The sequence below is a fragment of the Ignavibacteriales bacterium genome, assembly GCA_016709155.1.
Classification (GTDB): domain Bacteria; phylum Bacteroidota; class Ignavibacteria; order Ignavibacteriales; family Ignavibacteriaceae; genus JADJEI01.
Map to the genome: position 1 here is coordinate 519,043 of JADJEI010000001.1, position 115,343 is coordinate 634,385.

Genomic DNA, 115,343 nt, shown 5'->3' on the forward strand with positions numbered 1-115,343 from the left:
ATTTGTGCAGCAAGATCCTCAGCATAGTCACCAGCATTTTTTTCTGTCACTCCGAAAGGATGATATTCAGAAAGATATCCATATTGAGTATTGTCAGCAGGGATGGCAACTCCAATTGATGCAGCAATTAATCTGTTGGGTTCGTTATTTGAGTTTCTTGCCATGACTGCAAATGTAATTTGTCCGGGCAATAATTCTTTTAGTCCTTCTTCCCTGCTTATCCGTTTGCAGGATGGCGGGAATATACTGCTGACAGCAACAAGGTTACATTTTTCAATTCCTGCGTTTCGTAATGCTAGTTCAAAAGAACTAAGGTAATCTTTATGCCTGCCAACTCCTTTTGTAAAAAATATTTTTGTTGGTACGTACAATTTTATTTCCTCCTGGAAATTCTGAAAATAGTATAATTCAAGCCGATCCAACTTGAACCGGCTGTTAAATAATAAATCATCCAATACTTGCTTTGATCATCCAGATTTGTTTTTCTAGCCAGGCAACATTGTTATCAGCATAACTTGCCGTTGGCATATCTAGCATTTCATTAGCAGTTTTAGATATAACCTTAAATTCTTTGTTCAGATATTCAAAATCTGCAAGCACTGAACTCAAAACAATTCTAACATCAAATTCATTTTTACTTTCTTCATTCAGTGAAGCATTATTAAGATAATCTTGTAACGTTGCCAACGGTTTTCCGCCAAGCTGCACAACTCTCTCTGCCGCTTCATCATATTGCTCCGCAAAGTAATCGTAATACCCTTCGGTCATTTCATGAATAGATTTAAAATTCATTCCTTTCACATTCCAGTGATAGTTATGAAGTTTTACGTATAGTACTTGAAGATTTGCAAGATTTTTGTTCAACAATTCAATGAGTTTATTAGATTTCATTTCACTTTTCCTCTTTTTGTTTTGATAAATAATTAGTTATTGCGTCTGTAACCTTTAATTTGCTACTTAAACCACTTACAATTTTAATATTCCCTCTTTTAAGTGCTTCTTCAGCCTTATCACCAACGTGACTCGTTAATAAAATATTTACTCCCTTGTTAATTAAAACTTCTGCTGCTTTGGGGCCTGCACCACCTTGTGCTTTTTCTGCAGGATTGGGAACAGCTTCCAACTTCATTGTATCCGGATCAACAATTAAAAAGAATTGGCATCGTCCAAATCTTTCATTTACCAAAGAATCGAATGAATCTCCGGATGATGTTACTGCTATTAACATTTTTAGTCCTCTCAGTTTAAAATGATTTTCTGAATATCATTCCAAATAATCTTGAATTTGTTTTTATAGGAATGATCATATTCAATTATAGATTTAGAATTTTGAATTGCTTTAATGAATTTTTTGTCAAAGGGAATTTTTGCAAGCAGAGAAATTCCTTCTGATTCTATAAATTGCTCAATAACATTGCTCATATCAGTGTTGATATCATATTTATTTACTATCACACCACTTGGAATCTTAAATATCTTTAACAGGTTTATTAATCTTTTTAAATCGTGTAAACCAGATTGTGTCGGTTCAGTTACAATCACAACAAAATCTACTCCAGATAAACTTGCATTAACAGGACAACCAATTCCGGGTGGTCCATCAATTATTATCCATTTTACATTTCCCTTAACCTGTTCATGGGCTTTCTTTTTAATTTCGCTTACAAGTTTACCGGAGTTACCTTCACCCGCTAATAATTGTGCATAATAGAATTTAGAGTGATCTTCTAACTCACACTCCGAATAAACTCCGGATTTTGATTCATAAAATGAAATTGCATCATCCGGACAAACACGAAAACAAAAACCACATCCTTCACAGCTTGTTCTGTTTACTTTAAAATTCTTTATAGCATCAAATCTGCAGACTGATTCACACATTCCACATTGCGAACATTTATTGGGATTGATTTCAGCCTTTTTCCCACCGTAGTAATCGTACTCTGAGTTGATGTAGTAATCAAAAACTAAATGCATATTAGCAGCATCAACATCGGTGTCAATTACAAGTTTATTTTCCGCAATTTCTGATAATGCAGTTGCAACAGTTGTTTTACCGGTTCCACCTTTACCGCTAAGTATTACAATTTGTTTATAGTGTTTCTCAGGCATACACTTTTTCAATCACTTCTTTTTTAATTTTTTCTAACAGATCTACCATCATTGTTTTATAATCTTTAACTGTTTCTATTGGAAGTTTTCCTTTTGAATAACTTTCAGCAATATCCATTCTAAATGGAATCTTTAACAAAAGATTCAATCTATTGTTTTGAATGTATTCATCCAGCAAAGAAAAATTTTCATCATATTTATTTATTACGATCCCATATGGAATATTTATTTGTCTCAATACATTCATTGCTAGTTTAAGATCATTAAGTCCAAACGGAGTTGATTCTGTAACGAGTACACAAAAATCTGAATCTTTAACTGCTTCCAGCATTGAACAGGAAGTCCCAGGAGGAGAATCTATGATTATCGGTCTGTCTCCTTTATAAGCATTCTTAACTTTTTTAATTAGTGGAGCCGCAGAAGCTTCACCAACTTTCAGATAAGCATCATAAAACAAAATATTATTTGAAGTTTCTCCTATTCTAATTTTCCCATTTTCTTTTCTTACTTCTGTAATTGCTTTTTGAGGACAAAAGTATGTACATGCTCCGCAGCTATGACAAAGTTCATCAATCAAATAAATTTCTGTTTTGAAATTAAGAAGAGCATTAAATTCACAAACCTCTGTACATTTATTACAAAAGTTGCACAGGTCATTATTTATTTTTGGAATAATCTTGTAAGAAGATTCTTCCAATGTAATTTTAGGTTTTAATAAAATATGACCATTAGGTTCTTCAACATCACAGTCGATATAAACACAGTTATTAATTACAGAAGCGAGTCCACATGCCACTGTAGTTTTCCCCGTTCCGCCTTTACCTGATGCAATTGAAATTACCAACTTGTCCCTCAATGATGATGATGTTCGTGTTTACAAGCTTCGTAACCACTTAGCTTTCCTTGCAAATAAAGATCGAACGCATCCTGAGATAGAAGTCCCGGAGCTGTGATAACATTTATACCATAATCAAGAAAATTGTTAACAGCTTTTTGTCCCATTCCACCGGCGATAATTGTGCTAACATTAAATTGCTTAACATATCCTGGTAATTGGCAAGCGCCGTTATGTTCACCGACTAAGGGATTAAAATATATTTCTGTTTTTATTAATGTTTTATCATCATCAAGTTCACAAACTTTAAATTTAGAACATCTTCCAAAATGTTCTGCAACAGTTTCTACTCCGTTATCGTTTTCTTCAATTGAAATGGCTATTCTTTCTTTCATACTATTTCCTAAATTTTATTCTGATGTTTAATTCTGATACCATTAGAAGAATTTCTTCTAAATCTTTTTCTATTTCTTTTTGTATAAAGCTCATTCTCACTAATCTCAATTTCCTCAAGTTTTTTTTCCTTAAATAACTTAATTGCTTCTTCAGCCGATTCTTTTATACAACGGTATACTTTTATATTTAAGGAATTCAAAAAACTTAATGGATGTAAGCCAATATTTGCTGTTATTAAAGCCTCAATATTTTTTTCGAAAAGAAATCGGGCGGATTGAATTCCGGCACCGCCCAATTCCGTTGAATAAGGATTTGGAAAAAAATCTGATGTATTCATTTCTGAGTCATAAATCAAAAAATATTTACTGATTCCAAATCCATTAGAAATTTCGGACAACAATTCAGGTTTTTCAATTGAGATAGCAACCAACATTGGGCTACTTCTTAAAAGTTTGGTTTCTTCCAAAACCTCTTCTTCTTCCTTGTCCTTGCTGCCCTTTTTGTGCTTGCCCAAATCCACCCCCACCTCGTGGTCTTCCACCACGTCCAAGTCCATAAATAACTTCTTGATTTTCGGATGATTGGTTTTGTCTATCGGCTTTTTCCGTTCCTGTGCAGCGTCCTCTTTTTCTTCCACTCAAAGGACCTTGTCCTTGTGGACCTGTTCCATCTAAATTTGGCATGATTAACTCCTTTTTTGATTAATTGATTTAATTCTTTTTGTAAAAAGTATTTCCATCGTATATAAGCTCTTTAATCTTTTTTGTTTCAATGAGTCTTTTTACTGTATTCCAATTTGAATTAGATTTTTTCAAATAATTTTCAACAGCATCTTTTCTCATTGGATGAACTGCCATAATGCTGATTAAACTATCTTCTGTTTCACTGGTTATAGAGAATTCATTCCCTTCATACTCATCCAATAATTCGGTGTTATTAAAAATAGATTTTACTATTCTATACACATTTTTTGTTTTTACTCTTTCCGGCCTGTGAATATTTGTTAATGGAGTAGGTCTTGTCGGAATTGTCAGATAAGAAATTTCTGGATCTACCTTTACAATAAAATGAGCAACCTTGATAAGTTCATCTTCATTATCATTCATTCCATTTATTAGCATTGTTTCAGTTACAAGTGTGCCATTGTAAATTTCTTTGAACTCCAAAATTCCATCTAATATTTTATTTAGATTAAGTGATAAAGCAGGATGATTAATATGTTTCCAGGTAGATTCATTTATTGCATCAATCTTAACTGAAACATAATCAGCGATTTTTAATGCTTCTTGAACTTCCTTTTTCCATATTAGAGATGAGTTTGTAAACACAGCAATCTTAATTCCAAAATCCTGAAGCAGTTGAATTGTTTCATAAAGATTTACATCAAGTGTTGGCTCACCATCTGGAACGAAAGAAAGATAATCGATTCTTTCTTTATTAGATTTTAGATTCTTCAAACGATCTTTTACTTCGGTATAAATAATCATAGGTGAGTAAAACTCTTTCTGCTCAGTTGATAAGTGAGTTGTCAATCCAACCTGGCAATAAACACAGGAATAGCTGCAAACTTTTGGAGGAATATTATTTATACCAAGGCTTCTTCCTAATCTTCTTGATGGTATTGGTCCAAATAAAATTGACATTTTTTTATCTCATTTTTTTATTCATTATGACTATTTAATATGATCCCAGATAACAAGAACAATAGCCCCGGATTTTGAAGTGAATGGTCCATGATCATTGTGAGCTGGAATAAATCTGTAAGTTCCAGAAGTAAACTGAACTCCTTCACTTTCATATTCACCTTCAAGAACTAAATGTTGTTCATTATAAACATGTGTGTGAGCATCAAGATGAAACCCTTGCGGTAGTTTTAACAATAATGTTTTGGAATCAATTTCATTTCGCAAAATTTTAATCCTGGTCCCAACAGGGTAACCCTCTGCTTTTTCCCAGCCAAATTCATCATAAATATTAAGTATGTTCGTCATAGTTCCACCTCTTATATTTATAGAATTATTTTCATCACTCAATTATTTAATAAGTCTTTTAGTTATGTATAAAAATATCTGATGTTAGTTTTCGTAAGTCAAGTTTTTTAAGTATATCACAATCGCAACTCAAGGATTGTAAAGCAAAATATTTCATAATTTCCTCAATTTCTAAATCGGAGAAATTTCCCTTTAGATACCATCTGGTGTATTTAAAATTTTTCTCGCATTTCTTATCACCTCCAAAGATTTCATACAAGTATGCCTGCAACAACGCTAACTGATGAAGTGGTATAGGTAATTCAAGTTTTAACATTTTAAAGCGCCCTTTTACATACTATTGAATTAAATAAAGAATCACACCTTTAGATCAGAAATAATTGTAAAAACAAGATCATCCGAAGTCACTATTTAACTCTAATTTTGCCGATTCTTTAAAATCCTTTCGTGCTTCTTTATAAAGTCCAAGTTGCATCTCAATACTTGCTCTGTTAAAAAAGGCCACAGAATCATTCGGATTTAGTTTGATAGCCTCTGTAAATAATTCAAGAGCATCTTTGTAATTCCTATTATCAGCTTGATTAACTCCAATAATATTATATACAAAAGAGTTGATCCCAGTGTCTGTTTTGGAGGAAGATGCATCAAAATAATTTTGGCTATTCATGTGCTGTCCTCTTAACTTAAATTTTAATTATCTCACCTATTCAAAAATCCTTATTAGCTGCAATATTCTATAAACGATTTACATACAGTCATTAGCAGAAATGTTAAGTATTTAATAAAGTATGGAATTTTTTTAATCATAAGCTAACCTTACTGCTCTATCCTTTAGAGTAGGTGTTATAAAGTCAATCCACTCATTATTATTCCAGGTTCCGATTTTTGTATGAGTTAAATAATATTTTTCCGGTATCGGATGAGTTCCAACAACTACTTTTAATCCATACTTTGTTTCAATAAATTCTTTAAAATGATTGATATATGGACAAGGCGGATAACCAACAACCATTCCTGTTGCAAAGTGGATTACTTCAGCACCATTTTTTTTCAATTCTTCCGGTGCATATTCAATATTTCCGCCGGGACAACCACCACAGGAAGTATAACCAACCAGTTCTACATCTTTATCTTTGTAAATATCAAAAGCACCTGCTCTTTCTTTTACAGATCTAAAACATTTTCCACCAGCACAACTTTTATATCTATCGCAAATGATTATGCCGATTTTTATTTTTTCATTCATACTCATATCCTATTTGGTTTCGGCAAGTTTAAAATATTTTTTATTTGCGAAGATTGATTTCTCAATCAATTTATTGTTTAATAATCCTTGTAAATAACCAATCTTATCATTGGCTCTGGCGAAAGAGGTTACAGCTTCTTCATTAACAGGATGTAATTCCAGTAAACCTAAAAGCTCATTTTCAAAATCATCGGTTGTAAAAATTCTTCCTTCTCCGGGCAGCATAACGTTAGTGAGTTTGGAATATTCTTTTGAATTATCTGGGATAAGTCTTTCAGTGTTTCAGTATCCGGACTTACAGCATAATTCTCAGCCGGTGGATAGATAGGCGTCATAAAATAAGAAGCATTGCGGTTGATGGTACTTAAAAAATTACCAAGTTGTTTAATCTCACTTTCATTATCGTTAAAGTTTTTAATAAGCATCGTTTCGGTTGTTAATGTACCTCTAAATTTTTTAGAGAATTGTTTTATTCCATTTAAGATCATATCATATTTTAATCTTTCGTGCGGGCGATTTATTTTTAACCACGTTTCTTCATTAATCGTATCAATCTTAAGCGATACATAATCAGCGAACATTAAATTTTCTTGAATGTTTTCATTCCATAAAAGAGCAGAATTTGTAAAGACTGCGATTTTATAATCAAACTCTCTTAACAGTTGGATTTCTTGTGACAAACTTATATCCATTGCAGGGTCCCCACTGCCGGCAAACAAAATGTAATCAATTTGTTTCCCCATTTTTGTAATTTCATCAATTTTATTTTTTACGGATACAAAAAGTTCGTAGGGAGAGAGACAATTATTTGTGCAGATAGAACAACAAGAAGTTTTTCCACTCTGGCAATAAATACAATTATATGAGCAAACTCCCGGCTTAACATTATTAATTCCCAGTACCAACCCAAGTCTTCTTGAACGTACAGGTCCATAAACTACTTTGCATTTTAATGATCTATCTTTTAGAATGCTTGTTTCAAGCTTTCTGCAAAGTAATTCGATTTTATTTTTTATCCAGGAATTTTTTTTATTTTTCATTTTGTACCTCTTTATTATAAAATATGATTACTACTTGTGTACCATAATAAAGATGCTTTTTTTGCAAAATATCCAGATTAGATTGAGATTTTTTTTGCATAATTGCATTGATTATTGCAATGTGTTGCATTACTGCATTTTATGGATTATTATTGCAATAAGTTTTAAGGATTGTAATATGTCAGATGTACAACAAATAGTTGATAAGAATAAAGAGACATTGATTATTCCCGATGGAATCATTGTAATTGGTAAAGATAAAAATATTATTGTTTTTAATGAGGCAGCTTCCCGCATATCCGGTTACTCTGAAGAAGACGCAGTAACGAATAATTTTGAATTTCTTTTTAAGAAAAATTTTGATGACAGAAAATATATTATTGAGTCGTTGGAGGATAATTTATCTTTTAATAATCTTTCATTTAACATTACCGATAGCAAAGGCAATGTTAAAAATGTACTTGCTTCAATCACTCCAATTAAAAGAGATGAAAACGTTTTAAGTGTCGTTTTTGTTTTTAGAGATACAAAAGAGATGCTTTCATTAGCAGAAGAAATTCAAGAAAAAACTTCTGAGCTGATTGATCAAAAAAATAAATTAGATGCAATTTTTAACAGCAACATTGAAGGCACTTTTACAATTGATAATGATTGGAATGTTACATCGTTTAATACATCCGCAGAAAAGATAACCGGTTACAAAAAATCTGAGGCAATCGGCAAAAAATGCTGGGACATTTTCAATTCATCAATCTGCCGTAATGGATGCCATATGGAACAAACACTGCTGAAAGGTAAAGCAATGTTGGGCAATGAATTGGAAATTATTCATAGAAGCGGAAAGAAAGTTCCTATCAGAGTTAACTCAAATATTTTAATGAATAATAAGAATGAAAAAATTGGTGCGATTGAAACTTTTCTGGATATATCTGAACTAAAAAATTTATCCGCACACTTAAATGATTTTTTTAAGTATGAAAATATTGTCGGAAGAAATAAAGAGATTAAACAAATTATTTCAGTGCTCGAAAGTGTTTCTCAAACAGATACTACGGTTTTAATTACTGGTGAAAGCGGTACGGGAAAAGAATTAGCTGCACGTGCAATACATCTAAATAGTTCAAGAAAAACAGGACCTTTCATAGCAGTCAATTGCAGTGCATTTGTCGAATCACTTATTGAGAGCGAATTATTTGGACACGAGAAAGGTTCATTTACAGGGGCAATAAAAACTAAGATTGGAAAGTTTGAACTTGCACAAGGCGGAACTTTATTTCTTGATGAAATCGGAGATCTGTCAATTGCAGTTCAGACAAAACTTTTAAGAGTTTTAGAAACGCGAGAATTTGAAAGAGTCGGCGGGAACAAAACTATAAAAATGGATGCAAGAATAATTGCAGCAACAAATAAAAATCTTTTGGATGAAATTGCTGCAGGAAGATTTCGTGAAGATTTATTTTACAGAATAAATGTAATCAACATTCACCTTCCCCCTTTGCGTGAAAGAATGGATGATCTACCTTTAATAATAAATCATTTCATTGAATCTTTTAATAAAAAGTTTAATAAAAATATAAAACAATTTTCTTCGTCAGCTTTTGATATTTTGATGGAATATAATTGGCCAGGTAATATCAGAGAATTGGAAAATGTAATTGAGCATTGTTTTGTTCTTTGCAGTGGTGACATAATTCAAGTTGAGTGCCTGCCTAAAAGATTGCGTGAACAAAAACCTAAAAAGTCAAATTCACAAGATCAGAACCCGAAAAAAGGATTTAAAGATGCCGAAAGAGAATTGATTATTTCTGTTTTAGAAAAGAACAATCACAACCGAACAAAAGCCGCAAAAGAGTTAAACATTAATCCTTCAACACTCTGGAGGAAGATTAAAAAACTTGGAATAGAATTTTAGATCTAATAAAAAAAGCCGGCTTAAAACCGGCTTTTAATTTTAACACCCGCCAACTACACGCTTTTGCGTTTTCTTCACAGGTCCGGCAGATTTATTATTTTGAATTAAAACCGGAATTACCGAAACCGCTTTTGTTCTAAAACGATTCTGATAAACTTCATCAATGTTTTTAGGATTTTCAATCGGTTTAAAATTTAATATTTTATCATTAAAAGCATTCAATCCGCCCTGTAAAATTTTAATGTGTTTATATCCAAGTTCCGTAGCGATGATTGCAATTTTTCTTTCGGTCAGTTCATCATTAGCTATAAAGACATTTATTTTATGACGCACTGAAAGTACTTTGTTCGGTTCTTTTTCAAATAAATTATCAAGCGTAAATGATGTTGATTTTGGCAGATTCATTTTTGTGTATTCTTTTTCATTTCTAAAATCAATCACCTGTAATTTTGTATCCTGCTCATCCATTAATTGATATGCAAATTCATCAACAGTCATAACGTCCATTTTATAAGATTGAACAAACTCTTTATTCTCAACAAGCTGAGTAAGTGAAGCCTTTCTTTCAGGGAAAATGAAAGCTGAAAGTGCCATCACAATTCCAACTGCAGCGATACTTATATAATATGGTGTAAATCTAAAAACAGGCTTTACCTCTTTGTTAATTTTATTCTCAACTATTGAAGCAAACCAAAAAGCTGCAAGTGCAAACACTACCATAATAAATGCAAAAACATTTTGTGACATATTTAGAGTTTCAAAAAAACGCGGGCTCCCCAGGTTTGATGTTTTATATAATCCTTCAAATAATGGATAACCTTCTGCAAAAACTAATACACCAACAAAAGCACCTCCAATAAAAATCATAGCATCAATCTTACCAATGGCTGCGGCACAAACACTTGTACCGGGACAAAATCCGCCAACCACAAATCCTAATCCCATTATCAATCCACCGATTATACCTGACCATAGAAATGTGGGATTAACATAAACAAGATTTATATCAACCAACCCAAAATGCTCAAGCCCCATTACACCAATCATTGCAACAATGCCGGCTGTAAAGAAAACGCGAAGCACTGTAAAATCGTATCCGTAAAATAATCCAACTAATTTTTTTGAAGTGGAAAATCCTGCCTGCTCTAAAATTATTCCAAATAAAATTCCAATAATAAGTGCAACTATAAAATTTAAATTATTACTAATAAGATCTGGAACTAAAGGTCCCATAAAATCATCTCCTTCTTATATCCAAAATTTTCTAAAAAAATATGCAAACATATATGCCCCGGCAAAGATTGCAAACATTGTAATTATTCCTCCGGTTGACATAACAGCCATACCACTAAGTGCTGCGCCGCTTGTACATCCGCGACCAAGTTGAGAGCCTACTCCCCATAATAATCCGCCGATTAAGGCACCAGCAACTCTAATTTGTGTTGTCGAGCGTGGTCCTTTTTCCAATTTAAAATCTAAACGATTGGAAATTAATCCTGATAAAAAAGCTCCGATTAAAACACCTGTAACTTCAAACACAAGCCAGCTCATAAGTGGGCTTGAACCGGGATGTTCTTTACTATATTCCTGGTAAAATCTTGTATTCTCTGTATGCGATGGCGCAATAGTTTCTACAGCAGTAACAGCGTAACTTTTGATAGCACCACTTGCGCCTAAACCTCTGCCCGTAATATAAATTGTTGCTATCAATAACAAGCCGAGTAAAACTCCAGCTAAGTAAGGATTCATATATTTTGTTTCTTCCATAAAAACCTCTAATCAATTTTTGTGTTATTAATTTTGATGTTTCAATTTTTTCACCATCATTTTTTTTATGTTCATCTTCAAGTTCTTCAAAACCAGTAAGCATTGCTTTAAGATTTGAAGTTACACTCTCCCCTGTCGTAATCAAATAAAGGTGTGTAATTATAAAAATAATTAATAAAATTGCTGCGATAGTGTGAATGATGGCAACTACTTCTAAAGTTTGAATATTAATTGATTCAATTCCGTGTCGCGATGGATAACGATAAAACATGTAAAGTAAACCAGTGGTTACACTAACGGGAATCACTAATATTTTTAATCCAAAGTAAGTCAGTTTTTGCAGTGGATTTAATTTACTTAGCACTGTTTTCTTTGTTGGATGAGGAGTGTTTCGGAAAATTCCGAAGATATAATAATCTAATTGAGCTTTAATATTTTGAAGTGTTGGTACATATTGTTTCCACTCCCCTGTTGTTAAATGCCAGAAGATTGCAAACACTATCAAAATAATTAACATATATGCTGCAACGTTATGATATCGCACCGCCTCTCTGAATCCAAAAAAATTATAAGTGCCGTGGATTTCAAATCCTGTAAATGCAAGAAAGAAAATTAATATCGCCTGCATCCAATGCCAGAATCTTTCAAAACTTTTATAAATATAAACTTGTTTCTTGCTCATTGTTTTCCTCGTGCATTTAATTTTCTATTGTAAGTAAATCTTATAAAACCGTGAATAAAAATTCCAATGATTGTTAGAATGATTAACCATTTACCGGAAGTATCTACAAGTGAAGAATAATCTCTGCCTGGCATATAAAAATCCGTAAGTTTTGCAAGACGGCTATCTTGTCTTGTATGACAACTGTTGCACTGCAATGTATTTTCAGTCGAAGCAACCATATGATTAACAGGCCAGTACATTTCAGTTTTCAAGAAAGAAATTTTTCCGCTGAATGGAAGATTTGCTTCTTTCATTCCAACCTCTGCTGCTGTTTGCCAATCAAAATCTTTCCAGAATGCACCCTCACCTTTTTCATCAGCAAAAAGTTTTGGCTGGATAAGAATTTTGTTAATCGGATCATAAGGTTGTTTTGCAATATGTATTTTTACTGGAACTATTTTCGATTCATCATCACCATAAGAACCATGAAGTCGATTTAATACAAGTGGTTTTGTGGTATCCTGTATTTTATCACCTTCAAGATAATGCGAAGCAGTGCCGTTAAACCAGATATAATCCGGTGTAACATTTTTTTCCCAAACAAAACTTCCTTTTATAGACATATAAGCGTGATTACCCATACTATCTTCTTCAACATAAGGTTCACCATTTTTTAGCTTGCCCGCTGTTGACCAATCCCAATACATTTTAGTTGCATTGCCTTTTGCGTAAGTTGGAATATGACAGGTTTGGCAGGCAACTTTTAACGTATGTTCATTTAGAATATTATCTTCGTGCGGTGTTGCGGAATGACATTGCTCGCAATTGTTACGATTATGATTCATAGATGAAAGAGAATAAACTTTGCCCGCAATATTATGCTGTTCAGTGGTGTGACAATCAACGCATTGCAGGTTCACTCCATCTGATGCCATGTGAATGTCAATCTCTTTTGTAGGTTCGAACTGCGACATTTCAAGATCACCATGTTTAACATTGTTGCCGCCCCCGCCATAAAAATGACAAACTCCGCAATTAGTTCGTTTTGGTTTTCCAACACTTTGTGCAATCTTATTAAAATCGAGTGTCATCACGGGTGCGCCGCCCTTTTCATTTGCTTTGGCATAAGTTTCAGAATTATCATGACAAACAAGACAATCTATATTTGTTGAATCAGTGAACACAGCCCGTTTGGAATCCATACCGAAACCAATATGACATTTTGCACAACTTTCTTCGTTACCCTGCGTGCCAATGCAGAAATTATTTATTGCATTACCTTTGCCAAGATAAATTATGCCTCGTCCTTGCACATATTCTTCACGTTCCCAGTTCCAGTGATTAGAGTTCATCACTTGATGAGCAGTCATATTATGGCAAGACTCGCAGGCTTTTGTAACCTGCTGAGGTGAAGTAAAATTCTGTTGAAGTGAAGCAAACTTACTATGGTCAACATCTGGTTTATGTTTTTGAGTATATTTTTCTTTCAGTTTCATTAAAGTTGTTGGCTCAAAATCTTTTTGAGATAAAGTACCAACTGCAATAACTATCAATAAACTGATAAATGCGAGAATTAGAACTATCTTTTTCATTTTAACAACTTGATTGTTTAATAAGTTTTTGTTTTAGGCTATAAAATTATTTTTGATTCACCCATTTTTTGAAAACATCAACAAGAATTTCCAGAGAAGATAGAATTTTTCCCATTTCTTCCTCTTTAACATTTTGGAGAATCCTATTATGAAGTTCGTGATAATTTTGCTGAAGATTTGAAATTAGCGGGGCTGCTTTTGGCAAAAGGTTAACGACTATTACTCTTTTATCTTTCAGGTCTAAAGTTCGTGAAATTAACTTTTTCCCTTCCAAACTAGTTAAAATATGCGTTATTCTGCCCGGAGTAAGTTTAAGCACATCACGCAGTTCTTTAATTGTATACACAGGTTTTATTGCAAATAGTTTAAGAAATCTAACCTCTGTTGGAGATAAATTAAAGCTTGAAGCAAAATATTCTTCTTTGATGTTGCAATTTCGAGTTAATTCGCAGATTAACTCAGCTACAGGTTCTATGTTATTTGTCATAATTACAAATCTTTAATTATTTTATACCCTAAAGTAATATTGATCTGATAATTTTCAAAATTATTTTTTGTTTATTTTAATCATTTCCTAAAAAAAAAGAAACAGAAAGTCTTAAAAATCACCATACGAATTAATTTCTAAAAGTAATTGATTAATAAATCCCTATTTTATTACCAAATGGAAATCGAAATATTTTTTTATTTCTTGGTATATTTGTCAAAGCAAAATCAAATTGTTTGTTATAAAAATTAAAAAATGCTTCACGAAGAATTAAACGATAGAGAAAAAACTATTCTACGCTCAATCATCCAGCAGTTTATTTTAACTGCTTCACCGGTTGGATCGCGGAATATTACTAAAAAATTTAATGTCGGTGTTTCACCCGCAACGGTCAGGAATATTATGTCTGATCTGGAAGATACTGGATTCATTGATCATCCGCATACTTCTGCAGGTCGAGTTCCGACTGATAAAGGTTATAGATATTATGTAGATACTTTGATGGAGATTCAGAAACTAAAGAATACTGACAAAGGAATTATTGACAAAAAGTTTGGATCAAAACATTTTAGAGACTGATGAAATACTTAAAATTGCTTCAAGGTTATTAAGCAGTATTACAAATCAAATTGCCTGTGTTACTTATCCTACATTAGACAAAGGTATTTTAGAAAAAATTCAATTGGTAAGTTTAACCTCAACGCGCTTGCTTGTTGTTGTTAGCATTAAATCCGGTTTAGTAAAAACTATTACGTTAGAATTTAACAGCGAAATTGGGAATATTAAACTACAAAAAGTTGAAAACCTGCTAAATGAAAGGCTGAATGGACTAACATTTCAGGAAATTCGTAAAACGGTTAAAGAAAGATTCGTTGATGTTGGAGAAAATGAAAAACCCGTAATCAGACTTTTTATTGATTCGGTAGATAAGATTTTTAAAGACCACCATAAAGAAGATAAGCTGGTAATTTCCGGTGCAACAAATGTTATCCATCAACCGGAATTTGAAGATCCGGAAAAATTTCAGAGTATAATTGAGCTTATTGAAAACAAAGATATTATTATCCATATAATGGATAAACAAAAACTTGATTCGGTAGATAATATTGTAATATCAATCGGCAGTGAAAATGAAGTTGAAAAATTTAACGAGTACAGCTTTATTACTAAAGAATATAAGTTTGGAGAAACTTCCGGCACGCTTGGAATTATTGGTCCAAAACGAATGGAGTATTCAAGAATTATTGCAATCATTGATTACTTATCAAAAATTTTATCGAATGCTTTAACACAAACACCATAAACTATTAAACCGGCTTGCTAATGGCTGGAGGCTGAAGGAATAAAAATCAAATATTTTAATACAAAAACAATACAAACTTAATTACCAAATTTTATATTGGAGAAAATTATTAATGGATGATCAATTAAACGATACAGAAAATAAATCTAAAAATGAAAATGAAATTCCTCCGGAAGAAAAAAAAACTGCTGACACTCTTAACGAATTGAATGTTAAAATATCTCAATTAGAAAATGAGAAAGATGAATTGAAAGATTCGTTGTTAAGAAAAGTGGCAGAGTTTGAAAATTATAAACGAAGATCCGAAAATGAACAGTTAAATCTTATTAAATATGCCGCTGAAAGTTTTATACAAAAAATTCTTACCGTCGTTGACGACCTTGAAAGAACATTAGTCCATTTGGAAGAATCAGAAAATTCAAAATCAATAGCGGAAGGAATTAAATTAGTTTACGAAAAATTCATTCGCATTCTGAAAGAACAAGGAGTTACTCCGATAGAAGCAATTGGAAAACCGTTTAATGTTGACTTTCACGAGGCTATATTGCAGCGGAAAGATAGTTCAGTCGAACCTCACACCGTGCTTGATGAAATCCAGAAAGGATATCTTTATAAAGATAGAGTTATCAGGCACGCTCAAGTTATTGTCAGTGAAGATTCCGAATTACAATCCGCCGAACAGGGTTCTGATAATGCTGCAGAGAACATTTCATAATTTTTTAAAATATTAATTAAATGACAAAAAGAGATTACTACGAGATTCTTGGTGTAAGCAAGAGTGCAACTAAAGAGGAATTAAAAAAAGCCTACCGAAAACTAGCGCTTCAATATCACCCGGATAGAAATCCTGACAACAAAGAAGCAGAGGAAAAGTTTAAAGAAGCTGCTGAAGCTTACGAAGTATTAAACGATGATGATAAGAAAGCTCGCTACGACCGATTTGGACACGATGGACTGCGTAATTCCGGTTTTAGTTCCGAAGGATTTTCAAATGTAAATGATATTTTTTCACACTTCTCGGATATCTTCAGTGGTTCTTCAATCTTTGACGACTTCTTCAATTCTGGGTCTTCGCGTGGAAGGTCTAGACGAAGAACCGGCGGGACCCCCGGTTCTGATCTGCGCGTAAATCTAAAGCTTACTCTTGAAGAAATAGCAACCGGTGTTTCCAAAAAAATTAAATTAAAAAAATATATCACTTGTGATCAATGCAGCGGAACAGGTGCTCATTCAGGGACTTCAACAAAAACCTGTAATGTTTGTCAGGGTAGTGGTGAAGTTAAAACTATTTCCCGGTCTGTCTTTGGACAGTTTGTTAATATTTCAACTTGTTCGAATTGTAACGGTGAAGGAACTGTGGTTGATCAGCCCTGCAAAAAATGTATGGGCGATGGAAGACACTTAGAAGAAGTCACAGTTAAAATTGATGTGCCTGCGGGAGTACACGAGGGAAGCTATATGACGCTTCGCGGTGAAGGCAATGCAGGCAAACGCAGCGGCAGTCCCGGTGATATCGTAGTTGTATTTCAGGAAATAAAACATGAATACTTTATTCGAGAAAATGACGACATCATTTACGAATTATTCATAAGTTTTCCCGAAGCGGTACTCGGCACTGAGGTTGACGTTCCAACTCTTTCAGGAAAGGCAAGACTAAAAATAGACGCCGGTACTCCTGCCGGAAAATTTCTAAGAATGCGAGAGAAAGGGATCAAACATTTAAATCACTCTGGCTCCGGAGATCAAATTGTAAAAGTAAATATTCACGTACCAAAAAAATTAAACTCAAAAGAAAAAGAATTATTGAAGGAATTGCTTGATCAACCAAGTTTTAAAAGTTTAACTTCTGACGAAGAAAAGAGTTTTTTCAAAAGGTTCGGTTTGTAACCTTTATTTAATTAAAATTGGAATGCTGACTAAAATTTCTCGTAAAATCGGTTTTACTCCAACTGAAATAAGAGTGATTTTATTTTTAGTGATTGTCCTTTTGCTTGGATTAGGTCTTAAATATTTTTTAGCTGTTGACCATAAAGCGAGAATTTTATCTACTGACTATTCAATTCAGGACAGTCTTTTCTTCTTTTCAGATAATTCTGATTCGAATATTTCAAAATTATCTAATAAAGTTGTTGATTCTAAATTGGAAGTTTTGGATTTTAACAACCGAGATTTTCAAGAAAAGAAATCTTCTAATATTATTGGTGAAAAAAGTATCAACTTAAACAATGCAAGTATAAGTGATTTAACTTCACTTCCCGGAATTGGAGAAAAAACAGCCGTGGCAATATTAGAGTATAAAAAGAATATTGGTAAATTTAGGAACCTAAACGAACTGATGAATGTAAAAGGCATCGGAGTTTCAAAGTTCAATAAAATTAAAAAATACATTTACATTGATGATAAATAAAAATTAACCTTTCGGAGGAAAAATGTCTTTCAGCGGTAATAAAGATTCGAAATATTTGCACATTGGTTTATACGCAGTAATTGTCGTATTAATTCTTCTTTTGATAAAAGTCGCTATCATTGATCCAAATAATTTGGTTGAATCAGAAAAATATTTCAAGACGGAAACCAGATTGAGAATGATAAATATTAAAGAAGCAGAATTATTATATCAGAAAAAATTTAACCGATTCACAGACAATCTTGATGAACTAATCAATTTCGTCAAAACTGATCCGATAGTGCAGAAAGTAATTACTGGTGTTGATTCGATTTCTAAAAGACCATCCAATCCATTTAAAAATTTGACCAACGGCGTTTTTGTTGCAGATAGCCTACTCCATTCTCCAAAATCATTTAAAAGATTTATAGTTACGATTGATACATCCGCCTCCATTGATACTGTGGTAAATCAATTTGGTAAAGTTAAACGGATTGATTCGACAGTTGTTGTCGGATCAAGATACTTTATCGAGGATCCCGACGGTTACGGCACTTTAGGAAGTTTAACTGACGAAGCATTAAAGAATACTGCTTCCTGGGAGTAATTTATTTTTAGATGTATGGAATTGAAAACCAAACTGGATTTAAGATTACCGGCTCGCAGCTTCAAAAAGTCGAACTGCTTGTTCAAAATAATTTCGCAGTAATTGATCAAATTGATGAGGCGTACTTCAGCGAAACTTTAGATTTTACACTTGGTAAAGAAACAAAGATAAGCGCCCTTTTGCAGGGCGCTTTTAATGAACTCCAAGTCAGGAACACAATACAAAGTGCTGTCGTTTCATTTAGTCTTCCTTACAATCTTTTTCTTTCTGCACTGTTACCATACGATAATTCTTTACTTTCTCAGGATATAATGTGGGAGTTAAGGTGGGAGTTATCAATTCTGTTTCCCACATATCAAATTGATGATTACGTTATTCAATATTTTGAAATACCCAAAAACCAGTATTTAAATAGTAATTTACTTTTCGTTGCTGCTATCCCGCGGAAATTTCTACATATACTTCACAATTTCTGTTCAAGAAATAAATTGAAACTGAAATTCGTTGATTATTCCCATCTTGCATCTGATAGAGCACTTGGTTTAAACTATGCAAACTTTTCAAGTGGATTAACTCTTAGTGTTTATTATGGTAACCGGGTTTTGTCACTTATTTTTTATCTTGATGGAAAACCATTCTATTTCAAAATAAAAAAAGAGATTGATGCTTCAGAAATTGTAAAAAATATTTTAAAAGAAATCGAACCATCGGCGATGCTTAATTTCCATCCGCTTGATTTTGAATCTGCATTTATTTCAGGCGATGATATTACTGAAGCTGCTTGTAAAGCAATCAGTCAAAAAATTAATATTAACCTGACCTATTTTAATCCATTTCAAAAACTACAAACCTCCCCGCTTGTTTCGGAAAATAATCTATTCAAAGAAAAATTTAATTCATTCTCTCCTGCTGTTGGTATTGCGCTTCGTTTAGCTTAGTAAAAAATTACTTATGCGATTAAGAATAATTTCAGGTGAATTAAAAGGAAGATTAATTAATGTCCCTCAATCAAAAGAAATTCGACCAACGACAGACCGTGTGCGCGAAACTCTTTTCAATATTTTAAATAACAAAATTGATTTTGAGGGAATAAAAGTACTCGATCTTTATTCGGGTTCAGGTTCTCTCGGAATTGAATGTATCAGTCGTGGCGCCGGCGAAGTGCATTTTGTTGAGAGAGATTTATTTATTTATAAGAATCTTCTTCAAAACATTTCAAATCTTAAAATTGATGAGCGCTGCAAAGCTTTCAATAATGAGGCTTCTCGCTTTTCACAAAATGCATCACATTTCACTTACGATCTAATCATTGCCGACCCTCCTTTCTTCAAGGATGATATTTATAAAGTCGTTGTAAATCTCAAAGTTAATAGATACTTTTCAGACGAAGGATTTATAATCATTGAAAGATCAATCCAAACAAAATCCCTCGACACAGAAAATTTTTTAACTGAACCATTTAAGATTATCGGAGATGCTTGTCTTTACGAAATAAAATATTAATCCTTTCATTATTAACGTTTTTATATCCTTTATTTATCTACCCGCAGTCTGAAAATTTAATTCGCGAAATAAACGGAATTACTGTTAATGATTTAACTCAGAGCCTTGATAATGTATTTTCTGGCGGTCATAATAATATTGAACATCAATTAATTGATATTGACGGCGATAATGATTTGGATTTGTTCTTTCTCGACAGCGATGGCTACTATGGCTTTTACGAAAATACTGGAAGTGCATTCGACCCAAATTTTGTTCTTGAAGAAAAAATATTTAACGGAATTGAATTTAAAAACTGGTTCTACTTTGTTGATATTGATGATGATAACGATTACGATTTATTCACCGGCGGCGAAGCTGATTACATTAAACTGATTTTGAATACCGGAACAATTCTTTCTCCTGAATTTACTACGCTGGAGGATACGTTACTCAGCGCGGATAATTCTCCAATACAAAGTGAGTTCGGCAGTAATCCACTTTTTTATGATGTTGATTCTGATGGAGATTTCGATTTTATCTCCGGTAACTCTGCCGGCACTGTAACTTTTTATGAAAATATTGGAACGGTTAATAATTATAGTTTCAAGTTTGTCACAAATCTGTGGCAGGATTTAATTATCATTTCTACCCTCACCTCGTTTGAAAAACACGGCGCAAGTTCTCTTGAGTTTGCCGACATTGATAATGATTCTGATCCGGATCTTTTTTGGGGAGACTTTTTTAGTAAAAGCATCTATTTCATACAGAATGATGGAACTGCAACGATTCCTGATATGTCTGTTCTCTACAATATCTATCCTCAAAATGCAGACAGCATAAAAACCAATGGATTCAACATGCCGCGGCTTGCTGATATTGACGGAGATAGCGACCTTGATTTGTTTGTCTCGGTTTTATTCGACCCAACGGTTCCACAAGGATTAATATATTATGAAAACCAGGGAACAATTTCCACAGATGATTTTCATTTCGTTACAAAAGATCTTTTAAAAACGCTTGATGTTAAAACCAACAGCGTTCCATTTTTTGTGGATATTGATGACGATTCCGATCAGGATTTATTCATTGGCTCGCTTGATAATCCTTTTGGAAAATTATTTTATTTCGAAAATACCGGAACTGAATTACAGCCTGAATTTACTTTAAGAGATTCTTCTTTGATTGATCAGGATTATTCTATTTCTCTTTATCCTGCATTTGGTGATTTAGATAACGACAATGATTACGATTTACTTATTGGAAATTTTGACGGCAAGATTTCTTTTTATGAAAATATTGGAAACGGAAATTCCGCAAATTTTTTATTTCGTGAATTGATAACGAATAGTTCCGGAAGTACAATTGACATCGGCACATTTGCACGACCCTTGCTGCTTGATGTTGATTCTGATAATGACCTCGATCTAATTTGCGGAAAATTCAGTGGAAGATTTTCCTACTTCCGAAATATTGGCACTCCCCTTTCGTATAGTTTTGAGGAAGACACAAGTTACTTCAGTATAATTGATATTGGTGATAACAGCAACCCATTTCTGATTGATTATGATAACGATGGAGATTATGATTTATTTTCCGGCGATCATAATGGATTTATAAATCACTTCCGAAATGATGGAAACAATATTGATCCTATTTGGATATCAGAATCAAATAATTTTTTAGATACCGATTTAGGTATTGATGTCGCTCCTTTTTTTATTGACATTGATAATGATTCTGATATTGATTTATTTGTCGGCAATGCTAAAGGCGGATTATTTTTTTATCGAAACAGTTTAATTACAAATATTGAAGCCGGGCATTTACCCGAAGTTTATAAATTGAATATTGAGGCTTATCCGAATCCATTTAACCCTGAAATAAATTTTATTTTAAATGGAATTTCTAATCAGGATAAATTAAATGTTTCTATATTTAACATACTCGGTGAAAAATTATAGAATTGTATAATGCTTCACCATCAAAAAATAATTTGAATCTTAAATGGAATGCCGGTAATTTTTCTTCAGGCATTTATTTAGTTCGTGTTTCCTCTTCGACTCAAAGCGAAATTAAAAAAATAATATTATCTAAATAAAGGAATCGTAATGAAAAAAGTTACTTTGGTACTTTTGGTGTTTATTGTCATGTCGGTTATTTCGTATGCACAAATTGTTGATGTTAATTTGATTAGCCATCTCGATCAATACACAACAAAAGATTACAGCGATATCTGGGGTTACGTAGACGATAACGGAATTGAATATGCAATTATGGGTGTTGAACATGGCACCACTATCGTTAGCTTGCAGGATCCTCAAAATCCGGTTGAAGTTGCTTTTATCACCGGACCGAACTCAATCTGGCGTGACATAAAAACCCACAGCCATTATGCATATATTGTTACTGAGGGGACGAGTACAGGTAAAGGATTACAGATAGTTGATCTTTCTCAACTACCTGCAAGTGCTACACTTGTAAATACAGTGAGCGCTTATTTTGACAGAGCACACAATATTTATATTGATAATGGTTATGCTTATGTAATCGGAACAAACTTTGGCGGGCTTCATATTCTTGATTTATCAAATCCTACAAACCCTGTTCAAACTGCTTACTACTCCGGCAGCAGTTATATTCACGATATTTATGTTTGGAATGATACTGCAGTGGCAGCGGCGGCTGATTCTTATGACCTGCTTGATCTTACTAATAAAACTGCCCCCTTCAAAATTTCTGAAACAGGCTCTGCCACACCAAATGGTATTTATGCACACAGCGGCTGGATGACTGAAGACAAAAGATATTTTATTGCTTGTGAAGAATTTGACCAACGCGATATCATGGTTTGGGATATTCAGGATAGAACAAGCTGGGAGCTTACAGTTCCGATGTGGCAAATGACTGGAACAACTCCTGTTCACAATTTATTTATCAAAGGAAATTACGCTTACATTTCTTATTACAAACAGGGACTTGTAGTACTTGATATCACCGATCCAACAAATCCATTTATGGCCGGGTGGTACGATACCTATACACCAACAACCGGAACTTACAACGGAGCATGGGGGTGCTATCCATATTTACCTTCAGGAAATATTTTAATCTCGGATATTAATTCCGGTTTGTGGGTTCTTGATTTTTTACTTGATCCTACTACACCAGTCGAACTAACTTCATTTACTTATTCATTAAACGACTACAAAATTAATCTTGAATGGGTCACAGCTTCCGAGATAAATAACAGCGGCTACGATGTACAAAGATCAACCGACAAAATAAACTGGCAGAAGATAGGTTTTGTTCCCGGCAAAGGAACTACAACGGAAAAGTCATCTTATACATATACAGACTTCTCTCCTCTGGCGGGGAAATCATTTTATAGACTAGCTCAGATTGATTTTGACGGAACAATAAATATTGAAAAAGAAATCGAAGTTGATTTTCTTTCACTGCCAAAATTTGAGCTTGCTCAAAACTATCCTAACCCGTTTAATCCTTCAACTAAAATAAGCTTTACAATTCCTGATCAACAAAATGTTACTTTGAAAGTTTTTAATTCTCTCGGTGAACAAATTTCAACTTTAGTAAATGAAATAAAACCAGCGGGAGTTTATACTGTCAACTTTGATGCTTCCGCACTTCCATCCGGATTGTATGTTACACAGCTTCAAACAGGGAATGATATTCAGACAATTAAAATGAGTTTAGTAAAATAATTTTTTAAATAGAATGACGATGAAAAAATTTATTCTTCTTACCGCTGTTTTCTTTTCAGTAATTGTTAGTGCGCAAGTTAATGTTGAATTACTAAGCCACTTCAATCCATATCCAAGCTCAGGATATAATGACATATGGGGCTACGTTGATCCAAATGGAAATGAGTATGCGCTGCTTGGAGTTGGAACCGGCACCTCAATTATTAATGTAACCGATCCCTCAAATCCTGTGCAATCTGCATTTATTCCAGGACCTCAATCAATCTGGCGTGATTTAAAAGTGCACAGTCATTATGCTTATGTTGTAACAGAAGGTACGAGCACAGGCAAAGGATTACAAGTCATTGATCTTTCAGGTTTACCATCTACCGCTGTACTTGTAAATACAGTTGATGATTACTTCGAACGTGCACATAATATTTTTATTGATAATGGATACGCATTTGTTATTGGTACTGACGGCGGCGGCGGAATGCACATACTTGACTTATCTGATCCGATTAACCCGGTGAGGACAGCTTATTACTCAACCAGCAATTACATTCATGATGTTGAGGTTTGGAATGATACTGTAGTTGCCTGTGCCGAAAATAAATATGATTTGATAGATATAACAGATAAATTCAATCCCTTTAAGATTTCCGGTTCCGGAAGTGCAACCCCTCCCGGAATTTACGCCCATAGCGGATGGATGACTGAAGACAAAAGATATTTTTTAGGAACGGAAGAATTTAACAATGTTGATATTACAGTCTGGGATATTCAGGATAGAAGCACATGGGATTTGGTAGTACCAACGTGGGAGATGCCGACAAGTTCTACGGTGCATAATTTATTCGTGAAAGGAAATTATGCTCACATATCTTATTACACTGATGGTTATGTAATACTCGATATTTCTGACCCCACCCATCCTTTGTTTGCCGGGCAGTATGATACGGAGGAAGCCTGGGGCTGTTACCCTTATTTACCAAGCGGGATTACTTTAATTTCTGATATGCAAACAGGTCTCTATGTAGTCCAATTTACACCTGCTGACTTACCACCGACCATTATTCATCAACCAATAGAGAATGTCCTAAATAATAATGACGTGACCATCACTGCTGATATACTGGATAACAATACCGTAGTTGCGGCGAATCTTCATTACAGAACATCTCTTAACGGCGGAACAAGTAATTGGAATGTTGTTACTGATACCAATGGACCAACAAATGATACTTTTGAATTCATAATTCCGGGGCAGTCATTTCAAACCTTAGTTGAATATTATTTAGCCGCTGCTGATGACAGCGATCGGGTGACTACATTACCGGCTGGTGGTTCGGGCATTGATCCGCTTGGTGAAGTACCACCCCCAACTTTTTTTTCTTATCTCGTTTTAAATCCTGGCTTACCGATTATTGATTCTTTTACTCCTTCCGGAGATACAACAATCGAGAAGGGTGAAACAATCCATTTTGAGGTTACTACTCATGATACAAGCGGATTGGACATTACTTACGAATGGTTCAAAAACGGTGTATATGGCGGCAATCAAAATTTTTATGAATACCGAAACTTATTTAATCCCCCGCCTGCTGTTGATTCAGTTCGAATTAGAATTTCAAACGGATATTATGCTACAGAAAAAAATTGGTTCGTTACCGTTACACTTCCGACAGATGTGAGTGATACTCCAACTGAATTGACTTATAGTTTGAAGCAGAATTTCCCTAATCCATTTAATCCTTCGACTGACATTAAATTTTCGATTCCACAAAGTGAATTCGTAAACCTTACTGTTTATAATCTCATCGGGCAGAAAGTTGCTGTGTTAATTAACGAAAATAAATCAGCGGGAAATTATTCGTATAGATTTGATGCTTCGGCTTTGCCTGCCGGAGTTTATGTCGCCAAAATAAGCGCAGGTACTTTTAATAAAACAATTAAAATGATTTATCTTAAATAGGAAGTGTATGAAATACAAACAACTTTATTTATTCGTCTCAATTATTTCTTTGCTTGCTCTGGTATCCTCTTGTTCTGACAACACTCAGACTTTAGGACCTGTGATAGATGCAACCAATAATGGATTTGAAACTTACGAAGTTGCAAAAGTATTTGCAGAAAAATGTGCAATACCGGAATGCCATTCGTCCGATAATCCGCAGCATGGATTATCATTCGCAAATTATTATGATATGCTGAACGGCTCAATCAATCGTCCGCTGGATGATACAAGTCATCATCACACTCCAAAAATTCTTCACGATGATGAGAGTGTCTATGGAGGCAGTCCCGTCGTCCCGTATGATACTTCGTCAAGCTTACTATATAATTTGATCACCGGTCATATCGAAGATGCTGACTTAAAAATGCCCTACCTTTTAGATCCATTAACAACTGCTGAAATTGAATTGATAAAGAATTGGATATTAAATGGTGCAAAAGATTTTCAAGGGAATGTGCCTTTTACTTCTTCAGATTATATTTATGCATGCAGTCAATTCGGTGATAAGATTTTAGCAATTGATCCAGCCTCTAATTTACTTGCAAGAACTATTGATGTAAATTTTAGTTCAGTTGAAATTGACCAGCCGCATAATGTTAAAAAATTTGGGAACTATCTTTATGCTTCGATAATAACTGCAGGAAAATTTTTAAAGATTGATATTCCAACCAACACCATTGTGGGAACCGTTGAAGGATTACAGCAGCCCGGAATGATTGAGATTTCTTCGGATGGAAAGAAAGCTTATGTATCTAAATCAGCGACGGCAACAGGAAATAATAATGAAATTTATTTCATAAACACAGAGTCAATGACACTTGAGGAAACTTTTCTTCTTCCTGAAACAGGACTTCCTCACGGCATGGCAATCAGCAGCGATGATAATTTTCTTTATGTTGCTAACATGACAAAGGATAAAATTTCCATCGTTGATTTAACCACAAATGATTTTGTTGATAATATAAATTTATCCTCCTCCGGTTTACTCGAGAACGAACCTATGCATCTCTATATTTCACCTGATAACAATTATCTTTATGCCTGCTGCAGAACTTCAAGTAAAGTTTTAATTATTAGTACTTCAACACGACAAATAATTCAGAGTATTGATATTCAAGATCACCCAATGCAGGCAGCAATTTCGGAGGATGGGTTAACTATTTATGTTGTATCACATCACGAACCAATTGTAACAACTATTACAAAAAGCCCAACAAGCGAAACCTGGACTAAAACTCTTGAGTATGGCGATCCTGCATTTCAGCATTTATACGGCGCGGACTTGAGTGCAGATGGAAAATACCTTTATATGACTTGCTCAAATGAAGAGAATGATTTCGACCCTCATTATTCTATACCCGGAGTTGAGAGACAATCTTTGCTTTGTGTTTATGATACCGAACTTAACGAGGTTGTAAAAATCATTGACCTTGGAAGTTACGCAACTGGAATCACAGCGAGGTAAACTTTCAGCCTGAGATTTCTGATCAAGTTCACACTTCGACGGCATTGCCACTCAGTGTGACAGTAATAATTTTCTTGAAAAATCATAATTAAAAACAATTCCTGTTACGTATTAGGCAAGTTGATTCTATAGAAGAGCAAACCGTTAAAACGGTTGGCAGTTAAATATTTATTAAGTTCTCAACGGGATTAATCCCGTTGAGAATGTAAATCGAATCATGATTAACCGTTTCAACGGTTTCATAGTTCAATTAATAAACCTGGGTATTTAGAATTAGATAACAACATTCGATATTTTTACAGTAAAATTATTTTGGATAGATTTATGAAAAATAATTTTTCGCACCGCTCATATTTATTTTTATAACTGACTTGCCATTATTTTTTATTAGATTTTGGTAAGTCAGTTTTTTTTATCATCAAATGGTAATGAAATGAGAAAAGTAATTTACCCAGCACATTCGATCCTGTTACTTACGGTCATATTGATATAGTCAAAAGAGCTAGTGAACTATTTGATTGGGTGGTGGTAACGGTTGCTGTTAATCAATCCAAGCAGCCATTATTCTCAACTGAAGAGCGTCTTGAAATGCTAAGGGGAAGTTTGAAAGAATTCAAAAACATTTCTGTAGATTATTTTGACGGCTTGGTGGTTGACCATGCACACAGCGTTGGTGCCACGGGCATTATCAGGGGTCTGCGTGCTGTAAGTGATTTTGAATATGAATTTCAAATGGCGTTGATGAATAGAAAATTAGCCGCAGACATCGCAACAATATTTTTAATGCCGCACGAGAAATATACATATCTGAATTCATCCATTGTCAGAAACCTTGCAAGTCTGAAAGCCGATGTGAGCGAGTTTGTGCCTGCGATTGTTAAAGAAAAATTGAAATTGAAATTCACTTAATTTTATGCGGGTATCTCTAAAAATCTTCAAAGTTTAATATCAAGGTTTTAGAAGTTACTTTAATGTCAAACATCTATAAATAACTGAAGTTACACAAAACAGTAAATAATGAATGTCATGAAGCTGTCTCATAAGACACAATTTGTCATCCTGAGCTTGTCGAAGGATGACGATTAATTTATATATCAAAATCACACTTCGATGGTGGCAATGCCACCACTCAGTGTGACAGTAAAAATTACTTTTGAGACAGCCTCATCCACTGTTCTAAAATAAACGAAAAATGGATAGACCTTAAAATTCATTTTGCGTAACTTCAGTAAATATTTTGAGCATGTATTTAATTAAATAACTGATTATGTTTCGGTAGAAAAATAAATCATCTTCTTTATAAATACTTTGGAGAAACGATGAAACTATTAAACTATTTCTATCATTGCCTTCTTTCTTTCATTCTACTTTATTCTACCTCTCTTCCACAGCAAATAACCTGGCTGCATACTACCGGACCTGTCGCTGAATCAATAAAATGCTTCTCAGTTTTACAGGAAGGGACTATGCTTTGCGGCACAGCTTCAAATGGAATTTATATATCGAATGATTTCGGAAATAGCTGGAGCAATTCGAGCACCGGGCTTTCTGCTTCCGATGTTAATTCAATTTACAAAGCACAGAGTGGAACTGTGTTTGCAGGACTGAATGGCGGGGGGGTTAATAAATCAACTAATTCCGGTGAAAGCTGGGAACAGACTGCGATTTCCCTATTAAGCATAACTTCAATATCAGAAAATTCATCGGGAGATATATTTGCCGCAGGCTGGGGTGCAATTTATAAAAGTACGGATGACGGAGTTAGCTGGGATACCTTATCCAATGGATTACCCTCTGCAGATTGGATTGAAGCATTAGTTATAAATACTTCGCAAAGAATAATTTGTGTTACCGGAATAAATGGAGTCTTTTATTCTGATGACAATGGAGAAAGTTTTATATCATCGGGTTTATCCGGTGTCGAACTTAATTCAATTGTTAAAAATCCTTTTGATTATCTTTTTGTTTCAAGTAATGGAAGCGGGGTGTATAAATCCACAGACAATGGTTTGAACTGGACAGAAGTAAACAGCGGCTTAAATGATCTATTCGTTAACACTCTTTGGAGCGACAATAATAATAATCTCTTTGCCGGATTAAAAAATGGAAGAGTTTATCTTTCAATTAATAATGGAACGATATGGCAGCCGATCACTACTGCTTATTCACTATCCGAGGTAAATTCAATTCTGTCTGATTTAAGTCAAAACGTTTTTGCCGGGACAAATCTTAATGGAATTTTTTGTGCTTCTGAGGGCAGCTACAAATGGAATCAATGCAATGAAGGATTGAAATCATCCGAAGTTATAAATTTGCTTGCAATAGACAGCACTCAGGTTTTTGCTGCTACCAATCTTAATGGAATTTTCAGAACATCAAATAAAGGCGGTACGTGGATAAATAATGCACTGCAAGGTAATATTGGAATGACATTATCATTAAGCAATAATAAAAATATTTACGCCGGACTTTTTGCCGAGATTGGGTTCTTCGGTGATAAACTCCGCTCAGATGATAACGGCTATTCGTGGATTTCAATAGGTGCGGGGCTTCCAATAGAACCGGCTTATGATTTTGCTTTTACAAAGCATGATGAGGTTTACACTGCTATTGCTGGCGCAAGTGCTGAGATTTATTACTCTTCAGATTCAGGCAGCAACTGGAATAAAATCAGCGGTTCACTTTCTAATCCTGTTTATTCAGTTGCGGTAAATTCATTGGGGACAATATTCGCCGGCAGCAATTCAGGGATAATATATCGCTTAGCTGCGGGTGCGTTAAATTGGACTGAACTTGATGTTAATTCACCAAACGCTGCAATTACGAAAATAGCAGTTAATCATAAAGATTATATTTTTGCAGTATCGAACACAGGCGGGGGTATATTTCGTTCAACTGATAACGGAAATAACTGGCAAAGTTTAGCAGCAGGACTTTTAGATACGGTTATTACATCAATTTATATTGACCCGAATGATTTAGTCTTTATTGCTACAAGCACACAGGGAGTTTACTACTCAAAAGAAAATGGAGATACATGGATACCAACGAGTTCATTAATTCCATTACCGAATGTAACTTCACTTACAATGGATGATGAAGGCTATCTCTATGCAGGCACAAGATTCAATGGTGTTTATAGAACTTTCCAAACGTTAACTGATGTTGAAGATCAGCCGGCTGCTTACCCATCGGAGTTTTTACTTGAGCAGAATTACCCCAACCCGTTTAATCCGAGCACTAAAATAAGGTGGCAGGCGCCAGCGGGCAGTTGGCAAACTTTAAAGATTTATGATGTCCTTGGAAACGAAATAGCAATACTTGTAAACGAATATCGTGAAGCAGGAAGTTATGAAATCAATTTTGATGCTTCATCATTTTCGAGCGGTGTTTATTACTATCAGTTGAAAGTAGGAAATTTTATTGAGACCAGGAAGATGATTTTACTAAGGTGATAAAGTTGTGTCTGTGACAAAACGGCAAATACGACTTAAAAATTTAACGTAGGTATAATAGCAGTACAATAGGAGTGAAATAGGTGTATAATAGGTAAGCAATAGGTGTTTTGGCTTAAAACGTTAAAAAAACGAACTTTTTAAAAACACTAATTTTAGTTTCTGCTAAAATGGCAGAGGGATTAGATGACTGTTGAGGGAAGCAGGAAATTGGAAGGTGGGAAGTATGGCAATTTGGATCCAAGGCTAGAGCAAACCTCGCGATTTGTTTTGTAACCTTGGGGGTTTTTGATAACTCATCCCCAATGAGGCTATCTCAAAAGTAATTTTTACTGTCACACTGAGTGGCACTGCCATCGAAGTGTGAATTCACTAGGGCATTACCAACAATCTTCGATGGCATTGCCACTCAGACTGACAAAATTGGACTTTTGAGACAGCCTCGATTTTAACAAGTTGATTTCATTGATATATTCTTTTTTAACGGCATTGCTCATAGATAACCTCAAAATTGTTGGTTACCTATATTATGATCCAACGACCTTTTTCTTAATCTCCTTTGGTTACTTTATTTTTGAACTACTGCGTCTTTCCAGCCCAAGGATTATAAAACATTGTTAAAACTTTAATCTTTTGTTATTTTAATTAAGTTGTTTTAGGATCTGATATACGATTTGTTAAACTTCCCTTCACTATACACTTTCAAGAGTGCTGAAAGGTGAGTAAGCTGATTCAAAAATAATAAAATTTAAATGTATCAACCCTATGGCTAAAACTCCGAAACAAAAAAAACAAAAAAGCATCGAAGAAACTCTTTGGGATTCTGCCAATAAACTCCGCGGCTCTGTGGAACCATCTGAATATAAACACGTGGTGCTTGGCTTAATCTTCTTAAAGTTTGCTAATGATAAATTTGAAGAACGAAAACAGGAATTGATATCCGAAGGTAAAGAAAAGTATATCGGTATGACCGAGTTCTATACCGCAAAAAATGTTTTCTTTTTACCGGAGGAATCCCGCTGGTCCTATCTAATCCAGAATGCAAAACAACCGGAGCTTGCTCTTATAATTGATACTGCACTAGCCATTGTTGAAAAAAATAATCCTGCTCTGCAAGGTGCGTTACCAAATAATTATTATTCACGAATAAGTTTAGATCAAAGTAAACTTGGTGCTTTAATCGATACAATCAATAACATTAATACAATCGAGGATAAACAGAGCGATATAGTCGGTCGTGTTTATGAATACTTCTTGTTAAAGTTTGCAATTGCAGAAGGCAAAGGCAAAGGTGAGTTCTACACTCCCAAAAGTATTGTTAACCTTATAGCTGAAATGATTGAACCATACTCAGGTAAAGTATATGATCCCTGTTGCGGTTCCGGCGGTATGTTCGTTCAATCAATTAAATTTGTTGAAAGTCATCACGGCAATAAAAAAAATATTTCTATTTATGGACAGGAAGCCACAAACACCACTTACAAATTAGCTAAAATGAATCTTGCTATCCGCGGCATATATGCAAACTTTGGTGAAAAAGCTGTTAGCACATTTACAAACGATCAGCATAAAGATCTTAAAGCTGATTTTATTATGGCTAATCCTCCGTTCAACCAAAAAGATTGGCGCGCTGCTGATGAACTTATCAACGACCCGCGCTGGGCTGGTTATGAAGTGCCTCCGACTGGTAATGCAAACTACGCCTGGATTCTTAATATCGTTTCCAAACTTTCTGCAAATGGTGTTGCCGGTTTCTTACTTGCTAATGGTGCACTTAGTGGTGATAATTCAGAAAAAGAAATTCGTAAAAAACTGATCCAGAATAATCTTGTAGAAGCTATTCTTGTTTTACCACGCAATATGTTTTACACGACTGATATAAGTGTTACCCTCTGGATTCTTAACAAGAATAAAAAAGCTCATACCATTGCACAGCCTGATAACATCCGCAAATATAGAGATCGTCAGAAGGAAATTCTTTTTATGGATCTAAGACAAATTGGTATCCCGTTCGAGAAAAAATATACCCAGTTTTCTGATGATGATATAAAACAAATTACTTCAACATACCATAACTGGCAGCAGACTGATTACAAAAAAACTTATAAAGACACACCCGAGTTTTGTTATAGTGCGCATTTCGATGAAATTGAAAAGAAAGATTTTTCTCTCGTACCTAGTAAATATATCGAGTTTATAAATCGGGATGAGAATATTGACTTTGATGAAAAAATGAAATCACTTCAATCTGAATTTTCTCAACTTCTTAAGTCTGAAGAACAATCAAAAAAAGATTTACTCAAAGTCTTTAAAGAACTGGGTTATGAGATCAAATTATAAAAAATTGGGAAACTACATTAGAGAAGTTAATGTTAGAAACTCTACTGCTGAAGAATTACCACTACTCGGAATAAATATAGATAAATTCTTTATGCCTTCAGTTGCGAATATTGTTGGTACAGATTTATCCACTTACAAACTTGTAAAAACTAGTCAATTTGCTTGCAACAGAATGCACGTTGGCAGAGACGAAAGATTGCCTGTTGCACTTTCAAATAGTCCGAATAATTTTATTGTATCTCCAGCTTATGATGTTTTTGAAATTATTGATCAAGATATACTTTTACCGGAATATCTAATGATGTGGTTTTCAAGAGGAGAATATGATCGTAATGCTTGGTTTTATACTGATGCAGATGTTCGTGGTGGATTGCATTGGGATGCTTTTTGTGAAATGACTTTACCCATTCCCCACCCTGATAAACAAAAAGAAATCGTTAAAGAATATAACACTATAGTAAACCGCATAAATCTAAATAACCAGCTAATTCAAAAACTCGAAGAAACTGCCCAGGCTATCTACAAACAATGGTTTGTTGATTTTGAATTCCCCGATGAAAATGGAAACCCCTACAAAAGTAGCGGTGGCGAAATGGTTTTCAATGAAGAATTAGAAAAAGAGATTCCAAAGGGTTGGGACTTAAAAATTGTCGGCGATATTGTTGATTGCAACTATGCAACATTGTCTTCACAAGATGATTATGAAACAATTGAATACTTGGACACGAGTAGTATCACCAACAATGAAATAGAAATAATTCAAATTCTAAATCCAACCGTGGATGAAATCCCAAGTAGAGCAAAGAGAAAAGTAAATCATAACGACATAATATTCTCAACTGTAAGGCCTAATCTCAAACATTTTGGAATATTGAAAAATCCAAAATCAAATATGATAGTTTCAACAGGATTCGCAGTTTTGAAACCGACATATCCGAATGTATGTGGAGAGTTAGTTTATTATTTAATTACTAATGAAGATAATATGCAAAGTTTGCAAGCAAGGGCAGAAATGAGCGTTTCAACATATCCATCAATTAATCCAGAAGACCTTTTAAACATCAATTTCATTTTGCCCTCTAAAGAAATTTTATTGTTAGCAAATACAATATTTCAATCTCATTCTGAATTATCGGACCGAAAGAAAAAGGAAATTAAATTATTGAGAAATATGAAAGAGCTACTTCTATCCAAATTAGCCACAATAGAAAATTAAAAATGTTAATTACAACAACATTTATAATTCAGCCTTTACCTTTAATATTCAAGATAAAAGCTCATTATTTGTCAAGTTTTTTGCGCAAAAAACTTGACATTTTAAGGCTCACATCATAGTTTTGTACTGTTATGAAAGTAGCAGAAAAAATATTAACACAAATTCAAAGCATTTCTGAAGATTCTACATTTGGTTATGAACAGCTTAACATAACTAAATCCGAGTATCTTACAGCAGCTAAAGCATTAGAGCGCCTGATAAAAAAAGGTATAATAAGAAAACTTTCCAAAGGCACATTCTATAAACCAAAAAAAACTATTTTCGGTGAGCTTCGCCCTGGAGATACAGAAATATTAAGACCATATTTATTCAGTAATGGCAAACGTGTAGCATACATTACAGGTACATATCTTTATAATCAATTGTACTTAACTACTCAAATGGCTTTTCGCATAAAAATTGCCAGCTTGTCAAAAAGGATATATATAAATACTGGTGCAATAAAAGCAACTCCGGTAAAAAGTTATGCTCAGGTAACTGATGATAATTACAGTTTGCTTGGTTACCTGGATGCAATGAAAGACCTTAAAATTATTCCGGATCTCGATATACAATCTGCTGTAGGTATTTTAATTAATATTGTAGAAAAACTTACTGCAGCACAAACTGCGGAAATTATTAAATATGCACTTCTCTACCCGCCTCGTGTTAGAGCTTTACTCGGTGCTATCTTAGAACAATTGAATAGAAAAAAAGGAATTGAAAAATTAAAGGAAACTCTTAACCCGCTAACGGGTTTCAAACTAGGATTAAGAAATACAAAATTAAAAACTGCATCAAACTGGGGTATTCAATGAACCTGCATAATAACACCGAACTATTTAAAACTGCGGTTACAGTTGCAGCTCAAGAGTTAGATATTCCATCTATATATATAGAAAAAGACTATTGGGTAACATTTGTATTGCATACTATTTTCCACAACGCTATTGGGCCGGATGTGGTATTTAAAGGTGGTACTGCACTTTCAAAATGCTTCAATTTAATCGATCGCTTTTCTGAGGATATCGATCTCGTAGTCTTACGTAAAGAGGGTGAATCAAATAACCAGCTCACTAATAAAATCAGAGATATAAGTCATATTGTATCTGCTGTCCTGCCGGAAGTTGAATTGGAAAATGTTACACAAAAAAGAGGTATGAATAGAAAAACTGCTTATAATTACAATAAGCTTTTTACAGGCAATTTCGGACAGGTAAGGGATGTAATAATTGTCGAAGCAAGCTGGCTGGGTAATTCCGAACCTCGTAGTAAGAAAAAAATCAGTTCATATATTTATGATATGATGCTTAAAAATGATCAGCTTAATATTGCTGAGAAACATGGTTTACTTCCCTTCGAAGCCATGGTGCTGGATCCAAAACGAACAATATGTGAAAAGATTATGAGTCTTGTTCGCTTCTCTTATACTGAAGATCCACTTGGGGACCTTAAGAAAAAGATTCGTCACACTTATGATTTGTATAAACTTTTAAATGATACTCAACTATCAGAATTCTTTAACTCAAAATCATTTGATTAATTAATTCTCAAAGTAGCAAATGATGATGTAATTAGTTATAAAAGTAATAATCAGTGGTTAGTAAATCATCCGTTAAAATCAAAAATATTTTCTAAGCTAGAAATAGTCTGGAAAGAATTAAAGGACACTTACAATGGTGCATTTAAGGATTTAGTTTTCAAGGATTTTCCGGGTGAAGAAAAAATACTTGCAAATCTATTAACAATTAAAAATAGACTTGAGAGCATTGAATGGAATATTGAAGTGGAGGCTAAAGAATGACTTATAATGAGGAAAGATTAGAAAATGCTGTTATCGCACTTTTTGAACAGCAGCAAATCCCTCACACAAAAGGAGAAACAATCCACAAAGAAATCAGCGATGTTCTGCTTCGTGATGACTTAAAACAATTTCTCTTCACTCAATACGCTGCTGAAAATATCACTCTAAACGAAGTACAATCAATCATCCGTCAATTAGATCTGCTTCCATCTTCATCATTATATGATAGTAACAAATCTTTCCTTAAAATGCTTTCCGATGGTTTTACTTTAAAGCGGGAAGATCGAAGCAAAAAAGATTTATTTATTCAGCTTGTTGATTATAATTCTGTCAACAATCTTCAATCTGCCTCACCGGCTAGTTTACTTCTGAAAGCTGCTGAGCCGCCTTCTTCATATTCTGCAGCAGATAATAATATTTACAAAATAGTAAACCAGCTCGAAATTCAGGGATATGAAAAACGAATTCCTGATGCAATATTATATGTAAATGGACTGCCGCTTGTAGTTATAGAATTCAAGAGCGCGATCAAAGAAGAAACCACAATTAAAGATGCATTCACTCAATTAACAGTTCGTTATCGGCGGGATATTCCGGAACTATTTAAATACAACGCTTTTTGTATTATCAGTGATGGTGTTAATAATAAAATAGGATCGCTTTTTGCCCCCTATAATTTTTTCTATGCCTGGCGTAAAGTAAATCCTGAAGATATTGCAGTAGATGGAATCGATTCACTTTATAGTTTGGTTAACGGACTATTTAATAAAACCAGGTTATTGGACGTGATTCAAAATTTTATCTTCTTCCCCGATACTCCAAAAGATGAAACTAAAATTGTTTGTCTTTACCCCCAGTATTATGCAGCAAGAAAAATTTTCAACAGCATTAAAACAAATATGCGTCCGGATGGGAATGGTAAAGGCGGTACATACTTTGGTGCTACAGGAAGCGGTAAAAGTTATACAATGCTTTACCTGGCTCGCATTTTAATGAAGAGTACATTTTTTAAAAGTCCTACAATAGTTCTGATCACTGATAGAACCGATCTCGATGATCAGCTTTCTGCACAATTCACAAATGCAAAACAGTTTATTGGTGATGAAAACATCATAAGTGTAGAAAGTCGTGATGAACTTAAAACTTATTTGAGAAATCGTAAAAGTGGTGGTGTATTTCTAACTACAATTCAAAAGTTTACTGAGCATCTGGAACTCCTCACAGAACGTACAAATGTTATCTGTATCTCAGATGAAGCTCATCGATCACAAATAAATCTCGATCAAAAAATTGTTGTAACCGCAAAAGGTGTTGAACGTAAATATGGTTTTGCAAAGTATCTCCACGATTCATTACCCAACGCAACCTATGTCGGTTTTACAGGTACCCCGATTGATGGCACTCTGAAGTATTTGGCGATGTTGTTGATGCTTATACTATGAAGGAATCTGTTGCTGATGAAATTACTGTAAAAATAATTTATGAAGGTAGAGCTGCAAAAGTTTTACTTAATGAAAAAAAGTTAAAGGAAATTGAAGAGTATTATAAAAATGCGCTGAAGAAGGTGCTAATGAATATCAGATAGAAGAAAGTAAACGCGCCACTACTCAACTGGAAACTATCTTAGGTCATCCGGATCGTATTGAGTTATTAGCTAAGGATTTTGTACAGCACTATGAAAAAGAATCGAGGAAGCAGCAACTGTAAAAGGTAAAGTAATGTTTGTCGCCGCAAGTCGCACAATTGCTTACAATCTTTACAAAGAAATAATCAAACTACGCCCTGCCTGGAATGAAATAAAAGAATGCGATGAAGGAATCGTATTATCAGAAAATGAACGTCGAGAAATAAAACCTTCTGAAAGAATAAAACTTGTAATGACTCGTAGCAAAGATGATCCAAAAGAACTATATGATTTAATTGGCACTAAAGAATATCGCAAAGAATTAGATCGTCAATTCAAGAATGATAAATCCAACTTTAAAATTGCCATTTTAGTGGATATGTGGATTACCGGATTCGACGTTCCATTCCTTGATACAATGTATATTGATAAACCTATTCAACAGCATTCACTTATCCAGACAATTTCAAGAGTTAACCGTGTTTATGAAGGCAAAGAAATGGGCCTTGTTGTAGATTACATTGGTATAAAAAGTAACATGAACATCGCTCTTGCTAAATATTCTAAAGTTGATGCAAATGATTTTGAAGATATCAACAAAGCAGTAGTTATAGTAAAAGATCAATTAGATTTATTATCAAAATTCTTTCACAAATTTGATAGTACAAATTATTTTCAAGGCTCTCCACTTCAGCAATTAGATTGCCTGAACAAAGCAGTTGAATTTGTTCAGCTCACAGATGAAATGGAAAAACGATTTATAAATCTCACAAGAAAATTACGCTCTGCGTATAATCTATGCTGCAATAGTGATTCAATATCACAAATCGAAAGAGATTACATTCATTTCTACCTTGCTGTAAAAGCAATCCTTCATAAACTAACAAAAGGCGATGCCCCCGATACTGCTCAAATGAATGATCATGTTCGTAAAATGATTGAAGAAGCTTTAGTAAGTGAAGGCATCGAAGAAATTTTTAAATTGGATGAAAACAATCAGGGTATTAACACTGATATTTTCAGCGATGAGTATATGGCAAAAATTGATAAGATAAAATTGCCGAATACAAAAATTAAACTGCTCCAAAAATTACTTTCACGTTCTATTGCAGAATTCCGTAAAACTAATCGCATAAAAGGAATAGATTTTTCGAAAAAATTAAGAAAGCTTGTTGAAATCTATAACGAACGCAAAGATTTTGAAGTTTTCAAAAGTGATGTACTGGATGATGTTGCAGAACAATTCACAAACTTATTTGAAGAATTAAAAAAAGAACGTAACTCATTTTTAGAAATGGGAATTGATTTCGAAGAAAAAGCATTCTACGATATCCTTAAAGAGATAGCAGAAAAATATAAATTCGAGTATCCGCACGATAAATTGATTGTCCTTTCACAAGCTGTTAAGAAAATTGTTGATGATAAAGCCAAATACACAGATTGGTCGCATCGCGATGATATAAAAGCCGAATTAAAAGTTGATTTAATTTTAATCCTTGCAGAACATGGCTATCCACCAGTTCCAAAAGATGAAGTCTTCAAAGAAATTTTCGAACAAGCTGAAAACTTTAAAAAGTATTTATAAAACATTTTGTAGGTAATTCAATGGAAATTCTAATTAGTCAATCCTTAAAAACCCCAAATAGATAAGGAAGGGATAAAAAAAGATAGGAAAAAAAATCACAGATCATTTTATTCTTTTTGTTAAAAGCCACACTGGATCAGAAACATCCAGCCTGTTATTTGTTTGATTGCATATTATTGCAACAGAAAATAAATTTTAAAATAAATTAAATCAAAACTACTGCTATGAACATTTTAAAACTAAATGAGGTAGAGAAAATACAATTATGAATAAGATAATTAAATTTGGTGAAGATGTTGAAGGATATAACATCCCCGTATTAAATGAACGGGAAATAAGAGCAGCAGCAGGAATATTCTTTTTATTTATGTTAATCTCTTTAATGCTAATCCTAACTAAGGAAGATTTTTTACTGATAAAATATGTTATAATTATATTCCTTACCGATTTATTAATACGGGTCTTTGTTAATCCTAAATTTTCTCCCGCATTAATAATCGGACGTTTGATAGTCCGGAATCAGGTACCCGAATATGTTGGAGCTAAACAAAAAAAGTTTGCCTGGATAATCGGTATCGTTTTAGCAACTATGATGTTCATTTTGCTGGTTGTAATAAATGCATACAGCCTGATAACGGGTATTACCTGTCTGATTTGCCTTGTATTCCTGTTCTTTGAATCTGCGTTTGGTATTTGTTTAGGCTGTAAATTTTATTCAATGTTTTATAAAGAAAAAGCTCAATACTGCCCTGGTGAAATTTGCGATATAAAATCAAAACAAGATATTCAAAAAACATCAGTGATTCAGTTACTTATTGTTTTTGGACTTATTGCATACATATTCCTTACGGTATTTTTATTTAATGATAATTTTAGTAAAAAACCTTTCGACATGTTTGGAACAAACAGTTCTAAACAGGCTGAGATAAATACAAAGTAAAATTTATTGAAGTTACCAGGATTTTAAAGTAAAAATAGATGAATAAAAGTGGAAATTGAAATGGAAGACATTTGATTGGAAGCGCCGGGAAACCCCATCCTTCGCAAAGCTCCAAACCGCTGCTGCAAGTATATTGAACCGCAAAGCCTATTTTGAATAATGAATATTTTAGAAATAGAAATACAAACCGACAACCTTAACAAAACGCAAAAATTTTATTCTGAACTTTTGAAATTACAGACAAAAAATAAAAACCAAAACTCCATTTCGTTTTTAGCCGGGCAATCAACCTTAACTTTTATTAAATCAAATAAATTAAAACCGAAATATCATTTTGCATTTAATATCCCCCGCAATAAACTCGACGAAGCAATAATATGGACATCTGCAAAACTTGACCTTATTAAAAACGCGGACAATGAAATTGTTTCGAACTTTGAAAGCTGGAATGCAAAGGCAATTTATTTTTATGACAACAATGGGAATATTTTAGAATTCATTGCACGTTTTGACCTTGATAATGCTGCAGATGAAGCCTTTGACATTTCATCCATTCAATCTATAAGTGAAATCGGAATAGTAACGGATGCCCCAATAAAACTTGCTGATAAATTAGTTAAAGAAAAAAACTTATACTTTTTTGCAAAAGGTTCTAAAAGTGAAAAGTTTGTTACACTTGGCAGCGATAATGGTTTAATAATAATTGTAGAGACAAACAGAAAATGGTATCCGACAGAACAGGAAGCCGAAAAACATTTTACAAAAATAAAAATATCAACAAACGGTTTAACAAGAGTAATTACAATGAACGAAGAGAATGTCAGCAGGTAACCGCACATTTGCAATAGGAGGGGTTTTCCTGATGAAAAATGGCGAGACAGTTTTGCGGTTATAGATAGTTTAGTTCTTCGTATTCATCCTGAACCTTCGGGATGGTGAAAATCGCCTCCAACACTTCTGCGCATGCGCATAAAAAAACGCAACGTTTTGCTCCGCTTATGATTATACTATTATAAAAAAAAGAAAATATTTTGAATGAAGAGAAACTACTTAAGGAAGTCGAAAATGACCCTCAGAAATTCGGGGAGATATATGAGGCATTCTATAAGAAAATTTTCGGGTAGGTATTCAGAAGAACTACTAACTATGATGCAGCTAAAGATATTGCGGCTGAGACGTTCCTTAAAGCATATACCGGTATCGGAAAATTCAAGTATCGAAATATCTCAGTTCTGTACTGGCTTTACAGGATCGCCACAAATGAGCTTAATAAATATTTTAACAGCCGCAAATATTTACCGGAGTCGTTAAACAGAATCCATGAAGAGTATGGTTTTGATTTAACAGATTATTCAAATGCCGAGACCGAAAGGATACTGCTTGAAGAAGACCTTGAAAAGCACCGGGAGTTTATGAGAATAAATGTACTTATTAAAAAGCTTGATATAAAATACCAGGAAGTAATTTCATTAAGGTTCTTTGAACAGAAATCTATTAAGGAAATTGCCGTTATCCTCAATAAAAAAGAAGGAACTGTTAAATCACTCCTCTACCGGGGTATTGATAAATTAAAAGGAAAGATTAATTGGAGAAAAACATGAAAAAAGAAGATGTTGATAAAATGCTAAGCGGTATGGATCTGCCCGATCCTGAAAAGATAACGCACCAGCAGGAATTAAAAATTCCACTGTTAAGCTTTAAGAAATCATCAAGAGCAGGGTTGTGGCTGCTAGTCCTGCCAACGATAGTTGCAATTACTGTTATACTTAAATACGAACTGGGAATATTCTCATCTTTTATAGATCTCATCGGAAGCTTCTTTGATGCTATTGACAGGAACCAGTTTCTTACTTTCTTAATCCCTGTAATTTTTATAGGGCTCCCTTTAGCTGCTATGATTATAAACCTTTTGGCATTCTGCCATTTTACAGTTATAAAAGGAAAAAAAGAACTCCTTGTAACTGTTAAATACCGTCCCCTTAACATAGCAGTATTTTTATTTGCGTTTGCGATAATTGTTTACTTCCTTTTGCCGGACAGACTGTCTTTTTAACGGGGCATTAATTGTCGGTGATGAATCAGGAATGGAATATTGCAAATCAACCGGATATAAAATTCTGGCTTAATTCAATAAGCAAAATTATTATTTAAAAAATAATGAAACTAAAACCATTGAATAGAAAGTCAAAAAATGCGAAAAAAAATCTTTTTAACAATTCTGCTCACAGGACTTTCATTCGGGACAGTTTTTTCTCAAGGTTTAAATAAATCTAAACTTGACAGCTTGTTTAATATACTTATTGAAAAGAATAAGGGAATGGGCAGTTTGTCACTTTCCAAAAATGGCACTGTGCTTTATAGCAGAGCTATTGGATACAGCTTCATTTCAGGTATGGAGAAAATTTCTGCAACAGAAAAAACAAAGTATCGCATTGGATCAATCACTAAAATGTTCACTGCGACAATGATTTTCCAACTAATTGAGGAAGGAAAATTAAATCTTACAACGACATTAGATAAATACTTTCCGAAGCTTCCAAACGCAGACAAAATTACAATCAGTAATTTACTTAATCACAGAAGCGGATTACATGAATTTACAGACGACCCTGACTATGATACCTGGATGGCAGTACCGAAAACACAGGATGAAATACTTGCACTCATCTCTAAACATAACGTTGATTTTCAACCTAATGAAAAAGCGGATTACAGCAATTCAAACTACGTTATTTTAGGATACATCTTAGAAATGGTTTCTAAACAGTCCTATTTAAAAAATTTAGAGGAAAGAATAACTTCTAAAATTGGTCTTTCAAATACTTACGCGGGTAGTAAGATTAATAAAAATAATAATGAAAGTTTTTCATATCGGTTTGATGGTAATTGGGAACAAGCAAACGAAACTGACATGAGTATCCCGAGTGGAGCAGGCTGTATTGTTTCAACACCGACCGACTTAACCAAGTTTATTGAAGCATTATTTTCTTTAAAACTCGTTTCAGAAAATAGTCTAACCCAAATGAAAACCATCACAGATAACTATGGAATGGGGATGCGACAAATCCCTTTCTATACAAAAAGAGCCTACGGACACAATGGACGCATAGATGGCTTTGTATCAAATTTGGCTTATTTTCCTGAGGATAGTTTAGCAATCTCATTTTGTTCTAACGGTGAAATATACCCTGTAAACGGGATCTTAATTGGTGTGTTAAGCATTTATTTTAATAAAGAATATTCTATACCGACATTTAATGACATTTCTATAACGACAGAAGACTTAGACAAATATTTAGGAGTGTATTCAACACCTGAACTTCCGGCGTTAACGATAATTATAACAAAAGATAATCTGATATTGATGGCTCAAGGTACAGGTGAGCCTGCTATTCCATTAGAGGCAACTGAAAAAGACATATTTGAGTTTTTAAGAGCAGGAATAAAATTGGAATTTAAACCAACTAAAAATCAGATGATATATTCACAAGGCGGAGAATCTTTTACTATGACAAGGGAGTAAATCAACAAACCCCTAATAGCAGGTTGGCAAAATGGCGGCTGATGAATTTATGATTTATAAAATTATTTTTTTATCTTAGCGCAAGAAATAAATACAGCCATTTATGGCACAAAGCCAGTGGCAATGCCATTGTATATGTGCATGTTTATGGGTGGGATAAATAAGTTAGCCATCATTTTGAGACGACCCAAGATAAAAGACAATAAAACGGAAAAAAAATGTATAATTTTTCATACTTTAAAGAAAAAGACAAGCAGACAATTTTGGATTTTATAGAGGAAAACCCGTTTGCATTTATGACAGGAAGTTTTTTATCGGGTGGACAAGTTGCAACACAAATTCCAATTTTATTTGAAGAAAGGAATGGCGAACTGTTTTTGCAGGGACATATTATGCGAAACACTGACCATCATAAAGCTTTCGTTGAAAACCCTAATGCTTTGCTTGTGTTTACTGGACCGAGTTGCTATGTAAGTGCTTCTTGGTATAGCAATCCACAAATTGGTTCTACTTGGAATTATATGAGTGTTCATACAGGCGGACAAGTCAATTTTATGTCAAATGACGAACTAATAGCATTTATGCGAAAATTGACATTGAAATTCGAAAAAGGCAATGCACAATCGCTAACATTCTACGACAATCTTCCTGACAGTTTTTTAAGTAAGATGATGCCAGCCATTGTTGGTTTTGAAATTAAAGCAGAAAAATTAGAGAATGTATTTAAACTCAGCCAGAACAGAGATAAAAAAAGTTATCTCAATATTATTTCAAAACTTGAAGAGCAAGGTGGAAACAGTGCTTTAATCGCATTAGAAATGAGAAAGAGAAAAGACGAACTATTTCCTGCTGACGTTGAATGGGATGGTTCAAAATTTGACTCGTGAGAACTAATAAACAACGAACCGCTAACAAGGAGTTTGCGATAGCGCTGATAGTGACAAACGGAAACATTAAGATAAAAAATGACAACTGAAATTATAACAACAACACCTGATTGTGAAATTGTAAGTTCAAGAATTTTTAACACATCAAGAGAACTTGTTTTTCTTGCTTGGGCTGACCCAAACCATCTAAAAAAATGGTGGGGACCGGCAGGTTTTACAAATACCTTTAATGAATTTGACTTTCGAGTAGGCGGAAAATGGAGTTTTATAATGCACGGACCTGACAAAGGAAACTATGCAAATGAATGTGAGTTCATAAAAATAGACATACCATCACTTATAGCTTGGAAACGATTTTCAAAACCACTTTTTCAAGTAGTTGCGACATTTGAAGAAGTGTCTAAAGGCAAGACGAAACTTATTTTTAAAATGCTATTTAACTCAGCAGATGATTGCAGAAAAGTAAAGGCTTTTGCGGTTGACAAAAACGAAGAAAATTTTGACAGATTAGAATATGAATTAACTAAAATGTTTTTATAAATAAGTCAATTGACAAATATGCCAGCGGCGAACATCGGTTTGTCAGTAAGGCGGTTGATGAATTTATGATTTATAATATTAATTTTTTATCTTAGCGCAAGAAATAAATACAGTCATTTATGGCACAAAGCCCACAGAGACTTGTTGTGTGTGTGCATGTTTATGACTGGTATAAATAAGTTGCAAGCAATTGGGTCGGCTCCGTGGATAGCAACGACCAAGTGAACAAACTTTAAGTAACCAATGACTTCTTAGCATACAGACTATGAACATGGAAAATTTATCACAAACCTCGCATTGGAACGTTTACCAAAAATTTGCATTCCGTTTTGTTTTTATTTTTTTTATCCAGTTTATCGTTTTACTGGACTGGTCTGTTAATTCTATTTTATCCTATATCTATTATGAAGGACACCTCGCAGAATTTTTAGATATAGTCATTTCCTGGACAGGGAAACATCTTTTTCACATTCCATATACTATCATATCACCCTACGATGGGCAGCACAACGATAGAGCTTATATCTATTTGCTTTATTTCATTATGGCAATAGTTGGCGTATTGGGCGCAATTATTTGGAGTGTATTGGACAGAAAAAGAACAAACTACCAAACGCTTTATTATTGGCTAACAGTTATCGTCCGTTACTATTTGGCATTCACACTATTCATTTTTGCGCTGGAGAAATTCTTCAAAATGCAATTTCCTGACCTTGGTTATTATACATTGACTGAACCGCTGGGAGATATGTCACCCATGAGTTTGGCTTGGGCTTTTTTTGGATATTCTTATGGATACAACGTTTTTATGGGTATAGCCGAAAGCGCTGCCTTGTTCCTGCTGTTCCGCAGAACAACGACATTTGGCGCATTGCTTACATTGGCGGCCCTTGCCAACGTGATGGCAGTAAACTACAATTATGATGTTCACGCTAAAATGTATCCAACGGCTTTATTTCTGTTGGCCTTTTTTCTATTACTTAAAGATTTAAAGAGATTAATGAGGTTTTTCTTTGCAGGTCAAGCTATTTCACTTCCGGTTATCAAAGCACCTGTATTCAAAAAAGGATGGATGAACATTTCAAAAAATGTGTTGAAAGTTTTAGTGATAGGTTATTTCATAGTCTTTCCGGTTAAGGACTATTTTGGTTATAAGAAAAACTCTGAAGAAAGGGGCAAGTCTAAGTCCAAAATATCCGGGGTTTATGATGTCGATACATTTGTTACAAATAAAGATACTTTATCAACTGATAATCCATTGAGGTGGAGACAAATTGTCATTGGGGATAAAATGGTTGAGGCTGCGCGTTTGAGTGGCGATAGCATTGCATTTCTATATGTATCCCTTAATGAAAAAGAAATGATAGTGTCTGGAGATCAAAAGGATTTATATACCAAAATGCAAGAAATATATAATGAACAAGGCATCGATATTTATCCCAAAATGGATTCGATACTGATTGCACGGCAAATAGAAAGCAGCCTGCGTTTCGAATTCCCTGATTCAACTACACTAAAGCTAAAAGGAATGATCAAAAAAGATTCTGTTTTCATAACCGCCAAACGAAAACCACTTGATATAAAAAACTTCAGGTTGATGCAAAGACGTTTTCATTGGATAACCGAAGCAGCTTATCTCCATTGACGAGCGTAGGTGGGACAAAAATCTGAAGACTATACAGAAAATTGAGTGACAAACAATAACGGACGAAACCCAACTACTTACAACAAAATGTTTCTGCAGCTTAAAACGATATTCAAAAACAAGAGAGAAATATGAAAAAGTTGAATTATTTATTTTACTTCATACTACTTACACTTCTTTATTCGTGTAGCCAGAAAAATAAAACTGAATTCTACCTTCCGGCAGAGTGGGAACCGCAGTCAGGTGTTATTGTAGGCGGACTTGATGATACTGCCACATTTGAAATGGTAAGTCAACTCGCAAAAGAAATGAAAGTATTCTGTCTTGTTTCCGATTCTACGATGGAAACTTACAAAAAGAAATTATCTGCAGTTGGTGTAAACTTAGATTCTATTCAGTTTTTGACCTCATCAACTGAATTTAGCTATGCCCAGCGTGACGGGGTGATCTTTTTAAAAAATGGAATGGGCGAAAAGAGGCTGGTAAATTTTGCCTGGAATATGTATGGCTGGTATTTTGATCCAACAATCAAAAATTATATAGACAAGGATAAGAAAAAGAGAGAACTATATACTTCCCTTCATCTAAAGGCGTTTCCGTATCCTGTATTTACCTCTTCTATGGTTAACGAAGGCGGCGCTATTGAAACAAATGGGAAAGGAACCATTTTACAAGTAGAATCAGTAAACATGCATCGTAACCCAACTATGACTAAAGAATTGCAGGAAGCTGAACTTAAAAAGGTGCTTAATGTAAAAAAGATAATATGGTTAAAAGAGGGTGCGGCAGAAGATCCGTCTGGATGGGGAACGTTAATAACTGAAAACTATTTTGGCATTGGAGTAAAGGGGCACTTAGATGAATTTTGCCGATTTGTAAATGAAAATACCATTTTAATTTCCTTCCCCGACTCCTTAGAAGCAACACACGACCCGGTAAAAAAAATAACACTGGAGAGAATGAAAATAAATTATGAAATTTTAAAAAATGCTACTGACCAGGATGGAAAGCCATTCACTATTGTTAAAATGCCGGTGCCTGATATTGATTACATGACTTTTGCATTAGACACAACCAGTAATAATGATGAAATAAAATTCCTTTCTCAACAAATTCTTTTTGAACAAAAAAGATTTTCAGTTGGCGACACCGTTCATTTTGTACCATCTAGTAGTTATCTTAATTTTTTGATTACAAACAAAACGGTATTTGAGTCGAAATATTGGACAGAAGGACAACCTGAAAGTTCTAAAACAAAAGATGAGAAAGCGAAACAAATATTACAACAATATTTTCCAGATAAAAAAATCTACCAGATAAACACAGCAGAAACTAACCACAATGGAGGTGGGCTTCATTGCTGGAGCATGCAAGTACCTGAATAGGAAAAAGGATTTCAGTTTCGGGAAAAGCTGTATCTAACAGAGGGCTTGCAAACCGTTATGCGTCATGCTTGGGGACACTGCTAACTTGTAACTGACTGCATGAAATTAACTTTGATAAACATTAGAACAAATTGCAAATGAAAAAGTATTATTTTTTAATAGCCAGTGTATTGATGCTTATTTTATCCTTAGTCGGATTTTCCGATAATTTGATTACAGATACAGGTCAAGAGAGTAATAGCGACCCAAAGTTTATTATACATGGGTTATTTCTTTTGCCTGGTTCATTATTCTTATTATCCAAACTAACTTTATAAGGCAAGAGAACTATAAAGCTCACATAAAACTGGGAATAGCCGGCATGGTTGTAGCAATTGGAGTATTGCTCACCACTGTGTACATTTTCCTGGTTGTTTATAATGGATGGAATGTTATGCCAATCAATGCCAAAGTTAACAGGTTTTTTATGCCGAGTTATGCCTTATTGGTTTGGTTAGGGTACATGAACAGAAAAAAACCTAACAAGCACAAAAGGTTTATGTATGTAGGAACATTGTATATGTTAGGTCCGATTTTAGACAGGGCTCTTGATCATACATATATTTCCAGACGAACTCATTTCTAATACTGTTGGCTGGGGCCCCTTTATTATAGGATTCTGGAGTCTCTTTTTTATTTCTCTTTTTATCTACGACTAGTTAACTCTGAGAAAAATTCATCCAATAACTTACTTAGGTTTTATTTGGTTTTATATCGTTTGGACAATTACGGCATTTATTTAAAACCATGATAACTTATTCAACAAACATTGTTAAATAAATAACTGAAAAAACTTTGCATCAATGATAGCACGAACTTAATATATTGGTTTGCCGCAAGTGGCGGTAACGCGGTTTATTGAAAGTTTCTGCTTCTTTTAAAGTTTGGCGCACCTGCAAAGACGTGCATTAGAAATTAATGGCATAGCATCTTTGGAACAACAATCCAAATACACAGAAAAGGAAGTACTAAACTTTAATGGAATGGGAAAAAGCACTATTCCAAAACTAAAAGAGGCATTAACAAAAGCAGACCTTTCATTCAATAAGTAATAATAACAGACAATATGACGAAATCAGAAATAGCACAAGCGTTCTCAGGCGGACAATTTGAAAAGTGTTTGAACTACTTAACTGACCAAACTATTTGGAATACTCCAGGTGAGCAATTCTTGACAGGCAGAAAGGAAATAGAACCTTTCTGTAAAAACATAACAGCTTACTTTAGTAGAGTAACTTCAAATTTCAAACAACTCAATCTTATAGAAAATGACCGTTGTGTTGCTATCAATGGGACAGCAGAATTTATCCGTGAAGGGAAAAGAGTTGCATTTGTTTCCTCATGTGACGTTTACGAATTTGACTTGGACAACAAAATTTTAAGTATCAATTCTTATTGTATAACTGAGCGACAGGAGAAGGAATGAAAAAACAACGAACTGCTAACATCGTACTGGCAAGTTTTGGGCAGCCTGTAAACTTAAAATTTTATAACTTTGAACCAGCAGATTAAAAATAAATAGACAATGAAAAAAATAATCCTTCTCTCAATCGTGATTGGTTTGATAACTGTTTACTCAAACAACTCCCGAAATGGTAATTCCGACAGCACAAAATACGCTGTTGTAATCAGCAACGACACTTGCAAACTAATTGATAACTACCTTACAAAACTTACCAACGAGAAAAACTTTTCCGGCGGACTTCTTATCGTAAAAGACGGAAAGAAAATATTTAGCAAAGGTTACGGCTGGGCAGACAAGGACAAGAGAATTCTATTCACATCAAGTACATTAGCATCTATCGGCAGCATTACAAAAGCATTTACAGCTGCTGCAATTATGAAGTTAGTGGAGCAAAATGAATTATCACTTGACGACCAACTGAAAAAATATTTTCCAACCATTCCTGAAGACAAGGCAAACATTACAATTCATCAATTGCTTACTCACTCATCAGGCTTTCACGAGTTTTTAAAACAAGACGGCGGCGACTACGAAAAAATAAATACAGAGGAATTTTTAAACCGGGCATTTGCAGAACCATTGGCATTTAAGCCTGGAGAGAAAGCAGTTTACACCAATGTTGGTTTTAGTGTTTTGGGGATAATCATTGAGCAAGTTTCAGGACTTGACTACGAAGAGTTTTTAAAAACAAATCTGTTTCAACCTCTGGGAATAAAAGACATTGGCTACCATTACCCTGCTGCATCGAACGATACTATCGCCATCGGTTACCGAAACGGAAAAATTTGGGGAACACACCAACAACATTTTGAACAGGCTGGCGGCGGACCTTATTGGAACTTAAAAGCCAACGGAGGATTAGAAGTTTCATTAGACGAAATGTTTTTGTGGGCAAACAGCTTTACTAATCATTCTATTCTTAGTGAATCAACTATTCAGAAAATGTTTACAGCACACATTCAGGAGGAAGGATACAATGGTGAATCTTTTTTTGGCTATGGCTGCAATATTTTACAAAGCAGGCGAAACACCAAAATGATAGATAACGGAGGAAGTAATGGGATTTATTTTGCAAGATTAATTCGCCTTCCCGAAGAAGGATTGGTATTTTATATGGTAACAAATGAAAGTTCGATTCATACAATGATGGTTTTACCGAATGTAACTCAGCTTTATTTCAATGGAAAAATAGAGCAAGACGCTTTGACAATGCAACCAGTATTTCAGAATCAAACAGCAAAACAAATTTATGAAATACTTGAAGAACCAACTACCACTGACTTAGCTACTGAGCTAAATAAAAATAAAATTAAGGTTGAAGATGATATGGTTTTATTGGAAGTTGGACAATTACTAATTCAAGAAAATAAAACCGACAAGGCATTAGTCCTTTATAAATTCTACACTAAAACTTTCCCAAACATTGTAGTTGCCTGGAATGACTTAGGCGATATCTATCTAACTCAAAATAATAAAGACGAAGCAATTAAATGCTATCAACAAGCACTGAAAATACGACCAGAAAATCCAAGAGCGAAGGAATCGTTAGACAAGTTGACAAAATGAAATTATTAATTAAAACACTATTGATTATTATTTCAGTCATTGTTTTAAATTGCGGCTCTCAAAAACAAGACGCGTTTAAATCTAAAGAGGTTTACAAATCCAATGATTTAGTTATTACCCAAATTACCGAAAATTCTTTTGTGCATACTTCTTTCTTACAAACAAATGATTTTGGGAATGTGCCTTGTAACGGACTAATTGCGAGAGATAATAATGAAGCGATTATTTTCGACACACCGACTAATAACAAAAGCTCAGAAGAATTAATCAAATGGATAAACGAAACTCTTCATTGCAAAATAAATGCTATTATTCCAACTCATTTTCACGACGACTGTTTAGGCGGACTAAAAGCATTTGAAGAAGATCATATTCCTTCTTATGCAAATGTAAAAACAATCGAACTTGCAAAAGAAAATAATTTAGTTGTTCCCAGGAATGGTGTTGCTGATACCCTAACTCTAAAAGTTGGCAATGAAATTATTACAGTAAAATTTTTCGGGGAGGGACATACGAAAGATAATGTAGTGGGCTATTTCCCAAGTGAAAAAATAATGTTTGGCGGTTGCTTAATAAAAGAATTAGATGCCGGTAAAGGTTATTTAGGCGACGCTAATGTTATAGATTGGTCAAGTACAGTTGAAAGAGTTAAAATGGAATATCCAGATATGAAAATTGTTGTTCCGGGACATGGAGAATATGGTGACAAAAAATTACTTGATTATACAATAAAATTATTCAAGGCTCAATAAGAGAACTTCTTCTAAAATTGTTTTGGCAAAATAGCGGCTGATGAATTTATGATTTATAATAATAATTTTTTATCTTGGCGCAAGAAATAAAAGCAGCTATTTATGGCACAAAGTCCACAGAGATTTGCTGTATCTGTGCATGTTTATGGGTGGGATGAATAAGTTAGCGGCTATGTTAAATGACAGCTTACAAACAACAAACACGACAAAACGAACTTGAAATATGACAACAAAAACACAAAAGACATTGCCAAATTGGACACTAATTGTATCAGGACTTTTTGCTTTAATGGAAATTGGCGTAAGTGTATCATTATTCTTTTCACCGCAATCATTCGCTGACAAAATTGACCTTGACGCAAAAGGTGTTGACTTTTTAATGTATATGTGGGCGACACGACAATTTGCTCTTGGTTTCATTTTCGCTATTGCGACAATCAAAAAATCAAGCCAAATGCTGACACTTGCTTATATTTTCTTTTTTGTAATGTTCATTGGTGACTTGGTTGTTGGCATTTTACTAAAAGACAATACACTTGTTATTAGTGCAGTTGTAATGTGTTTAATTGCCTCGGCATTGATATTTTTCATCAACAGGAAAAAATAAATTAAAAATGAAAAGAGCCTTTTTAATAATTTTGGCATTCGCGACAACCTTTTGTTTAGGTTTCGCATTTAAAACAATAACATCAATCAATAACAACAATCATATGAAACGAGTAACAGGAATTGGGGGTATTTTCTTCAAAAGCAACGACCCAAAACAAATTACAGAATGGTATAAAAAACACCTTGGGTTAGATGCAAATCCTTATGGTGCAACTTTTGAATGGTACGAAAGCCCAGACAGTACAAAAAAAGCACAAACACAGTGGACACCATTTGCACAAGATTCAAAATACTTTGACAAGGACTTTATGATAAATTACCGAGTTGAAAACTTGGAAGCGCTTGTTGAAGAACTGAAAAAAGAAGGCGTAACAATTGTAGACAAAATTGAAACTTACGACTATGGTAAGTTTGTTCACATTCTTGACGGAGAAGGGAACAAAGTTCAACTTTGGGAAGCAATTGACTAAGCTTGATTACAAACAGAAAACTCAAATTAGACAACAGAGAATAACGCCTAACCGCTAACGCATGTTTTGCGTCAAGCGGGGTGACCCCGATAGAGGTTCGGGGCAGACTGTGCAAACTTGGAGCTTTGTGCTTCTGTTTAAGTTCAGTGCTGGTTGACAGTTTTGTACTCCGAAACCCGCCCGAACGCAAAGCCCGAAACCGTTAGCTGCAAGTTTAGAGAGACAGTTCTAACAATCAGACAACGAACAAAAATTAACTTTGAAGAACATTTAATAAATAAAAATGAGCAAAATTATCTTTGACAGCGGAATATCACTTGATGGCTTCTTCGCAGGTGATAATCGAAGTCCAAGCAATCCAATGGGAGGTGTTTCAGGAAAAATTCATAGTTGGATGCTTATTCAAAAAGCATTCTGGGAATACTTAGGGTTCGATGGAGGCAAAGAGGACGGACCTGATGGTAAATTTATTAGAGAGACAATTGCAAGAACAGGTGCATTCATTATGGGGAAACGAATGTTTGAGGAAGGCGAAGCCAGTTGGCCAGAAGACTTATACAAAGCAGATGTTTATGTGCTTACACAAGAAAAACGTGAACCTTGGGTTCAAAAAGGAACAACCACTTTTTATTTCATCAATGATGGAATACAAAGTGCTTTGGAAAAAGCAAAACAATCAGCTAAAGGTAAGGACATAAGAATACAGGGTGGAGCAAATACTATTCAACAATTTCTTAATGCAGGACTTGTTGACGAATTTTTCATCCACATTGCTCCTGTTTTTCTAGGAAGCGGTATCAGACTATTTGACAGTATTGACAAAGATATTTATGATATACAAATCATAGAAGTAATACCTTCGGATTTAACAACACATTTGAGATACAAATTGACTAAGAAGTAAAAAACAACGACTCGCCATCGTTTTTCGGGCATTATAAAAAGATAAGAACAAACGATAGACAATAATAAAAAAGCGAACTATATGAGAAAAATAATTTCATTTATGCACATATCGCTTGACGGTTTTGTAGCCGGACCAAACAGAGAAATGGATTGGATCAAAGTTGATCAAGAAATTTTTGATCATGTCGTAAAACGGATAAGCAAAGGCGATACTTCATTATATGGACGAGTAACTTATGAGTTGATGGAAAGTTATTGGCCTACCGCAGCAGAAAAGCCGACAGCAACCAAGCACGACATTGAACATTCAAAGTGGTATAGCAAAGTTCACAAAGTTGTTTTATCAAAAACAATGAATGACAAGGGTTTAAATAATACAACAATTATTAGCGACAACCTTTCGGACAGAATGAATGAATTAAAGGAAAATGGTAATAATGAAATCTTGCTTTTTGGCAGCCCGACAGCAACACATTCACTTATTCAACAAAACTTAATTGACGGCTATTGGCTATTTGTGAATCCAATTATTCTTGGACAAGGAATTCCATTGTTTGCAGACATAAAAGACAAAATAAAACTAAAACTCTTGACTACCCGTCAATTTAATTGCGGGGTGACAGAACTGAATTACACAATAGACAGATAATAATAACGAACCGCTGCGAGCGGTCATTGTGGAATGACAAATCAAATAAGACAGAGACAATAAATGAAAGTACAAGAACAAATCAAAAATTATATTGCTACTCAGCCTGAAGCAAAACGTGCGGACATTGAAGCTTTGCACAAACGCATACTTAAAGTATTGCCAAAATGTAAATTATGGTTCTTAGACGGCAAAGACGATAATGGTAAAACTGTTTCTAATCCTAAAATAGGGTATGGGCTTCAAACAATAAAATATGCTGATGGAAAGACCAAAGAGTTTTATCAAATTGGAATAAGTGCAAACACAACAGGAATATCTGTCTATATCATTGGTATTGAGGATAAGAAATATTTAGCAGCAAATTTTGGAGAAAAAATAGGAAAGGCAATTGTAAGCGGATATTGCATTAAGTTTAAATCATTAAAAGAAATAAATACTGATATACTTTTTGAAGCTATTCAATTTGGAATTAAAGTTTCGACTGAAAAAAGTGAATTCAATAGAATAAAGCAGTAATATCACAATAATCAAAAACAATTTAGAATTAAAATTATGGCAAGTATCAATCCTCACATTAACTTTAACGGAAATGCCGAAGAAGCATTCAACTTTTACAAATCAGTATTTGGCGGAGAGTTCGCAAAAATAATGCGTTTCAAAGATTTAGCAAGTCCCGAATTCCCGGTAGCAAAGCATGAAGCAAACAAAATAATGCACATTGCTTTACCAATTGGTAAAAGTATTTTAATGGCTAATGATGTACCTGAAATACTGGGACGAACAAACGAAAATGAGAACAGAAGTAAAATTGTAATTAGTGCAGAAAGCAAAGAAGAAGCTGACAAATTATTCAATGGACTTTCGGCAGGCGGACAAATTGAAATGACTATTTCTGACAGCCCCTGGGGTTCATACTTTGGTATGTTTAGAGACAAATATGGAATCGAATGGATGGTGGACTTTGATCCAAAATATAAAGGCAATACAAATTGACAAAAACAACGAACGCCTAACAGCGATTTAACAAAAGGCAGTTGAAGCACTTCTATGAAATCCCAAACGTTCGGGATGCAAGGTTCCATATTAGGAATTCTAATAAACATTTATTCTAAAAATCTGCCATGTCGTAATGTTTCAAAACATTTGCAATAATATTAATGACACGCACTTGACAGTTTTGCATTTGGACAAACTTTTTATTTTTAGAGAGTTCGGCTTTGGCTTCTATAAAAATATTATCGGACAGACAATCGCTTAGCATAACCAGACAACTCAACGCAACAATATAAAATGAAAAAAAGAAAAACTAGTTTGAGCATTGTTATCATTTTACTTGTGCTATCAAACATTGCCGGGATTGTAAAATTACAAATGACTACCGATCAACTTTCAATGATCTATACCTTCCTATTGGCTGAACAAATAAAATGGCTGACAGTAATTCCCGTAATGACAATTATATCACTTATTGCAATATGGTTTGGTAAGCTATGGGGAATTATTTTAACAAGTTTTTTATTTGCCATGGTTCTGTTTCTTGATGTTTATTATAAAGTGTGGACACACGCCTTACTTGCTACACTTGGATTTGTTTTACTAATGCTTTTCTGCTGGCAATCACGACAATTCTTTGGTTTAGAGAAAAGCAGTGGACAGGCAAAAAAATAATTACCGGGCGGTTGTTTTTATTCCGACAGGTGTTCGCGGCTGACAATTGCTCACGGCATAAAAACGATACAACAATACTGCCAATAGCAAGTTTGTTCTATTCGAGCTGACGTTTATATTTGCATGCAGTCAATATTGCGTTCCCAAAAACCATCAACGCAAAACCCCAAAAGGTTAGCGGTCATTTTAGAAATCCTAACTTCGAAGTGACTGAAAGAAAAAAGTAAAAAAAATAGTCGGGTAAACTAAACCCGGTCAGATTAATAAACATAAAAGTGCGGAGTCAGCACTATAATCACTGACAACAAACAAATGAGAAAAATAATTGTTTTGTCATTTATTACATTAGATGGTGTAATGCAGGCACCCGGGGGTCCTGAGGAAGATACATCGGGCGGTTTCAAATATGGCGGTTGGGTTGTTCCTTATTTTGACGAAGTTGGTGGTAAGGTCATGGAAAAACAGATGAAACCTGCTGACCTTCTCTTAGGCAGAAAAACATTTGAGATTTTTGCTGGTTACTGGCCTGAGCATAATAATGAATGGCCCGGGATCAACGATGTTACAAAATACGTTATGTCCAATACAATGAAAAAGTCTGATTGGAAAAACTCAGTGTTTCTAAAAAGTTTGTCGGATATCAAAAAACTTAAAAGCACAAAAGGTTCTGACATTCAAGTCCATGGTAGTGGTGAGCTTATTCAGCTGCTGCTAAAAAATGATTTAGTGGATGAACTCTGGCTCAAAATTTATCCATTGACTCTTGGTAAAGGGAAAAAATTTTTGATAATGGTACTATTCCGAAAGCCTTTACGTTAACAGATAGTTTGGTTACACCAACCGGAGTGATTATTGCCAATTACAAGTTAGCTGGAAAAGTCAAGACAGGTTCTTTCTTAGCTTAAGGTGAGAGTAGCACGAATTCACAACGACAGATTTGCAATAGGTGGGGTTTTCTCGTTGAGAAATCGGGACAAAGAAAATAATGGACAGATAATTCAATAAGAAGAAATGACCAATTCAAAAAAATCTTTAAGCAAATAATAATTTGCTCTTTTTTACTAATATCAATATGTTTTAATTCCTGCAATGGACAAAAAAAACCTGAAAAAATACCCGATAGTTTTACAGGGCAGAAAATAGTTCCAGAAGCGGAATTCAATAATAATATTTTCAGTGAAAATATAACAACCGAAATTGATAAGAACATTCGAAGTATTTTTCAGGATAAAAATGGCAACTATTGGATTGGCACGAATGGCGCTGGTGTGTATCGTTATAATGGTAAAACGTTGATTCAATTTACTGTGAAAGACGGTTTATCTAATAATCAAGTTCAAAGTATTCAAGAAGATAAATCTGGTAATATTTGGTTTGGAACTGGTGTATTCGGTGTTAGTAACTTCGATGGACAAACTTTCACTACGTTAACAAATAAAGAAAATTTGCAATTAAGGAATAGCTCTGACCTCCGCTGGGAAATAGGACCGAACGATTTATGGTTCTATGCTGGTGGCGGTGTTTATCGCTATAACGGTAATTCGTTTGGCTATTTGCCTTTAGATAATACCGGTTTTGACTCTAAGCAGTCGCAAAGCTCTCCCTATAGTCTCAGCTCTTATGCTGTTTATAGCATACTAAAAGACAAAAAAGGAAATGTTTGGTTCGGCACTCAATCCCAAGGTGTTTGTCGCTACGATGGGAAATCTTTTACTTGGTTTACCGAAAATGGGCTGAGTGGCTCAGCCGTTCTTGGTTTGTTCGAAGACAGCAACGGAAATCTTTGGTTTGGAAATAATGGCTCAGGTTTATTTCGATATGATGGAAAATCCTTTATTAATTTTACGGAAGAAAAAGGACTTAGCAATAACGAATTTAAAGTTTCGGGTAAATCAGGTCCAGGCACTTTAGCTCGTATTTACACGATAAACGAAGATGACTTTGGAATCCTTTGGATAGGAACAGTTGACGCTGGTGTTTGGAAATATGACAGTAACAACTTAACTAATTATACCACAAAAGATGGACTTACAAGTAATGCTATAAATATAATTTTTAAAGATAAAAATGGTGAACTCTGGTTTGGAACAGACGGAGATGGTATTTGTAAATTCAATGGGAAAACCTTTGCAAAGTTTGAGTTTAAATAGAACTCAGAATTGAAATAAAAACAGATAAGTCACCTTACTCAAAAGTAATAATTATGTCATTCCGTCCCGATGAATAGGGATCGGAATCTGTTTTACGCAGATTTTTAGATGCTGAATGGCAATGCCATCAACAGACAACTTCGTAAGGTGAATTATTAAGCACAAAATGAAATCAATTAAATGACCAGTTCAAAAAATATTATCCATAATATCTCAAATGGTATTCTACACGAAATTCCGGAAGACATGAAGAAGGCATTGACTTCTAATGAACAAATTCTTGTCCGCTGGAATAGCCTGACCCCAATTCAACGCAACGAGTGGATTTGTTGGGTTACTATCGTCAAAAAAACAGAGACGAGATTAGAACATATTGCTCGAATGGTTGAAGAATTAAAAGACGGTAAACGACAACCTTGTTGCTGGCCTGGCTGCCCTCACCGGAGACCAAATGCAAAAAAATGGTTTAAAAACATTTCAAAATAATGGACACGATTACATACAATAACAATCTTTCTTCTGACGACAAAGCAATTTGCGATTTGCTTTTTCAGGAGATAAACAAACACCTGCACGAGGCAGACAACAAAATCTGGCATAGACATCCCGTTTGGTTTATAGATGGCAACCCTATTGTAGGATACAGTAAAGAAAAACGTGGCATTCGCCTGATGTTTTGGAGCGGTGCAAGTTTTGACGAAGAAAAACTGATGGTAAGAGGAGAAAAATTTAAAGACGCTTCGATATTTTACAACAGTGTTGTTGAAATCAACACAAAAGATTTGAAACGCTGGTTAGGCAAATCTGAAAAAATACAATGGGATTATAAAAACATCGTTAAAAGAAAAGGACAATTAGAAAGATTGAAATGAAATGAAAACAACACTCGAACACGATAAGCGAATAGCAAAAATGACATTTGCTTCGGTTTATCCGCACTACTTCACAAAAGTGGAGAGCAAAGGCAGAACAAAAAAAGAATTGCATCAAGTAATAGAATGGCTGACGGGTTATGATGATAAAAAACTTCAACAACTTAACGACGCGAAAGAAACTTTCGAAACATTTTTTAAGAAAGCAAAACTAAACCCAAACGCTACATTGATTAAAGGAGTAATTTGCGGTTATCGAATTGAAGAAATTGCAAATCCTTTAACCAGGCAAGCCAGGTATCTTGACAAGTTGGTAGATGAATTAGCGAAGGGACGGAAGATGGAAAAGATTTTGCGAACTGTATAAAATGGGATGACAAAAAAGAATCACTGCCTGTGACAGCAAGTTCAAGAAATTGGCAGTTAAGAGATTAAATCAAGTTCGGTTTTTCAATCAAACTTTCGTGCAGGTTGAATGTATTTGTTTTGAACCCCGCACGCAGGTAAGACGCGAAACTGTTATACGAAACCAATATCAAACAAACAATAATTTACTATGACTGAGAAAAAATCAAAATTAGTTGAAATAAAAACAAAGCCTACCGCTGCAAGTGTGGAGGATTTTATCAATAATATTAAGGACGAACAAAAGCGTACAGACAGTTTTGTGCTTTTGGAAATGATGAGAAAAGCTTCTGGTGAAGAGCCAGTCTTATGGTGCAGTTCAGTCATCGGTTTTGGCATTAAAAGATACAAAAGTCCCGCCACAGGAAGAGAAGTTGATTGGCTCCGGATAGGTTTCTCCCCCCGTAAAGCAAATCTATCATTATACATTACCACAGGTATTAATGAGCATGCTGCTGCTCTTAAAAAACTCGGCAAGCACAAGGTGGGTGTTGGCTGCCTCTATATAAATAAGTTGGAGGAGATAAATATGAAAGTTTTAAAGGGAATCATAGATTCATCATTAAATCGAAAGTAGAATATTTTGTCAAGCGAGGCAATTACTCTGGAAGAATTGGCATCCTATAACAGCAACCTGGAAAATAGTTGAGCCAATAATGAAATGATGTGAGAACAATTAATAAAGTTTTTTATTGATTTAAAAAGTGTTACACAAATATGCGTTGGATTTATACGACATAAAAGAAACCTCAAAACAAACTGTTTCAAGGCTTTTCTAAGCGGGGCCGAACCCAAGAAAATCGGGTCAAGCGAGACTTCCCGAATTTCATTCGGGACGACCTGCTGCGTGACGAATTAAATCCTCAATATATTTTCTACTTTTTTTGTTTTTAATTTCACGTTCACGTTTGAGGCAATCAGATTTAGAATCATATTGCTCAAAGTAAACAAGTTCCCAGGGAATACCAGATTTTGTGAATCTGCCCCAACCGAGATTGTGCCTTTCTAATCGCCATTGAATATTGTCTGTAGAACCAACATAGTATTTGTTGATTTTAGGAGAGAATAAGATATAAGTAAAATATTTGTCCATAAAGAAAATGCTCAGATTTATGCTCTGAGTTTTTTTTGCAGAGCCGACAAGGTTTCCCGAATTTCATTCGAGACGACCTCCTTCCTGACGAATTAAATCTTAATGATTTTGTTAAATAAAAGTGTAATAAAAAATTTTATTCAAAAGTTTGCAAATATTTTCCCCCAAAAAAACCTCAAAACAAACTGTTCCAAGGCTTTTCTAAGCGGGGCCGACGAGACTCGAACTCGCGACCTCCTGCGTGACAGGCAGGCGTTCTAACCAACTGAACTACGACCCCGAATATTATGTTCTAGGTTCTAAAAAAATTGAATTCAAATATATTATTTGCTACCTGCAAAAACAAGAATCTTTGGCTAAATTTTTAATCACCAAAAGAAATTCCTATTGCCTTTGCACACTGAACTGCCTGGTTATCCTCCTTAACTAATTTTTGGTGTGAGATTGCATCAGCAATTAGAACATTTTTTATTTCACTTCCTTTTAGTGCAACCATTCTTCCAAATTTTTGTTTCGACGCTAGTTCTATAGCAAAATAGCCAAACTTTGTTGAAAGGATTCGATCATATGGAGTGGGACTTCCACCTCGCTGCAAATGTCCTAAAACTGTAACTCGGGTTTCACGACCTGTATTTTCTTCAATCTTTTTAGCTACCACCTCACCGATACCACCGAGTTGACGCGGATCGTGTCTTTTAACATCTTGCCCTTTTAATACCATTTGACCATCCTTCGCCTTCGCACCTTCGGCAACACATACTAAACTGAATTTTTTACCCATCAATTCTCTATTTTTAATTTTATCATAAACTTTTTCCCATGAGAAAGGAATTTCAGGAATCAAAATTATATCCGCACCACCAGACAGACCGCCGTTTAATGCTATCCAGCCGGCGTATCTGCCCATAACCTCGCAAACAATTACGCGATGATGTGACGATGCTGTTGTGTGCAGTCTATCCAATGCCATTGATACGACATACACTGCAGAATCGTGTCCGAAAGTCATATCAGTAGCTTCGAGATCATTATCAATGGTTTTGGGAACCCCGACGATATTCATTCCAAGTTTGCCAAGTTTATTACAGATGTGCATTGTGCCATCGCCTCCAATAGCGATTAGAGCATCGAGGTTCCATGCATAATAATTTTGTAAAGCTTCCTTGGACTTATCAACGATTTCAATTTTACCATTCTGTTCAATGGGCCAATGGAATGGATCGCCTTTGTTTGAAGAACCGAGTATTGTTCCACCTTGTGAAAGTATTCCGGAAACATCCTCGTTTCGTAATTCCTTTGCACGACCTTCGACCAATCCTTCGAATCCATCTATAATTCCGAAGACAGTCATACCATAATCTTGTGCGGGTTTTGTTACTCCTCTTATTACGGCATTTAATCCGGGACAATCGCCCCCGCCTGTAAGTACTCCTATTCTCGTTACCTTTTTAACTTTTGCCATTTACTTTTCCTTAAGAAATTTTTCATTTTAATTTTGAAGAATTTTTAAAATGCAGTTTTACTAATTTACTTAAAAACTCCGAACCATAAATTTTTTTCAAGTAGGAAGCGGTTCGATCCACCGCACTTGAAGCACCCAGAGGAATTTCATATTGTAATTTTTCAGATGCGAGTTTGAACCAATTTACTACCTCCGCCCTTGCAATAATTGAAGCTGCTGCAACTCCTAAAAATCTTTCAGCTTTTGTGTACTGAAATATTTTATTTTCATAATCTCCACCCGCAAAATATTTATCAATGTGTTCAGGCTTGCCAAATTTATCGCAAATTACTTTTTCCACTCTTTGAATTTGCAGAAGATTTTTAATCACCTCTGAATGCGCCCAGCCAAGCAGTTTATTAATATTCCCAAATTGCTGCTGAAGCTCGTTATATTTTAAAGGCTTTATTTTCAAAACTGAAAATTTATTTCCGAGTACATTTTTTATTTTATCGGCGATATTTAAAATTGAATGATCATCTATCAGCTTGCTGTCTTTAACACCGATTCGTTTGAAATAATCAGCAAGTGAAGCATTCATAATTACTCCGCAAATAACCAGCGGACCAAAGTAATCCCCCTTCCCTGATTCATCTGTCCCGATGTAAATATCCGGTTCGGATTCAACTTCCCTGCCTTGAGTAAACAGATTTGTTCCAAACACACTATCGTGAATTTCTTTGTAAAGTTTATGATCGGAGTTACCCTGCAATACAACCTTATTCCCTTTCTTTCCAAAAAAAACAAGTAACTTTACTTTATCTTTATTATCAGTTATCACTGCTTCATAGTTGTAGTCTTTACGATCAATCATGAAGACTTTAAAACCATTTTTAGTAAAAACCTGGCTATAATTTTTAATAATTTTCAGTGCGGTTGACTCAACTTTATTCATCATAAAATATTTTTAGATTATATATAAATATTTGGAACTTTAGCACAATATTGAAGTTAAAAGTATGATTCGATTACTAATTGTATTGTTTCTTTAATAAATCGAAGTTAGTTTTAAATAAGTAATGAAAGAAAAAAAATGAACGCACAGCAAAAAATAAAATTAGTAATTCTGACTTTGATTTTATCAATATCATTTTCAGCCAATGTTTTTACACAGATTAAAACTGATAAACAAACAATTGATCAAACAATCTCATCAATGACTGTTGAACTTCAGCATAAAATTTTATTAACTGACGAACAAGCAGGCAAGGTTACTGAAATATTGAAAATTTATTTCTCAAAAGTTTCTGCCGATGCATCTAAAAAATTAGAGTTGCGTAATAAGGCAAATTCAGATGTACTTTTAATTCTTGACAAAAAACAAAAAGCTAAGTTTGACATACTCAAAAATGATTGGTGGAAATCAAATTAGTTTTATATAAACAACTACGTTGCGTAAAATAGCAAACCTGCTTCGGGTCAGTAAGTAATTTCTATTTTAAGATAAATCCAATCTTTTCAAGTCTGCCATCAATATTAAAGGCAGGCACAATATTAAAAATTTTACAGAGCAGCGGATACACGTCAATATTTTCAATAGTACCTGCTCTGTAATTTTTTTTAAATGAAGGTCCAAGCGCAAAGAAAATGCCATGCATGTCAATATTATTATTATCGAAGCCGTGATTGCCGCCTTTAAAATATTTTTCGTTTGATTTCTTTTTTTATCTCTAAAAGTCCAACCAACATCTGCAATAGCAACAAGATCTCCTACCAAATAAGAATCACTGAAATGATAAAATGCGGGGATATCTTTTTTGAAATAAACGCTAAAATGTTCATCGCTTGAATTTAATCTATCATAAATTTCATCCAGATTATTTTCATCTTTGTCAAAAGACATAATCACACCAGAGTTATCAACTTTGTAATTAATTCCATTAAAAAAATCATCAACATTAATAATTCTATCTGAATTTATTTCAGTCATGCCATGATCGGAAACTACAATAATATCAGTGCTATCGAACAAATTTATTTCTTTTAACTTTGCGAATAAATCGCCGAGCTGAATGTCAAGAATCTGAATTGCCGAATCAACTTGAGGCGAATCAGGACCATATTTATGCCCATAGGAATCAGTTGCATCAAAATACATTGTTATAAAATGCGGACGCTCGGAGTAAGGAAGATTGAGCCACTGAATAACTCCATTAACTCTATCGGAATAAGGTTTGGTATGTTCGTAATTCTTGTAATAATCCGGTCGTCTGTAATCAGCAGTTAATTCGGAGCCGGGCCAAAAATAACTTGCCGTGATAATCCCCTGCCGTTTAGCTGTTTCCCAGAAAGCTTCACCTCGATACCACTTCGGATCTCTAACAGCTAAGGTATCAGATATTTTATAGGATTCATTAGTGAATTGATCCTCGAAATGATTTTCGATAATACCATGATGAGCCGGATATAACCCGGTTATAATTGCGAGATGATTCGGAAAAGTCTTGGAAGGAAAACAAGGTTTAAAAGATAATGCGGAAACTCCCTCTTGTTTCATCAAATCCAAATTTGGTGAAAGACCACGCGAAGGATAATCCCATCTAAACCCATCGAACGAAATAAGAATGACATAAGGCTGACTTTGAGCAAAAGAATAAATATTAAAGAGAGTAAAAATTAGTAATAGTCTGAGTGTATTTTTCATTTTAAGTCCAATTGATATGAAAAAATTATTCTTTTAAAAATAGTGATTTTATCAAAGTCAAGTGTCAATATTAATTATTTATTAAATGTAAAAATTTTAATAATTCTACTTGACTGAACTCTAAAGAAGCAGGATATTTGAAGCGTAAAAATTAAATCTGTCGTAAAAGCGACGGTTCTAAAACAAACTAAATAAACTAAGGAGAGTGTTGATGCACAAACTTTACAAGATTCTTTTAATTGGACTTGTCTTCCTATCCGCATCGATCTATGCTCAGAAATATACAGTTTCTGGTATGGTAACCAATGTTGAAAACGGAGAAAAACTTCCAGGCGCAAACGTTTACATGAAAGCTTTAAATACTGGGGCAGTAACTAATGCAGATGGTATTTATTCAATCGGAAATGTTCCTAAGGGAACATATGAACTGACAGTTAGCTATGTCGGTTATATTTCTGAAGTATCTAATATTTATGTGGGCGGGGACGTATCTCTAAATTTTAATCTTAAGCCAAGCCCTGTACTATTGGGCGAAACAGTCGTTAAAGGAACTCGTGCAACCTTACGCGAAACTCCAGTTGCCTTTACCGAAGTTAAAGGTGAGGATATCGAGTTTAGACTTTCTTCAAGAGACTTACCACAAGTATTAAATGTTACTCCAAGTTTATATTCTTCACCTGGTGGTGGTGGTGCTGGCGATGCGAATTTAGTAATCAGAGGATTTAACCAGAGAAATATTGCAATAATGATCAATGGTGTTCCGGTAAACGATATGGAAAACGGCTGGGTTTATTGGTCTAACTGGGCAGGACTTGGAAATGTTACACAAGATATTCAAATCCAAAGAGGTCTTGGAGCTTCACCATATTCAGTTTCTTCAATTGGTGGTGTGGTTAACGTTCAAACATTCGGTGCTAGTGGAAGAAAAGAATTTTCGAAATTAAGCACTGAATTCGGTTCCGATAATTTAAGTAAAACTACATTTGCTTTTTCATCTATGATTACAAGCAATATCGGTATGACCGGATTAGTCTCAAGAAAAGTTTGGGACGGTTATGCAAATGGTTTATACTTAAATGAATTTACTTATTTCTTCTCGATCGGTGGTGTGTTCGGAAAGCATTCAGTTGAATTCACTGGTGTTGGATCTCCACAGGAACATGGACAAAGGGTTACAAGACAGACTATTGACTCCTGGAATCAGAGAGGATTTGATTACAACAAAAATTATGGTTTCTTATTCGGACAGCCATTGAACGAAGTTGTAAACAAATATCACAAGCCACAATTCAATTTAAATTGGAACTGGCAGTTAAATCAATCTTCGATTCTATCTACCGTGGGTTATTTCTCCTTTGGTACAGGTTACGGTTCTGGAAGATTAGGATCAAGCTTTATTTACAATACTGCCGGCTTGATTGATTTCGACGCCGTGTGGGCAAGAAATGAAGCTAACTTAGACTCAAATGGTGTTAAACAATCATTAACAATTTTAAGAAACTCAGTTAATAATCATTTCTGGACTGGTATTCTTTCAACTTACAAAACCAATGTTAATGACGAATTAAGTTTAAGTGTTGGATTTGATGGCAGATATTATCTCGGTGAACATTATCGTGAGATCAGAAATTTGCTTGGCGGATCTTATTGGTTGAATACAAAAGATATTAATAACCCTGATCTAATAACAAAAACCGGCGATCTTGTTGACTATCATAATGACGGCAAAGTTATGTTATATGGCGGCTTTGCTCAAGCTGAATATCAAACTGGAAAGATCAGTACATTCTTAAATGTTTCTGCCTCAAATACCGGTTATCAAAGAATTGATTATTTCAATTTCCTAAATAGCGACCCTGCTCAAACAACGGAATGGCAGACTTTCTTAGGTTATACTGCTAAGACAGGATTGAACTTTAACATTGATGAGCACAATAACGTATTTGCTAATGTTGGTTATTTCTCTAAAGCTCCTATTTTCGATAACGTTTTTGATTTTTCAAATAACGTTTTCGCAGATGCTACTAATGAAAAAATTCTTGGTATCGAATTAGGTTACGGTTTATCAACTCCACTAATTGCTCTTAATATTAATGGCTACTATACAGATTGGAAAGACAGAGCCATTAATGCATTCTTCGTTTATACAGCTCCAGATGAAAGCACAGTTGACTATCAGGCAAATATCAAAGGTGCCGAACAAAAACATATAGGCGTTGAATTGGAAAGTAGAATAAAACCTACTAATACTCTGGAATTTGGATTAATGTTATCAGTATCAGATGCCAAATTTCAGAATGATGTAAATGCAAGATTGTATCCTGAAGAAGATCCATCTCAAGTTACAGAGATACACTCGTATGTAAAAGATCTTTATGTTTCAGAATTTCCAATGACTCGTGCCTCTTTCGATATGCTTTATAGATATGAATTAGGAAATGGTTCTACATTCATTTTCAATCCAATCTATAATTTCTTCGGAAGACAATACGCATTCTTCAACCCGGATGCTAGAACAAATCCAGATGATCTAGCACAGTCCTGGAGACTTCCAGATTTCTATTTATTCGATGTTCACACAGCTTATGAAATTTTATTCACAAACTTCTTTGTTAAAAAAGCTACCGTTGGGTTGCATATTTTTAATGCTCTTAACACTAAGAATTACATTACAGATGCAACTGATGGAAGTGACCACACTCAATATTCCGCAACAGTTTGGTACGGCAGAGAAAGATGGTACAATTTAAGCTTCACATTCGATTTATAGAATTGATTCTTTAATGAAAAGGCTGCCAGTTTTGGCAGCCTTTTTTTATTTAAAATTTTTATAAGTATACTTGACACATATGCGGTGAGTCGTTATTTTCACGCACGTAAAAATAAATTTCTCCCGGCAAAGGGTTCTCCCCTGCCCTTTGTAGGGTATAGACCCGATGTAGTAATACATCGGGTTTTTTATTTTATACAAAGCAATTAATTAATTTTTATCACCCCAGCTTAATACTTCGATATAAACTTCAGCCAATCCATCGCTAAGCATTCCTAATTCCCTTGCAGCTTGATAAGAGACATCAATCGCTCTACCGTTATAATCGGGCATCCGGTCATTGATTTTCAAAATCACCGATTGATTATTCTTTTTATTTGTCACTCTAACTATTGTACCAAATGGGTAATTAAGATGAGCAGCAGTCAGCTCATTCATATTATAAATTTCACCACTGGCGGTTTGTCTTCCATTAAATTTCTCGCCATAGTAGGAAGCAATTCCGGAAGTTGTTTCTAAAACGATTTTATCTTTTTCGTAATCGGTAATTTGTTCATTTTTTGATGGTGGGGGTAATTCACTTCCAGTTTTGATTGTTGGTTCCTTTCCGGTAAACTTCGGACTGCTTCCGCAGGATTGAAACAGTAAAACCACTGCAATAATTTGTGCAAAGAGACAGAGGTTCAATTTACTTTTAATAAGTAACTTCTTCATCTTTCTAAAATGCTATTTAAAAAACCTGCTGTAAATATAGCAGCTGTCTCGCTTCGTAAACGATTTTTAGTAAGCCGGAATAGACCCTTTTGTTCGAATAGATTCAATTCCCGTTGACTCAGTCCCCCTTCGGGACCAAAGATAAAATAAGTATTTGATTTTATTAACTCTATTGAATCAAGCGCTTTTTTAGCACTTTGTTCAAAGATGATTTTCTCAGATTCAGAATTAACGACCCAATCAAGGTTTCCTGCTAAACTTATTTGAGGAAGGAAACTGCGAATAGATTGCTTCATCGCTGCGAGTGCAATTTTATTCCATCTTTCAATATTATTTGATTTCGAAATAGATCTATCAGCATCAAAAAGGATAAAATTAGTTACTCCAAGTTCAACACATTTTTCAATTAAGAATCTAATGCGCTCTGGATTTTTTAACTTCGGGAGACAAAAAATAACCTTCTGAAATTTATTCTGATACGAAATCAAATTATTTATTCGAGCATCAAGAAAATCTTTATTGATTGTCAAAACAGAGCATTCATAAATGTTACCCTCACCATTTGTAATAAATATTTTATCATGTGCTTTGTATCGCATAACTTTTACTGCATGTTTGAGTTCCTCATCTCGCAGAATAATAGTATCCCTCGAAATATAATCTCGCGGAGCATAAAATAATTCTATGTTAGAAAGAAATTCCAAGATCAATAATATATTCTAAATTAAACCCTTCATCAAAAGCCAATTCAAAACGAATTAGATTGTATGGAAGAACTAAAACAGTTAACCCAGTTCCAAAACCGGTATTGAAATCTTTAAGTGTGATTGGAGAGTTTTTAAATTTTGTAAATCCTGTATCCCCAAATAATTGTCCATAAATTGCTACCCGGTATGTTAAAAGATTTTCAGGCACCCAGGGAATAAATGTGAGAGACAAACTAAAGTCTCTTACAAATGGATAGTAAAACTCAAGAGAGGCGAGATAATAACTATCCCCTTCCTGCTGCTCGGAATAATGTCCTCTGATTCGTTCGCCGAATCCAAGGAAAGAATAATCATAGAAAGGAATTAATTCTCCAGATGTTTGCCTTGTTGCTATTCTCCATTTTGAGATTAATTCATCAAACACTTTTCTGTATTCTCTAAAATCAAGAGATAGTATCTGATAATTGATGTCGTTAATACCAAGCCCTTTAAAATCTAAAACTGTTGAAAAAAATATCCCCTCCTTCGGGAATTGTACAAGATCCCTTGTGTCATAGCTGTAAGTAAGTCCAAGAGTTGGATACCTGTCTATTCGTGAGTTAGATGCATTAATTCCTTTAATAAAAAAGGTGTTTCGATATAATCAAAACGCAAAGAAATCCCAACTCTATGAAAAAGTCCAAATCTTTTTCCAATGGTCAAGTCAGCGGCAATATTTTTTTGTTCAAAGTCATAACCGGCTAATGTTTCAGCGGTTAAACTTTTATTTTTTACATTTCGATAGAGTAATGAAGTTCGCAGATAAATATTTTCATCTTTAATAAAATTGGGATTGATATAGTTGATGTGCAGAGATTTTTCGAACCCTAGAGAACCTTTCAATTTCAATAATTCATTTCTGCCCCTGAAATTTTGTATAATTAAATCAATTCCAAAAGAAATTTTATCCCAATCTTTATCTTTTAATTCTGCAAATGGGAGGGGGTATATGTACCAGCTTTCTTCAACATTGATTTCAATGATATTTAATTGATTTGATTGTAAAGGTATAATCTTAACTGAAGTAAAAATGCCAAGGCTGTATATTCTTTCACGATTGTAATCCAGCTCAACCGTTGTAACTGAATCGCCTTGGGAAAATGTTAGTTCATCCAGAATTACAAAATCTTCAGTAATATCATTGCCAATGATTTGAATTGTGTCCACAATAAAATAACTATCCGCATTCATCGAAACCGAGTCAATAGACTGAGAATATATTTCGACTGATAGAGGCAGCAGCAAAAGTAATATGAAGAATGATTGAAACATTTAATATTGATAAATCTTAACTGCTATAAATAAAAAAGGGATTCAGAAATAAAAAAACCAAAACTTCCGAATCTCCAAAAGGTCAATTAGTTTCTTGAACATACTCGTTGATTGGAGCGCAGGTGCAAACAAGATTCCTGTCACCATAAGCATTGTTAACCCTGCTAACAGCAGGCCAAAACTTGTGCTGACGTACCCAACCCAACGGAAATGCGGCTTGTTCACGCGAGTATGGAAATTGCCAGTTATCAGAACAAACCACCTGTGCTGTATGGGGTGAATTCTTAAATACATTATTTTTAGTATCCGAGGCACCGGTTTCAATTTCTGCAATTTCATTTCTTATTTCAATCATAGCTTCACAAAATCTGTCAAGTTCCGCTTTAGATTCACTTTCGGTAGGCTCAACCATTAATGTTCCATGGACAGGAAATGAAACTGTCGGAGCGTGGAAACCATAATCCATTAATCGCTTTGCAATATCTTCAACTTCAACATTGACAGAATTTTTAAAAGCCTGCATATCAAATATTAATTCGTGCGCTACTCTTCCTTTCTCGCCAACGTAGAGAACAGGATAAATTTTTTCTAATTTACTTTTAATATAATTGGCATTCAAAATTGCATACTTAGTTGCTTTTGTTAATCCTTCTTCCCCCATCATTTTAATATATGCATAAGAAATAATCAAAATATCAGCACTGCCAAAAGGCGCGGCTGAAACTGCGTGAATTGATTTATCTCCCCCTATATTCTTTACTGAATGACCTGGAAGATATGGTGTCAGATGTTTGGCTACTGCAATTGGTCCAACTCCAGGTCCGCCTCCTCCATGAGGGATACAAAAAGTTTTATGCAAATTCAAATGGCAAACATCAGCCCCGATTTCAGCAGGATTTGTAAGCCCAACCTGCGCATTCATGTTTGCCCCATCCATGTAAACCTGCCCGCCATTTTGATGAATGATATTGCAAATTTCTTTAATTTTATCTTCAAATACACCATGAGTTGAAGGATAAGTCACCATCAATGCAGCAAGATTATTCCTGTTCGCTTCTGCTTTAGCTTTCAGGTCATTCAAATCAATATTGCCTTTGCTATCACAAGCAACAACCACTACTTTCATTCCAGCCATTACAGCACTTGCCGGATTAGTACCATGTGCTGATGAAGGGATTAGAACAACATTTCGATTTGACTGTCCATTATTTTTATGATATTCTCTTATCACCATTAAGCCGGTGTATTCTCCCTGTGCGCCGGAATTTGGCTGAAGAGACACAGCATCGAATCCTGTTATAGATTTTAAATCATCTTCTAATTGAGTTAACAAATGCTGATAACCTTGTGTTTGATTTGACGGAGCAAATGGATGAATGTCAGAAAATTCATTCCACGTAATTCCCAGCATTTCGGTTGTTGCATTTAGTTTCATTGTGCAGGAACCAAGCGGAGTCATTGAATGTGTTAACGAAAGATCTTTATTTTCAAGTGACTTTAAATACCTGAGCATCTCGGTTTCTGAATGATAAGAATTAAAAACTGCATGCTGCAAATAATTTGTTTTACGTATAAGCTGGGCAGGTAGATTTGAAGTCTCGTCAATAAAGATTTTTTCCAAATCTGTGGTATTGATTGGTTTATCGTATGCTTGAGTAAAGATTGAAATGATGTTGAGAACATCGTCTAAATCAGTTTTTTCAGATATCGAAATACCGATGAGATTATTATTAATATATCTAAAATTTACTTCGTTCGCTTCGGCTATTTCACGAATGAGTTTAGCCTTATCCCCAACTTCTAATAATAGTGTATCAAAAAAATTTTTGTTTAGTTGCTTAACTCCTATTAGGCTAAGCGCTTGGTTTAAATACAAAGTGAGGTTGTGAATTCGCTTTGCTATCGCTTTAATTCCCGCAGCACCATGATAAACAGCATACATAGAAGCAATAACAGCTAATAAAACCTGGGCGGTGCAAATATTACTTGTAGCTTTTTCCCTCCTAATATGCTGCTCTCTTGTTTGAAGAGCCATGCGATAAGCTGTATTTCCCTGAGCATCAACTGATATTCCGATAATTCTTCCGGGAATTACACGTTTCAATTCTTCTTTAGCTGCAAAATACGCTGCGTGAGGTCCGCCAAATCCCATAGGCACACCAAATCTTTGTGTACTTCCGACTGCAATATCAGCACCAAACTCTCCGGGAGGGGTTAAAAGAGTAAGACTCATAATATCAGCAGCAACTATGCGGAAAATATTTAACTTGCCGGCTGTTTCGAAGAAGTTAGAATAATTATTTATCTCACCTGTTTGGTTCGGATACTGAACTAAAACAGCGAAGAAACTTTCATCAAGGTTTATTTGATCTGCTTGACCGATAACTAATTCTATGTTAACTGGAGTTGATCTTGTTTTCAGTACATCAATAGTTTGCGGGAAACAATCTTCAGCTACAAAAATCTTTACAGCCTTTTTATTTTTTCGATTATAATAACACATTAGCATTGCTTCTGCTGCTGCAGTTGCTTCATCAAGTAAAGATGCGTTCGCAATAGGCAAGGAAGTTAGATCAGATATCATTGTCTGAAAATTTAACAAAGCTTCCAATCTGCCTTGCGAAATCTCTGCTTGATATGGAGTGTACTGAGTGTACCAGCCGGGATTTTCCAAAACATTTCGTAAAATGACTGAAGGTGTGATAACAGGATAATAACCCATCCCGATATAGGATTTAAATACTTTATTCTTAGCGGCAATCTCTTTTAGTTCTGTTATAAAATCGGACTCAGATAACGGATCATCTAAATCCATTTTTTTCTTTAATCTAATTTGTTCCGGCACAGTATCATTTATGAGTTGATCTAACGAGTTGACTCCGATTAACTTTAACATTTCTTCAGTTTCGATTTCGCTAGGTCCAATATGTCTATTTAAAAATTTATCAGGATGCTCCAATGAAAACATTTTTATTCTTTCTTTTTAAACGAAAAAAAAATTATTTAATAATAAAATTTAATGAATTAATGCAACTAAAATGTTGAAACTTAGTGGGGGAAATTTGTATCGCGATTATACAGAAAAATCAATAATTAGGTTTTATTCAAAATATTATTCATTGCATCGCGAGCCGCATTTTGTTCAGCCGATTTTTTATTTTTCCCTTTGCCAGTTCCCACTTCCCTGCTGCCCAATCTTACCTGGATAGTAAAAATTCTATCATGCTGAGGTCCCTCCTCATCGATAACCACATAGTTCGGAATGGCTAATTTATTCGCCTGCGCATATTCTAAAAGTTGACTTTTAAAATTTTCATCTATCAAATAGACGCCATCTTTTACGTTTGGAGTTATCAAAGCTTTCGTTATAAAATGTCTTGCAGCTTCCAAATCTTTATCCAAATAAATGGCACCAATTAGAGCTTCAAAAGCATCAGATAATACTGTTTTGGACGCATTGGTATAAATATTAGAAAGGTTTTTACTGACCAGAAGAAAATTACCGAGATTAATTTGAGATGCTGCTTCAGCCAGTGCAATTCGGTTAACAAGTTTTGCTCTAATCTTTGTTAAGAAACCTTCATCCCTATCCGGGAAAGAATCAAATATGTACTCTCCAACTATCAGGTTTAGAACGGAATCACCTAAAAATTCTAATCTCTCATTTGAAAAATCATAATCATTATGTTCTTCAAGAAACGAACGGTGAGTAAGAGCTTGTATGAAATAGGTCTTATTCCGAATTGAATAACCGATAAGTGACTCGAGTTCTTCAACTTTTTTTGCGGTCAGAAATTTTGAAATGTATCGGGCTTTTCTCCGAGACTCACTTTGTTTTATTTTTTCGAGAATCCAGGAAAAAAGATTATTCAATTTTACAACTCAACTTTTTTAAATACCAGTGAAGCATTATGTCCTCCAAAACCAAATGTGTTGCTGATTGCAACTTTAATATTTTTTGTAGTTGCATTCAACGGAGAATAGTTAAGATCACATTCCGGGTCAGGATTAGTCAGATTAATTGTAGGCGGGATTAGACCGTTGTAAAGGCTAAGCACAGTGGCGATGGCTTCAACCCCGCCAGCAGCTCCTAGCAAATGCCCGGTCATAGATTTGGTGGAAGAAACAACTAGTTCATAGGCGTGTTTACCAAACACAGTCTTTATAGCATTTGTTTCATTCACATCATTTAAAGGTGTCGAAGTTCCATGCGCATTTATATAATCTACAACTTGAGGAGCTAACCCAGCGTCTTGAAGTGCATTTTGCATTGATCGAACCGCGCCTTCACCCCCCGGTGCCGGTGCAGTAATATGGTGGGCGTCAGCCGTTAAACCAATTCCTGCTAGTTCCGCATAAATCTTTGCATTACGATTAACTGCATGCTCATATTCTTCAAGAATTAAAGTGCCAGCACCTTCACCCATAACAAAACCATTTCTGTCCTTGTCGAATGGACGTGAAGCTTCCTTATATCTATCATTCCAGGTTGAGAGTGCTCTCATTGCAGTAAAACCACCGACGCCAATCTCAGTGATGGCAGCTTCGGAACCACCACAAATCATCATATCAGCCGTACCGCGTTGAATCCATAAAAATGCATCGGCGATGGCATGAGAAGAAGTAGCACAAGCTGATGTTGTCGCATAGTTAGGACCTTTTAAACCAAATTTAATTGATATCTGCCCGGCGGCAATATCAGAGATCATCATCGGAATAAAGAAGGGGCTTAAAGATTGAGGATTTTTAGATTGAAAAAAATTCCAGTGCTGCTGTTGAAGTGTTTCCATCCCCCCAATTCCACTTCCATAAATTACACCAAAGCGATTCAGGTCGGTAGATGAGAGATTTATCCCCGAATCATTAATTGCCATTTCAGAAGAGACAAGTGCAAATCTCGCAAATGGGTCCAACCGTCTAATAGATTTTCTATCTAAATAATTTTCAGGGTTAAAATTTTTAACTTCGGCGGCAAATTTAGTATCAAACTTTGAACTGTCGAAATGAGTGATCATTTCAACACCGTTGACACCATTTATAAGAGCATTCCAAAAAGATTCTAAACCTATGCCGATTGGAGTAACGGCACCCATACCGGTAACAACCACTCGTTTATTTGCCATTAAATACTCCCGCTGAATTTTTTATGTACGAAAGGAAGGAAGGAAGACGTTGTCTCAAAAGATTTATTGTGCTTGTCTGAACTTGTTGAAAACTGATTTTATTAATAGTACACACGCTTCGATAAGCCTGGTGTAAAATAAAATAACTTTTGAGACAACTTTTATCTTACTTGCCTAATTTTTCTTTAAGATATTTTGTTGCGTCGCCAACAGTGCCGATTTTTTCAGCATCTTCGTCCGGAATAGATACATTGAAAGCACTCTCGAAACCCATTACTAATTCTACGATATCGAGAGAATCTGCACCGAGGTCATTGGTAAATGAAGCTTCGGGAGTAATTTGAGATTCTTCAACGCCTAACTTGTCAATTATTATTTCCCTTACTTTAGCTTCAACATCCATAGTGTTCTCCTATTGTTTATTGATTTTATGATTGATTATGAATAAAATTTATTTCGAGTGAAATATACAAAATAAGTCCTTCAGAAAATATATCACATCGTCATTCCGCCATCCACAGTTATCACTTGTCCGGTGATGTAATCTGCCGAAGGGCTAAGTAAGAACGTGGTCACTTTTGCAATGTCCTCCGAGGTCCCCATTCTTCCAAGCGGAATTGTTTGAACAAGTTTCTGTTTCTGTTCATCATTTAATTTGCCGGTCATATCTGTTTGAATAAACCCCGGGGCAATTGCATTCACAGTAATATTTCTTGATGCAACTTCGCGAGCAATTGATTTTGTAAATCCAATTACCCCAGCTTTTGAAGCTACATAATTCGCCTGTCCAGGATTTCCGACTAACGCTACGACAGAGGAAATATTAACTATTCTGCCGTACCTTTGTGAAATCATAGTTTTTAAGACTGCTTTAGTATAATTAAAAACACTTTTAAGATTTGCAGCAATTACGTCATCAAAATCTTTTTCGGTCATTCGAAGTAAAAGATTATCACGGGTTATTCCGGCATTGTTAATTAAAAAATCTACACCGCCAAGCTTTTGAATCGCTTCGCTGACAGTTGATTGTGATTGCTCGAAAGATGAAACATCAGATTTAAAAGCAAAGACTTTAGCACCCGAAGCTTTTGTTGTTTCGATTAATTCTTCTGCCATTTTATCAGAACTGTTATAAATAAAGGCAACATCCGAGAAAGGAATTCCATCATAATTCTGCAAAGTTAATTCGTTGACAATGGCTCGCCCGATTCCTCTTGTACCGCCTGTTACAATTGTTCTTTTAGATTGAGTCATCTTTTATTTCGACCTTTATTTCATTCAAATATTCATTTCGTAACTGCACTAACTTAGTGAAATTCTGATCCCCAAAAAAGAAATGAAGTTCGTCTTTGCACGCTTCAAAAATTGTAACGTGTGCTTCATTATTTTTATTGCAAGTCTTTAATCTGTCAATGTGCTCATCATCTATCGTGAGTGCACCTTCAAAAATTGTTAACGGGAAAAGATAGCAGTAAAGTGGTTTATATTTCCATTTATGTTCGCCTTCTAACAGAGCAAGTTTTTGAAGTGTACATAATCCAGACTTATCAAGGAAAGTACATTTATCATTAATGATTTGAGTGCCGACTGCGATGCCTGATTCAAAATCTTCATCTTTTTCGGGAGCTTCAAACCATTCGGAAACATTTTTTGATTGTGACTCATCAAGCAGTGGAATTATTTTATCTTTAATTGATAGAATATTTTCAGCTTCTTTTGAATCAGTGTAAACGCCGTAATTACAGCACTCCCCGCTGCATCTGCAAGAGAATTTGAACGTAAAGATTAGCGGATCAATTTTCAGATTATCAATTTTTAATTCATTCATTATAAAAATTTCTCCACATCTTCAAATTTATCAATTGAGTGACAGATTATGTTCGAGTTTATTCTTTTAACTAATCCCTGCAAAACTTTGCCAGGACCTATTTCATAGAATTCATCAAAACCGTCGGCAATCATATTAGTGATTGTTTCTTCCCATCTAACTGCTGAAGTAACTTGTTAGTAAAGTAATTTTTTTATTTCATTTTTATCGTTGTTAGGTTTAGCAGAAACATTCGCATACACTGGATATCTTGCATCGTAAAAGGGAGTGGTATCAAGCACAGTTCGTAAATATTCTTTTGCTGAATTCATCAGAGGGGAGTGAAATGCTCCGCTAACTACAAGCTGTTTTACCAGCTTAGCGCCGTTTGCTTTACAAAGCTCCATTGCTTTATGAACTCCGGTGAGTGATCCTGAAATTACTATTTGCCCAGGCGAATTAAAATTTGCGCACTGCACTATTCCTTCTGATGAAGCTTCTGTACAGAGCATTTCAACCAACTCGGATTTCAATCCAACTATGGCAGCCAACGTTCCCGGATTTTCTATTCCGGCTTGCTGCATCGCTTTGCCTCGTACCCCGACAAGTTTTACCGCATCATAAAATTGAATAGCATTTGCGGAAACTAAAGCTGAATATTCTCCCAATGAATGTCCTGCGGCAGCGGCTGGAGAAATGGTTCTAATCAAACTTGAAAGAATTACACTGTGTAAAAAAATTGCAGGTTGGGTAAACTCGGTTTGTTTTAGTTTCTCTTCTGGTCCATTAAACATTACGTGTGATAAATTTACACCAAGAGCATCATCGGCAATTTTGATCATCTCTTTTGCTTCAACGGAATTATCATAAAGGTCATTTGCCATCCCGATATATTGAGACCCCTGCCCCGGAAATAGAAATGCAATTTTACTCATTTAGTTTTACACTATTTAATTTCATAATGACCAAACAAGATGAGTAGCACCAAAAGTGTAGCCTGCTCCAAAAGCTGATAAAATCAGGTTATCGCCTTTTTTTATTTTTCCAGCTCTGAAATATTCAGTCAGACAAAGAGGAATGGTCGCAGCAGTTGTGTTTCCATATTTATCAATATTAATCATGACTTTTTCAGATCCAATACCCATACGCTTTGCTGTTGCATCAATAATCCGCAGGTTAGCCTGGTGAGGGACTAAGTATGCAATATCTTCAGATTTCAAATTACTCAACTGCATTAATTCTGCAGATACATCTGCCATTCCCTTTACTGCAACCTTGAAAACTGCCTTACCATCCTGATAGATATAATGCATTTTATTATTCACAGTATCATGCGAAGATGGATTTAAGCTTCCCCCTCCTAACATATACAATGCATTTTTACCGGAGCCATCAATTCGCAGAATTGAATTTTGTATCCCGAGTGAAAGGTCTTCGGAAGGTTCAAGTAATACAGCAGAAGCGGCATCACCAAATAGGATGCAAGTATTTCTATCGGTATAATCAACAATTGAACTCATTTTGTCAGCACCAATTACCAAAACTTTTTTATACCTGCCTGATTCGATATGCGAACAACCTGTTTGAAGCGCAAATAAAAATCCCGAGCAAGCTGCGGAAAGATCAAATCCCCAGGCATTCTTAGCACCGATATTTTCCTGAACCAAACAAGCAGTAGCCGGAAAAAACATATCCGGAGTAACTGTTGCAACAATAATTAAATCAATTTCATCCGGGGAAATATTATATGATTTCATCAAATCAAGTGCGGCATTTGTTGCAAGATCGCTTGTCGCACCGTTCTCTATAATTCTTCGTTCCTTAATCCCGGTTCGTGTTTGGATCCACTCATCATTTGTATCTACAATAGATTCAAAAAATTTATTATCTAAAATTTTTTCTGGTATGTACATACCAACTGCACTAACGACGGCAGTAATTTTTTTATCACTGTTCATATTTAATTATTCCAGTTTGTAATGTTAATCTACTTGATTGAATAATTATTATTTATTCATTTCAGCGGCAAGTTTACCTATTAGATTTTTATCGAACATTTCTTTGGCTCTCAAAACCATATTTTTTATTCCAAATGAAGAACTTGAACCGTGCCCAATTATCGTGATAGCCTTTACACCAAGCAGAGGAATTCCACCATATTGATTTGGATCGAAAACTTGAAATGTTTTTCGAATAGTATTTCTCGATAATCCAATTTTAATCTTGTCTATAAAATTTGTATCAGCTGTCTTTTTTAGCATAGGTTTCATGATCTTTAAAAACGATTCGCCAAATTTGAGCAGAATGTTACCAACAAACCCATCGCAAATAACTATGTTTACTTTGCCTGTTAGAATATCTCTGCCTTCAACATTGCCGAAGAAATTTAGCCCTGAGGTTTTTAATAGCTCAAAAGATTCTTTAGTTACTTTGTTTCCTTTTTCGTTTTCTTCACCGACTGATAGCAAGCCGATTGTAGGGTTTTGCAGTCCGAACATTTCTTTCACATACACATTAGCTAATCTCGCAAAACCAAGGAGATGCTGCGGCTTGGAATCAACAAAGGCGCCAACATCAAAAAGCAATGTAACCCCAGTTAGATTAGGGATAAACGCTCCAATAGTTGGTCTTTCAACACCGGGCAATCTACCGATGAGCAGAGTTCCTGCAGCGGCTACTGCACCCGTATTTCCAGCACTCACGAAAGCATCCGCATTACCGGCAGCAACTAAATTTGCGCCGATAACTAAGGAAGATTTTGGTTTTGTTTTCAGCGCTGAAGTGGGAGAATCATTCATCGTAATTATTTCATCCGAATGAATAATTTCTACATCAGCCAGCGAAAGGTTATTTTCCCTTGCAGTGATAGTTATTTTTTCCTTATCACCAACAAGAATTAAATGAAAAGTCTTGTCCTCATTCAACGCACTTAGTGCACCAACAACTTCGTTCAGAGGTGCAAAATCACCCCCCATTGCATCAACAACTATTCTGCATTTCGAATTTTCAGAATCAGAATTAGACATCCGGGAGAAAATGATTATTAGCTTTTGGGAATAAACATTGAGCGACCATTGTAGTAACCACAAGCAGGGCATGCACGGTGAGTTAATTTCATTTCACCGCACTTAGCGCAAGTACCCATGGTTGATGGTGTAGCTTTGTAATGTGTTCTTCTTTTATCTCGTCTGCTTTTTGACCACTTACGTTTTGGATTTGGCATTTTAGTCCTTATTTATTTTAATTTAATTTATTTTTTAGTTCAAGTAATGGTTTCCAGCGGGCATCAACTTCTTCGGGTTTGCAGCTGCATTGACCATCATTTAGATTTTTGCCGCATCGCGGGCATAAACCTTTACAATCTTCTTTACACAATTTTTTTATTGGAACTGCAAGCAGAAGATAATCTCTTACATCGTCAGTAATATCTATTTTATCCGCATCTTTTGTAAGATAAGTCACGTCAACTGAATCGTCGTCTCCTTCAGGCTGATCATGAAGATAAACCATTTTGTATCTGCTTTCAATTTGAGCAGAATATATTTTAACGCATCTATCACATTCAAATTCTGCTCCTACAGTAGTAGAAGCTTCTAGTATTATTTGGTTGAGATATTTACTTAAGTTTACTTTAGTAATATACTTCCCAACAAATGGCTGCTCCAAATCAAGCTTTTTAACATCATCTTCAAAGCGGTATTCATACGCCCCATCTGTTAAAGAGCTTATTTTTATTTTCATTTTACAAAATTCACGTTAAAACAGTGCAAAATATAGGAATAGCAACTTTGATAGTCAACCTTTTTAAATGATATCAGCCCGACTCTTTTTTATTTTCTTCAATTTAAGCCAATTATCACTAAAAAAAATGTTGATCCATATGATTTTTTTCCATTTATCCACTTTTCTAAATAGTTACACAGTTGATTTGTATTTTTACAACAAAAAAATAAAAATGTTAAAAGTTGAAAACCTCACCAAAAAAGTTTAACGATATTGTAGCTGTGGATGATATTTCATTTCGGCTTTCCGAAGGAAAGATGTTTGGACTATTAGGTCCGAACGGCGCTGGAAAAACCACCACAATTAGAACTGTATTAAATATTATCAAACCTACTTCCGGCACTGTTCGTTTTAAAGACAAAGTAATCAACGAAGAGTTTTTTAATGTGATTGGTTATTTACCGGAAGAAAGAGGCTTGTATAAAAAAAGTAAGGCTTGGGATGTGATAATGTACTTTGCAAATCTTAAAAATATGAGTCATCACTTTGCAAATGAAGCTGCTAACCAATGGATAACTAAACTTGATTTGGGTGCTTTGAAGAACAAACGGATAGAGGAACTTTCAAAAGGTAATCAGCAGAAGATACAATTTATTTGCGCAGTGATCCATAACCCGGAGCTTCTAATTCTTGATGAACCATTCAGCGGTTTCGATCCCATAAATCAACAAATTATAAAAGACGTATTACTTTCTTTTTCGAATTCAGGTAAGCTGATTATACTTTCAACTCATCAAATGGAAACTGCTGAAAAATTATGTTCGGAAATCCTTCTTATCAATAAAGGAAAAGAAGTCTGCAGCGGCAGTATCTCGGAAATAAAAAGAAAATTTGCTTCAAATAATATTAAAATTGAGTTTGAGGGTGATGGAACTTTTATTAAAAATTTGCCGTTTGTAAAAAGCTTTGATTCATACAACAACTATGCAGAAATTCAATTAACAGATTCGTTTGCACCTTCAGAATTTCTTAAAACTGTAATAGATAAAATAGAAGTAAAACAATTTTCTACAGTTGAGCCAACATTAAATAAAATTTTCATAGATGTAATTAAAGAAGATTCAGATAAAAAATGACAATTTTAAAAACTTTAGCAGTCGCAAGGTGGGAGTATTTCGAGAAGATAAAAACGAAAGCATTTATAATTTCTATGGTAATCACTCCTTTGATCATTATTGCTTTTGCCGTTTTACCTTCGATGCTGTCTCAACAAGAAGATGAATCAACCAAGTTTATCGGAATTATTGATCCTTCCCAAAATTATTTCCAGGAATTAAAAAACGAGTTGATTAAATATAAATTCAAAAATGATCAGCCCAATTTCATAATACAGAATCTCTTTGATTCTTCATTAAAGTTTGACGATTTAAAAAAGAAAGCTGATAAAAAAGTTTTCGAAGGAAAATTACAAGGTTACATTTTAGTGCTCAACTCTAAAACTGATTCCTTGAAATTTGAGTATAGAAGCAAAAGCATTGGCAGCTTCAGCGATCTTAATAAACTTGAGAATGAGCTGAATAATATTAGGATAAAAAATTATCTTACTTCTGCAGGACTATCACAAAATATTAGGGAGGTCGTGAACAACAATTCAGAGCTTGACCAAATCATTATTGAAGAAGACGGGAAAGAAAGTTCCTCGGATTTCATGGTAGTATTTTTTTCTTCTTTTATTTTTATAATATTATTAATGATGATGGTTATCTACTCGGGGCAAATGTTAGTCAGGAGCCTCGTCGAAGAAAAAGCAAACAGGTTAATTGAAATTCTCATCTCAAGCTGTACGCCCGAAGATCTTTTAACAGGAAAAATATTAGGGCTCAGTTTACTCGGGCTTACCCAGCTTCTCATTTGGGCGATGATCGGGATTACCCTTGCCGGTGCTGCAGTTATTCCCTATACAGCTTTCGAAAATATTTTACCGATGCTAATTTATTTTATCCTTGGATTCTTACTTTACACAACAATTTTTGTTGGTGTTGGTTCAATTGTTTCTACCGAGCAGGAAGCACAGCAAGTCACAAGCTATTTAAGTTTGATAATGATGCTTCCTGTGGTTATTGCTGTACCTGCAATTCAAAACCCTGATACAATGCTTGTAAAAATTTTATCTTTCTTCCCCCTTACAACTCCATCTATAATGTTATTAAGATTAAACATTTCCGAAATTTCAATACCTGAAATATTATTAACAATTTCGATTCTTATCCTTTCAATTGTACTGATGATTTATATTTCATCTAAGATTTTTAGAATTGGAATTCTTTCGTATGGCAAGCGACCTTCCTTGAAAGAAATATCCCGATGGCTTAGAGAGAAATAATTCTCTAGTTTATTTTTCCTAAAAGAATTAATACTTTTTGTTCTTTTTCACTATTGATATTTTAGTTTAAATATTAAGTTTGGCTAACTAAAAATCAAATCATTAAAAGAATGCTTTTTATTTTTTCCGGACTTGCTGCTCTCATACCTATGATCATTTACCTTCTGATTATCTGGCGCTTTGACAGATACGACCGTGAACCTTTCAAACTTTTATTACAAAATTATCTTTGGGGTGCTATCGGGGCTATTGTTCTTGCCTTAATCGGCAGTATAATTTTTTCAAGTGTACTTAATAAAATTATCGCTGATAATAATCTTGTTGATAAACTAAGTGCAATTGTTGTAGCGCCCTTCGTTGAAGAAATTACCAAAGGAGTTTTCCTATTAATAACTGTTTCGAGCATTAAATTTGATAATATAACTGACGGGATAGTTTATGGCGGCGCAATTGGACTTGGGTTTGGAATGACTGAAAATTTTTTTTACTTCATTTCTTCTACGGATAGTATTTCAGGTTGGATCGCAATTATAATTATCAGAAATTTATTTTCCGGAGTAATGCATTGTGTCTCAACCGGGACTTTAGGAGCCTTCGTTGCGCTGGCAAAATTTAAATCCGGCATTGCTAAAATTATTCTACCAACTGTTGGATTGGGTATAGCTATGTTTATTCACGCTATTTGGAACGCAAGTGTTAGTTTTGAAAGTACTGCTGCAATAGGCTTTTTATTTTTATTTCTAACTGTGTTAATATTTATAATTATTTTTTCACTTTCAGTTAAAAACGAGAGGAAAATTATTTACTCTCAATTGCTTTCCGAAGCGAGCAGCGGCTTAATTCCTCCATCTCATCTGGAAATTTTAAGTTCATCAAGCAGGGATAGAGCAGGATGGATTGAAGAATCTATTAGAAAGACATACATAAAAGCGGCAACAACACTAGCCTTTAGAAAAATTCAACTCGAAAATTCCAATGGGATGAGTAAATTGTACTATGAAAATGACATCTCTAATTACAGGTTATTTATTAAAAGTTTATTAAAAAATATTGCTGCTACTTAAATGAATCTGAAACAAAATAGGTTCACCATTTTTGCAGTCGAAAGTATATTTAACCCTGATAGAATAAATCAAGTAGATTATTTTTCAATCGAGCATACCATACTTCTAAAGTCTTTTATACTGCAAAATACTATCGAGCAGCTGCAGAGTAGTTATCCTGAAGATGGTATAAATGTTTTATTGAATTCTGAAGATCAAAGTTTTATTCCTGATTTTTTATTATCCGATTTGATCCAATTAGTATATTGGGAAAAATTGGATCGGGATTTTTTATTTTCAATAATTGAAAGTTATTTCTCAAATAACCTGGACAAGATTATTTTTCATAATCAAGCAATAGGCTTTACTTCAAACGATATAAATAAAGCATCGAGTCTGATTTCACAACAGGATAATATTGTATTTGGTAAATCAGAAAGTGAATTTATTTCTTTCATAGCTTTTTGTAATATTGATGCAGATACGCTGATAGAATTTGTAAACCCGGATTTTCATTATGACAAGTTTTTATCCGCCATTAATCGGAATGATCATTTTCTTAATATACTATCGAATTTTATGATTATAAATGATTTCAAAAATTTCAATAAACTATATCACGAACTTTCGAAAAAAGAAAGTGAAGCATATTGTTCTCAAAAGATGCATGAAAAATTCACTCACCTTTTTATTGAGTACAAGGAACTTTTAAAATGAGCAAAGTTGGTATCTTTGGCGGAACGTTCGATCCAATTCATCATGGACATTTGATAACCGCTCAATCAGTTAAAGAACTTCGTTCGCTCGATAAAATTATTTTTATACCTGCATTTATTTCACCTCATAAACAACATGCAAAAGCTTCGAGCGCACAGAATCGGTTAAACATGTTAAAACTTGCCCTTGATGATATTCCTTTTTTTGAATGCTCTGATTTTGAAATCAAGCAGCATACGATTTCTTACACAATAGATACACTTCGTGAATTTAAAAAATATTATGATGACATTGACTTAATAATAGGTTATGATAATATTTTTCAATTTCATACCTGGAAACAGCCGGACGAGATTCTAAAATTATCTAATGTGATCGTACTTAAAAGAAAATCATCTCACCCGTTAAATTTTATCGATAAGTATGTTGAAGCTGCTGTGTTCGTTCAAACACGTGGAATTGAAATAAGCGCAACCGATATTCGCAATCGTGTTCATCAGGGTCTGCCGATTCACTACCTCGTGCCTGCAATTGTTGAAAATTATATTTACGATAATAAACTTTACAAGGAATAAAATTGAATATATTAGTCACCGGAGGAGCTGGATTCATTGCTTCTCAAATAGCCGATGCGTTTATAAACGAAGGTCATCAAGTTACAATCGTTGATGATCTTTCTTCTGGATTTATAAAAAATGTAAATCCAAAAGCAAAATTTATAAAAGCTAACATCTGTGATAAAAATCTTTCTCAACTATTTGAAAATGAAAAGTTCGATGTCATTAATCATCACGCTGCTCAAATGGACGTTAGGAGATCGGTTAAAAACCCCGAGTTTGATGCTACAACAAATATTCTTGGCACTATTAACTTGCTTCAAAATGCCATCAAGTTTAAAGTAAATAAATTTATGTTCGCTTCAACCGGTGGAGCTGTTTACGGCGAACAGGAGTACTTCCCTGCTGATGAAAAACATCCGACACAACCTCGCTCACCTTATGGAATTTCAAAACTCTCAGTGGAAAAATATATTCATTTTTACCACGCTGAGTACGGTTTAAAATATTCCATCCTTCGCTATGCAAATATTTATGGTCCTCGTCAAAATCCTTTCGGTGAAGCCGGTGTAGTTGCAATTTTTTCAACAAAACTTTTAAAAGGAGATCAACCAATAATTAATGGTGAGGGGAAACAAACACGGGATTATGTTTTTGTTGGTGACGTTGTGAATGCAAACCTACTCGCTCTTAACGATAGCGCAAATGATATTTATAATGTTGGAACTGAAATCGAAACTGATGTTAACCAACTGTTCCATTATATTAATTCAATCACAGGAGCAGGAAAAGAAGAAAAGCATGGTCCCGCTGCACCAGGTGAACAAATGCGAAGCGTAATCACAAGCAATAAGCTTTTTAATAAATTCGGTTGGCGACCCGCTATTAAAATTGAAGACGGACTGAATTCCACGATTGATTTTTTCAGGGAGGAATTGAAAAAGAAATAATGTTCGATAATTCTTTAATCAAAAAACTTGCATCCGGCAATCGTCGAATTATTGCACGATCCATCTCTATTGTGGAATCTGGAGGCTCAGCTTCAACTGAACTTTTAAAAAGTATATTTCCAACTATAGGTAATGCTTTTCGAATTGGAATTACGGGACCACCGGGCGCAGGCAAAAGCACAATTACAAATCAGCTTACAAAACTTTTTCGCAAACAAAATAAGAAAGTCGGAATCATTGCCGTTGACCCCACCTCACCTTTTACAGGCGGTGCGCTTCTCGGTGATCGCGTTCGGATGAATGATCTCGGAATGGACGAAGGAGTTTTTATTCGAAGTATGGCAACCCGCGGAAGTCTTGGCGGCTTATCTAAAAAGCGATAGATGCTGCTGATGTTCTTGATGCTGCCGGCTTTGATATAATTATTTTTGAAACTGTGGGAGTTGGTCAGTCAGAACTTGATATTGCGCAGGCGGCTGATACAACAATTGTTGTACTCGTTCCCGAAAGTGGTGATTCGGTTCAAGCTATGAAAGCAGGGCTAATGGAGATTGCTGATTTTTTTGTACTGAATAAAAGTGATCGTCCCGGTTCACAACAAGCATACACAGCACTTCAAACAATATTGATGATAAAAGATCACGATGAAAACTCGTGGCTTCCGAATATCATCAAAACCATCGCCTCTGAAAATAAAGGTACTCAAGAAATTGCAGATGAGATTGAAAGACATCATGCTTTTATGTTGGAAAAAGAGAAATTCCTGGTTAAAAGAGAACAACAGGCGAAAGTAAGAATTAAAGAAATCGTTGAACATAAATTAAAAGATGAATTGTGGAGCAAGACTGGTGAAAATTCTTTAAATTCGTCCTTGAAAAAAGTAATCCTTGGAAATGCTTCACCTTATCACATAGCTGAAGAAATTATTAAAGAATATAAAAGTAGAATTTGAGACTTCAAGTAGTCATCCTGAAATTGTTTCAGGATCTAAACAATTAAGAAGATTCCGAAACGAGTTCGGAAAGACAATAAATATTTTAGGAGTTTAAATGGAGCACAGACCTTTCTTAACAGAATTAACAGAAAACCAAAATATTATCCGCAATACGATTAAAGAATTTGCTGAAAAAAATATTCGTCCCGTAATCATGGAATATGACGAACCCCAAAAGTTCCCGATGGAAATAATGCAACAGCTTGGCGAGCTTGGTTTTCTTGGAATACTCGTACCAGAAGAATATGGTGGGGCTAATTTAGGTTATGTTGATTATGCGATCATAATTGAAGAAATTTCAAGAGTTGATCCATCAATAGGTCTATCTGTTGCGGCGCATAATGGTCTCTGTACAAATCATATCAATCGCTTCGGCAATGACGCCCAAAAACAAAAATATTTACCTGATCTCGCGAGCGGAAGAAAAATTGGTGCGTGGGGATTGACCGAATCGTTTTCCGGCAGTGACGCTGCTGGTTTAAAAAGTATCGCCATCAAGGATGGTGATTTTTGGATTTTAAATGGCAGCAAGCAGTTCACAACGCACGGAACTGTCGGCGAGACTTATGTTGTAATGGCTATCACCAACAAAGACGCGGGCAAAAAAGGGATATCTGCTTTCATTCTTGAAAAAGGAATGGAAGGATTAATAATTGGGAAAAAAGAAAACAAACTCGGAATGCGTGCGAGCGATACAACGCAATTAGCTTTTGAAAATTGTAAAGTACCTATAGAAAATCTTTGCGGTGAAGAAGGAATGGGATTTATTAACTCAATGCAAATTCTTGAAGGTGGTAGAATTTCCATCGCCGCCTGCAGTATAGGATTGGCTCAAGGTTGTTTAGATGCTTGTCTAAAATATTCTAAAGAAAGAAAACAGTTTGGGAAGCCGCTTGCAGATTTTCAGGCTACACAATTTAAGCTTGCTGAAATGCACACAAACATCGAAGCCGCAAGAACGTTAACTTATCGTGCTGCCTGGATGAAGGATAATGGAATTCCCAATACAAAAGAAGCTGCTGAAGCAAAACTTTTTGCAAGTGAGATAGCCGAGAAAGCCTCGAGCGAAGCAGTTCAAATTTTTGGCGGATATGGATTTATAAAAGAATATCCTGTAGAAAAATTTTACCGTGATGTAAAACTTCTCACTATTGGCGAAGGTACCTCAGAGATCCAGCGAATTGTAATCGCAAGAGATTTGCTAAAGGAAGCCTAACCCCTGCCCTTCCCTAAGGGAAGGGAGAAATAGATTTTGAATTTGTCACCCTGAACTCGTTTCAGGGTCTAATGATTTTTATTAAAAAACTCCCGAAACGAGTTCGGGGCGACAGAAAAAATGATTATGAAACAAATTGGTTTACAAGTAAAAGAGAATGAATCTTTTCTCAAGCGAGAAGATTATCAAAAAGAATTGTTGCGCAAGCTTACTGCTGCAAAAGAAACTGTTCAAGAAGGTGGTGGTAAGAAAGCAATCGAGAAACATAAAGCGAAAGGAAAACTTACCGCTCGCGAAAGAATAAATCTTCTTGTTGATGATCCCAAAAAGTTTTTTGAGCTAAGTACTTTTGCAGCTTATGGAATGTATGAAGAATACGGCGGTGCTCCTTCATCCGGAACTATTTATGGAATTGGTAAAATTCAAGGGCGTGATTGTGTTATCGTTGCAAACGATGCAACTGTAAAAGCCGGTGCTTGGTTCCCAGTCACGGCAAAGAAAAATTTACGTGCTCAAGAAATTGCAATGGAGAATCATCTTCCGATAATTTATTTGGTTGACAGTGCTGGAGTTTTCCTTCCACTGCAGGAAGATATTTTTCCGGACAAAGAACATTTTGGAAGGGTCTTTCGCAACAATGCTAAAATGTCTTCGATGGGCATTCCACAAATAGCTGCAATAATGGGTCCTTGTGTTGCAGGCGGTGCATACCTTCCTATAATGAGTGATGAAGCTTTGATTGTTGAAGGGGAAGGTTCAGTGTTTCTTGCTGGTGCTCATCTTGTTCGTGCAGCAATAGGAGAAGTGATTGATAATGAAAGCCTTGGCGGTGCAAAGGTACAATCTAATATTTCTGGTGTTACAGATTACATTGTAAAAGACGATGAAGAATGTATTGCACAAATCAGAAATCTTGTTGATAAGTTTGGGATCAATCAATCAGCAGGATTTAATAGAGTTCAAAGTGAACAACCTAAATATCCAACTGAACAAATTCTTGGAATTCTTCCAGAGGATACTTTAAAACCTTATGATACTTATGAGTTGATTTCTCGTATAGTTGATAATTCTGAAATCGATGAATACAAAGCTGGGTATGGAAAAACTATTATTACAGCTTATGCACGAATTGATGGCTGGGCTGTTGGTATTGTTGCAAATCAAAGAAGTGTTGTAAAAACCGAGCTTGGAGAAATGCAGGTTGGCGGAGTTATCTATTCTGATTCTGCAGACAAAGCAACTCGATTTATTATGAACTGCAATCAGAAAAAAATTCCTTTACTTTTTTTACAAGATGTAACAGGATTTATGGTTGGAAGTAAAGCCGAGCACGGAGGAATAATTAAGGATGGGGCAAAAATGGTAAATGCTGTTGCCAATTCTGTTGTTCCCAAAATTACAATCATTGTTGGAAACAGTTTTGGTGCTGGCAACTATGCAATGTGCGGCAAAGCTTATGATCCGCGATTTATTTTTGCGTATCCAAATGCTAAAATTTCTGTAATGGGCGGAAACCAGGCAAGCAGCGTTTTATTAGATATCAAACTAAAGCAAGAAGAAAAAAGCGGGCACAAGTTTAGCGATGAAGCTAAAAAGAAATTGTTAAATGATATTTTAAAATCTTACGATGAAAAAAGCACGTCGCTATATGCTGCAGCAAGATTATGGATTGATGAAGTAATCCATCCATCACAAACACGCGAATGGATTTCTATGTGCCTGGAAGTTGCAAATAATAATCCCGAAATACCCAAGTTCAATCCCGGCGTGATACAAACTTAAATTTTTAGATATCAGACACTAAGATCACTGCGTTTCATTTATCATTTCTTAGTGGATTGAGTGTCTCAGTGATGAAAATGAAATTAATAATTTTCCTTGAATTTTTTATTTTGACTTCTTACATATTCCCCCAGCAAAGCAACCTTTCCAAAGCTGTTAATCACATTTCCGAATATATCGCTTCCGAAAAATTTGTTGAAATAAGAATTAATGTTGGTGACCTTGCCGCTGCCGATTCTATTTTTATTGAAGCATTAAAGTTTACTGAGCATGACTATGGAAATACACTTCTTGCATTGATGTTTGCAACAGTACCTTATCGCAAGGTTCCAATTCGATTACCTCTAATTAACTCAATGGTTTATTATCCATTAACTTCGGCAGATGAAGAAATATTTTTAAGAAAGAATGAAAATCTTCCACGATATTTATTTTTTGATACGCCGCAAAGTATTTACGGCGACAAAGATAAACTAGCGCATTTTTTTGGCAGCGCTTTCCTTTCATACGAATCAAACTTCTTTGACATAGGAAAGGTAATTGGTTATTTTGTGGAAGCATTTGAAGAAAGTTTTTAAAGTTCAATCAAGTGTTGATTTACGCGACTTAGCTGTTAATGAATATGGAAGATTGTTTGGGAACTTACTCAAAGAAAATAAACAACTTTTACCATCACAAATATTTTTATTACGATCACTTAGATTTTTAAGAGTTATAATATGAAATCAGTTTTAATTATTGACGATGAACTTCAAATCTGCGAAAGTATAAATATGATCCTCGAATATGAGGGCTATGGTGTTGAGTTTACAACAAGTGCTATTGAAGGTCTTGAAAAATTTGCATCAAAAGATTTTGCTGCTGTACTTCTCGATATTCAGATGCCTGAAATGAATGGGTTTGAAGTTCTGAAGAAAATTAAAGAACAAAAACAATCTGCTTCTGTAATAATTATTTCTGCGCACGGTAGTGTTGAGAATGCTATTAAAGCAACCCGACTCGGAGCTTTTGATTTTCTTGAGAAACCAATTGATCGAGATAAACTTTTAATCAGTGTGCGTAACGCAACTGAAAGTGCATCTTTAAAAGAAGAAAATGAAGAGATAAAAAAAATATGGGTTGGAGATGAAGTAATTCTCGGAAAGAGTAAAGCCATTCATAATGTTCTTCAACTGATTGATAAAGTTGCCCCACTTGACACAAGGGTTTTAATTACTGGTGAGAATGGAACTGGAAAGGAATTAGTAGCTCAGGCCATCCACAAAAAAGTGAAAGGAAAGATAAATCATTTGTCGAAGTAAACTGCGCAGCAATTCCAAATGAATTAATTGAATCGGAATTATTCGGACATAGAAAAGGTTCATTTACAGGCGCGGTTCAACAGCGAATTGGAAGATTTGAACTTGCAAATAAAGGTACATTATTTTTAGATGAAGTTGGTGACATGTCTCATCAGGCACAAGCGAAAGTATTGCGAGCAATTGAAGATGGGAAGATTGAACGCGTTGGAGGCGGAAAAAAAATTGATGTTGATGTAAGATTAATTTCTGCAACAAACAAAAATCTTAAAGAAGAAATTGAAAAGGAAATTTTCGCGAAGATCTTTATCATAGATTGAATGTAATCCCTATTCTCGTTCCACCACTTAGAGAGCGAACTGAGGATATTCCTATTCTTATTGAACATTTTGCAAATGATATTTCTATCAAACATAAAAAACCTGTAACAAAATTTTCTGATGATGCAATCCACATTTTGCAAAATCAATCGTGGACGGGTAATGTTCGTGAGTTAAGAAATATTGTTGAGCGAATTATAATCATTGTTGATAAAAAAGAAATCTCTGCAAAAGATATCGAGTTTATGTTTGCTGGCAATCAGCAATCTGTGGATGAACTTGTGGATATGAGTAATTCATTTCAGGAATTTAAAGAGAAAGCTGAAAGAATTTTTATTCTTAAACAACTTCGGGCGAATGATTGGAACATCAGCAAGACCGCTGAAATCCTTGAGATTCAACGAAGCCATCTTTACAACAAAATGAAGAAGTATGAAATTGAAAAGGATGAATAATGGCAACTATCTTTTCTAAAATCATCAGCAAAGAAATTCCTGCTGATATTGTTTTTGAATCTGATAATGTTTTAGCATTTAAAGATATAAATCCCAAAGCTCCTGTTCACGTTTTAATAATTCCTAAAATCGAAATTCCTAAAGTAACAGATATAAAAGGAAGTGAACACGCTGCTCTGCTTGGCGAAATGATTGATGCTGCTAATAAAATCGCTAAAGATTTTGGAATCGCTGATGAAGGTTTTAGATTAGTTTTTAATTGTGGCGATAATGGCGGACAGGAAGTTTATCATTTACATCTTCATTTGCTTGGCGGAAGAAAAATGAATTGGCCCCCGGGATAAAAGCATTAATTTCTAAATTCTATAAATATTTTTTCTATGCCCAATTGCAAGAATAATTATTGTAATTATCTGTAAATCTTTTTTATAAATCACTCTATAATTTCCAATTCTCAAAGATCTCAATCCTTTAAGTGGTCCAACAAGTTGTATTCCCACATCTGGATTTTCTTTTAATAATTCAATTCCTTTAAATATTTTATTTCTATCGGAAGTTGAAATCTTTTCTAAATTTCTTACTGCTTCTTTATTATACTCAATCTTCCAAATCATTTTGATTTGACAAGTTTCTCGTGAGAAATTCTTGCTTCTTTTTCATTTAATGATTTAAATATAGATTTAACTAAATCATTATCAGATAAAATTTCCATAGTTTCTTGCCAACCTTCATATTCATCTAGCGGTACTATCACTGAAGGTTTTCTAATTAGTGTTGGTTTTCTTTTTTCTTTCATTTTCATAATAGCTTCTTTCTTTTACTTAAAGATTAAGATTAATTCTTTCAAAATCAAACCTGAAAATAATTTTCCACCCCTTTTTAATTTTTTATCTTCTTCTGTTCTGCCAAACATTAAAGATTCATATCCATACTTATCTCTTACTTTTGTTACTGCTCTCAACATTTTTTTTCTTTTGACTTCATAATCTTCAAATAAAAATTCTTGTTCACTTAAAGGTGAAAAATTTGTGACTCCAACTCCAATTAATCTAACTCCAACTCTTCTTGTTCTTGCTTTCTTCATCAAATTCCACACTGTTTCAAAAATAACTTTATCATCATCGGTTGGTTTAATTGTTTTTGCACGAGTTAATGTTTGAAAATCTGTATAGCGAAGTTTTATATCAATTGTTGAAGTTTCCCAACCTTTTTTACGTAATGATTGTGCAACTTTTCCAGCTAAATAGAATAAAGTGTTTTTTACTTCGTCTTCATTCGTAACATCATTCCCAAAAGTTGTTTCTCGTGAAATGCTTTTTCTTGCTCGCTGGATAGTTAAATATTCTGTCCCTTCACCATGAGCTTTTCGCCAGAGATCAATTCCGTATTTGCCAAATGCAGTTCCAAAATAATCTGAAGGAAGATTTGTGATATCAGCTATTCGATAAATTCCGCGTGAGTTTAAACTTTGCTGCATAACTTTACCAACACCGGGAATTGTTTCAACTGGCATAGGAGCTAAAAATTGTTCTTCCATTCCAGGAATTATATAAGTAATTCCTTTCGGCTTCATACAATCAGAGCCAATCTTTGCAATAGTTTTATTGATTCCGATTCCAATCGAAATTGGTAAACCAATTTTATCCCAAATTTCTTTTTGTAATCTTGTAGCAAATCCAAACATTGAGCCATACATTTTTTGCGTACCGGTCATATCAAGATAAAACTCATCGATTGAAGCTTGTTCAATTTGAGGAGCATATTGTTCTAAAATATTTTTTACAATTTTTGAAAATCTTGTGTATTCATCGCCGTGTCCTTGTAAATAAATTCCGTGTGGACAAAGTTTATAAGCTGTTCGTATCGGCATTGCGGAATGTAATCCAAAAGCACGAGCCTCGTATGAACAAGCAGATACAACTCCCCTTCCATACTTTGGGTCACCGCCAACAATTACAGGTTTGCCATTAAGTTTTGGATCGAGAATTCTCTCTACTGAAACAAAAAAGGCATCAAGATCTAAGTGAAAAATTGTACGCATTGAAATAAGTTAATCCTAAATCCTTTCTCAAAAGGAAGGGACTTTTTGAATTAAAAATTTTTTATTCGGATAAATCCAGTAGGTTTAGCTTAACCATAAACTTTAATAAAATCACCAAAGCTTTTTTCTTCAACAATAACTTCTTCTTCAACTTCAATCAATTTTTTTTGATATTTTTTAACTTCTTTTTTAGTGGGGTTTTCAAACATTGAATAAGGCTTTCCCCAAACGTAAGTCCAGAAATATTCTTCCTGTTTTTTAGGATCGGGGCTTAAAGAAGTGATTATACCTGGGTTATAAAAAACCTCTGCAGCGGGCTGTAATACTTTCATCCTTTCATAAAGCTGATAGCTTAATCCAATTGGTTTCCAACTTGGAGCAGAATGAAATAGCTTTGTAGCGAAAAGTCCGATTAAAACTATGTGAAACTCTTGTAACAGTGAATTTTTCTTTTTTAATAAGTCATCAATCAGTACTTCAATATTCTGAGTGGAGTAACGAAACACCCAGATAAAAGCCCAGATTGAAGTTTTCCAGTTATGCAAATACTTATCATCTAATTTTGTCTCATTTAATAAAGCAATAATTTTTTCAGCGATATCATTTAGTTGTGAAAATTGATCGGGAACATAAGAATCTAAAAACTTCTTTAATCCCTTAAAGTTTTTTGTCTCTTTACTTTCCTTAATTATTTTAAGAGTAACCTCTAATGTAGAATACCCCTTTTTTGCTTGCTCAATCCCATTTAAAAGTGTCTTTATAAAACCAAGATTTTTTTTCGTAACAGGAGATAATTTTTTGGGTTTATTTTCCTCTGAAAATAAATAGAAAAAAAGTAAAGCATAGTTATTCATTGAATCACTGTCAGGATAAATTAAAGAGAAATGCTTTAAAAATGATTCTTCAGCTGAATCTTCTTTGGATACTTTTAAAAATGCAGAAATAACTAGATATATCTCAAGTGGGGTAATAATCTTGTAAGCTGAAATATCAAGTGAGTTTGCTAAAAAAGATAAAAAGTTTATAGAACTTCCAAGGTAATTTATCTTTTTATCTCTAAGCTCTTGCCCAAGATTGGAATTTTTTGATTCATTTTCAGAATTGTGATTGTTTTTTTGCGAAATTACTTTTGATTCCACAATTTGGATATAAGCAACATTTGCATCCTTCACTTTGTTATTCTCTAAATCATCTTTTCTTGTTTGCTCAAAAAGATTTTGGGATTCACCTTTACTTTTGTCTAATATTTTTTTTGACATTTTAAGACCTCACATAATTAACTAAGTGGGGGAAAATAGCTAATAGTTGGGTTATTGAATCCTTTGCTTCTTTTGTTACAGGTATTACTTTTTCAATATGGCAAAATAAAATTGGACCAACAAATCTTTCTTTTAAGGTTAAATACCTTTTATCTAATTCCAACCATATCTCTGAGTCAGAAATATCCTTCTGTAAATATTCTGATGCAACTAAATTTTTATCAAATAATATTTTTTGTTTAGTACAGAAGTCCCAAAATTCAGATATTGTTAAAGCAATCCACATGTTTTTCACCTTAAATTAGTAACAGTAAACTCGGCATTGGAAAATTTGGTTAATAATTCTGCTTGATTATCCAAAAGGAAAACAGATAAAGATTTTCTTGCTCTTGTTATTGCAACAAAAATTATCTTATCAAAATTATTGGTATGGGTTCTCTTCAAATTTCTATAATTTATATCTACTAAAATAACGTAATCAAATTCCATCCCCTTGGAAGACTGCATTGTCATTAAAACTGGTCGAGCATCGCTAAAGGCATTGTCAGAGTTAATTTCAATAACTTCAATATTACTTCTCTGAAATATTTCTCTTCTTATAAAGTTCAAAGAACTAATTGATTGTGTTAATATCCCAATAGTAGGAGAAGTATTCTCAGCATGACTTCGTATATATGATTTTACTTGCTCAACTAATGCACTTTTAAAGCTATAATTATGTGAGACAAATAAATTAGGTATAATCGGGATAGGCTCTGGAGAAGCAGCTGGGAAAGTAGAGGGAGAAAAAGCATAGAATGGCTGAGCAGCTTTAGCAACTAACGGTTGATTTCTATAATTTTTTGTTATCTCCGTTACATTGTTACCACCAAAATTTCTTCCCACTCGACTCAATACTCCGATAATCTGCTCAATAGTTCTTCCTTGTTCAAAAAATTGCTGCGCATTATCCCCAAACAGATAAAGTCTTTTTGAAATTTTAGAACAAAATATTATATGATCTTCATGTAAATCCTGTACTTCATCTATAATTAAAAAATCATAGATATTTCGATTATTTTCTGCCCAATCTGCTGCTCGCTGAGCTGTTGCATTAAAATTTCCATTAAATCTAATATTTGCTAACGCTCTTGGTAATTCAAAGGAGCCAACAACTCCTCCAATATCATCTTGGATATGGCTCTTAAGAAACGATTTAAAGATGTTTCCATAAATAACAAGTTTTCCTTTTAATCCTAATCTCCTTAATGCATCATATTTTAGTTTTGCTAAAATTGTTTTTCCAGTACCTGCAGAACCCATAACGAATAAATCACTATTGAATGAATGCATAAGTACTTTTTGCTGAGAAGAGTCTAATTGATTAATATCAGGCAACCAAGACTTATTTAATTGCCCAGTTGGAATATTTAATTTATATATTTGTGCCATACTATTTCTTTTTTACAAATCTTTAATAATTAACTTTTCTTCTAGCTCGGAATCCATCTTGATCTGAAAATAATAATCTGTCAAGATGAGAACAAAAAGGGATATTAGGTCGATGCTCAATCGGTATGACATTTAAGCCAGATATTATATTCCCACCTAAATTAGCTAATTCTATCTGAATCTGGTTCATAAAAGACCTAACCTCATTAAAATTCAAATCAATTATAATTAATAGACTATTCGTGCTAAGTGAATTCCATATCTTCAGAAGAGAATTTTTTAGTGAGCTGTATTTATTAAGAGGTATATCATTAATAGTATTTTGCAGAATAATTATATCAGTATTAGTAATGTTGTCTATAATACTATCTTCAATATCAATAATATCAACTTGGAACTGATCATAAAAAATTCCACCTTTAAAGTAATTTGAAACAAGAGGTTGAGTACAACTTTCAAATTCTGCTTTCCAACTTTCATACTTATCGAATATTTTTACAGAGATATTTTGAATATCGTTTTTTTTTTCATCAATAAGCTTAACTATTCCTAGTAGTTCTGGTAAAGGTCCTCCTCCTAATACTGAAATAGTTAACTTATTTTTGTTTTGCAGAAAAATTTGCTCATGAAAATTTTCAAGTGAATAATAAATTGGTTCAATATAAAAAGGGAAATATGCAAGCATATAAATCCCCTTTTGATACCTTGAATTATAATCAAAAGTCGTTGGTACCCTATTATAGGCGTTTCTAACTTGCTGTAAAAATGGTTTCCAAGCATTCAATAATATTCTTAACTGGTCAGTTATCTCATTACAATTGCTGCAACTTTGTCTTGGTTGGGGATGATTTGATTGAGTGGTCAATTGGATATTATAGCCCCAATATTCTGCTAGATTTGGAATTAAAATATGATATGGATCATGTGGTGGAAACATATTTAGAATAAAACCATTTGTTGTTCTGTGAAATTTTGTTGCTGTTTAAATGCTTTAATTTTTTCTTTCATTTCCTCAGACATTTTATGAACTAAGAGTGATGAAAAATTCGGGTCGTGTTTTTTTCTATTGTTTAACGCTGAGCTGTGTGAAGTCGTAGCATAGCAGTATTCACATCCCATAAGGCAAGTATTATTTACTCCTATATCTTTACTTACCATACATCCACAAGGCAACCTTTGGTTTTTATCTTTTTTAAAGGCTAAATCAATTCCAAATTCCTCTTTTAGAAGTCTATCATCTATACATTTCCCGTGAGCAATTCCAAGATGACCAAAATCCTTTTCTTCTGCACAACTTTCAACTTTTATTCCTTTGGTGTCAGCTTTATCAACAATAAATTTTAATAATTCTTCTACCTGCGGCTTGCTTATTTGGTTTTCTTCATAATTTGTTTCGAGTTTATTCAAGCGTCGTAATGTTTTTTTATAATCATCAATAATACTTATTACTATTCTTTTTGTATGACCATTTAATTCATTGAAGATAATTGAAAAGTTTTCTTTATGAAAATCTAATGTTAAATCATTTGTAAACAATATAGGATCATATCGCCAGATAACTTTACCAGTTCCTAATTTATCAGCAAGCTGCTTGAAACTTTTTAAGGCTGTTTCAAGTGATGGATTATAAGGCTCGTAAGGTACTCGATAATTATTAATAGTAAACTGGAAGTAGTAATTATAATTTTTCTCATCTAGTACTTTAAGATTTTTCATTAGAGGTAATGCATTCCTTGTCCAAAAGACTATGGCTGTTACAGATTTTGGTTTAAGATCAACAAAATAAATTTGGTTTGCATCAAATGGATTGGGGACAGTACAATAACCTTCTTTGATTCTATTAAAAAACCATTCAGAATAAAATGCAGTTATATCTGTTCTTCTACTTGCTGATATAATCATTAGTTAATAAAGATTGTTAGTTTATAAATAGTGAACTAATTTATTTGGCTTGTTATAAGTAATTCTACTTTCACGATCTGCCGCATAACTAAGACAGGCATAAATATCTTCTTTAGTAAGATATGGAACATCTTCAAGGATTTGCTCAATTGTCATTCCTGATGCAAGATAACTCAGCACATCATAAACTGTTATGCGTAATCCTCTGATACACGGTTTGCCGCCTCTTTTACCAGGTTCAACAGTAATAATATCTTTGTAATCACTCATAAATATCTTTCTTTAATTTAGAATAAAAATAATCATTAAAAATCAAACAATAAAGTAATCTCTAATTAACCAACATTTCTTGTAACCGTGGATAAGTTTTTAAAATTGTCGTTGGTATTTCTACTTTACTTTTCTCTTCCAACAAATGAATTAGCTCAAAAGCATTTGCAACTGCATCACCTTGTGGATGATTATTCATTATTACATTTACTTCTTTAACTTTATGCTGTATTGATTTTGTCTTCTGCTCAATCTCAACCAACTCTCCGGGTGAATAGAGATAATGATAACGTGAACTTTGTTCTTCATAAGTCTGTGGTTTGCCAAAATTAGATAATGATTTTTTCCAGGCTTCCACATTTCTCCCGTGAAATCTTATGTAAGCCTTATCATTTGTAATGATAGGATCAAACTCTATTGCCTGCCCAATTTGCGGCTGATCAATTGTACAAAATGTTAAATCATTTTCCCTAAAAAATTCTAATGCACGATTATTCTTCCAGCTTTGATGACGAACTTCTACAAAACAACTTACATCAGAAAAATATCTCTAAGCTTTTGAATATGCTGAACAGAATTTCCATCAAATGAATAAGAGTACGGAAATTGTATCAACAATCCACCAAGTCTTTCAGATTTTCTTAACTGATCAAGATTATAACGAACTGCTTTAATGTTTTGTTCGTCAAATTTTCTTTTGTGTGTAAAATCCTGGTGAAGTTTAATATGAAAAATAAAGTTCTTTGATTCTTCAACTTTTTTTATCCAACCATCCACAATTTTGGGACTGATATAAGTATAATAAGTTGAGTTCACTTCAACACAATTAAAGTAATGCGAATAAAACTGCAGCCAGTCAAATCCACCCGTTTGATTTTTAGGATAAAAGTTTGGAACCCAATCTTTGTAAGACCATCCCGCGGTGCCGATGTTAAATTTTGGTTTCATTATTTGTTTATAAATTATAAATACACATAGTTAACACTTTTGTTAATTATCTGTATTTAATAAATATTTTTGCCCTTCTCCCCTTACTTAGAAAGGGGTTAGGGGAAAACTCCTTTATACTGCTTTCTTTTCCATACTTCTATAAATGCCAATAACAATTCCAACAATTTTAAATGAAGCATATTTTTTATCAATAACAATTGGTTTGTATTCCGGATTTTCTGAAACAAGTTCTATCTCACTTCGCTTTTTATAAAATCTTTTTACAACAGCCGCGTCATCAAGAATTGCCACAACAATTTGCCCATTTTTAGGTTCAAGATTTGGATTAACAATTACTATATCGCCGCTAAAAATGTAGGCATCTTTTAAACTCTCACCTTTAACACGAAGCAAAAAAGAATCCTTTGGCATCCTTGCAATTGTTGGAAGTTGAATTGTATCTATCGCATCAGGATAAATTGTAAGCGGATTGCCTGCAGCAACTTCGCCGAGAATTGGTTTGGGAACAAAGAATTTGTCTTCAAGAGTAAGTTCTATTCCACGAGAAAGTTTTGGATTTTTTTTGATGTAGCCTTTTCTTTCAATAGCAGCAAAATGCTGCTGCACGGTTGCACGATTTTTATATCCAAAATGTTTTGCAACATCTGCAAGTGTTGGTGGAATTCCCTTTCCCTTAATTTGGTTTATCAGAAAATCTAAGATGTTTTTTTGAATCTCTGTTAACTCTTTTTGCATATTATTACCTGTTCAAAATAAATACCATACATTTGTATGCTAACATAATTGTATTTGGATAAAATGTCAAGGTTGGATAAAAAAAATCCTCATAAACTTTAAATGTTTAGAGGATTTGAAAAACGAAAACAGAACCGCTAGAAATGAAATATTTTTTGGAAAGATTCGATCATTTTATCGTGGAAAATTGGTTTGGCAATAAAATCCTGAAAGCCAGCGGCAATAAACTTTTCTTTATCCCCGGGAAGAACATAAGCAGTTACAGCAACGATTGGAATTTTCTCGTACTTCGGCATTTTATGGATTAATCTTAAAGCATCAAGCCCGTTGTATTCTCCTTGCAGATTTATATCCATTAAAATAAAATCAAACTTATTCTTCTCTAACAGCGGTAATGCTTCTTCAAATCCTGCTGCAAATTGAACAGACTTTAACTCCTTCATCTGAACTTTAAAAAGAACTTGTGAATCAAGCTGATCTTCAATATACAAACAGTTCAATTTTGATATGTCAAAAAATGGAACAAATTTTTGTTCTGTACTGATGGGGGGTGGAGTGAGATTTTCAAGCGATGGAATTTCTTCAACTCTTGTTTCCTCCGGAATTACATTATTGGCAGAAGTTTCAATGATTGGAATTTCTTTTGGTTCATCCTGAATAACAGGAGGGATTACTATTTCCTGTTTAACCGGCTTCGGTATTTGGGGAGAAATAATTTCGGGTGTAATATTATTTCCGATTATTTGAACAGCATTTTCTACAGAAGGAGTTTCATCTTTCACTGGAATTACTTCAGTATGATCAATCTCAACAATTGGTAATTGATTGGAAATTATTTGGGGTTCTTCTTCTTTAGTTTCATCAATTTTGGGTTCGATAATTTCATTAGAAGAATATTGCAATGGAAAGATAAAACCGAAATCAGGATTGGAAGGCTCAACAGTAGTTATTCGAAATTTTCCTTTTAGAATTTGTAAAAGTGCTGTTGATAGTTGAGTGTTAAGTTTGGGAAGTCCTAAATCTTTTTTATCACCTCTCGGTTGATCGCTAAAAAGAATATCAAATGAGTTTACCAAAATATCAGAAGCAACGGGATAATTATCCTTAACAGAAATTAAAAAATTTTTTTCGTCGTATTGAAATGCAGAAATGAATATTTTTTTACTCTTATTTGTTTTCATAAGTATTTTAATCAACTGAGCAATGAAACTGAGTAATTTTTTACCGTCCGATTCGAACTTTAGAGACGAGGATATTTTCCCGTAAGCGAATTCGATCTTATTACCGCCAATAATTTCCTTAAAATTTTTCTGTAAATCATCAATCAAATCAGTCACCTGTATTTCACTTATCGAAAGTTCATATTTATTTTGAACTATATTCGAGTATTCAACAAATGTGTTCATTGTGATAAGGAGGGTGGTGCGGTTTTGATTGATAATATCGACCATCTCTTTTTGATCAGGTGTTAATTCTGTTAAAGTTTCAGTAAGTTCTTGAACAAACCCCATGATCACATTAATTGGAGTAAGAATCTGATGGAACAGACTTGACAGGAATGCAGTCTCATCAGATTTAGATTCGACTGTATGTAAATCAATTGGTTTTTCAATCTTAATTTCTTTAACTACTTCTTTAACCACTTCACGAGTCATAGGCTGAACATTTTGCTCAACTGTTGCAATTAAAGAAAAAGAGTCAATCTCCCCCCTGTAATCAAGAACGGGCGATGCAGTTAACTCAACCTGCAATTGTGAATCATCCGATTTTTTTAAGGAGGTAACAAGAGTAATGGAATCCTTTAAATATGAATGGAAAATATTTGCGTTCACATTAGCACGCTCCTCATCAACGAGCAGAGAAGTGAAGGCAGAGTTTTCAATATCTTCTTTGGAATAACCGAGAGCTTTGGCAGTCGAATTATTTGCATACGTAATCATGCCATCTGTATCAGTAACAAAGAGAAGATCATCTGTATTATCAAATACATTTTTAAATAATTGAATTTTCTTCTCTAAATTTTTTATAGCAGTAACATCTTTAATTATATTTAGATATGCATCCCGGCCCTCGTATGTCCAGGAATTTTTACTGATCTCAACTAAAATTAGACTACTATCTTTTTTTCGCTGCCTGAAGGGACCAGTAAAAAAAGATATTTCTTGTTTGTCTTCTGAATTTTCCAGCAGAGTTTGAATATCCTCGGGAAGGTATAAATCCGTAATATCCATCTGCAAAAATTCATCTTTAGAGTAACCATAAAGATCTGTAGCCGCTTTATTCACATCAATAAAATTAAGATTTTCTTTATCGAAAATGTATATCGGCTCGGGATTATTATGCATCAATGAATCAATCATTTTTTCTTTTCCTAATAATTTTACAGTTTCTTTTGATCGAACTGAACTTATAAAACCAATTAAATATTTTGTTTGCTTACCGGATAATAAACATACAAATATTCTGCCACTAAAATATCTGTTATTCTTTTCTGATAAAAGCCCTTCGAATTCTTTTTCCATACTTTCCGACCGACGGTTGTCAAATTCGTTTACACATTTAAACACTTCATCGGTAAAAATATCGTTCATTCGTGAACCTAACACAACACTTCCGGAACAGTTTAATGAGGTCAACAACTCATCACTAATTTCTAAAATTTTAGATTCACTATCAATCACTAAATATTCTTTTGTGAATTGACGAATCGAAACTAAGCTGCTGTGTGTAAGTTCATTTTCGTTTTGTGTTAATTCTTCCTCCGAATAAATTTCTAATTCATTCAATGTTACAAATATTTCTTCGGCCTGACGTCTTATTGGAACCCGATACAGATGGATTAATACATTTTGATTTTCTTCATTTTTAATTTTTTGCTGTACGCTTACGGGTTCATTGTTTTTGTCAATACATTCATTAAGCGAATTAAACATAATCCTTATTTTTTTATTAAACTCATCAGGATAATTTTCTTCTAATAGAAAAGCATTAGAATTAAATCTCTGATTATAATTTTTATTAAATAAGATTAGGTTTTGTGCATTGTCTTCAATCCATATAATCGAATTAGAATTATCAATTTTGAACTGAATATTTTGCTTGTCAATTAAAGTAAACGGGTATTTTTTTCCAATCTCTTTGGACAAAAGTATCAGATCAGAATTATGACTATTAAAATTATAAGTTTCTAAATCAGTTGTCATTTAATTTTGATCTGCTAAGTTTAGTTAGATACCGGTATTTATAATTGCAATATTTGAATAAGCAGAATAAACAGTCCCATCACTGCTGCGAATCCGGTAGTAATAAATTTTACCGGCTAATATTTCTGTGTCTGTAAAAAAGTTTACAACTCCGGAAACCGAAGCGATTTTTATAAACTCATCGCCTGTCTCCTCTTTCCTTTCAATTTCGAATAAAGAATTATCTGGATCTGAATCAGACCAGGTTAGGATGATGACGTTCAGGAGAGAATTATATTCTGCGGTTAAATTATTAGGTGCCGGTATATCATATAAAAAAGTTTGAACCCGGCTTTCATTCGACCATGCAGAATCGGTTGAAGAGAATGATTTAATTCTGAACGTATAAAAGGAGCCTGGAATAAGCCCGCTTGCGCTGTCCTTATAAGTTGTTGAATTTTCCGGCAGAGCGATAAGTGTTTTAAACTCAGTAAAATCTGTTTTCCGTTCAATTAAAAAATATGATTCGTTTTTACTGTTATCTTTCCAAATTAAATTTAAAACTTTTGAACCATCTGCTGTTGCCGACAAATTGGAGGGTGGATAAAAATTCCCGGTGAAAAATAAATTATCTGTGTTTACTTCAGCACTAAAATCTGATTCACCATAAATATTTACAGCTTTAAGTTTATAAAAGTAAATTGAATCCGGATAAACCTCTTCATCATTGATGTTAAACGCTGGTGTCGCAATAGATAAATATTTACTAAATGTTCCTTCAAAATTTGTCTTACGCCACAATTGAAAAGAATCAACCTGAGACGATGAATCTTTCCAGGATATATTTACAATATTATCACTAACATTCAGTAGCTTTATATCAAAAGGAATCGAGGGCAATGACTGTCTTTCAGACACTTTAATATTGGACATTACTTCGCTTCTAATCGAAGTTCCATCCTGAGTATAATAAATTAAAAAATAGTTAAAACTTTTACCGGTATATGAAATATCAAGATCAATGAATATTCTTGGCTGAGTACCATCAAGGTTAGGCGGATAGTTTAGAATGAATTCATCATCAATATAAAGTTCAATAAATTTTAGAAGAAAGGGAGAGGTAATAGAATACTCAACTTCTGTAATACCCTGCTGAATTTCCGAATTAGTAACGGGGTAAAATATTTCGATAGCAGAATCATCTGATGAAGAGATAATCTCCTCATTCCGGAATGTACATCCTGAATATTGAGATAGATGTAATATTATAATTATAAAAAGAAAAAGCTTAATCGAAACTTGATTCATAAGAAAAAGCCAAATTAATTTTTTGCCGTGCTGCGATTGAATTAATCATAAGCAAAAACTGATTATCATATTTTAATTTTGAGGAAGAGATGTTGTCATCCAGCGTTTTATAATTTAATTCAGTAGTGCCTTCGGGTAAAAGTAATTTAATACTTACATCGCTCATATCGAATATATTATTATTGCTTATAGTTATGTCAAATGAATTGTCATGTGTTGAGGTTATTTCCACATTAATATTTTCTATTGCAGAGAAATATTCAACTACGTCATCAATTGTTATATCCTCAATCTGTGAATGTTGATTTTCAATTTCTGCTAATCTATTTTGTCTGCTGCTTCGATTCAAGTCAGTTTGTTTATCGTCTATTAACAAATAATTATAGATTCGCTCAGAGTTTAATTCAAGTGGCATTCTACTTTGAAAAGTTGACACGGTATATGAAATCAGGCTATAAGAAGGAAATATTCTTACATTATTATTTTGGTCAAAAATATAAAAATTTTTATCATCTAAAATAAAAGTGACACCTGATTCTGAAATTTGTTTCAGTGAAGTTAAGTCATGAATATCACCGTGCACAAATAATCCGATGTTTTGCTGATTATTCTCAGAAAATAATTTTTTAAAAGTCTTTGACAACTCCTGAAGTTGATGAATAAATTTATCGGAATTTATTTCATCTATTGAAACTGCTAAATTGAAGGTATAATTTTGCGACTCAAAGCCAATCAATCGAATTAGATTTTCAAAGTTTTCCGGGCGGAAGAAAAGGTTAACCTGATTGTTTGTGCCTTTTATTTCGTCAGGAATTTTATTTAAGGATTCCATGTCATTAATGACTGCAGAGAATATCTTATACGAAGATAATTTTCCGGCAAATAATTTAACTGAACATTTGGTGTATTTGATAACCAATTTATTGCTGAATAAAAAAATAAATTAAAATTCTTCTGATCCTCTTTCCCGATTAGTTGATCGATTTGAAAACCGAACCACAAAACTCGTCCTCTGCCAAAGGTGGAGGCTAATATTCCTGTTGTCGCCTTTTTATATTTGCTATTATCCAATGACTCATAGTATCCCAGTATAAAAGATTTTCGATTTGCGGTTGTTTCATAAATATTTCGATGAAAACTCAAAAGTAATTTTGAATGCGATAATTCTTTGGATGTAATTAGTTCATCCGCAACAAAGTTAAGATTGGAAGTAAAATTATTTTTTGAGGGGATTATCGAAAACGAAGAGCCGAAAATAAACTCCGAAAAACTTTTTTCTCTTTGTTTATCGTTTTGATTTCTTTCGCCGATGTTACCAAGCATCCATAAGTTTCCCCCATCGTTTAAATATTCAGTCAGGTTATCGAATGCATCATCACTGAAAGACTTATTTTCAGGTAAAATTATTAAATCATAATCTGAAAGAGCACTCGAAGAGATATCATCATCCCGAAGGACATCATATCTGATTTTATTATTTAGTAAAAAATATTCCCAGGCGGTAGAGGGTGGTTGATTGCCCGATTTGTCACTATTCAATGATAATTCAGAGTGAACTAAACCAATTTTAATTTGAATCTGTTGTGCATAGATTGCCGAAGAGAGTGATAAAATAAAAAAAAGGAAGGTTATTGAAGTTAAATAATTTTTCAAATTAGTTTTCCTCGGTCATTATGAATTGTGAATTATTTAAACGCCGATTTTTTCATAATCGATATAATAAGTCCTTGATTCTTTAGGTTTCAAGTCATTAATATATAAGTATAGAATTGTGCTTCCCTTAACATATTTGAATTTTGGAATTTTCGTACCGATTATTTCACTATTTAAAGAAATATTTGAGACTTGTTCATTCAAATCTATGTTAACAACTAAATCGCTAACCGAAGAAATTCCAGGATTTGAAACCTTCAAAGTAACTCTTGAATTACTACGGCGCTCTGTCCTAATCTCGATATAGTCTTTCTTTTGAAACCATTGTTGAATTTCAGAAGCAGTCGTTATCCAAAAATTTTTCTTTTTCAAATCCTTAATTAGATCGCTGATGACATTTACATTTTCAGGTTTGCATTGATACTCAGAATGAAACTTTGAAGTAAAAAGTCCTCCTTCAAAAAAAACTCGGTCAACATCCTCCTGATAAGTGTAGAACTGAAATTCAGACTGGGTTAAACCAAAATCTCTAATAATCTCATAGTCATCCCTACCGGTTTTTACAATAGAAAGAATTCTATCCTTACCGCGAATGATTGTTTTGGGAACTGAGCGATCGGTTAATGAGTCAGAGATCATATACTTAAATTTCGAATTAACAACGGCCGTAATGGTATTCAAATCGAATAAGCCATAATAAGGTAGAAATCCTTGAACCTGTTTTTTAACAACTGATTCAAGCTCTGATTTGGCAATTAAAAGTTTTTCAGTCTGTAAGGAAAGGTTATTAAGTTTATTAATAGTGTCCGATTGCGAGGTAAGGTAACCAACATCAACCAAGGCTCCGATTTCGCCATAATCTTTAAGCTTTTTAATTAATTCAAAATTAGATTTTAAAAGCAGGGGGTCAACAAAAAAAGTGGCGGGAACGTTTTCATTTTTTAAAATTGGTAGAATGTTGTTAATATTTTCTGCATCATTTGAAACTGAGAGTGCTATAACAGCAGCAGCATCATAACCCACAGGCCAATCACGAACGTAAGCAACAGGTATGTAGGTTAACCAGTTAATACAATTTCGGAAAAGTCTTTCGAACAAAATATAATCTTCCTGAATTCCTAACACAGAATTAATTTCAAACCCCATCCAGATAAATCTGCCTTTTCCGTAAGTACCATTAACCATTCCCGCACTTTTTTTAATTTCCTCTCTTACCAGTCCGTCCTCGAGCCGGTAGTTATACCAAAAACTAATTTGAGTTGTACGGGGGTCGAGAACTTCAATAGCCATCGGTCTATCCCAGGTAGCTACTTTTAGAGGATATCCTGTTGGTATGTTGGCTGTTATTGGTGATCCACCGCGCAGAGTATGGATTTTAGCTGTACCATCATTATAAATTTCTTTTGAAAATCTTGCTCCAAATATTTCAGATATAAAACTCCATCCTCTCCATTTGCCATCGCTGCTATAAGTTCCAACACTGCCTGTTGCAAAAAGACTGCCCCCTTTATCAATGAATTTTTTAAGTTGAATAATTTCTCTATCGCTCAATGATTTGCATCCTGGTAAAACAATGAGACTATAGTCGAATGCTTTGCCTAATTCAATATCATTATCATTGATGATTGCAACGGAGGAGCCTGCATCACCAACAAACTTTTGCCAGGTTTTAATATTTTCAGAAAGCCAGTTGCTTTTATTAGGAAGCATGTTCCTTGTATAATTTGAATAAAGAATCGCAACCTTGGGCTTTTCTCCGAATAGAATGTTATTAAATGTATTTGTATCCGGTATCAGGGAAGTAGAATCGAACCGGCCATAAATGCCGCGAAGGATAAAAAAATAGATAAGAATTGCGCCAATAAGTATAAGAGATCCGATAATGAGTAGGATCGGTTGATTTATCCTACTTCTGTTTGTGGGAACTACCGCCACTTCAGTTCCTCGCCGCTTTTATCTTTTGTAGTGGGGATATAACCCTCCCTTGTATATTTCAAGAATTTATTTTCATCAGGCTTTAATTCAGAAGTGACATTTTCAAAATTCGCTGCTTCTTTTTTTAATGTACTGTGTAATTTTTGAGTAACATATTCTCTTGGCTCAGTTGGTGTAACAGGCTTTGCTTCTTTCTTTTGATTTGTAGTAAAATCTTCGACATATAAGGTTTTTCTTTTTGGATACTGAGAAGATTTATTTTCCTTAAATACATCCCGTGGAGATAAGTTATCCTCCGGAGTAACAAGTTCTCCCTGAACATTAGCCGGATTCTGGACAAAATATTTTTCACCACGTCTTTCTCTAACTTTAAAAAGAATATAAGCGCCAATAGCTAATATAAATGTACTTATAGTTGCCACTAAAATAATTGTCGAAAGAATTGGTATGAGTTCCATATTTACCTCTTGGTTAAATAAAATTTATTGAGCACTAAGTGTTCCTAATCGTTCTAATTTCCCCCAGCGCATTTTAATTCCTAAAAATTCTTCGATTGTTGACATGGTTTTACAAATATCAATGATCAGGATAAAAACCATTCTATATATAATAGCGTAAGCCACCAGACGAAGTTCTTCTTTTTCTACCGCTACACAATATAATGCGGTCGTTAAATCCAGTAATGCCAATGCTGCCCACCAGAAAAATATCAGAGAAGTAAATCCAAATGCCAAAGCTGCAAAAATGAAAAATATATTTGCAGCAATATTCATTGTAGGCCAAATCAATGCTTCGTAAAACATATTCCATAATACAAACGTGTCGCCCAGATTGATGGTAGGGTTTATCATTAATTTTTTATGCTTACGGATTGATTGGATAATTCCGCGCGTCCATCTATAACGCTGTTTCAGAAGCTGTTGTAATTTTTCGGGCGCTTCAGTGTATGAAATTGCTCGAGGTTCATAATATATTTTCCAGCCCTTTGCTAATATTTTCAAAGTGAGGTCTGCGTCCTCGGCAAAAGTATCGCTGGAATAAAATCCTGCTTGTTCAAGAGCGCTCTTTCTAAATAAACCAACCGGACCTGGAATAATATTTACCAATCGCATAAAACTTTGTGCAGTTCGCACCATATTTAATCCCTCGATATATTCAAGTGATTGTAAATCAGTTAGAAATTTTCCGCGGTTTAAAACTTTAACATTTCCGGCAACGGCACCAATTTCAGGCTTCTGAAAATGACGCACAGCCATTCGCAAGCAATCTGCTGAAAGCTGTGAATCCCCATCCATGCATAAAACAAATTCGGCTTGCGAATAAGTTATACCTGCATTCAATGCTGAAGCCTTTCCTCCATTAGGTTTATTAATCACTGAGATTTTAACTTCCGACTTTGTACCTTTATGAAATCCCGTAAGTTTCTCGATTACTTGTTTAGTGTTATCAGTCGAACCATCATTAACAACTATGATTTCATAATTTTCGTAATCAAGATCGAGCAATGATTTGACTGAATTCTCAACTACTTTTTCTTCATTATAAACCGGAACAATAACCGAAATGAAAGGAGTAAATCCATTAAGTTTCTTGAATGTGTATTCATTCAAATAAAAATATGCGAATGTTAAAATTCCAAAGTATCGAAGTAATAAAATGAATAAAAAAAGTACAAGCGCTACTATTGTTGAATATTCTAATAACGAGCTAATTGACAAAACTGTCATTGGCAAGGTGTAGGCAATAATCATTATTAGGATCAATGATATTAACCCGCTTAACAGAATCCGTTTTAGATATTTCTTCTCCGGATTTTCATACTGATTGTTCAGATGATCATTTTCGAGGGTTATTACTGTTCTTTTTATTTGCTGTTTTCCGGACATAATTTTTTCTGATGAGATAACAATATTTCACAATTATAATGCCATCAAATCGCTTTGATTTTATTAAACTACTTGCACAATTCGGATAAACTCTGTAACAGAATCAGAATGCATTTTGCTTTGTACCAATCCAACACAATTTTTAATACCTGAAATTTTTAATTAGGAACTTAAATTTTACAAATAAAAGTTTGAGAATTAAGATAAATTCAATTTGTCAAATCTGCAACTGCTAATAAATTATAGCAGCCAAAATAGTGTAGCAGTTATTGAGTATGAACTATATCCCAGTGACTGTTGTGCTGAGCTTGAACCGGTTATTCGGGATTTGAGAGTTAAGTTTTGAATCAGCTTAAAGTCAAATTCACCGTATATTTCACGCAAGATATAACTGATACTTGGAATTAATCCCACCTTTCCACCAACCGTCAGAGATGTTTCCTCATCCTTATAAAAATTGATGTCAGTATATAAACTGTGGGATTCAAATCCTGCCGGCGACCAATAATAAGGGGAAGCATTTTCAAAATTGTAATAATAGTATTCGTAACCACCAGTCAAATTATCCTGAAATTCTTTTCCAACTCTAAATTCAAAACTATTGCCATTGTTTTTTGTACCTTCGGCAACAAATAAAAAGTTATACTTCGCTGAAAGTCTTAATCCAGAAGTTCCAAAGTATTTACCAGATAATCCAACGTTGGCAGCTCGTAATCTTTTATCAACTAAAAACGGGGAGTATAAAAGTAATGCGGCATCCATCGAATTAAAAAATACTGAAAAGTGATATAAATTTTTCTTTTCTATATTTATAGTATTTTCGGCGAATAAAAGTCCTTTGTAATCTTTAACAAAAGTTTTACCAAAAGAAGAGTTAATGGTAACTGTTTTGCCAAACTTCAGAAACACTGAACCTTTCACTGTCGAAATATCTTTACGAATTAAATCTGAATAAAGCGCTCCGCGGGAAACAAATCCGCCAATTGATAGAAAAGATGACAACCCGAATTCAAGTTTTACTCCCTGCAAATTCATTTTAAATCCTAAATTATCATCATAATAATAAAACTGAGGTGAAACCAATACATAGGTCGGAATGTTGCCAACCGAGAATCCTGTCTGACCTTCAGGTCCGAGCCATGCAAATCTCTTTCTTAATAATTCTGAGGTGGGGGAGATTTCCCGAAGTTGCGAATAAATCAACCTTGCGTTTTCGAAATCACCATTTAATGCGTAAGAATCACCAAGATACATTTTCACTTCTGCATCTTCGGGATTTTCGGCAGCCAATTTTTTAAAGGAGATTAAAGAGTTGACAGTATCGGCACTCCAATATAAAACTTTAGAACGCTGTTTAGAGATTTCATAATTATATTCCACCGAAAGAAGTGAATCATAAATATTAATCGCTGCGCTAAAATTATTTTCACAAAGGAAAGCATCGGCAAGTTCTTTATAGACAGATTTATCAGAATTAGGATCGGATAAATATTCTTTAAATAAATTTTGAGCTTGGCGGCACTTCTTTTCAAATAATAATTGCCTTGCCTCTTCAACTTTTTTATAAAGTGCTGCTGCATCATTTCTTTCTTTTTGAAGCACAAGCATAGAGCGCAAATTTATCACATCGGAATTTTCGGGCGCTAAATCATTTGCAGTGGAAACATATTTCTCGAATGATTCAAAATCTTCAGATTGAAAATTTAACATTGCCAATGTTATTAATGCATCCAAATTATTTTTATCAGAAGAAATAACATTGTTAAGATAATTTTCCGCAATATCAAGGTCCTCATTCATCCAAACTGATAACTTTGACCAAAGCAATTGGTATTCAATTTTAGATGGATTGATATCTAATAGTTTGCCGGCAATTTGCTTCGATTCCTGAAATTCATTATTCCATTCAAGATGTTGGGCGTATTGATAAAGTACTTCCTCGTCATTAGGAAATTCGATAAGATAATTTTCAAACATTGAAATTGATTTATCAAGCTGCTTACGATAGCTAAAATATTTCGCTAACTCCAGAACAACATCCTTTTTATTGGGATTGATTTCGTACTGTTGTTGAAGCGAATCAATCTTGCTTGTGTAATAGAAATTTCTTTTGGAGCTTACTTCAGCATAAAGACTATCATAAGAATTTCTATCAGTTCCGATTTCTCCCAAAATTAATAGCTGCTGAAAAGCTTCCTCAAATCTGTTTACTTTTAAAAGTTCATTAATTAGAGAAATTCTCTTTGTAGAATTCTCCGGATTAAGTTTTAATTCTTTGAATAATTTATCAATAAGATATTCCTTTTGCCCCTGTTTCGTTATCCCATAATTGAATCTTTTTGTTGTGTCATTAACAGTATAAACATATCCTTTACCGCGTGCTAAGTCCAGTCCGTCAAGTGCTTCTTTGAAGTAAGGCTTTAACTCAAGAGCATTCTGAAAGGCTTTGATAGCAGTTTGTGTTTTACCAAGCCACATAGAAAAGTACCCATAGCGCGACCATAGGCGCTGATCATCGGGATATTTTTCGCAATATCTTTTCAATATAGGCTCACCTTTGGAGATGTGATTATTCTTTGCAAGTATTTCTGTGTATCGGATAATTTCATCTGATGAAGCTTCTTCTAATTTCAAATATTTGTCGTACCACGATTCGGCTTCATCCCAGTTACCAAGATTTTTATATGATTTTCCAATTTCTAAATAGTTCAAGGGTTTCAATGGATTGAGTGCAATTTCTCTTTTATGACCTTCAATCTTATTAAATAAAAGTGAATGCCACGCTTCGATAGTTCTGTTGAGATTATCATTTATCTCTTTATTGCTGGTATCTAATTTTTTTGCTGAGCGAAAATCATAAACTGCATATTCGTACTGACCTCTTTTTTCATTACACAGCCCGCGCAAGTTATATCCATCAGCGCGCTGTGGAAATGCTGAGATATATCGGTTAAGCAGATCTATAGCTTCGCCGTATCTACCGACTTTCATTTCTTGCAGTGCTTGCGATTTGATATTTTCAGAATTGTTCTGAGAGGATACTTGAAGGTTTGCAAGAATAAAAATAGCAGCAACAATGAAAAGATTTGACCTCTTCATTTTATACGAAGCCGTATTTATTCTTTAGAAAACTATTTTGTTCATCGAGGTGAGTAAAAACATCATCTGCGTCTTTCACATAATCTTCAATTTTAATTGAAAGTACTGAAATCAATTGAAGAATTACATCCAGCGAAACTTTTTCACTTGCAGGAAGATTATTTTTAATCTTACTCAATAAAGACGTGAGAGATTGCGAATCTGATTTAGGGGTGAGAATTAAGATCTTATTTTCATCAACACAAATTTTATCCTTCTTATCAATAGATAGCCGGACTGCATTTTTCAATTGGCTAATAGATAAAAAGCCTTGTGATTCAGCAGAGGATTCAAGCTTAAGTGATAGAACGGAAGAACTTTGACCGGTGGTTTTGAATAGAGCAATTTGATTATTCAAAATTAATTTAAAGTCATCAAGACTGTAAAGATTAGCGGTATAAAATTCTTCTTCCGGTATATTAATTTCCGAAAGATTTCGATACTGCCTTTCCAGTTTACCTTCAGAATTAAAATTTTTGACCGGTTGCAAATCCTGTTTCTCTATCACAATGCCTTTATACGCTTCAATTGAATATCGTGCTTGAAATTCACCTTCAGTGTGACCTATGTTAGGTGAAATACTCATCCAACCGGAGTATGGCGATTTTTCTTCTTTTAATAGATAAACCATTCCGGTAACATTTGAGCTTAAAATATTCAAAATGTTTTGAGCGACATTAGTAGCCGGCATTCCAAGTACAAACAGTGAAGTGGTTCCGGAGTCTTCAATTTTCTCTATCGTTTCTAAAAATGTTTCTTCGAGCAGCTTAATATTATTAAAACTAATAAAAGGCGTAAGCTCATCAAAAACAATTTTGGATGGTTGATATTGCTCAACAACTTTTGAAATATCTTTTAGATAATCAACAAAAACTTCATCTCCATTTTCTTCAATCACATTTGGTGCATTTACCCGAACAACAATAACAAGATTATGATTCATAGCCTGCTGAAGATCAAAGTCAATAGAGGCAGCTTGAATAAGAAGATCTTTCGGACGC

At 34.2% G+C, this 115,343-nt stretch carries 113 protein-coding genes, 1 tRNA gene and 9 pseudogenes (2 of these 123 only partly in view); 63 read left to right on the forward strand and 60 right to left on the reverse strand.

Annotated features, from left to right (window positions below; all coding sequences use genetic code 11):
• From IPH11_02690 to IPH11_02755, 14 genes are all read right to left on the reverse strand, one after another.
• Positions 1 to 371: the 5' portion of an arginine decarboxylase, pyruvoyl-dependent gene (locus IPH11_02690; protein MBK6912617.1), read on the reverse strand. The gene continues 175 nt to the left of window position 1, outside the view; 371 of the gene's 546 nt are visible here — the first part of the coding sequence; its start codon is at positions 369 to 371; its stop codon lies beyond the left edge, outside the window.
• Positions 372 to 447: 76 nt separating this feature from the next.
• Complete coding sequence (locus IPH11_02695) at positions 448 to 891, reverse strand: DNA starvation/stationary phase protection protein (protein ID MBK6912618.1); 444 nt, start codon at positions 889 to 891, stop codon at positions 448 to 450.
• Between the two features lies 1 nt (position 892).
• Positions 893 to 1,228 carry a NifB/NifX family molybdenum-iron cluster-binding protein gene (locus tag IPH11_02700; GenBank protein MBK6912619.1) on the reverse strand — a complete coding sequence of 112 codons (336 nt, stop codon included), beginning with the start codon at positions 1,226 to 1,228 and terminating at the stop codon, positions 893 to 895.
• Positions 1,229 to 1,239: 11 nt separating this feature from the next.
• A complete protein-coding gene (locus tag IPH11_02705; GenBank protein ID MBK6912620.1) occupies positions 1,240 to 2,112 on the reverse strand; it encodes an ATP-binding protein in 873 nt (290 codons plus the stop codon).
• Positions 2,105 to 2,956: an ATP-binding protein gene (locus IPH11_02710; protein ID MBK6912621.1), complete on the reverse strand. Its 852-nt coding sequence runs from the start codon at positions 2,954 to 2,956 to the stop codon at positions 2,105 to 2,107. The genes IPH11_02705 and IPH11_02710 overlap by 8 nt, the downstream gene beginning before the upstream one ends.
• Positions 2,957 to 2,964: 8 nt before the next feature.
• A complete protein-coding gene (locus IPH11_02715) occupies positions 2,965 to 3,342 on the reverse strand; it encodes a NifB/NifX family molybdenum-iron cluster-binding protein (protein MBK6912622.1) in 378 nt (125 codons plus the stop codon).
• A gap of 8 nt (positions 3,343 to 3,350) precedes the next feature.
• Positions 3,351 to 3,776 (reverse strand): NifB/NifX family molybdenum-iron cluster-binding protein, encoded by a 426-nt coding sequence (locus IPH11_02720; protein ID MBK6912623.1) that lies wholly within the window; start codon positions 3,774 to 3,776, stop codon positions 3,351 to 3,353.
• 4 nt (positions 3,777 to 3,780) lie between these two features.
• Positions 3,781 to 4,026 (reverse strand): DUF5320 domain-containing protein, encoded by a 246-nt coding sequence (locus IPH11_02725; protein MBK6912624.1) that lies wholly within the window; start codon positions 4,024 to 4,026, stop codon positions 3,781 to 3,783.
• Between the two features lie 27 nt (positions 4,027 to 4,053).
• Positions 4,054 to 4,986 carry a radical SAM protein gene (locus IPH11_02730; GenBank protein MBK6912625.1) on the reverse strand — a complete coding sequence of 311 codons (933 nt, stop codon included), beginning with the start codon at positions 4,984 to 4,986 and terminating at the stop codon, positions 4,054 to 4,056.
• Between the two features lie 30 nt (positions 4,987 to 5,016).
• The gene (locus IPH11_02735) at positions 5,017 to 5,334 is read right to left on the reverse strand and encodes a cupin domain-containing protein (GenBank protein ID MBK6912626.1); all 318 of its coding nucleotides are present in this window, start codon (positions 5,332 to 5,334) and stop codon (positions 5,017 to 5,019) included.
• A 394-nt stretch (positions 5,335 to 5,728) separates the two neighbouring features.
• Positions 5,729 to 6,001, reverse strand: coding sequence for a tetratricopeptide repeat protein (locus tag IPH11_02740; protein MBK6912627.1), 273 nt, complete (start codon positions 5,999 to 6,001; stop codon positions 5,729 to 5,731).
• Between the two features lie 132 nt (positions 6,002 to 6,133).
• Positions 6,134 to 6,580, reverse strand: a complete 447-nt coding sequence (locus IPH11_02745) for a CGGC domain-containing protein (GenBank protein ID MBK6912628.1) — start codon at positions 6,578 to 6,580, stop codon at positions 6,134 to 6,136.
• Between the two features lie 9 nt (positions 6,581 to 6,589).
• On the reverse strand, positions 6,590 to 6,805 hold the full coding sequence (locus tag IPH11_02750; GenBank protein ID MBK6912629.1) for a hypothetical protein: 216 nt from the start codon (positions 6,803 to 6,805) through the stop codon (positions 6,590 to 6,592).
• On the reverse strand, positions 6,748 to 7,620 hold the full coding sequence (locus IPH11_02755) for a radical SAM protein (protein ID MBK6912630.1): 873 nt from the start codon (positions 7,618 to 7,620) through the stop codon (positions 6,748 to 6,750). The genes IPH11_02750 and IPH11_02755 overlap by 58 nt, the downstream gene beginning before the upstream one ends.
• Positions 7,621 to 7,798: 178 nt before the next feature.
• On the opposite strand from IPH11_02755, the gene IPH11_02760 reads away from it, so the two are divergent.
• Entirely contained in the window at positions 7,799 to 9,532 is a 1,734-nt protein-coding gene (locus IPH11_02760) for a sigma 54-interacting transcriptional regulator (GenBank protein MBK6912631.1), read from the forward strand.
• 39 nt (positions 9,533 to 9,571) lie between these two features.
• Here IPH11_02760 and IPH11_02765 read toward each other — a convergent pair whose 3' ends face one another.
• The 5 genes and pseudogenes from IPH11_02765 to IPH11_02785 form a co-directional block, all read right to left on the reverse strand.
• Positions 9,572 to 10,765, reverse strand: a complete 1,194-nt coding sequence (locus IPH11_02765) for a YeeE/YedE family protein (GenBank protein MBK6912632.1) — start codon at positions 10,763 to 10,765, stop codon at positions 9,572 to 9,574.
• Between the two features lie 15 nt (positions 10,766 to 10,780).
• On the reverse strand, positions 10,781 to 11,299 hold the full coding sequence (locus tag IPH11_02770; protein ID MBK6912633.1) for a YeeE/YedE family protein: 519 nt from the start codon (positions 11,297 to 11,299) through the stop codon (positions 10,781 to 10,783).
• 40 nt (positions 11,300 to 11,339) lie between these two features.
• Positions 11,340 to 11,981 (reverse strand): annotated as a pseudogene (locus tag IPH11_02775) (cytochrome b/b6 domain-containing protein).
• The gene (locus IPH11_02780) at positions 11,978 to 13,555 is read right to left on the reverse strand and encodes a tetrathionate reductase family octaheme c-type cytochrome (GenBank protein MBK6912634.1); all 1,578 of its coding nucleotides are present in this window, start codon (positions 13,553 to 13,555) and stop codon (positions 11,978 to 11,980) included. The pseudogene IPH11_02775 and the gene IPH11_02780 overlap by 4 nt, the downstream one beginning before the upstream one ends.
• Before the next feature lie 46 nt (positions 13,556 to 13,601).
• Entirely contained in the window at positions 13,602 to 14,042 is a 441-nt protein-coding gene (locus tag IPH11_02785; protein ID MBK6912635.1) for a MarR family transcriptional regulator, read from the reverse strand.
• 255 nt (positions 14,043 to 14,297) lie between these two features.
• Here IPH11_02785 and IPH11_02790 point away from each other — a divergent pair, with 255 nt between their 5' ends.
• The 48 genes and pseudogenes from IPH11_02790 to IPH11_03025 all read left to right on the forward strand — a co-directional run bounded on the left by IPH11_02790 (position 14,298) and on the right by IPH11_03025 (position 60,120).
• Positions 14,298 to 14,621 carry a hypothetical protein gene (locus IPH11_02790; protein MBK6912636.1) on the forward strand — a complete coding sequence of 108 codons (324 nt, stop codon included), beginning with the start codon at positions 14,298 to 14,300 and terminating at the stop codon, positions 14,619 to 14,621.
• Positions 14,584 to 15,345 carry a heat-inducible transcription repressor HrcA gene (locus IPH11_02795; protein ID MBK6912637.1) on the forward strand — a complete coding sequence of 254 codons (762 nt, stop codon included), beginning with the start codon at positions 14,584 to 14,586 and terminating at the stop codon, positions 15,343 to 15,345. Before IPH11_02790 ends, IPH11_02795 begins: the two co-directional genes overlap by 38 nt.
• Positions 15,346 to 15,457: 112 nt before the next feature.
• Entirely contained in the window at positions 15,458 to 16,060 is a 603-nt protein-coding gene (grpE, locus tag IPH11_02800; protein ID MBK6912638.1) for a nucleotide exchange factor GrpE, read from the forward strand.
• A gap of 20 nt (positions 16,061 to 16,080) precedes the next feature.
• Entirely contained in the window at positions 16,081 to 17,232 is a 1,152-nt protein-coding gene (gene dnaJ / locus IPH11_02805; GenBank protein ID MBK6912639.1) for a molecular chaperone DnaJ, read from the forward strand.
• A gap of 22 nt (positions 17,233 to 17,254) precedes the next feature.
• Positions 17,255 to 17,752 carry a helix-hairpin-helix domain-containing protein gene (locus tag IPH11_02810; protein MBK6912640.1) on the forward strand — a complete coding sequence of 166 codons (498 nt, stop codon included), beginning with the start codon at positions 17,255 to 17,257 and terminating at the stop codon, positions 17,750 to 17,752.
• Between the two features lie 22 nt (positions 17,753 to 17,774).
• Complete coding sequence (locus tag IPH11_02815) at positions 17,775 to 18,338, forward strand: hypothetical protein (GenBank protein ID MBK6912641.1); 564 nt, start codon at positions 17,775 to 17,777, stop codon at positions 18,336 to 18,338.
• An 11-nt stretch (positions 18,339 to 18,349) separates the two neighbouring features.
• Positions 18,350 to 19,276: a hypothetical protein gene (locus IPH11_02820; GenBank protein MBK6912642.1), complete on the forward strand. Its 927-nt coding sequence runs from the start codon at positions 18,350 to 18,352 to the stop codon at positions 19,274 to 19,276.
• Between the two features lie 13 nt (positions 19,277 to 19,289).
• Complete coding sequence (gene rsmD, locus IPH11_02825) at positions 19,290 to 19,841, forward strand: 16S rRNA (guanine(966)-N(2))-methyltransferase RsmD (GenBank protein MBK6912643.1); 552 nt, start codon at positions 19,290 to 19,292, stop codon at positions 19,839 to 19,841.
• Positions 19,817 to 21,784: a VCBS repeat-containing protein gene (locus tag IPH11_02830; protein MBK6912644.1), complete on the forward strand. Its 1,968-nt coding sequence runs from the start codon at positions 19,817 to 19,819 to the stop codon at positions 21,782 to 21,784. Before rsmD ends, IPH11_02830 begins: the two co-directional genes overlap by 25 nt.
• A 2-nt stretch (positions 21,785 to 21,786) precedes the next feature.
• Positions 21,787 to 21,921, forward strand: coding sequence for a T9SS type A sorting domain-containing protein (locus tag IPH11_02835; protein MBK6912645.1), 135 nt, complete (start codon positions 21,787 to 21,789; stop codon positions 21,919 to 21,921).
• Between the two features lie 10 nt (positions 21,922 to 21,931).
• Positions 21,932 to 23,545: a choice-of-anchor B family protein gene (locus IPH11_02840; protein MBK6912646.1), complete on the forward strand. Its 1,614-nt coding sequence runs from the start codon at positions 21,932 to 21,934 to the stop codon at positions 23,543 to 23,545.
• Between the two features lie 19 nt (positions 23,546 to 23,564).
• A complete protein-coding gene (locus IPH11_02845; protein MBK6912647.1) occupies positions 23,565 to 25,499 on the forward strand; it encodes a choice-of-anchor B family protein in 1,935 nt (644 codons plus the stop codon).
• Positions 25,500 to 25,506: 7 nt separating this feature from the next.
• Positions 25,507 to 27,006, forward strand: a complete 1,500-nt coding sequence (locus IPH11_02850; GenBank protein MBK6912648.1) for a beta-propeller fold lactonase family protein — start codon at positions 25,507 to 25,509, stop codon at positions 27,004 to 27,006.
• Positions 27,007 to 27,489: 483 nt separating this feature from the next.
• Positions 27,490 to 27,915 carry a pantetheine-phosphate adenylyltransferase gene (gene coaD / locus IPH11_02855; protein ID MBK6912649.1) on the forward strand — a complete coding sequence of 142 codons (426 nt, stop codon included), beginning with the start codon at positions 27,490 to 27,492 and terminating at the stop codon, positions 27,913 to 27,915.
• A gap of 410 nt (positions 27,916 to 28,325) precedes the next feature.
• Positions 28,326 to 30,461, forward strand: coding sequence for a T9SS type A sorting domain-containing protein (locus tag IPH11_02860; GenBank protein ID MBK6912650.1), 2,136 nt, complete (start codon positions 28,326 to 28,328; stop codon positions 30,459 to 30,461).
• A gap of 765 nt (positions 30,462 to 31,226) precedes the next feature.
• Entirely contained in the window at positions 31,227 to 32,801 is a 1,575-nt protein-coding gene (locus IPH11_02865; protein ID MBK6912651.1) for an N-6 DNA methylase, read from the forward strand.
• Positions 32,785 to 34,017, forward strand: coding sequence for a restriction endonuclease subunit S (locus tag IPH11_02870; protein ID MBK6912652.1), 1,233 nt, complete (start codon positions 32,785 to 32,787; stop codon positions 34,015 to 34,017). Before IPH11_02865 ends, IPH11_02870 begins: the two co-directional genes overlap by 17 nt.
• Before the next feature lie 131 nt (positions 34,018 to 34,148).
• Positions 34,149 to 34,874 (forward strand): hypothetical protein, encoded by a 726-nt coding sequence (locus IPH11_02875; GenBank protein ID MBK6912653.1) that lies wholly within the window; start codon positions 34,149 to 34,151, stop codon positions 34,872 to 34,874.
• Positions 34,871 to 35,860: pseudogene (locus IPH11_02880) on the forward strand (nucleotidyl transferase AbiEii/AbiGii toxin family protein). The gene IPH11_02875 and the pseudogene IPH11_02880 overlap by 4 nt, the downstream one beginning before the upstream one ends.
• Positions 35,857 to 39,069: pseudogene (locus IPH11_02885) on the forward strand (type I restriction endonuclease subunit R). The pseudogenes IPH11_02880 and IPH11_02885 overlap by 4 nt, the downstream one beginning before the upstream one ends.
• Positions 39,070 to 39,334: 265 nt before the next feature.
• Positions 39,335 to 40,009: a DUF4395 domain-containing protein gene (locus IPH11_02890; protein MBK6912654.1), complete on the forward strand. Its 675-nt coding sequence runs from the start codon at positions 39,335 to 39,337 to the stop codon at positions 40,007 to 40,009.
• A gap of 159 nt (positions 40,010 to 40,168) precedes the next feature.
• The gene (locus IPH11_02895; GenBank protein ID MBK6912655.1) at positions 40,169 to 40,840 is read left to right on the forward strand and encodes a VOC family protein; all 672 of its coding nucleotides are present in this window, start codon (positions 40,169 to 40,171) and stop codon (positions 40,838 to 40,840) included.
• Positions 40,841 to 41,172: 332 nt separating this feature from the next.
• Positions 41,173 to 41,610, forward strand: coding sequence for an RNA polymerase sigma factor (locus IPH11_02900; protein ID MBK6912656.1), 438 nt, complete (start codon positions 41,173 to 41,175; stop codon positions 41,608 to 41,610).
• Complete coding sequence (locus IPH11_02905) at positions 41,607 to 42,062, forward strand: hypothetical protein (GenBank protein ID MBK6912657.1); 456 nt, start codon at positions 41,607 to 41,609, stop codon at positions 42,060 to 42,062. The genes IPH11_02900 and IPH11_02905 overlap by 4 nt, the downstream gene beginning before the upstream one ends.
• Before the next feature lie 138 nt (positions 42,063 to 42,200).
• Positions 42,201 to 43,532 carry a serine hydrolase gene (locus tag IPH11_02910; protein ID MBK6912658.1) on the forward strand — a complete coding sequence of 444 codons (1,332 nt, stop codon included), beginning with the start codon at positions 42,201 to 42,203 and terminating at the stop codon, positions 43,530 to 43,532.
• Positions 43,533 to 43,750: 218 nt separating this feature from the next.
• Positions 43,751 to 44,419, forward strand: a complete 669-nt coding sequence (locus tag IPH11_02915) for an FMN-binding negative transcriptional regulator (GenBank protein MBK6912659.1) — start codon at positions 43,751 to 43,753, stop codon at positions 44,417 to 44,419.
• 78 nt (positions 44,420 to 44,497) lie between these two features.
• On the forward strand, positions 44,498 to 44,959 hold the full coding sequence (locus IPH11_02920; GenBank protein MBK6912660.1) for an SRPBCC family protein: 462 nt from the start codon (positions 44,498 to 44,500) through the stop codon (positions 44,957 to 44,959).
• Positions 44,960 to 45,230: 271 nt separating this feature from the next.
• On the forward strand, positions 45,231 to 46,604 hold the full coding sequence (locus IPH11_02925) for a hypothetical protein (protein ID MBK6912661.1): 1,374 nt from the start codon (positions 45,231 to 45,233) through the stop codon (positions 46,602 to 46,604).
• Between the two features lie 131 nt (positions 46,605 to 46,735).
• Positions 46,736 to 47,989 carry an agmatine deiminase family protein gene (locus IPH11_02930; GenBank protein MBK6912662.1) on the forward strand — a complete coding sequence of 418 codons (1,254 nt, stop codon included), beginning with the start codon at positions 46,736 to 46,738 and terminating at the stop codon, positions 47,987 to 47,989.
• Between the two features lie 361 nt (positions 47,990 to 48,350).
• Entirely contained in the window at positions 48,351 to 48,614 is a 264-nt protein-coding gene (locus tag IPH11_02935) for a hypothetical protein (protein MBK6912663.1), read from the forward strand.
• A 298-nt stretch (positions 48,615 to 48,912) separates the two neighbouring features.
• Positions 48,913 to 49,080 carry a hypothetical protein gene (locus IPH11_02940; GenBank protein ID MBK6912664.1) on the forward strand — a complete coding sequence of 56 codons (168 nt, stop codon included), beginning with the start codon at positions 48,913 to 48,915 and terminating at the stop codon, positions 49,078 to 49,080.
• Between the two features lie 14 nt (positions 49,081 to 49,094).
• Positions 49,095 to 49,454 (forward strand): nuclear transport factor 2 family protein, encoded by a 360-nt coding sequence (locus IPH11_02945; protein ID MBK6912665.1) that lies wholly within the window; start codon positions 49,095 to 49,097, stop codon positions 49,452 to 49,454.
• Between the two features lie 99 nt (positions 49,455 to 49,553).
• Positions 49,554 to 51,059 (forward strand): serine hydrolase, encoded by a 1,506-nt coding sequence (locus tag IPH11_02950; GenBank protein ID MBK6912666.1) that lies wholly within the window; start codon positions 49,554 to 49,556, stop codon positions 51,057 to 51,059.
• The gene (gene bla / locus IPH11_02955) at positions 51,056 to 51,811 is read left to right on the forward strand and encodes a subclass B1 metallo-beta-lactamase (protein MBK6912667.1); all 756 of its coding nucleotides are present in this window, start codon (positions 51,056 to 51,058) and stop codon (positions 51,809 to 51,811) included. The genes IPH11_02950 and bla overlap by 4 nt, the downstream gene beginning before the upstream one ends.
• A gap of 223 nt (positions 51,812 to 52,034) precedes the next feature.
• Complete coding sequence (locus IPH11_02960) at positions 52,035 to 52,418, forward strand: hypothetical protein (GenBank protein MBK6912668.1); 384 nt, start codon at positions 52,035 to 52,037, stop codon at positions 52,416 to 52,418.
• Between the two features lie 103 nt (positions 52,419 to 52,521).
• Positions 52,522 to 52,890, forward strand: a complete 369-nt coding sequence (locus IPH11_02965) for a VOC family protein (protein ID MBK6912669.1) — start codon at positions 52,522 to 52,524, stop codon at positions 52,888 to 52,890.
• Positions 52,891 to 53,173: 283 nt separating this feature from the next.
• Complete coding sequence (locus IPH11_02970; protein MBK6912670.1) at positions 53,174 to 53,794, forward strand: dihydrofolate reductase family protein; 621 nt, start codon at positions 53,174 to 53,176, stop codon at positions 53,792 to 53,794.
• Between the two features lie 81 nt (positions 53,795 to 53,875).
• Positions 53,876 to 54,445: a dihydrofolate reductase family protein gene (locus IPH11_02975; protein ID MBK6912671.1), complete on the forward strand. Its 570-nt coding sequence runs from the start codon at positions 53,876 to 53,878 to the stop codon at positions 54,443 to 54,445.
• Between the two features lie 63 nt (positions 54,446 to 54,508).
• Positions 54,509 to 54,964 carry a DUF1801 domain-containing protein gene (locus tag IPH11_02980; GenBank protein ID MBK6912672.1) on the forward strand — a complete coding sequence of 152 codons (456 nt, stop codon included), beginning with the start codon at positions 54,509 to 54,511 and terminating at the stop codon, positions 54,962 to 54,964.
• Positions 54,965 to 55,000: 36 nt separating this feature from the next.
• On the forward strand, positions 55,001 to 55,441 hold the full coding sequence (locus tag IPH11_02985; GenBank protein ID MBK6912673.1) for a VOC family protein: 441 nt from the start codon (positions 55,001 to 55,003) through the stop codon (positions 55,439 to 55,441).
• A gap of 297 nt (positions 55,442 to 55,738) precedes the next feature.
• A complete protein-coding gene (locus IPH11_02990) occupies positions 55,739 to 56,116 on the forward strand; it encodes a hypothetical protein (GenBank protein ID MBK6912674.1) in 378 nt (125 codons plus the stop codon).
• Between the two features lie 312 nt (positions 56,117 to 56,428).
• Positions 56,429 to 57,021 (forward strand): annotated as a pseudogene (locus IPH11_02995) (dihydrofolate reductase family protein).
• Positions 57,022 to 57,117: 96 nt separating this feature from the next.
• Positions 57,118 to 57,378: pseudogene (locus IPH11_03000) on the forward strand (hypothetical protein).
• Positions 57,379 to 57,384: 6 nt separating this feature from the next.
• On the forward strand, positions 57,385 to 58,266 hold the full coding sequence (locus IPH11_03005) for a hypothetical protein (protein ID MBK6912675.1): 882 nt from the start codon (positions 57,385 to 57,387) through the stop codon (positions 58,264 to 58,266).
• A 180-nt stretch (positions 58,267 to 58,446) separates the two neighbouring features.
• Positions 58,447 to 58,752, forward strand: coding sequence for a YdeI/OmpD-associated family protein (locus IPH11_03010; protein MBK6912676.1), 306 nt, complete (start codon positions 58,447 to 58,449; stop codon positions 58,750 to 58,752).
• Entirely contained in the window at positions 58,752 to 59,138 is a 387-nt protein-coding gene (locus IPH11_03015) for a DUF1801 domain-containing protein (GenBank protein MBK6912677.1), read from the forward strand. The genes IPH11_03010 and IPH11_03015 overlap by 1 nt, the downstream gene beginning before the upstream one ends.
• A gap of 1 nt (position 59,139) precedes the next feature.
• Positions 59,140 to 59,505, forward strand: a complete 366-nt coding sequence (locus IPH11_03020; protein ID MBK6912678.1) for a DUF2200 domain-containing protein — start codon at positions 59,140 to 59,142, stop codon at positions 59,503 to 59,505.
• A gap of 189 nt (positions 59,506 to 59,694) precedes the next feature.
• Positions 59,695 to 60,120 carry a DUF1801 domain-containing protein gene (locus IPH11_03025; protein MBK6912679.1) on the forward strand — a complete coding sequence of 142 codons (426 nt, stop codon included), beginning with the start codon at positions 59,695 to 59,697 and terminating at the stop codon, positions 60,118 to 60,120.
• A 249-nt stretch (positions 60,121 to 60,369) separates the two neighbouring features.
• On the opposite strand, the gene IPH11_03030 is transcribed toward IPH11_03025, so the two are convergent.
• The 4 genes from IPH11_03030 to rnhC all read right to left on the reverse strand — a co-directional run bounded on the left by IPH11_03030 (position 60,370) and on the right by rnhC (position 63,035).
• On the reverse strand, positions 60,370 to 60,636 hold the full coding sequence (locus IPH11_03030) for a GIY-YIG nuclease family protein (GenBank protein ID MBK6912680.1): 267 nt from the start codon (positions 60,634 to 60,636) through the stop codon (positions 60,370 to 60,372).
• Between the two features lie 206 nt (positions 60,637 to 60,842).
• A tRNA-Asp gene (locus tag IPH11_03035) sits at positions 60,843 to 60,916 on the reverse strand.
• Between the two features lie 84 nt (positions 60,917 to 61,000).
• The gene (locus IPH11_03040) at positions 61,001 to 62,098 is read right to left on the reverse strand and encodes an ATP-dependent 6-phosphofructokinase (GenBank protein MBK6912681.1); all 1,098 of its coding nucleotides are present in this window, start codon (positions 62,096 to 62,098) and stop codon (positions 61,001 to 61,003) included.
• 22 nt (positions 62,099 to 62,120) lie between these two features.
• Positions 62,121 to 63,035, reverse strand: a complete 915-nt coding sequence (rnhC, locus tag IPH11_03045; GenBank protein ID MBK6912682.1) for a ribonuclease HIII — start codon at positions 63,033 to 63,035, stop codon at positions 62,121 to 62,123.
• A gap of 135 nt (positions 63,036 to 63,170) precedes the next feature.
• Here rnhC and IPH11_03050 point away from each other — a divergent pair, with 135 nt between their 5' ends.
• Positions 63,171 to 63,509 (forward strand): hypothetical protein, encoded by a 339-nt coding sequence (locus IPH11_03050; GenBank protein MBK6912683.1) that lies wholly within the window; start codon positions 63,171 to 63,173, stop codon positions 63,507 to 63,509.
• A gap of 66 nt (positions 63,510 to 63,575) precedes the next feature.
• Here the strand turns inward: IPH11_03050 and IPH11_03055 are convergent, their stop codons facing one another.
• On the reverse strand, positions 63,576 to 64,781 hold the full coding sequence (locus IPH11_03055; protein MBK6912684.1) for an alkaline phosphatase family protein: 1,206 nt from the start codon (positions 64,779 to 64,781) through the stop codon (positions 63,576 to 63,578).
• A gap of 211 nt (positions 64,782 to 64,992) precedes the next feature.
• Here IPH11_03055 and IPH11_03060 point away from each other — a divergent pair, with 211 nt between their 5' ends.
• Positions 64,993 to 67,551 (forward strand): TonB-dependent receptor, encoded by a 2,559-nt coding sequence (locus IPH11_03060; GenBank protein ID MBK6912685.1) that lies wholly within the window; start codon positions 64,993 to 64,995, stop codon positions 67,549 to 67,551.
• 210 nt (positions 67,552 to 67,761) lie between these two features.
• Here IPH11_03060 and IPH11_03065 read toward each other — a convergent pair whose 3' ends face one another.
• The 15 genes and pseudogenes from IPH11_03065 to IPH11_03135 all read right to left on the reverse strand — a co-directional run bounded on the left by IPH11_03065 (position 67,762) and on the right by IPH11_03135 (position 80,954).
• On the reverse strand, positions 67,762 to 68,265 hold the full coding sequence (locus IPH11_03065; GenBank protein MBK6912686.1) for a septal ring lytic transglycosylase RlpA family protein: 504 nt from the start codon (positions 68,263 to 68,265) through the stop codon (positions 67,762 to 67,764).
• On the reverse strand, positions 68,262 to 68,975 hold the full coding sequence (locus IPH11_03070) for a 16S rRNA (uracil(1498)-N(3))-methyltransferase (protein MBK6912687.1): 714 nt from the start codon (positions 68,973 to 68,975) through the stop codon (positions 68,262 to 68,264). The genes IPH11_03065 and IPH11_03070 overlap by 4 nt, the downstream gene beginning before the upstream one ends.
• Positions 68,953 to 69,594, reverse strand: coding sequence for a BamA/TamA family outer membrane protein (locus IPH11_03075; GenBank protein MBK6912688.1), 642 nt, complete (start codon positions 69,592 to 69,594; stop codon positions 68,953 to 68,955). The genes IPH11_03070 and IPH11_03075 overlap by 23 nt, the downstream gene beginning before the upstream one ends.
• Positions 69,561 to 70,283, reverse strand: a complete 723-nt coding sequence (locus IPH11_03080; GenBank protein MBK6912689.1) for a hypothetical protein — start codon at positions 70,281 to 70,283, stop codon at positions 69,561 to 69,563. Before IPH11_03080 ends, IPH11_03075 begins: the two co-directional genes overlap by 34 nt.
• An 82-nt stretch (positions 70,284 to 70,365) precedes the next feature.
• Positions 70,366 to 73,251 (reverse strand): aminomethyl-transferring glycine dehydrogenase, encoded by a 2,886-nt coding sequence (gene gcvP / locus IPH11_03085; GenBank protein MBK6912690.1) that lies wholly within the window; start codon positions 73,249 to 73,251, stop codon positions 70,366 to 70,368.
• A gap of 125 nt (positions 73,252 to 73,376) precedes the next feature.
• A complete protein-coding gene (rnc, locus tag IPH11_03090) occupies positions 73,377 to 74,156 on the reverse strand; it encodes a ribonuclease III (GenBank protein MBK6912691.1) in 780 nt (259 codons plus the stop codon).
• 2 nt (positions 74,157 to 74,158) lie between these two features.
• Positions 74,159 to 75,406, reverse strand: a complete 1,248-nt coding sequence (gene fabF / locus IPH11_03095; GenBank protein MBK6912692.1) for a beta-ketoacyl-ACP synthase II — start codon at positions 75,404 to 75,406, stop codon at positions 74,159 to 74,161.
• A gap of 166 nt (positions 75,407 to 75,572) precedes the next feature.
• The gene (locus tag IPH11_03100) at positions 75,573 to 75,809 is read right to left on the reverse strand and encodes an acyl carrier protein (protein MBK6912693.1); all 237 of its coding nucleotides are present in this window, start codon (positions 75,807 to 75,809) and stop codon (positions 75,573 to 75,575) included.
• A gap of 92 nt (positions 75,810 to 75,901) precedes the next feature.
• A complete protein-coding gene (fabG, locus tag IPH11_03105) occupies positions 75,902 to 76,660 on the reverse strand; it encodes a 3-oxoacyl-[acyl-carrier-protein] reductase (GenBank protein MBK6912694.1) in 759 nt (252 codons plus the stop codon).
• On the reverse strand, positions 76,647 to 77,234 hold the full coding sequence (locus IPH11_03110) for a DUF3109 family protein (GenBank protein MBK6912695.1): 588 nt from the start codon (positions 77,232 to 77,234) through the stop codon (positions 76,647 to 76,649). The genes fabG and IPH11_03110 overlap by 14 nt, the downstream gene beginning before the upstream one ends.
• Positions 77,234 to 78,148: pseudogene (gene fabD, locus IPH11_03115) on the reverse strand (ACP S-malonyltransferase). The gene IPH11_03110 and the pseudogene fabD overlap by 1 nt, the downstream one beginning before the upstream one ends.
• A gap of 21 nt (positions 78,149 to 78,169) precedes the next feature.
• The gene (locus IPH11_03120; GenBank protein MBK6912696.1) at positions 78,170 to 79,171 is read right to left on the reverse strand and encodes a ketoacyl-ACP synthase III; all 1,002 of its coding nucleotides are present in this window, start codon (positions 79,169 to 79,171) and stop codon (positions 78,170 to 78,172) included.
• 48 nt (positions 79,172 to 79,219) lie between these two features.
• Positions 79,220 to 80,239, reverse strand: coding sequence for a phosphate acyltransferase PlsX (gene plsX, locus IPH11_03125; GenBank protein ID MBK6912697.1), 1,020 nt, complete (start codon positions 80,237 to 80,239; stop codon positions 79,220 to 79,222).
• Between the two features lie 17 nt (positions 80,240 to 80,256).
• Complete coding sequence (rpmF, locus tag IPH11_03130) at positions 80,257 to 80,436, reverse strand: 50S ribosomal protein L32 (GenBank protein ID MBK6912698.1); 180 nt, start codon at positions 80,434 to 80,436, stop codon at positions 80,257 to 80,259.
• A gap of 17 nt (positions 80,437 to 80,453) precedes the next feature.
• Positions 80,454 to 80,954 (reverse strand): DUF177 domain-containing protein, encoded by a 501-nt coding sequence (locus tag IPH11_03135; GenBank protein MBK6912699.1) that lies wholly within the window; start codon positions 80,952 to 80,954, stop codon positions 80,454 to 80,456.
• Positions 80,955 to 81,253: 299 nt separating this feature from the next.
• On the opposite strand from IPH11_03135, the gene IPH11_03140 reads away from it, so the two are divergent.
• From IPH11_03140 to IPH11_03195, 12 genes and pseudogenes are all read left to right on the forward strand, one after another.
• Positions 81,254 to 82,072, forward strand: a complete 819-nt coding sequence (locus tag IPH11_03140) for an ATP-binding cassette domain-containing protein (protein ID MBK6912700.1) — start codon at positions 81,254 to 81,256, stop codon at positions 82,070 to 82,072.
• Positions 82,069 to 83,319, forward strand: coding sequence for an ABC transporter permease (locus IPH11_03145; protein ID MBK6912701.1), 1,251 nt, complete (start codon positions 82,069 to 82,071; stop codon positions 83,317 to 83,319). Before IPH11_03140 ends, IPH11_03145 begins: the two co-directional genes overlap by 4 nt.
• 110 nt (positions 83,320 to 83,429) lie before the next feature.
• Positions 83,430 to 84,383, forward strand: a complete 954-nt coding sequence (locus IPH11_03150; protein MBK6912702.1) for a PrsW family intramembrane metalloprotease — start codon at positions 83,430 to 83,432, stop codon at positions 84,381 to 84,383.
• Positions 84,384 to 85,079 (forward strand): hypothetical protein, encoded by a 696-nt coding sequence (locus IPH11_03155; GenBank protein MBK6912703.1) that lies wholly within the window; start codon positions 84,384 to 84,386, stop codon positions 85,077 to 85,079. It abuts the gene before it with no gap.
• Positions 85,076 to 85,654 carry a nicotinate (nicotinamide) nucleotide adenylyltransferase gene (nadD, locus tag IPH11_03160; GenBank protein ID MBK6912704.1) on the forward strand — a complete coding sequence of 193 codons (579 nt, stop codon included), beginning with the start codon at positions 85,076 to 85,078 and terminating at the stop codon, positions 85,652 to 85,654. Before IPH11_03155 ends, nadD begins: the two co-directional genes overlap by 4 nt.
• A gap of 2 nt (positions 85,655 to 85,656) precedes the next feature.
• Entirely contained in the window at positions 85,657 to 86,586 is a 930-nt protein-coding gene (locus IPH11_03165) for an NAD-dependent epimerase/dehydratase family protein (GenBank protein MBK6912705.1), read from the forward strand.
• A pseudogene (meaB, locus tag IPH11_03170) lies at positions 86,586 to 87,538 on the forward strand (methylmalonyl Co-A mutase-associated GTPase MeaB). The gene IPH11_03165 and the pseudogene meaB overlap by 1 nt, the downstream one beginning before the upstream one ends.
• 97 nt (positions 87,539 to 87,635) lie before the next feature.
• Complete coding sequence (locus tag IPH11_03175) at positions 87,636 to 88,796, forward strand: acyl-CoA dehydrogenase (GenBank protein MBK6912706.1); 1,161 nt, start codon at positions 87,636 to 87,638, stop codon at positions 88,794 to 88,796.
• Between the two features lie 126 nt (positions 88,797 to 88,922).
• A complete protein-coding gene (locus IPH11_03180; protein ID MBK6912707.1) occupies positions 88,923 to 90,578 on the forward strand; it encodes an acyl-CoA carboxylase subunit beta in 1,656 nt (551 codons plus the stop codon).
• 77 nt (positions 90,579 to 90,655) lie between these two features.
• Positions 90,656 to 91,156 carry a hypothetical protein gene (locus IPH11_03185; protein ID MBK6912708.1) on the forward strand — a complete coding sequence of 167 codons (501 nt, stop codon included), beginning with the start codon at positions 90,656 to 90,658 and terminating at the stop codon, positions 91,154 to 91,156.
• A 141-nt stretch (positions 91,157 to 91,297) separates the two neighbouring features.
• Positions 91,298 to 92,651: pseudogene (locus IPH11_03190) on the forward strand (sigma-54-dependent Fis family transcriptional regulator).
• Complete coding sequence (locus tag IPH11_03195) at positions 92,651 to 92,995, forward strand: histidine triad nucleotide-binding protein (protein MBK6912709.1); 345 nt, start codon at positions 92,651 to 92,653, stop codon at positions 92,993 to 92,995. Before IPH11_03190 ends, IPH11_03195 begins: the two are co-directional and overlap by 1 nt.
• 12 nt (positions 92,996 to 93,007) lie before the next feature.
• Here IPH11_03195 and IPH11_03200 read toward each other — a convergent pair whose 3' ends face one another.
• The 21 genes and pseudogenes from IPH11_03200 to IPH11_03300 form a co-directional block, all read right to left on the reverse strand.
• Complete coding sequence (locus IPH11_03200) at positions 93,008 to 93,265, reverse strand: type II toxin-antitoxin system RelE/ParE family toxin (protein ID MBK6912710.1); 258 nt, start codon at positions 93,263 to 93,265, stop codon at positions 93,008 to 93,010.
• On the reverse strand, positions 93,262 to 93,453 hold the full coding sequence (locus IPH11_03205) for a hypothetical protein (protein MBK6912711.1): 192 nt from the start codon (positions 93,451 to 93,453) through the stop codon (positions 93,262 to 93,264). The genes IPH11_03200 and IPH11_03205 overlap by 4 nt, the downstream gene beginning before the upstream one ends.
• Positions 93,454 to 93,468: 15 nt before the next feature.
• Positions 93,469 to 94,692: a DNA polymerase IV gene (gene dinB / locus IPH11_03210; protein ID MBK6912712.1), complete on the reverse strand. Its 1,224-nt coding sequence runs from the start codon at positions 94,690 to 94,692 to the stop codon at positions 93,469 to 93,471.
• A gap of 89 nt (positions 94,693 to 94,781) precedes the next feature.
• Complete coding sequence (locus IPH11_03215; GenBank protein ID MBK6912713.1) at positions 94,782 to 95,951, reverse strand: hypothetical protein; 1,170 nt, start codon at positions 95,949 to 95,951, stop codon at positions 94,782 to 94,784.
• A 1-nt stretch (position 95,952) separates the two neighbouring features.
• Positions 95,953 to 96,237 (reverse strand): hypothetical protein, encoded by a 285-nt coding sequence (locus IPH11_03220; protein ID MBK6912714.1) that lies wholly within the window; start codon positions 96,235 to 96,237, stop codon positions 95,953 to 95,955.
• A gap of 5 nt (positions 96,238 to 96,242) precedes the next feature.
• Complete coding sequence (locus IPH11_03225; protein MBK6912715.1) at positions 96,243 to 97,382, reverse strand: ATP-binding domain-containing protein; 1,140 nt, start codon at positions 97,380 to 97,382, stop codon at positions 96,243 to 96,245.
• A 22-nt stretch (positions 97,383 to 97,404) separates the two neighbouring features.
• A complete protein-coding gene (locus IPH11_03230) occupies positions 97,405 to 98,319 on the reverse strand; it encodes a hypothetical protein (protein MBK6912716.1) in 915 nt (304 codons plus the stop codon).
• A gap of 2 nt (positions 98,320 to 98,321) precedes the next feature.
• Entirely contained in the window at positions 98,322 to 99,284 is a 963-nt protein-coding gene (locus tag IPH11_03235) for a DUF1848 domain-containing protein (protein ID MBK6912717.1), read from the reverse strand.
• A 21-nt stretch (positions 99,285 to 99,305) separates the two neighbouring features.
• Positions 99,306 to 99,554 (reverse strand): DUF433 domain-containing protein, encoded by a 249-nt coding sequence (locus IPH11_03240; protein MBK6912718.1) that lies wholly within the window; start codon positions 99,552 to 99,554, stop codon positions 99,306 to 99,308.
• A 61-nt stretch (positions 99,555 to 99,615) separates the two neighbouring features.
• A pseudogene (locus tag IPH11_03245) lies at positions 99,616 to 100,083 on the reverse strand (DUF72 domain-containing protein).
• A gap of 2 nt (positions 100,084 to 100,085) precedes the next feature.
• A complete protein-coding gene (locus IPH11_03250) occupies positions 100,086 to 100,502 on the reverse strand; it encodes a DUF72 domain-containing protein (GenBank protein MBK6912719.1) in 417 nt (138 codons plus the stop codon).
• A 114-nt stretch (positions 100,503 to 100,616) separates the two neighbouring features.
• Complete coding sequence (gene lexA / locus IPH11_03255) at positions 100,617 to 101,240, reverse strand: repressor LexA (protein ID MBK6912720.1); 624 nt, start codon at positions 101,238 to 101,240, stop codon at positions 100,617 to 100,619.
• A gap of 137 nt (positions 101,241 to 101,377) precedes the next feature.
• The gene (locus IPH11_03260) at positions 101,378 to 104,443 is read right to left on the reverse strand and encodes a PAS domain S-box protein (GenBank protein ID MBK6912721.1); all 3,066 of its coding nucleotides are present in this window, start codon (positions 104,441 to 104,443) and stop codon (positions 101,378 to 101,380) included.
• Positions 104,444 to 104,467: 24 nt separating this feature from the next.
• Complete coding sequence (locus tag IPH11_03265; protein ID MBK6912722.1) at positions 104,468 to 105,730, reverse strand: fibronectin type III domain-containing protein; 1,263 nt, start codon at positions 105,728 to 105,730, stop codon at positions 104,468 to 104,470.
• The gene (locus tag IPH11_03270; GenBank protein MBK6912723.1) at positions 105,711 to 106,562 is read right to left on the reverse strand and encodes a hypothetical protein; all 852 of its coding nucleotides are present in this window, start codon (positions 106,560 to 106,562) and stop codon (positions 105,711 to 105,713) included. The genes IPH11_03265 and IPH11_03270 overlap by 20 nt, the downstream gene beginning before the upstream one ends.
• Positions 106,550 to 107,383, reverse strand: a complete 834-nt coding sequence (locus IPH11_03275) for a hypothetical protein (GenBank protein MBK6912724.1) — start codon at positions 107,381 to 107,383, stop codon at positions 106,550 to 106,552. Before IPH11_03275 ends, IPH11_03270 begins: the two co-directional genes overlap by 13 nt.
• A gap of 36 nt (positions 107,384 to 107,419) precedes the next feature.
• Entirely contained in the window at positions 107,420 to 109,318 is a 1,899-nt protein-coding gene (locus tag IPH11_03280; GenBank protein ID MBK6912725.1) for a hypothetical protein, read from the reverse strand.
• Positions 109,309 to 109,776 (reverse strand): hypothetical protein, encoded by a 468-nt coding sequence (locus IPH11_03285; GenBank protein ID MBK6912726.1) that lies wholly within the window; start codon positions 109,774 to 109,776, stop codon positions 109,309 to 109,311. Before IPH11_03285 ends, IPH11_03280 begins: the two co-directional genes overlap by 10 nt.
• Before the next feature lie 24 nt (positions 109,777 to 109,800).
• Positions 109,801 to 111,069: a glycosyltransferase gene (locus IPH11_03290; protein ID MBK6912727.1), complete on the reverse strand. Its 1,269-nt coding sequence runs from the start codon at positions 111,067 to 111,069 to the stop codon at positions 109,801 to 109,803.
• Positions 111,070 to 111,444: 375 nt separating this feature from the next.
• Positions 111,445 to 114,303, reverse strand: coding sequence for a tetratricopeptide repeat protein (locus IPH11_03295; GenBank protein MBK6912728.1), 2,859 nt, complete (start codon positions 114,301 to 114,303; stop codon positions 111,445 to 111,447).
• A gap of 1 nt (position 114,304) precedes the next feature.
• On the reverse strand, positions 114,305 to 115,343 hold the 3' portion of the coding sequence (locus tag IPH11_03300) for a hypothetical protein (protein ID MBK6912729.1). 185 nt of this gene lie beyond the right edge of the window; 1,039 of the gene's 1,224 nt are visible here — the last part of the coding sequence; the start codon falls outside the window, past its right edge; its stop codon occupies positions 114,305 to 114,307.

Bases quoted from the DNA above. Each gene is read 5' to 3' on its own strand.
- IPH11_02695 (MBK6912618.1), bottom strand. From the start codon at position 891: ATGAAATCTAATAAACTCATTGAATTGTTGAACAAAAATCTTGCAAAT.
- IPH11_02700 (MBK6912619.1), bottom strand. From the start codon at position 1,228: ATGTTAATAGCAGTAACATCATCCGGAGATTCATTCGATTCTTTGGTA.
- IPH11_02705 (MBK6912620.1), bottom strand. From the start codon at position 2,112: ATGCCTGAGAAACACTATAAACAAATTGTAATACTTAGCGGTAAAGGT.
- IPH11_02715 (MBK6912622.1), bottom strand. From the start codon at position 3,342: ATGAAAGAAAGAATAGCCATTTCAATTGAAGAAAACGATAACGGAGTA.
- IPH11_02720 (MBK6912623.1), bottom strand. From the start codon at position 3,776: ATGTTGGTTGCTATCTCAATTGAAAAACCTGAATTGTTGTCCGAAATT.
- IPH11_02725 (MBK6912624.1), bottom strand. From the start codon at position 4,026: ATGCCAAATTTAGATGGAACAGGTCCACAAGGACAAGGTCCTTTGAGT.
- IPH11_02730 (MBK6912625.1), bottom strand. From the start codon at position 4,986: ATGTCAATTTTATTTGGACCAATACCATCAAGAAGATTAGGAAGAAGC.
- IPH11_02735 (MBK6912626.1), bottom strand. From the start codon at position 5,334: ATGACGAACATACTTAATATTTATGATGAATTTGGCTGGGAAAAAGCA.
- IPH11_02740 (MBK6912627.1), bottom strand. From the start codon at position 6,001: ATGAATAGCCAAAATTATTTTGATGCATCTTCCTCCAAAACAGACACT.
- IPH11_02745 (MBK6912628.1), bottom strand. From the start codon at position 6,580: ATGAATGAAAAAATAAAAATCGGCATAATCATTTGCGATAGATATAAA.
- IPH11_02750 (MBK6912629.1), bottom strand. From the start codon at position 6,805: ATGCTGCCCGGAGAAGGAAGAATTTTTACAACCGATGATTTTGAAAAT.
- IPH11_02755 (MBK6912630.1), bottom strand. From the start codon at position 7,620: ATGAAAAATAAAAAAAATTCCTGGATAAAAAATAAAATCGAATTACTT.
- IPH11_02760 (MBK6912631.1), top strand. From the start codon at position 7,799: ATGTCAGATGTACAACAAATAGTTGATAAGAATAAAGAGACATTGATT.
- IPH11_02765 (MBK6912632.1), bottom strand. From the start codon at position 10,765: ATGGGACCTTTAGTTCCAGATCTTATTAGTAATAATTTAAATTTTATA.
- IPH11_02770 (MBK6912633.1), bottom strand. From the start codon at position 11,299: ATGGAAGAAACAAAATATATGAATCCTTACTTAGCTGGAGTTTTACTC.
- IPH11_02780 (MBK6912634.1), bottom strand. From the start codon at position 13,555: ATGAAAAAGATAGTTCTAATTCTCGCATTTATCAGTTTATTGATAGTT.
- IPH11_02785 (MBK6912635.1), bottom strand. From the start codon at position 14,042: ATGACAAATAACATAGAACCTGTAGCTGAGTTAATCTGCGAATTAACT.
- IPH11_02790 (MBK6912636.1), top strand. From the start codon at position 14,298: ATGCTTCACGAAGAATTAAACGATAGAGAAAAAACTATTCTACGCTCA.
- grpE (MBK6912638.1), top strand. From the start codon at position 15,458: ATGGATGATCAATTAAACGATACAGAAAATAAATCTAAAAATGAAAAT.
- dnaJ (MBK6912639.1), top strand. From the start codon at position 16,081: ATGACAAAAAGAGATTACTACGAGATTCTTGGTGTAAGCAAGAGTGCA.
- IPH11_02810 (MBK6912640.1), top strand. From the start codon at position 17,255: ATGCTGACTAAAATTTCTCGTAAAATCGGTTTTACTCCAACTGAAATA.
- IPH11_02815 (MBK6912641.1), top strand. From the start codon at position 17,775: ATGTCTTTCAGCGGTAATAAAGATTCGAAATATTTGCACATTGGTTTA.
- IPH11_02820 (MBK6912642.1), top strand. From the start codon at position 18,350: ATGTATGGAATTGAAAACCAAACTGGATTTAAGATTACCGGCTCGCAG.
- rsmD (MBK6912643.1), top strand. From the start codon at position 19,290: ATGCGATTAAGAATAATTTCAGGTGAATTAAAAGGAAGATTAATTAAT.
- IPH11_02840 (MBK6912646.1), top strand. From the start codon at position 21,932: ATGAAAAAAGTTACTTTGGTACTTTTGGTGTTTATTGTCATGTCGGTT.
- IPH11_02845 (MBK6912647.1), top strand. From the start codon at position 23,565: ATGAAAAAATTTATTCTTCTTACCGCTGTTTTCTTTTCAGTAATTGTT.
- IPH11_02850 (MBK6912648.1), top strand. From the start codon at position 25,507: ATGAAATACAAACAACTTTATTTATTCGTCTCAATTATTTCTTTGCTT.
- IPH11_02860 (MBK6912650.1), top strand. From the start codon at position 28,326: ATGAAACTATTAAACTATTTCTATCATTGCCTTCTTTCTTTCATTCTA.
- IPH11_02865 (MBK6912651.1), top strand. From the start codon at position 31,227: ATGGCTAAAACTCCGAAACAAAAAAAACAAAAAAGCATCGAAGAAACT.
- IPH11_02870 (MBK6912652.1), top strand. From the start codon at position 32,785: ATGAGATCAAATTATAAAAAATTGGGAAACTACATTAGAGAAGTTAAT.
- IPH11_02875 (MBK6912653.1), top strand. From the start codon at position 34,149: ATGAAAGTAGCAGAAAAAATATTAACACAAATTCAAAGCATTTCTGAA.
- IPH11_02890 (MBK6912654.1), top strand. From the start codon at position 39,335: ATGAATAAGATAATTAAATTTGGTGAAGATGTTGAAGGATATAACATC.
- IPH11_02895 (MBK6912655.1), top strand. From the start codon at position 40,169: ATGAATATTTTAGAAATAGAAATACAAACCGACAACCTTAACAAAACG.
- IPH11_02905 (MBK6912657.1), top strand. From the start codon at position 41,607: ATGAAAAAAGAAGATGTTGATAAAATGCTAAGCGGTATGGATCTGCCC.
- IPH11_02910 (MBK6912658.1), top strand. From the start codon at position 42,201: ATGCGAAAAAAAATCTTTTTAACAATTCTGCTCACAGGACTTTCATTC.
- IPH11_02915 (MBK6912659.1), top strand. From the start codon at position 43,751: ATGTATAATTTTTCATACTTTAAAGAAAAAGACAAGCAGACAATTTTG.
- IPH11_02920 (MBK6912660.1), top strand. From the start codon at position 44,498: ATGACAACTGAAATTATAACAACAACACCTGATTGTGAAATTGTAAGT.
- IPH11_02925 (MBK6912661.1), top strand. From the start codon at position 45,231: ATGGAAAATTTATCACAAACCTCGCATTGGAACGTTTACCAAAAATTT.
- IPH11_02930 (MBK6912662.1), top strand. From the start codon at position 46,736: ATGAAAAAGTTGAATTATTTATTTTACTTCATACTACTTACACTTCTT.
- IPH11_02935 (MBK6912663.1), top strand. From the start codon at position 48,351: ATGGTTGTAGCAATTGGAGTATTGCTCACCACTGTGTACATTTTCCTG.
- IPH11_02945 (MBK6912665.1), top strand. From the start codon at position 49,095: ATGACGAAATCAGAAATAGCACAAGCGTTCTCAGGCGGACAATTTGAA.
- IPH11_02950 (MBK6912666.1), top strand. From the start codon at position 49,554: ATGAAAAAAATAATCCTTCTCTCAATCGTGATTGGTTTGATAACTGTT.
- bla (MBK6912667.1), top strand. From the start codon at position 51,056: ATGAAATTATTAATTAAAACACTATTGATTATTATTTCAGTCATTGTT.
- IPH11_02960 (MBK6912668.1), top strand. From the start codon at position 52,035: ATGACAACAAAAACACAAAAGACATTGCCAAATTGGACACTAATTGTA.
- IPH11_02965 (MBK6912669.1), top strand. From the start codon at position 52,522: ATGAAACGAGTAACAGGAATTGGGGGTATTTTCTTCAAAAGCAACGAC.
- IPH11_02970 (MBK6912670.1), top strand. From the start codon at position 53,174: ATGAGCAAAATTATCTTTGACAGCGGAATATCACTTGATGGCTTCTTC.
- IPH11_02975 (MBK6912671.1), top strand. From the start codon at position 53,876: ATGAGAAAAATAATTTCATTTATGCACATATCGCTTGACGGTTTTGTA.
- IPH11_02980 (MBK6912672.1), top strand. From the start codon at position 54,509: ATGAAAGTACAAGAACAAATCAAAAATTATATTGCTACTCAGCCTGAA.
- IPH11_02985 (MBK6912673.1), top strand. From the start codon at position 55,001: ATGGCAAGTATCAATCCTCACATTAACTTTAACGGAAATGCCGAAGAA.
- IPH11_02990 (MBK6912674.1), top strand. From the start codon at position 55,739: ATGAAAAAAAGAAAAACTAGTTTGAGCATTGTTATCATTTTACTTGTG.
- IPH11_03010 (MBK6912676.1), top strand. From the start codon at position 58,447: ATGACCAGTTCAAAAAATATTATCCATAATATCTCAAATGGTATTCTA.
- IPH11_03015 (MBK6912677.1), top strand. From the start codon at position 58,752: ATGGACACGATTACATACAATAACAATCTTTCTTCTGACGACAAAGCA.
- IPH11_03020 (MBK6912678.1), top strand. From the start codon at position 59,140: ATGAAAACAACACTCGAACACGATAAGCGAATAGCAAAAATGACATTT.
- IPH11_03025 (MBK6912679.1), top strand. From the start codon at position 59,695: ATGACTGAGAAAAAATCAAAATTAGTTGAAATAAAAACAAAGCCTACC.
- IPH11_03030 (MBK6912680.1), bottom strand. From the start codon at position 60,636: ATGGACAAATATTTTACTTATATCTTATTCTCTCCTAAAATCAACAAA.
- IPH11_03040 (MBK6912681.1), bottom strand. From the start codon at position 62,098: ATGGCAAAAGTTAAAAAGGTAACGAGAATAGGAGTACTTACAGGCGGG.
- rnhC (MBK6912682.1), bottom strand. From the start codon at position 63,035: ATGATGAATAAAGTTGAGTCAACCGCACTGAAAATTATTAAAAATTAT.
- IPH11_03050 (MBK6912683.1), top strand. From the start codon at position 63,171: ATGAACGCACAGCAAAAAATAAAATTAGTAATTCTGACTTTGATTTTA.
- IPH11_03055 (MBK6912684.1), bottom strand. From the start codon at position 64,781: ATGAAAAATACACTCAGACTATTACTAATTTTTACTCTCTTTAATATT.
- IPH11_03060 (MBK6912685.1), top strand. From the start codon at position 64,993: ATGCACAAACTTTACAAGATTCTTTTAATTGGACTTGTCTTCCTATCC.
- IPH11_03065 (MBK6912686.1), bottom strand. From the start codon at position 68,265: ATGAAGAAGTTACTTATTAAAAGTAAATTGAACCTCTGTCTCTTTGCA.
- IPH11_03080 (MBK6912689.1), bottom strand. From the start codon at position 70,283: ATGTTTCAATCATTCTTCATATTACTTTTGCTGCTGCCTCTATCAGTC.
- gcvP (MBK6912690.1), bottom strand. From the start codon at position 73,251: ATGTTTTCATTGGAGCATCCTGATAAATTTTTAAATAGACATATTGGA.
- fabF (MBK6912692.1), bottom strand. From the start codon at position 75,406: ATGGCAAATAAACGAGTGGTTGTTACCGGTATGGGTGCCGTTACTCCA.
- IPH11_03100 (MBK6912693.1), bottom strand. From the start codon at position 75,809: ATGGATGTTGAAGCTAAAGTAAGGGAAATAATAATTGACAAGTTAGGC.
- fabG (MBK6912694.1), bottom strand. From the start codon at position 76,660: ATGACTCAATCTAAAAGAACAATTGTAACAGGCGGTACAAGAGGAATC.
- IPH11_03110 (MBK6912695.1), bottom strand. From the start codon at position 77,234: ATGAATGAATTAAAAATTGATAATCTGAAAATTGATCCGCTAATCTTT.
- IPH11_03120 (MBK6912696.1), bottom strand. From the start codon at position 79,171: ATGAACAGTGATAAAAAAATTACTGCCGTCGTTAGTGCAGTTGGTATG.
- plsX (MBK6912697.1), bottom strand. From the start codon at position 80,239: ATGTCTAATTCTGATTCTGAAAATTCGAAATGCAGAATAGTTGTTGAT.
- rpmF (MBK6912698.1), bottom strand. From the start codon at position 80,436: ATGCCAAATCCAAAACGTAAGTGGTCAAAAAGCAGACGAGATAAAAGA.
- IPH11_03135 (MBK6912699.1), bottom strand. From the start codon at position 80,954: ATGAAAATAAAAATAAGCTCTTTAACAGATGGGGCGTATGAATACCGC.
- IPH11_03140 (MBK6912700.1), top strand. From the start codon at position 81,254: ATGTTTGGACTATTAGGTCCGAACGGCGCTGGAAAAACCACCACAATT.
- IPH11_03145 (MBK6912701.1), top strand. From the start codon at position 82,069: ATGACAATTTTAAAAACTTTAGCAGTCGCAAGGTGGGAGTATTTCGAG.
- IPH11_03150 (MBK6912702.1), top strand. From the start codon at position 83,430: ATGCTTTTTATTTTTTCCGGACTTGCTGCTCTCATACCTATGATCATT.
- IPH11_03155 (MBK6912703.1), top strand. From the start codon at position 84,384: ATGAATCTGAAACAAAATAGGTTCACCATTTTTGCAGTCGAAAGTATA.
- nadD (MBK6912704.1), top strand. From the start codon at position 85,076: ATGAGCAAAGTTGGTATCTTTGGCGGAACGTTCGATCCAATTCATCAT.
- IPH11_03175 (MBK6912706.1), top strand. From the start codon at position 87,636: ATGGAGCACAGACCTTTCTTAACAGAATTAACAGAAAACCAAAATATT.
- IPH11_03180 (MBK6912707.1), top strand. From the start codon at position 88,923: ATGAAACAAATTGGTTTACAAGTAAAAGAGAATGAATCTTTTCTCAAG.
- IPH11_03185 (MBK6912708.1), top strand. From the start codon at position 90,656: ATGAAATTAATAATTTTCCTTGAATTTTTTATTTTGACTTCTTACATA.
- IPH11_03195 (MBK6912709.1), top strand. From the start codon at position 92,651: ATGGCAACTATCTTTTCTAAAATCATCAGCAAAGAAATTCCTGCTGAT.
- IPH11_03200 (MBK6912710.1), bottom strand. From the start codon at position 93,265: ATGATTTGGAAGATTGAGTATAATAAAGAAGCAGTAAGAAATTTAGAA.
- IPH11_03205 (MBK6912711.1), bottom strand. From the start codon at position 93,453: ATGAAAATGAAAGAAAAAAGAAAACCAACACTAATTAGAAAACCTTCA.
- dinB (MBK6912712.1), bottom strand. From the start codon at position 94,692: ATGCGTACAATTTTTCACTTAGATCTTGATGCCTTTTTTGTTTCAGTA.
- IPH11_03215 (MBK6912713.1), bottom strand. From the start codon at position 95,951: ATGTCAAAAAAAATATTAGACAAAAGTAAAGGTGAATCCCAAAATCTT.
- IPH11_03220 (MBK6912714.1), bottom strand. From the start codon at position 96,237: ATGTGGATTGCTTTAACAATATCTGAATTTTGGGACTTCTGTACTAAA.
- IPH11_03225 (MBK6912715.1), bottom strand. From the start codon at position 97,382: ATGGCACAAATATATAAATTAAATATTCCAACTGGGCAATTAAATAAG.
- IPH11_03230 (MBK6912716.1), bottom strand. From the start codon at position 98,319: ATGTTTCCACCACATGATCCATATCATATTTTAATTCCAAATCTAGCA.
- IPH11_03235 (MBK6912717.1), bottom strand. From the start codon at position 99,284: ATGATTATATCAGCAAGTAGAAGAACAGATATAACTGCATTTTATTCT.
- IPH11_03240 (MBK6912718.1), bottom strand. From the start codon at position 99,554: ATGAGTGATTACAAAGATATTATTACTGTTGAACCTGGTAAAAGAGGC.
- IPH11_03250 (MBK6912719.1), bottom strand. From the start codon at position 100,502: ATGAAACCAAAATTTAACATCGGCACCGCGGGATGGTCTTACAAAGAT.
- lexA (MBK6912720.1), bottom strand. From the start codon at position 101,240: ATGCAAAAAGAGTTAACAGAGATTCAAAAAAACATCTTAGATTTTCTG.
- IPH11_03260 (MBK6912721.1), bottom strand. From the start codon at position 104,443: ATGACAACTGATTTAGAAACTTATAATTTTAATAGTCATAATTCTGAT.
- IPH11_03265 (MBK6912722.1), bottom strand. From the start codon at position 105,730: ATGAATCAAGTTTCGATTAAGCTTTTTCTTTTTATAATTATAATATTA.
- IPH11_03270 (MBK6912723.1), bottom strand. From the start codon at position 106,562: ATGGAATCCTTAAATAAAATTCCTGACGAAATAAAAGGCACAAACAAT.
- IPH11_03285 (MBK6912726.1), bottom strand. From the start codon at position 109,776: ATGGAACTCATACCAATTCTTTCGACAATTATTTTAGTGGCAACTATA.
- IPH11_03290 (MBK6912727.1), bottom strand. From the start codon at position 111,069: ATGATTATTGCCTACACCTTGCCAATGACAGTTTTGTCAATTAGCTCG.
- IPH11_03295 (MBK6912728.1), bottom strand. From the start codon at position 114,303: ATGAAGAGGTCAAATCTTTTCATTGTTGCTGCTATTTTTATTCTTGCA.